The organism is Amycolatopsis sp. NPDC003731 (genome assembly GCF_053586895.1).
In genome coordinates this window covers 55,603-157,586 of the sequence record NZ_JBSFNC010000003.1, presented here as the reverse complement: position 1 = coordinate 157,586, position 101,984 = coordinate 55,603, and the positions used below count along the sequence as shown (strand labels likewise).

At 72.0% G+C, this 101,984-nt stretch carries 101 protein-coding genes and 1 pseudogene (1 of these 102 running past the window's edge); 42 read left to right on the top strand and 60 right to left on the bottom strand.

Features of this window, described 5'->3' with window-relative positions; all coding sequences use genetic code 11:
• Positions 1 to 119: 119 nt before the first annotated feature.
• Complete coding sequence (locus tag ACWDN5_RS02670; RefSeq protein ID WP_449674009.1) at positions 120 to 695, bottom strand: AAA family ATPase; 576 nt, start codon at positions 693 to 695, stop codon at positions 120 to 122.
• A 233-nt stretch (positions 696 to 928) separates the two neighbouring features.
• On the opposite strand from ACWDN5_RS02670, the gene ACWDN5_RS02665 reads away from it, so the two are divergent.
• Entirely contained in the window at positions 929 to 1,351 is a 423-nt protein-coding gene (locus tag ACWDN5_RS02665) for a hypothetical protein (RefSeq protein ID WP_310967276.1), read from the top strand.
• Here the strand turns inward: ACWDN5_RS02665 and ACWDN5_RS02660 are convergent.
• The 3 genes from ACWDN5_RS02660 to ACWDN5_RS02650 form a co-directional block, all read right to left on the bottom strand.
• Positions 1,329 to 3,320: a serine/threonine-protein kinase gene (locus tag ACWDN5_RS02660; protein ID WP_449674007.1), complete on the bottom strand. Its 1,992-nt coding sequence runs from the start codon at positions 3,318 to 3,320 to the stop codon at positions 1,329 to 1,331. The two genes, ACWDN5_RS02665 and ACWDN5_RS02660, sit on opposite strands and share 23 nt — an antisense overlap.
• On the bottom strand, positions 3,317 to 4,105 hold the full coding sequence (locus ACWDN5_RS02655) for a hypothetical protein (protein ID WP_449674005.1): 789 nt from the start codon (positions 4,103 to 4,105) through the stop codon (positions 3,317 to 3,319). Before ACWDN5_RS02655 ends, ACWDN5_RS02660 begins: the two co-directional genes overlap by 4 nt.
• A 349-nt stretch (positions 4,106 to 4,454) precedes the next feature.
• The gene (locus ACWDN5_RS02650; protein ID WP_449674003.1) at positions 4,455 to 4,709 is read right to left on the bottom strand and encodes a hypothetical protein; all 255 of its coding nucleotides are present in this window, start codon (positions 4,707 to 4,709) and stop codon (positions 4,455 to 4,457) included.
• Between the two features lie 22 nt (positions 4,710 to 4,731).
• Here ACWDN5_RS02650 and ACWDN5_RS02645 point away from each other — a divergent pair, with 22 nt between their 5' ends.
• From ACWDN5_RS02645 to ACWDN5_RS02625, 5 genes are all read left to right on the top strand, one after another.
• Positions 4,732 to 5,052 carry a hypothetical protein gene (locus ACWDN5_RS02645; protein ID WP_449674002.1) on the top strand — a complete coding sequence of 107 codons (321 nt, stop codon included), beginning with the start codon at positions 4,732 to 4,734 and terminating at the stop codon, positions 5,050 to 5,052.
• Positions 5,053 to 5,130: 78 nt separating this feature from the next.
• Positions 5,131 to 5,907 (top strand): ArsR/SmtB family transcription factor, encoded by a 777-nt coding sequence (locus ACWDN5_RS02640; RefSeq protein ID WP_449674000.1) that lies wholly within the window; start codon positions 5,131 to 5,133, stop codon positions 5,905 to 5,907.
• A 210-nt stretch (positions 5,908 to 6,117) separates the two neighbouring features.
• The gene (locus ACWDN5_RS02635) at positions 6,118 to 7,275 is read left to right on the top strand and encodes an EfeM/EfeO family lipoprotein (RefSeq protein ID WP_449674018.1); all 1,158 of its coding nucleotides are present in this window, start codon (positions 6,118 to 6,120) and stop codon (positions 7,273 to 7,275) included.
• A 481-nt stretch (positions 7,276 to 7,756) separates the two neighbouring features.
• The gene (locus ACWDN5_RS02630) at positions 7,757 to 8,911 is read left to right on the top strand and encodes a Dyp-type peroxidase (protein ID WP_449674016.1); all 1,155 of its coding nucleotides are present in this window, start codon (positions 7,757 to 7,759) and stop codon (positions 8,909 to 8,911) included.
• 32 nt (positions 8,912 to 8,943) lie between these two features.
• Complete coding sequence (locus ACWDN5_RS02625) at positions 8,944 to 10,563, top strand: phospholipase C (protein WP_449673999.1); 1,620 nt, start codon at positions 8,944 to 8,946, stop codon at positions 10,561 to 10,563.
• Between the two features lie 36 nt (positions 10,564 to 10,599).
• Here ACWDN5_RS02625 and ACWDN5_RS02620 read toward each other — a convergent pair whose 3' ends face one another.
• The 8 genes from ACWDN5_RS02620 to ACWDN5_RS02585 form a co-directional block, all read right to left on the bottom strand.
• Complete coding sequence (locus tag ACWDN5_RS02620; RefSeq protein ID WP_310967263.1) at positions 10,600 to 11,016, bottom strand: ATP-binding protein; 417 nt, start codon at positions 11,014 to 11,016, stop codon at positions 10,600 to 10,602.
• Positions 11,013 to 11,369, bottom strand: a complete 357-nt coding sequence (locus ACWDN5_RS02615) for an STAS domain-containing protein (RefSeq protein ID WP_310967262.1) — start codon at positions 11,367 to 11,369, stop codon at positions 11,013 to 11,015. Before ACWDN5_RS02615 ends, ACWDN5_RS02620 begins: the two co-directional genes overlap by 4 nt.
• 34 nt (positions 11,370 to 11,403) lie before the next feature.
• On the bottom strand, positions 11,404 to 11,844 hold the full coding sequence (locus ACWDN5_RS02610; RefSeq protein ID WP_310967261.1) for a response regulator: 441 nt from the start codon (positions 11,842 to 11,844) through the stop codon (positions 11,404 to 11,406).
• Complete coding sequence (locus tag ACWDN5_RS02605; protein WP_449673997.1) at positions 11,841 to 13,406, bottom strand: sensor histidine kinase; 1,566 nt, start codon at positions 13,404 to 13,406, stop codon at positions 11,841 to 11,843. The genes ACWDN5_RS02610 and ACWDN5_RS02605 overlap by 4 nt, the downstream gene beginning before the upstream one ends.
• Positions 13,396 to 14,598 (bottom strand): PP2C family protein-serine/threonine phosphatase, encoded by a 1,203-nt coding sequence (locus ACWDN5_RS02600; protein WP_449673995.1) that lies wholly within the window; start codon positions 14,596 to 14,598, stop codon positions 13,396 to 13,398. Before ACWDN5_RS02600 ends, ACWDN5_RS02605 begins: the two co-directional genes overlap by 11 nt.
• Before the next feature lie 182 nt (positions 14,599 to 14,780).
• Positions 14,781 to 16,118, bottom strand: coding sequence for a DUF2252 domain-containing protein (locus ACWDN5_RS02595; protein WP_449673993.1), 1,338 nt, complete (start codon positions 16,116 to 16,118; stop codon positions 14,781 to 14,783).
• A 34-nt stretch (positions 16,119 to 16,152) separates the two neighbouring features.
• Positions 16,153 to 17,199 carry a DUF6801 domain-containing protein gene (locus tag ACWDN5_RS02590; RefSeq protein WP_449673991.1) on the bottom strand — a complete coding sequence of 349 codons (1,047 nt, stop codon included), beginning with the start codon at positions 17,197 to 17,199 and terminating at the stop codon, positions 16,153 to 16,155.
• 86 nt (positions 17,200 to 17,285) lie between these two features.
• A complete protein-coding gene (locus ACWDN5_RS02585; RefSeq protein ID WP_310967255.1) occupies positions 17,286 to 18,518 on the bottom strand; it encodes a DUF6801 domain-containing protein in 1,233 nt (410 codons plus the stop codon).
• Between the two features lie 318 nt (positions 18,519 to 18,836).
• Between ACWDN5_RS02585 and ACWDN5_RS02580 the strand changes: the two genes are divergently transcribed.
• Entirely contained in the window at positions 18,837 to 19,400 is a 564-nt protein-coding gene (locus ACWDN5_RS02580) for a hypothetical protein (protein WP_449673989.1), read from the top strand.
• Positions 19,397 to 20,578, top strand: a complete 1,182-nt coding sequence (locus ACWDN5_RS02575) for a lipase family protein (RefSeq protein ID WP_449673987.1) — start codon at positions 19,397 to 19,399, stop codon at positions 20,576 to 20,578. The genes ACWDN5_RS02580 and ACWDN5_RS02575 overlap by 4 nt, the downstream gene beginning before the upstream one ends.
• Here ACWDN5_RS02575 and ACWDN5_RS02570 read toward each other — a convergent pair whose 3' ends face one another.
• A complete protein-coding gene (locus ACWDN5_RS02570; protein WP_449673985.1) occupies positions 20,579 to 21,187 on the bottom strand; it encodes a hypothetical protein in 609 nt (202 codons plus the stop codon).
• Between the two features lie 38 nt (positions 21,188 to 21,225).
• Here ACWDN5_RS02570 and ACWDN5_RS02565 point away from each other — a divergent pair, with 38 nt between their 5' ends.
• The gene (locus tag ACWDN5_RS02565) at positions 21,226 to 21,747 is read left to right on the top strand and encodes a GtrA family protein (RefSeq protein WP_449673983.1); all 522 of its coding nucleotides are present in this window, start codon (positions 21,226 to 21,228) and stop codon (positions 21,745 to 21,747) included.
• Here ACWDN5_RS02565 and ACWDN5_RS02560 read toward each other — a convergent pair.
• Both ACWDN5_RS02560 and ACWDN5_RS02555 read right to left on the bottom strand, forming a co-directional pair.
• On the bottom strand, positions 21,637 to 22,347 hold the full coding sequence (locus ACWDN5_RS02560) for a GNAT family N-acetyltransferase (RefSeq protein ID WP_449673981.1): 711 nt from the start codon (positions 22,345 to 22,347) through the stop codon (positions 21,637 to 21,639). The genes ACWDN5_RS02565 and ACWDN5_RS02560 overlap by 111 nt on opposite strands.
• 291 nt (positions 22,348 to 22,638) lie before the next feature.
• Positions 22,639 to 23,835 carry a helix-turn-helix domain-containing protein gene (locus tag ACWDN5_RS02555; protein WP_310967248.1) on the bottom strand — a complete coding sequence of 399 codons (1,197 nt, stop codon included), beginning with the start codon at positions 23,833 to 23,835 and terminating at the stop codon, positions 22,639 to 22,641.
• A gap of 179 nt (positions 23,836 to 24,014) precedes the next feature.
• On the opposite strand from ACWDN5_RS02555, the gene ACWDN5_RS02550 reads away from it, so the two are divergent.
• From ACWDN5_RS02550 to ACWDN5_RS02535, 4 genes are all read left to right on the top strand, one after another.
• Positions 24,015 to 25,217: a PucR family transcriptional regulator gene (locus tag ACWDN5_RS02550; protein ID WP_449673978.1), complete on the top strand. Its 1,203-nt coding sequence runs from the start codon at positions 24,015 to 24,017 to the stop codon at positions 25,215 to 25,217.
• 441 nt (positions 25,218 to 25,658) lie between these two features.
• Positions 25,659 to 26,570 (top strand): alpha/beta fold hydrolase, encoded by a 912-nt coding sequence (locus ACWDN5_RS02545; protein ID WP_449673976.1) that lies wholly within the window; start codon positions 25,659 to 25,661, stop codon positions 26,568 to 26,570.
• A gap of 216 nt (positions 26,571 to 26,786) precedes the next feature.
• On the top strand, positions 26,787 to 28,142 hold the full coding sequence (locus ACWDN5_RS02540) for a helix-turn-helix domain-containing protein (protein WP_449673974.1): 1,356 nt from the start codon (positions 26,787 to 26,789) through the stop codon (positions 28,140 to 28,142).
• Between the two features lie 25 nt (positions 28,143 to 28,167).
• Positions 28,168 to 29,364: a helix-turn-helix domain-containing protein gene (locus ACWDN5_RS02535; RefSeq protein WP_449673973.1), complete on the top strand. Its 1,197-nt coding sequence runs from the start codon at positions 28,168 to 28,170 to the stop codon at positions 29,362 to 29,364.
• A gap of 106 nt (positions 29,365 to 29,470) precedes the next feature.
• Here the strand turns inward: ACWDN5_RS02535 and ACWDN5_RS02530 are convergent, their stop codons facing one another.
• The 14 genes from ACWDN5_RS02530 to ACWDN5_RS02465 are packed head-to-tail and all read right to left on the bottom strand — an operon-like array spanning position 29,471 to position 43,006.
• Complete coding sequence (locus ACWDN5_RS02530; RefSeq protein ID WP_449673971.1) at positions 29,471 to 30,595, bottom strand: KR domain-containing protein; 1,125 nt, start codon at positions 30,593 to 30,595, stop codon at positions 29,471 to 29,473.
• Complete coding sequence (locus ACWDN5_RS02525) at positions 30,592 to 31,764, bottom strand: AMP-binding protein (RefSeq protein ID WP_449673970.1); 1,173 nt, start codon at positions 31,762 to 31,764, stop codon at positions 30,592 to 30,594. Before ACWDN5_RS02525 ends, ACWDN5_RS02530 begins: the two co-directional genes overlap by 4 nt.
• 17 nt (positions 31,765 to 31,781) lie before the next feature.
• Entirely contained in the window at positions 31,782 to 32,366 is a 585-nt protein-coding gene (locus ACWDN5_RS02520; protein ID WP_449673968.1) for a hypothetical protein, read from the bottom strand.
• Positions 32,363 to 32,860, bottom strand: a complete 498-nt coding sequence (locus ACWDN5_RS02515) for a hypothetical protein (protein WP_449673966.1) — start codon at positions 32,858 to 32,860, stop codon at positions 32,363 to 32,365. The genes ACWDN5_RS02520 and ACWDN5_RS02515 overlap by 4 nt, the downstream gene beginning before the upstream one ends.
• Entirely contained in the window at positions 32,857 to 33,963 is a 1,107-nt protein-coding gene (locus ACWDN5_RS02510; protein ID WP_449673964.1) for an MlaD family protein, read from the bottom strand. The genes ACWDN5_RS02515 and ACWDN5_RS02510 overlap by 4 nt, the downstream gene beginning before the upstream one ends.
• Positions 33,963 to 34,934, bottom strand: coding sequence for an MCE family protein (locus ACWDN5_RS02505; protein WP_449673962.1), 972 nt, complete (start codon positions 34,932 to 34,934; stop codon positions 33,963 to 33,965). Before ACWDN5_RS02505 ends, ACWDN5_RS02510 begins: the two co-directional genes overlap by 1 nt.
• Entirely contained in the window at positions 34,931 to 35,929 is a 999-nt protein-coding gene (locus ACWDN5_RS02500; protein ID WP_449673960.1) for an MCE family protein, read from the bottom strand. Before ACWDN5_RS02500 ends, ACWDN5_RS02505 begins: the two co-directional genes overlap by 4 nt.
• On the bottom strand, positions 35,929 to 36,924 hold the full coding sequence (locus ACWDN5_RS02495; protein ID WP_449673958.1) for an MCE family protein: 996 nt from the start codon (positions 36,922 to 36,924) through the stop codon (positions 35,929 to 35,931). Before ACWDN5_RS02495 ends, ACWDN5_RS02500 begins: the two co-directional genes overlap by 1 nt.
• Positions 36,921 to 37,937, bottom strand: coding sequence for an MCE family protein (locus ACWDN5_RS02490; protein WP_449673956.1), 1,017 nt, complete (start codon positions 37,935 to 37,937; stop codon positions 36,921 to 36,923). Before ACWDN5_RS02490 ends, ACWDN5_RS02495 begins: the two co-directional genes overlap by 4 nt.
• The gene (locus ACWDN5_RS02485) at positions 37,934 to 39,130 is read right to left on the bottom strand and encodes an MCE family protein (protein ID WP_449673954.1); all 1,197 of its coding nucleotides are present in this window, start codon (positions 39,128 to 39,130) and stop codon (positions 37,934 to 37,936) included. Before ACWDN5_RS02485 ends, ACWDN5_RS02490 begins: the two co-directional genes overlap by 4 nt.
• Positions 39,127 to 39,942 carry an MlaE family ABC transporter permease gene (locus ACWDN5_RS02480; RefSeq protein WP_449673952.1) on the bottom strand — a complete coding sequence of 272 codons (816 nt, stop codon included), beginning with the start codon at positions 39,940 to 39,942 and terminating at the stop codon, positions 39,127 to 39,129. Before ACWDN5_RS02480 ends, ACWDN5_RS02485 begins: the two co-directional genes overlap by 4 nt.
• Entirely contained in the window at positions 39,943 to 40,728 is a 786-nt protein-coding gene (locus ACWDN5_RS02475) for an MlaE family ABC transporter permease (RefSeq protein WP_310967226.1), read from the bottom strand.
• A complete protein-coding gene (locus tag ACWDN5_RS02470; RefSeq protein WP_310967223.1) occupies positions 40,725 to 41,447 on the bottom strand; it encodes a hypothetical protein in 723 nt (240 codons plus the stop codon). The genes ACWDN5_RS02475 and ACWDN5_RS02470 overlap by 4 nt, the downstream gene beginning before the upstream one ends.
• A 5-nt stretch (positions 41,448 to 41,452) precedes the next feature.
• Positions 41,453 to 43,006, bottom strand: a complete 1,554-nt coding sequence (locus ACWDN5_RS02465; protein ID WP_449673949.1) for a DUF6801 domain-containing protein — start codon at positions 43,004 to 43,006, stop codon at positions 41,453 to 41,455.
• 251 nt (positions 43,007 to 43,257) lie between these two features.
• Here ACWDN5_RS02465 and ACWDN5_RS02460 point away from each other — a divergent pair, with 251 nt between their 5' ends.
• Together ACWDN5_RS02460 and ACWDN5_RS02455 are read left to right on the top strand one after the other, a co-directional pair.
• Positions 43,258 to 44,187: an ATP-binding cassette domain-containing protein gene (locus tag ACWDN5_RS02460; RefSeq protein ID WP_449673947.1), complete on the top strand. Its 930-nt coding sequence runs from the start codon at positions 43,258 to 43,260 to the stop codon at positions 44,185 to 44,187.
• A complete protein-coding gene (locus ACWDN5_RS02455; RefSeq protein ID WP_449673946.1) occupies positions 44,184 to 45,017 on the top strand; it encodes an ABC transporter permease in 834 nt (277 codons plus the stop codon). The genes ACWDN5_RS02460 and ACWDN5_RS02455 overlap by 4 nt, the downstream gene beginning before the upstream one ends.
• Here ACWDN5_RS02455 and ACWDN5_RS02450 read toward each other — a convergent pair.
• Together ACWDN5_RS02450 and ACWDN5_RS02445 are read right to left on the bottom strand one after the other, a co-directional pair.
• The gene (locus ACWDN5_RS02450) at positions 45,014 to 45,400 is read right to left on the bottom strand and encodes a hypothetical protein (protein WP_449673945.1); all 387 of its coding nucleotides are present in this window, start codon (positions 45,398 to 45,400) and stop codon (positions 45,014 to 45,016) included. The two genes, ACWDN5_RS02455 and ACWDN5_RS02450, sit on opposite strands and share 4 nt — an antisense overlap.
• A gap of 61 nt (positions 45,401 to 45,461) precedes the next feature.
• On the bottom strand, positions 45,462 to 46,067 hold the full coding sequence (locus tag ACWDN5_RS02445) for a hypothetical protein (protein ID WP_449673944.1): 606 nt from the start codon (positions 46,065 to 46,067) through the stop codon (positions 45,462 to 45,464).
• Here ACWDN5_RS02445 and ACWDN5_RS02440 point away from each other — a divergent pair.
• Positions 46,060 to 46,860 carry a response regulator transcription factor gene (locus tag ACWDN5_RS02440; protein ID WP_449673943.1) on the top strand — a complete coding sequence of 267 codons (801 nt, stop codon included), beginning with the start codon at positions 46,060 to 46,062 and terminating at the stop codon, positions 46,858 to 46,860. The genes ACWDN5_RS02445 and ACWDN5_RS02440 overlap by 8 nt on opposite strands.
• Positions 46,857 to 47,606 (top strand): response regulator transcription factor, encoded by a 750-nt coding sequence (locus tag ACWDN5_RS02435; RefSeq protein ID WP_449673942.1) that lies wholly within the window; start codon positions 46,857 to 46,859, stop codon positions 47,604 to 47,606. Before ACWDN5_RS02440 ends, ACWDN5_RS02435 begins: the two co-directional genes overlap by 4 nt.
• A 16-nt stretch (positions 47,607 to 47,622) precedes the next feature.
• On the opposite strand, the gene ACWDN5_RS02430 is transcribed toward ACWDN5_RS02435, so the two are convergent.
• The 5 genes from ACWDN5_RS02430 to ACWDN5_RS02410 are packed head-to-tail and all read right to left on the bottom strand — an operon-like array spanning position 47,623 to position 59,321.
• Entirely contained in the window at positions 47,623 to 48,729 is a 1,107-nt protein-coding gene (locus tag ACWDN5_RS02430; RefSeq protein WP_449673941.1) for a glycosyltransferase, read from the bottom strand.
• Complete coding sequence (locus tag ACWDN5_RS02425) at positions 48,726 to 49,502, bottom strand: alpha/beta fold hydrolase (RefSeq protein WP_310967216.1); 777 nt, start codon at positions 49,500 to 49,502, stop codon at positions 48,726 to 48,728. Before ACWDN5_RS02425 ends, ACWDN5_RS02430 begins: the two co-directional genes overlap by 4 nt.
• The gene (locus ACWDN5_RS02420) at positions 49,490 to 49,774 is read right to left on the bottom strand and encodes a phosphopantetheine-binding protein (RefSeq protein WP_449673940.1); all 285 of its coding nucleotides are present in this window, start codon (positions 49,772 to 49,774) and stop codon (positions 49,490 to 49,492) included. Before ACWDN5_RS02420 ends, ACWDN5_RS02425 begins: the two co-directional genes overlap by 13 nt.
• On the bottom strand, positions 49,771 to 53,562 hold the full coding sequence (locus ACWDN5_RS02415; protein ID WP_449674014.1) for a beta-ketoacyl synthase N-terminal-like domain-containing protein: 3,792 nt from the start codon (positions 53,560 to 53,562) through the stop codon (positions 49,771 to 49,773). Before ACWDN5_RS02415 ends, ACWDN5_RS02420 begins: the two co-directional genes overlap by 4 nt.
• Before the next feature lie 20 nt (positions 53,563 to 53,582).
• Positions 53,583 to 59,321, bottom strand: coding sequence for an SDR family NAD(P)-dependent oxidoreductase (locus tag ACWDN5_RS02410; RefSeq protein WP_449673939.1), 5,739 nt, complete (start codon positions 59,319 to 59,321; stop codon positions 53,583 to 53,585).
• Positions 59,322 to 59,526: 205 nt separating this feature from the next.
• On the opposite strand from ACWDN5_RS02410, the gene ACWDN5_RS02405 reads away from it, so the two are divergent.
• Positions 59,527 to 60,312, top strand: a complete 786-nt coding sequence (locus ACWDN5_RS02405; protein ID WP_449673938.1) for an SDR family oxidoreductase — start codon at positions 59,527 to 59,529, stop codon at positions 60,310 to 60,312.
• Position 60,313: 1 nt separating this feature from the next.
• Entirely contained in the window at positions 60,314 to 61,279 is a 966-nt protein-coding gene (locus tag ACWDN5_RS02400; RefSeq protein WP_449673937.1) for an aldo/keto reductase, read from the top strand.
• A gap of 4 nt (positions 61,280 to 61,283) precedes the next feature.
• Here the strand turns inward: ACWDN5_RS02400 and ACWDN5_RS02395 are convergent, their stop codons facing one another.
• The 3 genes from ACWDN5_RS02395 to ACWDN5_RS02385 form a co-directional block, all read right to left on the bottom strand.
• Positions 61,284 to 63,893, bottom strand: a complete 2,610-nt coding sequence (locus ACWDN5_RS02395; protein WP_310967207.1) for a CHAT domain-containing protein — start codon at positions 63,891 to 63,893, stop codon at positions 61,284 to 61,286.
• Positions 63,894 to 63,985: 92 nt separating this feature from the next.
• Positions 63,986 to 64,168 carry a hypothetical protein gene (locus ACWDN5_RS02390; RefSeq protein ID WP_310967206.1) on the bottom strand — a complete coding sequence of 61 codons (183 nt, stop codon included), beginning with the start codon at positions 64,166 to 64,168 and terminating at the stop codon, positions 63,986 to 63,988.
• Positions 64,169 to 64,479: 311 nt separating this feature from the next.
• Positions 64,480 to 65,619 carry a serine hydrolase domain-containing protein gene (locus tag ACWDN5_RS02385; RefSeq protein ID WP_449673936.1) on the bottom strand — a complete coding sequence of 380 codons (1,140 nt, stop codon included), beginning with the start codon at positions 65,617 to 65,619 and terminating at the stop codon, positions 64,480 to 64,482.
• Positions 65,620 to 65,742: 123 nt separating this feature from the next.
• On the opposite strand from ACWDN5_RS02385, the gene ACWDN5_RS02380 reads away from it, so the two are divergent.
• The 3 genes from ACWDN5_RS02380 (at position 65,743) to ACWDN5_RS02370 (ending at position 69,233) form a co-directional block, all read left to right on the top strand.
• Positions 65,743 to 66,108, top strand: coding sequence for a VOC family protein (locus ACWDN5_RS02380; RefSeq protein ID WP_449673935.1), 366 nt, complete (start codon positions 65,743 to 65,745; stop codon positions 66,106 to 66,108).
• 1,037 nt (positions 66,109 to 67,145) lie between these two features.
• Positions 67,146 to 68,816: a hypothetical protein gene (locus tag ACWDN5_RS02375; RefSeq protein ID WP_449673934.1), complete on the top strand. Its 1,671-nt coding sequence runs from the start codon at positions 67,146 to 67,148 to the stop codon at positions 68,814 to 68,816.
• Positions 68,817 to 68,831: 15 nt separating this feature from the next.
• Positions 68,832 to 69,233 carry an NUDIX hydrolase gene (locus ACWDN5_RS02370; RefSeq protein ID WP_449673933.1) on the top strand — a complete coding sequence of 134 codons (402 nt, stop codon included), beginning with the start codon at positions 68,832 to 68,834 and terminating at the stop codon, positions 69,231 to 69,233.
• A 166-nt stretch (positions 69,234 to 69,399) separates the two neighbouring features.
• Here the strand turns inward: ACWDN5_RS02370 and ACWDN5_RS02365 are convergent, their stop codons facing one another.
• The 3 genes from ACWDN5_RS02365 to ACWDN5_RS02355 all read right to left on the bottom strand — a co-directional run bounded on the left by ACWDN5_RS02365 (position 69,400) and on the right by ACWDN5_RS02355 (position 71,114).
• Positions 69,400 to 70,137 carry a dihydrofolate reductase family protein gene (locus tag ACWDN5_RS02365; protein WP_310968459.1) on the bottom strand — a complete coding sequence of 246 codons (738 nt, stop codon included), beginning with the start codon at positions 70,135 to 70,137 and terminating at the stop codon, positions 69,400 to 69,402.
• On the bottom strand, positions 70,134 to 70,703 hold the full coding sequence (locus ACWDN5_RS02360; RefSeq protein ID WP_449673932.1) for a dihydropteroate synthase: 570 nt from the start codon (positions 70,701 to 70,703) through the stop codon (positions 70,134 to 70,136). Before ACWDN5_RS02360 ends, ACWDN5_RS02365 begins: the two co-directional genes overlap by 4 nt.
• A 111-nt stretch (positions 70,704 to 70,814) precedes the next feature.
• The gene (locus tag ACWDN5_RS02355; protein WP_310967195.1) at positions 70,815 to 71,114 is read right to left on the bottom strand and encodes a YciI family protein; all 300 of its coding nucleotides are present in this window, start codon (positions 71,112 to 71,114) and stop codon (positions 70,815 to 70,817) included.
• A 211-nt stretch (positions 71,115 to 71,325) separates the two neighbouring features.
• Between ACWDN5_RS02355 and ACWDN5_RS02350 the strand changes: the two genes are divergently transcribed.
• The 5 genes from ACWDN5_RS02350 to ACWDN5_RS02330 are packed head-to-tail and all read left to right on the top strand — an operon-like array spanning position 71,326 to position 75,979.
• Positions 71,326 to 72,234 carry a hypothetical protein gene (locus tag ACWDN5_RS02350; protein ID WP_449673931.1) on the top strand — a complete coding sequence of 303 codons (909 nt, stop codon included), beginning with the start codon at positions 71,326 to 71,328 and terminating at the stop codon, positions 72,232 to 72,234.
• Between the two features lie 33 nt (positions 72,235 to 72,267).
• Positions 72,268 to 73,449 carry a pyridoxal phosphate-dependent aminotransferase gene (locus ACWDN5_RS02345; RefSeq protein WP_310967191.1) on the top strand — a complete coding sequence of 394 codons (1,182 nt, stop codon included), beginning with the start codon at positions 72,268 to 72,270 and terminating at the stop codon, positions 73,447 to 73,449.
• 11 nt (positions 73,450 to 73,460) lie between these two features.
• Positions 73,461 to 74,387 carry a phosphotransferase enzyme family protein gene (locus tag ACWDN5_RS02340; RefSeq protein WP_449673930.1) on the top strand — a complete coding sequence of 309 codons (927 nt, stop codon included), beginning with the start codon at positions 73,461 to 73,463 and terminating at the stop codon, positions 74,385 to 74,387.
• Between the two features lie 30 nt (positions 74,388 to 74,417).
• Entirely contained in the window at positions 74,418 to 75,107 is a 690-nt protein-coding gene (locus tag ACWDN5_RS02335) for a TetR/AcrR family transcriptional regulator (protein ID WP_449673929.1), read from the top strand.
• Between the two features lie 26 nt (positions 75,108 to 75,133).
• On the top strand, positions 75,134 to 75,979 hold the full coding sequence (locus tag ACWDN5_RS02330; RefSeq protein WP_449673928.1) for a TIGR03620 family F420-dependent LLM class oxidoreductase: 846 nt from the start codon (positions 75,134 to 75,136) through the stop codon (positions 75,977 to 75,979).
• On the opposite strand, the gene ACWDN5_RS02325 is transcribed toward ACWDN5_RS02330, so the two are convergent.
• Both ACWDN5_RS02325 and ACWDN5_RS02320 read right to left on the bottom strand, forming a co-directional pair.
• Entirely contained in the window at positions 75,980 to 76,717 is a 738-nt protein-coding gene (locus tag ACWDN5_RS02325; protein ID WP_449673927.1) for a nitroreductase/quinone reductase family protein, read from the bottom strand.
• A 63-nt stretch (positions 76,718 to 76,780) separates the two neighbouring features.
• Positions 76,781 to 77,608: a hypothetical protein gene (locus ACWDN5_RS02320; protein ID WP_449673926.1), complete on the bottom strand. Its 828-nt coding sequence runs from the start codon at positions 77,606 to 77,608 to the stop codon at positions 76,781 to 76,783.
• 61 nt (positions 77,609 to 77,669) lie between these two features.
• Between ACWDN5_RS02320 and ACWDN5_RS02315 the strand changes: the two genes are divergently transcribed.
• The 3 genes from ACWDN5_RS02315 (at position 77,670) to ACWDN5_RS02305 (ending at position 80,186) form a co-directional block, all read left to right on the top strand.
• Positions 77,670 to 79,193 (top strand): AMP-binding protein, encoded by a 1,524-nt coding sequence (locus ACWDN5_RS02315; protein WP_449673925.1) that lies wholly within the window; start codon positions 77,670 to 77,672, stop codon positions 79,191 to 79,193.
• A 1-nt stretch (position 79,194) separates the two neighbouring features.
• Positions 79,195 to 79,524, top strand: coding sequence for a hypothetical protein (locus ACWDN5_RS02310; RefSeq protein ID WP_449673924.1), 330 nt, complete (start codon positions 79,195 to 79,197; stop codon positions 79,522 to 79,524).
• Positions 79,525 to 79,616: 92 nt separating this feature from the next.
• The gene (locus ACWDN5_RS02305; RefSeq protein ID WP_310967178.1) at positions 79,617 to 80,186 is read left to right on the top strand and encodes a hypothetical protein; all 570 of its coding nucleotides are present in this window, start codon (positions 79,617 to 79,619) and stop codon (positions 80,184 to 80,186) included.
• Here the strand turns inward: ACWDN5_RS02305 and ACWDN5_RS02300 are convergent.
• From ACWDN5_RS02300 to ACWDN5_RS02260, 9 genes and pseudogenes are all read right to left on the bottom strand, one after another.
• Positions 80,183 to 81,289: an epoxide hydrolase family protein gene (locus ACWDN5_RS02300; RefSeq protein ID WP_310967177.1), complete on the bottom strand. Its 1,107-nt coding sequence runs from the start codon at positions 81,287 to 81,289 to the stop codon at positions 80,183 to 80,185. The genes ACWDN5_RS02305 and ACWDN5_RS02300 overlap by 4 nt on opposite strands.
• The gene (locus ACWDN5_RS02295) at positions 81,286 to 81,831 is read right to left on the bottom strand and encodes a dihydrofolate reductase family protein (RefSeq protein WP_310967175.1); all 546 of its coding nucleotides are present in this window, start codon (positions 81,829 to 81,831) and stop codon (positions 81,286 to 81,288) included. Before ACWDN5_RS02295 ends, ACWDN5_RS02300 begins: the two co-directional genes overlap by 4 nt.
• Before the next feature lie 7 nt (positions 81,832 to 81,838).
• On the bottom strand, positions 81,839 to 83,080 hold the full coding sequence (locus ACWDN5_RS02290; protein WP_449674012.1) for a molybdopterin dinucleotide binding domain-containing protein: 1,242 nt from the start codon (positions 83,078 to 83,080) through the stop codon (positions 81,839 to 81,841).
• Positions 83,081 to 83,480: 400 nt separating this feature from the next.
• Positions 83,481 to 83,894 (bottom strand): annotated as a pseudogene (locus ACWDN5_RS02285) (molybdopterin-dependent oxidoreductase); the annotation flags it as partial.
• 71 nt (positions 83,895 to 83,965) lie between these two features.
• Positions 83,966 to 84,118, bottom strand: a complete 153-nt coding sequence (locus tag ACWDN5_RS02280; RefSeq protein ID WP_449673923.1) for a hypothetical protein — start codon at positions 84,116 to 84,118, stop codon at positions 83,966 to 83,968.
• Complete coding sequence (locus ACWDN5_RS02275) at positions 84,115 to 85,140, bottom strand: LLM class flavin-dependent oxidoreductase (RefSeq protein ID WP_449673922.1); 1,026 nt, start codon at positions 85,138 to 85,140, stop codon at positions 84,115 to 84,117. Before ACWDN5_RS02275 ends, ACWDN5_RS02280 begins: the two co-directional genes overlap by 4 nt.
• Positions 85,137 to 85,628, bottom strand: a complete 492-nt coding sequence (locus ACWDN5_RS02270; protein ID WP_449673921.1) for an SRPBCC family protein — start codon at positions 85,626 to 85,628, stop codon at positions 85,137 to 85,139. Before ACWDN5_RS02270 ends, ACWDN5_RS02275 begins: the two co-directional genes overlap by 4 nt.
• Positions 85,629 to 85,689: 61 nt before the next feature.
• The gene (locus ACWDN5_RS02265) at positions 85,690 to 86,193 is read right to left on the bottom strand and encodes a winged helix-turn-helix transcriptional regulator (RefSeq protein ID WP_310967171.1); all 504 of its coding nucleotides are present in this window, start codon (positions 86,191 to 86,193) and stop codon (positions 85,690 to 85,692) included.
• A gap of 40 nt (positions 86,194 to 86,233) precedes the next feature.
• Positions 86,234 to 86,623, bottom strand: a complete 390-nt coding sequence (locus ACWDN5_RS02260) for a cupin domain-containing protein (RefSeq protein WP_310967170.1) — start codon at positions 86,621 to 86,623, stop codon at positions 86,234 to 86,236.
• A gap of 43 nt (positions 86,624 to 86,666) precedes the next feature.
• Between ACWDN5_RS02260 and ACWDN5_RS02255 the strand changes: the two genes are divergently transcribed.
• Positions 86,667 to 87,632 (top strand): helix-turn-helix domain-containing protein, encoded by a 966-nt coding sequence (locus tag ACWDN5_RS02255; RefSeq protein WP_449673920.1) that lies wholly within the window; start codon positions 86,667 to 86,669, stop codon positions 87,630 to 87,632.
• Here the strand turns inward: ACWDN5_RS02255 and ACWDN5_RS02250 are convergent.
• Entirely contained in the window at positions 87,589 to 88,206 is a 618-nt protein-coding gene (locus ACWDN5_RS02250; RefSeq protein ID WP_449673919.1) for a TetR/AcrR family transcriptional regulator, read from the bottom strand. The two genes, ACWDN5_RS02255 and ACWDN5_RS02250, sit on opposite strands and share 44 nt — an antisense overlap.
• 60 nt (positions 88,207 to 88,266) lie before the next feature.
• On the opposite strand from ACWDN5_RS02250, the gene ACWDN5_RS02245 reads away from it, so the two are divergent.
• From ACWDN5_RS02245 to ACWDN5_RS02235, 3 genes are all read left to right on the top strand, one after another.
• A complete protein-coding gene (locus ACWDN5_RS02245) occupies positions 88,267 to 88,731 on the top strand; it encodes a GNAT family N-acetyltransferase (protein WP_449673918.1) in 465 nt (154 codons plus the stop codon).
• A 101-nt stretch (positions 88,732 to 88,832) separates the two neighbouring features.
• Positions 88,833 to 89,720 (top strand): hypothetical protein, encoded by an 888-nt coding sequence (locus ACWDN5_RS02240; protein ID WP_449673917.1) that lies wholly within the window; start codon positions 88,833 to 88,835, stop codon positions 89,718 to 89,720.
• A 229-nt stretch (positions 89,721 to 89,949) separates the two neighbouring features.
• On the top strand, positions 89,950 to 90,279 hold the full coding sequence (locus ACWDN5_RS02235) for a hypothetical protein (RefSeq protein WP_449673916.1): 330 nt from the start codon (positions 89,950 to 89,952) through the stop codon (positions 90,277 to 90,279).
• Here ACWDN5_RS02235 and ACWDN5_RS02230 read toward each other — a convergent pair.
• A complete protein-coding gene (locus ACWDN5_RS02230) occupies positions 90,268 to 91,104 on the bottom strand; it encodes an EamA family transporter (RefSeq protein ID WP_449673915.1) in 837 nt (278 codons plus the stop codon). The genes ACWDN5_RS02235 and ACWDN5_RS02230 overlap by 12 nt on opposite strands.
• A complete protein-coding gene (locus tag ACWDN5_RS02225; RefSeq protein WP_310967158.1) occupies positions 91,104 to 91,622 on the bottom strand; it encodes a MarR family winged helix-turn-helix transcriptional regulator in 519 nt (172 codons plus the stop codon). The genes ACWDN5_RS02230 and ACWDN5_RS02225 overlap by 1 nt, the downstream gene beginning before the upstream one ends.
• 75 nt (positions 91,623 to 91,697) lie before the next feature.
• Here ACWDN5_RS02225 and ACWDN5_RS02220 point away from each other — a divergent pair, with 75 nt between their 5' ends.
• Both ACWDN5_RS02220 and ACWDN5_RS02215 read left to right on the top strand, forming a co-directional pair.
• On the top strand, positions 91,698 to 93,092 hold the full coding sequence (locus tag ACWDN5_RS02220) for a DHA2 family efflux MFS transporter permease subunit (protein ID WP_449673914.1): 1,395 nt from the start codon (positions 91,698 to 91,700) through the stop codon (positions 93,090 to 93,092).
• An 81-nt stretch (positions 93,093 to 93,173) separates the two neighbouring features.
• The gene (locus tag ACWDN5_RS02215; protein ID WP_449673913.1) at positions 93,174 to 94,664 is read left to right on the top strand and encodes an alpha/beta hydrolase; all 1,491 of its coding nucleotides are present in this window, start codon (positions 93,174 to 93,176) and stop codon (positions 94,662 to 94,664) included.
• Positions 94,665 to 94,672: 8 nt separating this feature from the next.
• Here ACWDN5_RS02215 and ACWDN5_RS02210 read toward each other — a convergent pair whose 3' ends face one another.
• Positions 94,673 to 94,855 (bottom strand): hypothetical protein, encoded by a 183-nt coding sequence (locus tag ACWDN5_RS02210; RefSeq protein ID WP_310967153.1) that lies wholly within the window; start codon positions 94,853 to 94,855, stop codon positions 94,673 to 94,675.
• Positions 94,856 to 95,015: 160 nt separating this feature from the next.
• Here ACWDN5_RS02210 and ACWDN5_RS02205 point away from each other — a divergent pair, with 160 nt between their 5' ends.
• Positions 95,016 to 95,453 carry a GNAT family N-acetyltransferase gene (locus ACWDN5_RS02205; RefSeq protein ID WP_310967152.1) on the top strand — a complete coding sequence of 146 codons (438 nt, stop codon included), beginning with the start codon at positions 95,016 to 95,018 and terminating at the stop codon, positions 95,451 to 95,453.
• 3 nt (positions 95,454 to 95,456) lie between these two features.
• Here the strand turns inward: ACWDN5_RS02205 and ACWDN5_RS02200 are convergent, their stop codons facing one another.
• Together ACWDN5_RS02200 and ACWDN5_RS02195 are read right to left on the bottom strand one after the other, a co-directional pair.
• Complete coding sequence (locus ACWDN5_RS02200; protein WP_449673912.1) at positions 95,457 to 96,134, bottom strand: hypothetical protein; 678 nt, start codon at positions 96,132 to 96,134, stop codon at positions 95,457 to 95,459.
• 88 nt (positions 96,135 to 96,222) lie between these two features.
• Entirely contained in the window at positions 96,223 to 96,918 is a 696-nt protein-coding gene (locus ACWDN5_RS02195; protein ID WP_310967148.1) for an SDR family oxidoreductase, read from the bottom strand.
• Between the two features lie 103 nt (positions 96,919 to 97,021).
• Here ACWDN5_RS02195 and ACWDN5_RS02190 point away from each other — a divergent pair, with 103 nt between their 5' ends.
• The 3 genes from ACWDN5_RS02190 to ACWDN5_RS02180 all read left to right on the top strand — a co-directional run bounded on the left by ACWDN5_RS02190 (position 97,022) and on the right by ACWDN5_RS02180 (position 99,552).
• Positions 97,022 to 97,936 carry a LysR family transcriptional regulator gene (locus ACWDN5_RS02190; RefSeq protein ID WP_449673911.1) on the top strand — a complete coding sequence of 305 codons (915 nt, stop codon included), beginning with the start codon at positions 97,022 to 97,024 and terminating at the stop codon, positions 97,934 to 97,936.
• 195 nt (positions 97,937 to 98,131) lie between these two features.
• A complete protein-coding gene (locus ACWDN5_RS02185) occupies positions 98,132 to 99,289 on the top strand; it encodes a lytic transglycosylase domain-containing protein (protein ID WP_449673910.1) in 1,158 nt (385 codons plus the stop codon).
• A gap of 5 nt (positions 99,290 to 99,294) precedes the next feature.
• The gene (locus ACWDN5_RS02180) at positions 99,295 to 99,552 is read left to right on the top strand and encodes a hypothetical protein (protein ID WP_310967144.1); all 258 of its coding nucleotides are present in this window, start codon (positions 99,295 to 99,297) and stop codon (positions 99,550 to 99,552) included.
• 154 nt (positions 99,553 to 99,706) lie between these two features.
• Here the strand turns inward: ACWDN5_RS02180 and ACWDN5_RS02175 are convergent, their stop codons facing one another.
• Complete coding sequence (locus ACWDN5_RS02175; protein WP_449673909.1) at positions 99,707 to 100,477, bottom strand: TetR/AcrR family transcriptional regulator; 771 nt, start codon at positions 100,475 to 100,477, stop codon at positions 99,707 to 99,709.
• A gap of 61 nt (positions 100,478 to 100,538) precedes the next feature.
• Between ACWDN5_RS02175 and ACWDN5_RS02170 the strand changes: the two genes are divergently transcribed.
• Together ACWDN5_RS02170 and ACWDN5_RS02165 are read left to right on the top strand one after the other, a co-directional pair.
• Positions 100,539 to 100,952: a DnaJ family domain-containing protein gene (locus tag ACWDN5_RS02170; protein WP_449673908.1), complete on the top strand. Its 414-nt coding sequence runs from the start codon at positions 100,539 to 100,541 to the stop codon at positions 100,950 to 100,952.
• Positions 100,953 to 101,244: 292 nt separating this feature from the next.
• Positions 101,245 to 101,984, top strand: the 5' portion of a protein-coding gene (locus tag ACWDN5_RS02165; RefSeq protein ID WP_449673907.1) for a metallophosphoesterase. It continues 382 nt past the right edge of the window; only the first 740 of its 1,122 coding nucleotides appear in the window; the start codon lies at positions 101,245 to 101,247; its stop codon lies off the right edge, out of view.

The following is a 101,984-nucleotide window of genomic DNA, read 5'->3' as shown; positions in this document are numbered from 1 at the left end:
CCTGCGGTTCAGCGAAATTTCCTTATCCAACAAGCAGAAGGAGCCTTTCCCGCCTTGACACGGCGTGCCGGCCGCTGAACAATCCGGCGTCCGGGTCGGCGGAGGACCCCAAGCCGACCTTACGACGGCTTTTCACGCGGCCAGCAAGGAATCACCCCCGCAACCACCAACCGGGCCCGCGAAGCCCGAGCCCGGTCAATGACCTGAACACTCCGCCACCCAGCGGGAACCTGATCAGCCAGCAACCCCGCCCGCCACTTCCCCACCCGCCGGACGTGCCGCGCAAAAGACCGAGCCCGCACAACCCGCCCCCGGCTCACCTGGCCGGCGAGCGCCACCTCCGCGGGCACGTCCAGGAACAACAACCGCACCGACCGCCGGCTGACCGCCCCGACCAGCGCGAGCAACGCCCGAGTAGAAGCCCGCGTCGACGGCTCGTGGACCACGACCGGCCCGTCCTCACCGAGCGCCCGCGCGACGATCCGTGCCCGGTGCCACGCGTGCACCACCGGCCGGTACCAGCGGTACGGCAAAGCCGGAACCAGCGCCCCCAATCTCTCCCGCACCTGGTCGGAGTCCAGCACCGGCAGCCCGGCGGCGGCGTGGCGGAGCATGGTCGTCTTCCCCGCTCCCGGCAACCCCGCCACGACGAGCAGGTCGCGCCGGCCGAGCTCGATGACAGTGGGCTCGCTCATGCCCCGTCAACGCCCCGGCGAAGGTAATGGTTCCTTTACCTTACGCAGAGTGACCGGCACGCCGGAGACCACCCGGCCGCGCCTTTAGTCACTCCATCGCCTGAAAACCCATGCGCGCCAAGGCATCCGACGCCGGAACCGCTTCGGGTGAAGATCGCCCGAAGACCTTCCCGGCGTCCGGAAAATCCCTATCTTCTGGAAGGGACGCTCAGTGAGAACAGGGGAAACTCGTCATGACCCAGTCGCTGGAACTCCCGGTCCAGGAATACTGTCTCGATTGGACGCTCACGGGCGACGAAGGCGCCCGGGTCGGGATCACCCTCTCCGGGCAGGTGTCCCTGCTGGACAACAACCGGTTCTACAAGATCGACGGGGTCGTCTACGTCTCCGAGGGCGACGCCGACATCCGCGCGGTCGGGAACCCGCGGATCTCCGTGCGCCGCAACGGCGTCGAGAAGACCGGACGCCAGTGGGGCTGGGAGATGTGCTCGGCGCGCAAGAGCCTCGGCGCGCTGAACACGATGGAGGGCTACTTCGTCCGCACCGGCTACTGGGCGCCCGCGGACCGCGCCATCCAGCTGAGCCTGTGCGCCGAGCTGGGGTGGAGCCGGCGCAAGAGCTACAGCCCGCACGTCACCGTCCGGATGGTCGACTGACCACTGTGGACGCCCGGCGCCGCGCCGCCGCGACGACCAGCCCGGCCGCCACCGCGCCGGCCACCGCACACCCGGCCCCGAACCCCGGCGACGGCTCGTGCACCCGCAGCACGGACACGCACAGCCACACCGCGGCGCCGAACAGCAGGCCCAGTACGGGGCCGCCGACCGCCGCGCCCCGCCAGCGGTGGCCGTTGCGGATCGTCCGCAACCCCGATTCGAGGTAGGCGAGGGCGAACAGCGCCAGGATGAGACTGCCCGCGCCCATCGCGCTGGCCAGGGGGTGCTGGCTGGTGAGCAGGGTGAAGGTCTGCGTGGCCGAGTCGGTCCGCACCTCGGCGGTGACAGCGCCCCCGACGATCCACCGGGCAACCCCCGGAAGGGTGAGTTCGGCGCTGAAGCCGTTGCCCTCGGGCTTCGCCTCGGCGGACGCGGACCCGAGCGGAATCCCGGCGGCGGAAAGCGCCAGCGCAACGCGGCCCGGCTGACCAGGCCCGGTCAGCACGACAGGCTTGCTGAGATCGACCTCGACGGGCGCGGCGGCGGAGTCACCCCCGAGCGTCACGGTGGACACCTGGTGCGGCAGCCGTGCGGGGTTGAGCAGGGCAAGCACGACGAGAACGACCGCGGCCGCCGCAGCCGCCAGCCGCAGCCACACCACGGCGGCTTGGGAAGCGGACTCGTCCGGCGCGGAACCGGCCGCACCGCCGGACCACCCGGCGCCGGCATCGGCACCGGCCCGCCCGGAACCACCCGGTCCAGCGCCGGCCACCCCAGCACCCGATCCGGCGCCACCCGGCCACTCGGCGCCGGCCACCCCGGCACCCGAACCGGCGCCGCCCGGCCACTCGCCGCCGGCCACCCCAGCACCCGAACCGGCGCCACCCGGCCACTCGCCGCCGGCCACCCCGGCACCCGAACCGGCGCCACCCGGCCGCCCGGCGCCCGGCGCGTCGGCGCCCGGCCGCCCCGGCTCACCCACCTCGGCGGGCGCTCCGACCAGCGTCGCCCCGGGCCGGGACACCGGGCGCGTCCGGGCCTCCGCCGGATGCGCCGGTGCGGTCGCCGAGTTCAGGCCCGCGATCACCCGGGGCGTCAGGTGCAGCACCGGCACCCCGGACCGCTCCAGCCAGCCCGGCCCGTACGCCACCGTCGCCGCCGCCGCGAGGTCCGCCGCGAACGACTCCGCCTCCCGGTACCGCGCGTCCAGCTCGCGGGCCAGGCTGCGCATCACCACCGCCGCGATCGGCGACGGGACCCCGGCGATCGGCTGCGGGTCGGTGAACATGTGCTGGCGCATCATGCTGATCGCGCCGCGGGTGTTGTCGAACGGCAGGCGGCCCGACAGCAGCTCGTACAGCACCGTCCCCGCCGCGTAGACGTCGGCCGCCGGGCTGAGCGCATTGCCCATCGCCTGTTCGGGGGCGATGTACGCCGGGGTTCCGAGGATCTCGCCACCGTGCGTCACCAGCGTGGCGCCCTCGCTGATCACCCGGGCGATGCCGAAGTCCGCCACCTTCACCACGCCCTGCGTGCTGAACAGCAGGTTCCGCGGCTTGACGTCGAGGTGCAGCACCCCCGCCCGGTGCGCCGCGTGCAGCCCGGCCAGCATCGCCAGCCCGATCGCGCACGCCTGCTCGCCGCTCACACCACCACCGTGGAAGCGGCTGTGCACCGTCCCGCCGTCGAGCCGCTCCATCACCAGCAGGTGCTCGCGGCCGGTCCGGACGTAGTCGTACACCGGCACGATGTGCGGGTGGTCCAGGCTCGCCAGCACCCGCGCCTCGCGGTCGAAGAGCTCGCTGCTCGCCGCGTGGTTGAGCACGTCCCACGGCAGCTGCTTGATCGCGACGCTCCGGCCCAGCGTCCGGTGCACGCCGGCGAACACGACCCCCATGCCGCCTTCGCCGATCGACTCCCCGATGTCGTACTGCGGCAGGGCGGCGACCAGCTCGGCCGGTGCGCTCATCGGGTGAATTCCTGCGTCGACGGGAGCGGAAGCCGGACCGTCTTGTCACTCTCGGTCTCCGCGGGCGGGGCCGCCGGGTGCGGGGTCAGGTAGCCGAGCAGGAACGCGATCGCCGCCACGCCGAGCACCACCGGGATCTCGATCGCCGGCTCGGGCGGGACCAGGCGCAGCACCGAAAGGCTGATCACCGCGACCAGGCCGGTGCCGAACCCGGCGGGCAGGAACCGCACGCCGCGGCGCCAGCGGTTGGGCGCCAGCCGGTGCCGGGCCAGCGCGAGCAGCGCGGTCACCCAGGCGAGGATGGTCAGCACGAGCATCGCCAGGCCGAAGACGCCGTAGACCGACCAGAAGGACCCGCGGACGTCGGCGACCGTCGTCGCCTCACCCAGCGTGACGCGCCCGGCGTCGAGCAGCTCGACCGAGGACGGCAGCAGCCCGGTCGCCTGCCCGGCCAGGTCACCGAGGTCGAGGACGAACGTCCGCGACACCGACCCGCGCGCCGGCACCTCGAAGGGCGCGGTCGTGTCGTAGGCGAAGAAGGTCAGCGCGAGCGCGACGCCGGAGAGCCGCACGCTGCGGACCTTCACCGGCGCGACACCGGGGTTGGTCGCCACGACCTGCAGCTCGACCTGGCTCGCCGGATCGATCGGGACGGTCGCGTCCTCGATCGGCCGCTGGTCGATCGACACCTGCAGCCGCAGTGACCCGGAGTCGGCCGATGCGGGCGGCGCACCCACGAGCAAGCACAAACCCAACGCAACCCCCGCCGCGATGACACGTCCCATTGGGCATCCCCTACTTGCGTTATCCGACTGGTCCGGAATGCTACAGCGAGCACACACCGGGGAGGGACGTCCCAATGCGATTCGTGGTTCGGCTGTTTTTCGGCGCCGTGGCCGGAACGTTGCTTCTGCTCACGGCGGCGGGCACGGGTAACGCACAAGTTCCGCCGTCGGTTGGTTTGAAACCGTCGACCGGCCCGGCGGGCAGTTCCTTCACCATTTCCTGGAACGGTTTCCCGACCTGCCGGATCATCAATTTCTTCTGGGCCGGCTCGACGCTCGGCCAGAAAGTGGCCCCGGCGACCAGCGGGCAGTTCGCCACCGCCGTCCCGTCCGACGCGAAGCCGGGCTCCTACACGGTGACCGCGACCTGCACGAGCCAGAAGCAGACCGCCAGCGGCACCTTCGTCGTCACCGGGGTCACCACCACCACGCCCCCGCCGCCGGTGACGACCACGCCGCCCCCGCCGGTCACCACGCGGCCGACGCGGCCCGGCACCACCACGACCCCGGCCACCCCCGCCACCACCACGCCGCCGACCACCACGACCACCCCGCCGACCACCACGCCGCCGGCCACGCCCGGCACGCCCACGACGTCCAGCACCGCTCCGAAGCCCGGTGAACTCGTGCTCGACCGGCCGAGCATCAAGGCCGGCGAGCCGCTCTCGGCGTCCGGGAAGGGCTGCCAGCCGAGCCGGATGGTGACCCTCGTGTCGGACGGCACCGAGGTCGGCACCGCCTACACCGACGGCTCCGGCGCCTTCACCGCGCCGGTCGAGTTCACCCGCATCGAGGCCGGGCGGCACACCGTGATCGCGGAGTGCGGGGTGCGGCTGACCGGCGCCGTCGACCAGGTGGTGACGCGCTCGTCCGGCGGGCAGACCGGCACGCTGGTCGTCCTCGTCTTCTTCGTCCTCGCGAGCATCACGGTGATCCGCTTCCGCTGACCCCCGGTTGACATGCACCCGTCTGGCTGCCTATCGTCAAAAGGCAGCCGGACGGCTGCATGTCACCGGGAAGGCGCGATGGACGAGGTCTTCAAGGCGCTGGCCGACCCCAGCCGCCGCCAGCTGCTGGACGTGCTCAACGAGCGCAACGGCCAGACCCTGCGCGAGCTGTGCGCGGGGCTGGACATGGCCCGCCAGTCGGTGAGCAAGCACCTGGCCGTGCTCGAGGCGGCCGGGCTGATCACCACCACCTGGCGCGGCCGCGAAAAGCTGCACCACCTCGACGCCGCGCCGATCAACGCGATCGCCGAGCGCTGGATGACCCGCTACGACCGGCGGCGGGCCGGCGCGCTGGCCGATCTCAAACGAGCACTGGAGTCCGCACCGATGAACGATTTCGCGTACACCACCTACATCAACACGACGCCGGAGAAGCTCTGGCAAGCGCTTACCGATCCGGCGTTCACGAGCCAGTACTGGGGCGTCTCCTTCGAAACCGACTGGAAAACGGGCTCGCCGATGACGTGGGCCGAGCGCGGCGCGAAAACCAGCGACGCCGAACAGGTCGTCCTCGAATCGGAACCCCATCGACGGCTGTCCTACACCTGGCACACGTTCACGGCGGATTGGGCGAAAGCGAACGGCGTCGACGAAGAAACGCTCGCGAAATTGCAGCGGGAAAGCCGGTCCAAAGTCACGTTCACCTTGGAACCGCACGGGGAAATGGTGAAGCTGACCGTGCTCCACGACGGTTTCGACGCCGGCAGCACGACGTTGGAGATGTGCAGCCAGGGCTGGCCCGCGCTGCTGTCCAGCCTGAAGACGCTGCTGGAGACCGGGTCTCCGCTTCCGTGACCTGGCCAAACCGGTCGAACATCGCGAACAAGACAGATCTGGCACAGCAATACGTCTGAATCCTCCCTCTTTTGTGTTCGGCCGGCTGAAGTCCGGGTGAACTTCCCTCTTTCGATCGGATCCGGTTCGGTTTTCCGGGCGTTAGGCTCGCATAATCCGTGACCGGTGATGGTCCGATCGAGTGACGGGAGAGTGCGCGTGCCGGGGTCAGTGCGTACCCGCTGGATCGTGGTGGCCGTGGTCGTGGCCGCCGCGGCGGGCGCCGTCGTGGCGTTCTGGCCGGACAGCGCGGCCGCCGTCGATCCCGAGATCGCCGTCTCGCGCTCGTCGTGCGGCACCGGCTGGACGGATCCGAAGCCGGGGCCGCAGACGTTCCGCCTGCACAACACCGGGTCGGTGACCGCCGAGGTCGACCTGATCGACCCGGCGACCGGCGTGATCTACGGCGAGGTCGAGGGCCTCGGCGCGGCGACGACCCGGCCGTTGCAGGTGAACCTGGGCAACGGCAGCTACGCGTTCCGCTGCCTGCCCGAGGACGCGGGCGCGATCGTCGGGCCGGCCGTGCGGATCACCGGCGGCGCCGAGCGGACCGGGCCGGGCGTCGCGCCGGTGACGCACGACGACCTGCTCGGGCCGCTCAAGGCCTACCAGCAGCACGTCCGGACGGGTTTGGGCGAGCTGGTCGCGAACACGGGCGCGCTGAAGAACACCGTGCACGGCGGCGACCGCGCGGCGAGCCGGGCGGCGTGGCTGACGGCCCACCTGACGTACGAGCGGCTGGGCGCGGCCTACGACGCGTTCGGCGACTCCGACGGCGCTCTCAACGGCACGGCCGACGGCCTGCCGAACGGCCCGGCCGACCCGGGTTTCACCGGCTTCCACCGCCTGGAGCAGGGCCTTTGGCACGGCGAGGACCTGGGCGCGCTCGGCGCCGTCGCCGACCAGCTCGACACCGACGCCCACGCGTTGCAGACGTCCTTCGCCGACAGCCAGGTCGACGGGAACGACCTCGGGCTGCGCGCGCACGAGATCATGGAGAACACGCTGCAGTTCGAACTGACCGGCCGCACCGACTACGGCAGCGGCACGAACCTGGCCACGGCCCGCGCGAACCTCGACGGCACCCGCGCGGTCCTCGACGTCCTGCGGCCGCTGCTGGCGCCGAGGTACCCGGAACTGTCCAAGGTGGACAGCTGGCTGGACCGCACGCAGAAGGCACTGGACGCGGCCCGCCGCCCGGACGGCACCTGGCTCCGCCCGGCCGACCTGGGCCGGGAGCAGCGGCAGAAGCTCAACGCGGACGTGAGCGAGCTGACGGAACTGCTGGCCCCGATCGCGGCGATCGCCGAGCCGAGGAGGGTCTCGTGACGAACTCGCCGCACCACACCACCGCGACCGGCTCCGCTCACCGAACCCCCCTCCGCCTCACCACGATCGCCGAGCCGGGGAGGGTCTCGTGACCGACCTGCCCCGCGCCACCACAGACCAAGCCGCAACCGGCTCCGCTCACCGAACCCCCCTCCGCCCCACCGCGATCCCCGAGTCGGGGAGGGTCTCGTGACCGACCTGCCTCGCGCCACCACAGACCACGCCGCAACCGGCTCCGCTCACCGAACCCCCCTCCACCCCACCACGATCCCCGAGCCGGGGAGGGTCTCGTGACCGACCTACCTCGCGAGAACCGGACCGCGGGCTCGCCTCACGGCCCCGGAACCGGCGTCGCCCGCACCGCGATCCCCGAGTCGGGGAGGGTCTCGTGACCGACCTACCTCGCGAAAACCGGACCGCGGGCTCGCCTCCCGCCGCCGGCACCGGCCTCCCCCGCCGGTCCTTCCTGCGCCGGGCCGCCATGGGCGCGGGCCTCACCGTGGCGGCCGGGGCCGGGCTGGGCGCCTCCTCCGCGACCGTCACCGAGGGCAGCTCGCCCGTGCCCTTCCACGGGCCCCACCAGGCCGCCATCCTCCGCAAGCCGCCGGCCCAGACCGTCGTCGCCTCCTTCGATGCCGTTGCCGAGTCCAAGGCCGAACTCACCGATCTGTTCCGCGCCATCACCGAGCGGGCGCGGTTCCTCACCGCCGGCGGGGCGCCCGCCGCGCTCGGGATCACCGCTCCGCCCGCCGATTCCGGCGTGCTCGGGCCCGTGGTGCCCGGCAGCGATCTCGGCGTCATCCTCGGCGTCGGCGCGAGCCTCTTCGACGACCGGTACGGCCTGGCGAACCTCAAGCCCGCCAAGCTGAAGCCGATGACGACGTTCCCGAACGACGCCCTCGATCCCGCCCAGTGCCACGGCGACCTCAGCCTCGTCCTGTCCGCGAACGACACCGACACCGTCCTGCACGCGCTGCGGGACATCGCCCGCGCCACCCGCGGCGGCATGCAGCTGCGCTGGAAGCTCAACGGCTTCACCTCGCCGCCGCGCCCGGACGGCACGCCCCGCAACCTGATGGGCTTCAAGGACGGCACGGCCAACCCCACCGAGTCCGAAATAGACAGTCTGGTGTGGACACAAGGCGAGCCCGCGTGGACCGCCGGCGGCAGCTACCAGGTCGTCCGGCTGATCCGGATGCTCGTCGAGTTCTGGGACCGGGTCTCCCTGGCCGAGCAGGAGAACATGTTCGGCCGCCGCCGTGACACCGGTGCCCCGCTCGACGGCACGCAGGAGACCGACATCCCCCGGTACTCCGACGACCCCGTCGGCACCGTCATCCCGCTGACCAGCCACATCCGGAAGGCGAACCCGCGCACGCCGGAGACCGACCGCAGCCGGATCCTGCGCCGCGCGGTGAACTACGACCGCGGCGTCGACAGCAACGGCAACCTGGACATGGGCCTCCTCTTCGTCTGCTACCAGCAGGACCTCGAGCGCCAGTTCGAGGCGGTCCAGACGCGGCTGGCCGACGAACCCCTGACCGACTACATCTCCCCGTTCGGCGGCGGCTACTTCTTCGCGCTGCCGGGCGTCACCGGCCCGGACGACCACTTCGGGCGTTCCCTGCTCACCTGACGAGCCAAACCCCACCACGAAAGGAATCCCCTGTGGACAGAAAGACCCGACGGCGACGACGCGGCCTGCTCGGTGCCGGGGCCCTCGCCTCGGTGGCCGCGCTGGCCGTCGTCACCGGCTCCGCGGCGACCACCGCGGACGCCCAGCCGCTGAACCTGTTCCCCGCGCACTGGATCCCGACGTCGACGCCGATCAAGCACGTCGTCGTCATCTTCGGCGAGAACATCTCGTTCGACCACTACTTCGGCACCTACCCGGACGCGGCCAACACGGACGGCACCCCGTTCACCGCCGCGCACGGCACCCCGAAGGTCAACGGCCTCGACAAGAAGCTGCTGACCGACAACCCGAACGCCTACAACCCGAAGCGGCTCACGCCCCAGCAGGCGCTGACCTGCGACCAGAACCACAACTACGGCGCCGAGCAGGCCGCCTTCAACGGCGGCAAGATGGACAAGTTCGTCGAGAAGACCGAGACCGACAAGTGCACCGGGCAGCCGATCCTGTTCGGTGAACCCGGCCTGGTCATGGACTACTACGACGGCAACACCGTCACCGGCATGTGGAACTACGCCCAGCACTACGCGCTGAACGACAACTCGTTCAACACGGTGTTCGGCCCGTCCAGCCCGGGCGCGATCGACCTGATCTCCGGCAACACCCACGGTGTCCAGGCCGTCGACCCGGTGACGCACGAGCCGGTCAGCGACGCCTACGCCGTGCAGTCGCCGGACTCCAGCGGCATCGGCACGATGATCAACGACCCGGACCCGGCGTGGGACGACTGCTCGGGCAAGAACCACACGAGCAAGGACAACCTGGCCACCATGCACGGCCGCAACATCGGTGACCTGCTCAACCAGCGCCACGTCACGTGGGGCTGGTTCCAGGGCGGCTTCCGCCCGACCGGCACGGCCAACGGGTACGCGGTGTGCGGCCAGACCCACGCGAACATCGGCGGCAACGCGGTCGTCGACTACAGCCCGCACCACGAGCCGTTCCAGTACTACCCGTCGACGGCGAACCCGAAGCACCTCCCGCCGTCCTCGGTGCAGGCGATCGGCCAGACCGACCGCGCGAACCACCAGTACGACATCTCCGACTTCAACGACTCGCTCAAGGCCGGTTCGATGCCCGCGGTGAGCTTCCTGAAGGCCCCGCAGTACCAGGACGGCCACGCGGGCTACTCGGACCCGCTGGACGAGCAGCAGTTCGTGGTGAGCGAGATCAACAAGATCCAGCAGTCCCCGGACTGGAAGTCGACGGCGATCGTGCTGGCCTACGACGACTCCGACGGCTGGTACGACCACCAGAAGTCGCCGATCCTCAACGGCTCGCACGACGCATCGCAGGACCAGGCGGTCTGCACGGGCAAGGCGACGACGGTGGGCAAGTACGCCGACCGCTGCGGCTACGGCCCGCGCCTGCCGCTGCTGGTGGTTTCGCCGTACAGCAAGGTGAACCACGTCGACCACACGCTGACCGACCAGACCTCGGTGCTGAAGTTCATCGAGGACAACTGGTTCACCGGCCGGATCGGTGACGCGTCGTTCGACACGCGCGCGAATCCGCTCAACGGGATGTTCGACTTCTGGTGGCCGCAGGCCCGGAAGGTGACGCTCGACCCGAAGACCGGAGCCGTCGTCAAGTAGCCGCTGAAGGCCACCCCGGAAACCCCGGGGTGGCCTTCAGCCCACGTCGGGCACCGCGTCGAGGTCCCAGGTCAGGGTGACGACCGTGCCGGAATCGCCGGACGTGATGTCCGCGCGGTCGGCGCTCGCCCGCAGCAGCAGCAATCCCCGGCCGCGCAGCGAAACCTGGCGGGTGTCCGGCACCGGGGTCCGCCACTGCCCGTGGTCGGTGATCACCACCTCGAGCCGGCCGGGCAGCAGCGTGGCGTCGACGTCCACGAGCCCGTCGCCCGAACCGTCGTAGGCGTGGTCGGCCACGTTCGCCAGTGCCTCGTAACTGGCCAGCACGATGTCGCCGGCCCGGGCCTCGTCGACGCCCGCCGCCAGCACCCACGCCATCAGGTCGTGCCGCAGGCTGCGGAGGGCACCGGGCGCCGCCGGGACGTCGTGGCAGCGGAACGGTTGCGGGGTCATGCGAGTGCTTCGTCGACGGTCGGGTGGACGCCGATCCACGTGTCGAGCCCGGTCGTCTTCAACGGGCCCGACGTCACCGGGGAATCGCTCACCACGCACAACGCGCGCTCGGCCAGCCTGCGGTGGGCCGCCGCGAGCACCTGCAGCCCCGCCGAGCAGAAGAACGTCACTTCACGCAGATCGACCACCAGCTTCTCCGGCCCGCGGGCCAGCACCACGTCGACGACTTCCCCGAACTCCGGCGCGCTGACCAGGTCGATCTCCCCCGCCACGGCCAGCACCGCGGCTCGGCCCCGCCAGTCGAGCGTCACCGCCAGCTCGGTGGCGGGCAGGTCCGGCGTCGAAGGGGTCACGGCCTCCCATCGTGCCGCACTCCCCGCCAAACGGCTACCGGTGCGGGAGCTTCACCACGGTGACCCAGAAATCGTCGATCTTCCGGACCACTTCGACGAACTTCTCGAAGTCGACCGGCTTGGTGACGTAGGCGTTGGCGTGCAGCTCGTAGCTGCGCAGGATGTCCTCCTCCGCTTCGGACGTGGTCAGCACGACCACCGGGATCGTGCGCAGGCCCGGGTCCTGCTTGATGTCGCCGAGCAGCTCCCGGCCGTCCTTGCGGGGCAGGTTGAGGTCGAGCAGGATCAGCCCCGGCCGCGGCGCCTCGCCGAACGGCCCTTCGCGCTTGAGGAACCGCAGCGCTTCGACGCCGTCCTCGGCGACGTGCAGCGGGTTGCGGATCTTGTGGTGCGCGAAGGCTTCCCGGGTCATCAGGACGTCACCCGGGTCGTCCTCGACGAGCAGGATGTCGATCGGGGCGGGCTGCTGCGTCACGTGGTGCCCCCTTCCTCGGCGGCGGCGGGCAGGGTGAAGCGGAAGGTGGTGTCCGCGGCTTCGGTGTCGAGCCAGATCCGGCCGCCGTGGTACTCGACGATCCGGCGGCACAGGGCCAGGCCGATCCCGGTGCCCGGGTACGCCGACCGCGTGTGCAGCCGCTGGAACAGCGCGAACACTCGTTCGGCGTACTCGGGGTCGATGCCGATCCCGTTGTCCGACACCGAAAACACCCAGTCGTCGCCGTCGCGCTCGGCGCTGACCCGGACCTCCGGCGGCGTCTCGCCCTTGAACTTCAGCGCGTTGCCGATGAGGTTCTGGAACACCGCCGTCATCAGCGCCGGCTCGACGCGCACCTCGGGCAGCTCGCCGCGGCTGACCTTGCCGCCGCTCAGCGACAACGCCACCTCGAGGTTGGCGATCGCGTCGTCGGCCAGCGCACCCGCGTCGGCCACGACGTGCTCGCCCGGTTTGCGGCCGACTCGCGAGAAGGCCAGCAGGTCGTTGATCAGCACCTGCATCCGCTTCGCGCCGTCGACGGCGTACTCGATGTACTGCTCGCCGCGCTCGTCGAGCAGGCCCTGGTAGCGCCGCTGGAGCAGCTGGCAGAAGCTCGCCACCTTCCGCAGCGGTTCCTGCAGGTCGTGCGAAGCGACGTAGGCGAACTGCTCGAGGTCGGCGTTGGACCGCTTCAGCTCGCGGGTGCGCCGGTCCAGCATGGCGTTGGACTCTTCCGCCTCGCGCGTGCGCCGGTCGAGCAGCGCGTGCGCCTGCTCGAGCTCGGCCACTTCGTCGAGGATGCGCTGCCGCATCGCCTCGACGTCCGCGCCGAGCTGGGCGATCTCCCGCGGTCCGCTCCCCCGCACCGGGCTGTGGACGTCGGCGTCGGCGACCCGGCGGACCTGCCCGGCCAGCCGGAGGATCGGCCGGGTGACGACCTGCCGCAGGCCGAAGAACAGGAACGCGAACAGCAGCAGGACGAGCACGGCGACGGCCACGAACATCGCGTTCAGGAAGTTCGCCGCCGCGTCGAGGTCGCCGCGGCCGGTGTCGCGGAGCGCGGCCAGGTGGTCGAGCTGGGTGTCGAGGGCCGTGCGGACGTCGACGAACAGCGTCCGGCCGCGCTCGACCTGGTCCGCGGTGACCGGCGGCGCGGTGGGCGCGATGGTCGGCGCGGCCGCGTCCTGCCAGGCGGTGGCCGCCCGCAGCACGGCGTCGAGGTCGTCGCCGATCTGCGTGCCCGGGGTCGCGCCGAGCTGCCGCAGCTGCCTCACCGCGTCGGCCTGCGACCGCATCCCGTCCGTGTAGGGCACCAGGAAGGCCGGCTGCCGGCCGAGCTGGTAGCCGCGGACCCCGCTTTCCTGGTTCAGCAGGGCGGTCGACAGCTGGGTCGCGGCGAGGCGCTGTGGCGCGATCACGTCGAGCAGGCGGGTCCGGGCCTCGGTCAGGTTGTGCAACGCGATCCCGGCCGCGATCAGCGCGGCCACCAGCAGCACGGTCTCGGCGGCGGCGAGCAGCGCCAGCCGGCGGCGGATGGGCCAGCCGCGTACGTCAGCGCTCATCGGCCTCGGCTTCCGGGTCGTGGCTGAGCAGGGCAAGAGCGACGTCGTCGTCGAGCGGGCCGGAGTTGAGCCGTTCGGCGCGGGCGATCAGCTCGTCGAGCAGCGCGTGGCTGTCCAGCCCGGTGCCGCGCTTGATGTCGATCACCAGCGCGGCCATCCGCTCGTGGCCCAGCCGTTCGGACCCGGCGCCGACGCGGCCCTCGAACACGCCGTCGGTGTACAGCATCAGGGACCACCCGGGCTCCAGGGGCACTTCCAGCGCGTCCCACTTGGCGCCCTCGACGACGCCGAGCGGGACGCCGAGGCGCTCGCCGGAGAGCAGGTGCCCGTCGCCGGGGGTGAGCAGCAGCGGCGGCAGGTGCCCGGCCAGCGACAGGCGCAGGGATCTTCGGTCCGGCGCGACGACGACCATGCAGACGGTGGCGAACAGCGGCTCGATCCGCTCGTGCACCAGGACCCGCTCGACCATGCTCAGCACGTCGGGCATCGGCAGGCCGGCCATCACCAGCGAGCGCCACGCGATCCGCAGGGCGACGCCGAGCGCGGCCTCGTCCGGGCCGTGGCCGCAGACGTCGCCGATCATCATGTGCACGGTGCCGTCGTCGAGCTCGATGGCGTCGTAGAAGTCGCCGCCCAGCAGGGACCCGTTGCGGCCGGGCCGGTAGCGGGCGGCCAGGTCGAGGTGGGGATCGCGCAGCAGCGGGCTGGGCAGCAGGCCGCGTTCGAGCCGCGCGTTCTCCCGGGCGAGCAGCTGCTGCTGGAGGAACTGCTGCTCGACCTGCTCGGCGCGCTTGCGTTCGCGGGCGAACCGCAGTGCCTTGACCAGCAGCGGACCGTCGACCTGGTCCTTGACGAGGTAGTCCTGCGCGCCGGCGGCGACCGCGGCGACGCCGGTGGCCTGGTCGTGCTGCCCGGTCAGGACGACCACCGCGACCCCGGGGGCGTGCTGCCCGAGCTTGGTCAGCCCGCTCAGGCCCATCGCGTCGGGCAGCTGGAGGTCGAGCACGACGCAGTCGGCGGTGAGCGGGCCGTTGAGCGCGGCGGAGAGCGTCTCGACGCGTTCGAGCACGTACGGCACGTTCGTGTCCGCCAGCATCTCTTCGACCAGCAGGGCGTCGCCGTCGTCGTCCTCGATCAGGAGCACCCGCAGGCGCGTGCGGGGATCCCACGATGAGTCGAGCGCGGCGGTCACCGGCGTCTCCCGTTCGGCTGCTCTTGAGCCAGCACATCCAGACGATCAACCCTAGCGGCACCGGCGGCGGCCGCCTACGGCCGCGAAACCGGTCCCACCGGGGTAGCGTTTTATAGCACCCCCGTGTGACACCTGGTGGATAACGGTTCGGGTGACAGCCGGACACCGCCTCGCGGGACGCCTCAGAAGAGCGGCCGCCCGCTGTTCTTCGCGGTCACGTACGCCTGCCAGTCGCGGGTGACCTGGTCGGCGTAGCTCGTCGCGAAGGCCCGCGTCTCGGCCTGCAGCCCGGAGACGGACGTGATCGCGCCGTCGATCGCCGCGTCGGCCGAGTACGTCACCCCGGTGCCGGCGATGTCCTGGTCGGCGCGCGAGTGCGCCGCGGCGAGCAGGCGGGCGACGTCGCGGACGGTGTCGTCCCAGATCGCCGACGTCGTCAGGTCGCCGATCTCCAGGTCTTCGGCGAACGGGGACTTCTCCTTGACCAGCACCGGCGTGCTGCCGACGCTCGCCCAGCCGGCCAGCGGGTCCGACTGGCCGGCGAGCCAGCGCAGGGCCAGCGCCGGCCGCTGCCCGCCGGTGAGGGTGGTGGCGTTCGGCGCGAGCTGCCGGGGCGCCGGGTCGACCTCCTGCTTGACCTCCAGGATCCGGTCGTCGGAATTCGCCGTCGTGTCGCCCTCGACGAGCACGTACCAGCGGAAGCGGCCGAGGCTGCCGGTGCCCGCGCCGGTCCGCCGCCGCACGTCCTTGACGACGGCTTCGGACGCCTTGAGCGGCCGCCCCGCGGTCGTCCGGTAGGCCGCGATCGCGTTGCCGAGCTGGGTGCGGGTCGCCGCGGACACCGCCGGCAGCTGCGGATCGCTCATGAAGTGGCCGCCGGTGGTCCACTTCGCGATCAGGTCGGCCCGCTTGTCCCCCGCGGCGTCGTCGATCAGGTCCCCGACGAGGTCGGAGGTGTTGCTCGAGGTCAGCCGCCAGCTCGCCTCGTCACCGGTCCCGTGGAACTTGGCGATCCACTGCGCGTACTCGGCGACGAAGGTGTCGACGTCGGTGGCGATCTGGCTCGCGCCGCGGCCGTCCGCCCGGCCGGCGAGGACGATCGACACGGCTTCGCGGCGCAGCTCCCACGTCCACGAACCGCGCCAGGCGTCGTCGGTGTCGTTCAGCGCGAACTGCTCTTCGTTGTCGGCCCCGCGGTCGGCGCCGGTGTTCTCCAGGTGCGCGTCACCGGTCAGCCACACGTCCCCGCCCGCGGTGGCGTAGGCCGACGGCGGCAGTTCCCCCAGGTCGCGGTAGTAGAGCGGCGAAGTGCCCCGGAAGAACGCCCACGCGCTCGACGCCAGCGCCTGCGTCCGCAGCGTCAGCTCGTCGTCGGTCGCGCCGGCGTTGAGGACGTGCAACGCGTGGTCCCGGTCGTAGAGCACCGCCACCGGGTCCCGGCTCAGGCCGGCCGCCTCCCCGGGCGCGGCGGTGGCGAGCAGCGTGACAACGACCAGGATCCCCACAGTGGTTCGGCGCATTCCCCCAGGTATACGCGCGGAAGGTGAGCGGCAGTCAGCGCGCGGTCAACGTGACGGCGAACGTGTTGCTGTCACTTCGGACCAGCGAGCTGAGGTACTCCGTGAACGTGCCGCAGCCGGTCAGCGGCGGGATGGCGTACTGCCCGCTCACCGGCCCGCCCGACGCGAGCGCGAACCCGGTGCCCGTCTTCAGGTCGACCGGGATCGAAGCGCTCGCCCGGCACCCGGCGTCCGCGACCGGCAGCCCGAACAACGTCACCCGGGGCAGCGCCAGCGCCAGCTTCGCGTGCGCGACGAAGCCGTCACCGGTGATCTCGCCGGTTTGCGGGCCGTCCGGGCTGAACTGGAGGTCGGCTGTCCCGGGCACGAACCCGAACACCTTGAACTCCGCCCGGGTCCGGTCGAACGCCGGGCTGAACGCCGGTACCGCGAACGACCCGGTGAGCGGCGCGGTCGCCCCGAGGGCCGGCAGCGTCGTCGAGCCGGTCACGCGGTATTCGCGCGAAGACCCCAGGTCGAAGCCGAGCAGCACCGGGTCCTGGCCGGGGTCGAGCGTGCAGTCGGAGGTGAACGAGCCCAGCCCGGTGTAGGAGCCGTCCGCTTTCTTCGGCGTCAGCCGGGCGCTGAAGCCGCCGATCGTCAGCGTCGTCCTGCCCGCGTTCGGCAGCTGGACCGGCGGGACCGAACCGGACGCCTGCGTGGTGAACGCCCCCGACGGCGGCACCGCGGTCTTCGCCACCGTCAGCGGGAGGCTCAGCGGCAGCGTCAGCGGGCCGTTGGTCAGCGTCACCCCTGCGGACGCCGTCCCTTCGATGCTCGCCGCGCCGACCAGGGCCAGCCCGCGGGCGGACTTGTCGGGCACGGTCACCGAAACCGCGAGGTCCGCCGTCGTGAACGTCCCGCCCGGCGCCGAGGGCACTTCGAACGACGCCTTGACCTCCACCGCCAGCTGCTGCAGGCCGATCAGCGGGAACGGGCAGGTGAAGTTCAGCTTCTTGTCGATCGGCGTCGACGCCGAAGCGGGCGTGGCGACGGCGCAGGCGATCACGCAGGCGGCGAGCAACGACCGGGCGATCCGCACGGGCGATCCCTTCCTCGAGTGTTCCGGGTGTGGCACCGGCCCCCGCCGCGGCACGGTCGGCGCGCGGCGAGGGCCGGCAGATCAGGTCACTTCTTGGCGAGGGTGAGGTTCAGCGAGTTGCCGTCGCTCTTGGCGAAGGCGCTGATGATGTCGTTGAACGCCCCGCAGTTCTGCAGCGCGGACAGCGAGTACGTGCCCGACAGCTTGCCGCCCTTGAGCAGGTCGAAGTCGGGACCGGTGGTCATCTCGCTGGTCGAGGAGCTGACCGTGCCGCACTTCGGGTCGGTGCTGATCGGGATGCCGAACAGGTTGACCGTGGTGAGGAAGGTGTCGAACTTGATGTGCGCCTTGAAGCCGGTGCCCACCAGCTCGCCGGTCTGCGGGCCGTTCTGCACGACCTTGACGTCCGAGCTGCCCTGCAGGAAGCCGAACAGCTTGAAGTCGGTGTGCGTCGGGTTCAGCTGCAGGCTGCCGGTGAACGTCTTGGCCGACAGGTTGACGTCGGCGTCGAACGAACCGGTGATCGGCGCGGTGCTGCCGAGCGACTTCAGCGCGGTCTGGCCGGTGATGCCGAAGGAGTACTTGATGCCCCCGCCCGGCGGCGTGGTGGTGGGCGGGGTCGTCACCGGCGGCGTGGTCGTCGGCGGCGTGGTGACCGGCGGGGTCGTGGTGGGCGGCGTCGTGGTCGGCCCGCCACCACCGTTGATGGTGATCGTGGCCAGGGTGTTGTTCTGGCCGCTGTCCTGCGTGCAGGGCGCGTCGATCGTGCCGTCCGGCGTGATGCCGGTGACCGACCCGTCGGCCTTGCGAGGGGTGACCTTGAGGTTCAGGTCGCCCACGGTGATCTTCGCCTGGCCGGCCTGGGTGAACGTCAGCGACGGCGTCTTGCCGGCCGCGTTGATGTTCATCTCACCGGACGCCGGGATGTTCGTCTTGTCCAGCGTGATCGGCACGCTGACCGGCAGGTTGAGGCTCGGCGCGGCGACGGTCGCGCTGGCCGTGGCGGTGCCTTCCAGCGTGGTGGCGCCGATCAGGCTCAGGCCGCTGACGGTGTCCGCGTTGATGGTGGACACGGCCTTGATGTCGAACGCGCCGGTCGGTTGCCCGGTGTTCACCGTGGTCGGCAGGTCGGTGTTGATCACCACCTTCAGCGACTGGGAACCCACCAGCGGGAAGGTGCAGTGGTAGTTCAGCGTCAGCGAAATCGGGTCGGCGGCGCTGGCCTGGGCACCGACCACGAGCGCGGTGGCGATGAGCCCGACCGCACCCGCGGCCGCGGCGGCCGCGACCGTCTTCTTCTTGCCTCTTGGGTGACTCACGATGGTCCTTCCGTGTATCAACAGTGATACGAAACGGCGGCGCGTTTCACGTAATCGCGGCCGGACCGTAAGCTAACGAGCGCCTGCGGCGCCGATCAAGGGTTTTCGGTGAAAAGGCCACACAGACACCGCAAATTGTCACACCGGCACGTCAGACCACCCGGTTTCCTAGCAGGCCAGGGAAGGTTTCCCCAGCCCAGCGGCACCTTCGAACCGCTGACGCGGGTGACAAATCCGGGCTCCGGAATGTTGACGCGCGTGCCAACCACCCATTCTCTTCTTGCCCGCCCAGTTCCGCGACGCGTAGCTTCGAAACCCATGAAAAGAATGCACAGCGCGGTGCTCGTGATGTCGGCGGCCGCGGTTCTGTCGTGCGCCGCGTGCGCTTCGGACGCCCCGCCCGACCCGGGCCGGCACGCCGACCCCGCGGCGCTCGCCTGGGTCGACAAGGTGTGCACCGGCGTGGCCGCGGGCTCGGCCAAGCTCTCCCAGCCGCCCGCCGTCGACGAAGCCGACCCGGTGAAGACCCGGGACGCGATGGTGGACTTCCTGGGGCGCCTGGGCTCGGCCCTCGACGACATGGCGGGCGGCCTGCGCGGCGCCGGTGTTCCGCCCGTCCCGGATGGACAGTCCGTTGTGGACAAGGCCACCGGCAACCTCACCGAGACGAAGACCAAGCTCGCCGAGACGAAGACCAAGATGGCGCAGGCGAAGGTGACCGACCAGCCCAGCCTGCGCAAGGTCATCGCCGAGGCGGACTCGACCATGGGGCAGCTGGCCGACCCGGAGGGCCCGATCAAGGACCTCAAGGCGAACCCCGAGCTGAACCTGGCCTTCAGCGAGTCCGCGACCTGCAAGCGCGTCTACGGGACCGGCGCGTGACCGCCCGCCGCGTGCTCGCCACGCTGGTGGCACTGGTGCTGGCCACGGTCTCCGCACCGGCGGTGGCCGCCGCCGCGCCCGCCCCGGCCGACGACGCGTTCTACGTGCCGCCGTCCCCGTTGCCGGCGGGCAAACCGGGGGACGTCATCCGGTGGCGGCCGTCGAACGCCGGCCCCCGGCACGCGTCGGTCGACGCCTGGCAGGTGATGTACCTGTCGACGAACGCGCTCGGGCAGCCCGACGCCGTCACCGGCACGGTCCTGGTGCCGAAGACCGCCGACCGCGCTACGGCGCCGATCGTCGCGTTCGCCCCGGGCACGCACGGCCCGGCGTTCGCCTGCACGCCGTCGAAGATGATCGACATCGGCGCCTTTTACGAGCAGCCCGGCCTCGACGACCTGCTCGACGCGGGGTACGCCGTCGCCGTCCCGGACTACGAGGGCTACCAGCCGGCCCCGAAGACGACGTACGTCGTGGGCCGGTCCGAGGGTCCCGCGGTGATCGACGCGGTCCGCGCGGCCCAGCGGCTCGGCGCGGCCGGGCTGTCGGCGTCGGCGAAGGTCGTCTTCCGCGGATATTCGCAGGGTGGCGGGGCCGCGGCGTGGGCGGGCGAGCTGCAGCCGACGTACGCGCCGGAGCTGAACCTCGTCGGCATCGCGGCCGGTGGGGTGCCGGCCGACCTGGTCCAGGTGACGCTGCAGCTCGACGGCAAGTTCGGCTTCGGCGTCTTCGCCTACGCGCTGCTCGGCCTCGACCAGGCGTATCCCGAGCTGCAGCTCGACTCGTTCCTCAGCGGCAACGGCCGGGCGAAGCTGGCCGAGATGAAGCAGAGCGCGTGCACGTTCGAGCTGCTCACGACGTACGCGAACCAGAAGATCGCGGACTACACGACCGGCCCGGGCTACATCAAGCCCGCGTGGGTGGCGCGGCTGAACGAGAACAAGCTGGGCGGGACCCCGCCGCGGGTGCCGGTGTTCCTCTACCACGCGACCGGCGACCAGCTGGTGCAGTTCGCGCAGGCCGACAGCCTGCACAAGGCGTACTGCGCGGCCGGCGTCCAGGAGACCTGGAAGACCTACGACACCGACCACATCACGCTGGTCTACACCGGCAACGCCGACGTCCTGGCCTTCGTGAAGGACCGGATCGCCGGGAAGCCGGCCCCGGCGAGCTGCTGATCAGCGGTTCCGGCCGCCGCGGGGGTGCTGCTGCCACGAGCTCATCACCGAGCTGACGTACTCGCGCCACTGGTCTTCCGGCGACGCCGAGGTCGGCGTCGGCGCGTCGGCGCGTGCGGGCTTGCGCCCGGCACCGGCCGGCGCGCTGGTGGTCTCGGCCGTGCTGTGCCGGACCTCGGCGGTGAGCGGCGGCGGCGCGGCCGAGGCGCTCATCGTCTCGACGGCTTCGCTGGAGGTCGGCGGCGGCACGACCGGGGCGGGCGCGCCGGGCGGCGGCACGGCGGTCCCGCCCACCTGGTGCGGCTGGAGCAGCACGACGGCGGCCAGCCCGAGCCCGACGGCCGCGCCCGCGGCGAGGACGTACGGCTTCGCGCGGCGGGTCCGGTCGGCGGGCGGCGCCTCCTGCGGGCGGCTGTCTTCGGCGTCGTCCGCGGCCAGCTCGGCGTCGAGGATGGCCAGCGGATCCGGGGTGGGATCGGGGTCGGTGGCCGCCGCTTCTTCGGCGAGCTTCGCGTCGAGTTCACCGCGGATCATCAGCGGCTTCGTCTGCGAAAGGTTCACCAGCTCGGCGACCGAGGGGAGCTCGCCCTCACCGCCTGTGCGTGCCATCGAAAACCTCCACCCGTTCGGCGTCACCTGGAGGAACCATGCAAGCGCTGTTCCGCTTCGCGGTCGTCGGCTTGGCCGCGTACGCGGTCACCCTACTGGGCGACTACAGCCTGAAGCTCACCGTGTGCCGTGAGAAGCCGGTGACGGCCCTCGCGATCGCCACGATCGTCTCGACGGCGTTCGCGTACCTGCTGTCCCGCCGCTGGTCGTTCGCCTCCCGCGGCGGCCACGGGCGGCTGCGGGAGGCGACCCTGTTCTTCGCGGTCAACGCGGGCGCGGTGGCGGTGAACCTGGTGCCGGCGCTGGTGTCGCGGTACGTGCTGCACCTGTCGGTGCCGCACGTCGGCTACTGGACGCAGGAGGTCGCGGACTTCGTCGCCGGGATGCTGCTCGGCACCCTGGCGGGGACGGCGTTCCGCTGGTTCGGCTACCGGCGGTGGGTGTTCCCGTCAGCGCCACCAGTTCGCGTCACCGAGGTCGGTGAAGCCGAGCTTCTCGTAGAGGGGCCGCCCGGACCGCGAGGCGGTCAGCGTGACGGGCAGGCCCTCGAAGTGCCGTAGGACGGCGTGCATCAGCGCGCGCCCGACCCCCTGGGAGCGGTGTTCGGGCAGGGTGGTCACCCAGTAGACGCCGCCGACGCCGCCGTGGGCCATGGTGAGGCAGGCGCCCTGGCCGCCCTTGCGGAAGAACGCGGTGGCCTGTTGCAGAAGGACGGCCGGGAAGACGTTGCCGGGGCGGTGGGGCTGGTACTCCTCCAGCGGGAACCCGCGGACGATCAGGTCTTCGGCTCCGACCAGGTCGGCGGCGGTCCGGATGCGCTCGACGCCGTCGGCTTCCGGGGCGGACCCGGGCTCGCGGGCCATCACGGGCAGCTGCCCGGCGGTCATCCCGAGAGGGGTCAGGTCAAGGGTCCGGAAGGGATCTTCGACGACGACGGCCCGCCCCTCGGCCCGCCTCGCCTCGGCGAGCGCGCTCAGCTCCTCGACGGCGGCGTCGCCGGGCGTCGCGGTCCGCAGCATGATCCGGAACCGGCGCCCGTCGACGACGGTGAAACCGGCGTGGTCTTCGACGCGGTCCCCCCGCGCGCGGGCCAGAGTGCTCCACATGGCGACGGCGTTCTCGGAGGCTTGGCGCAGCCGCTCGGTGAGCAATCCGGTCATACCGGCCACCCTAAAGCGACCCCGGCCCCCAGCCACGAGCCAATCCGGCCCCACCGAACCAGGCCATTCCCGTGTCGACCCCCCAATCACGCGTGCCGACCCCCCAAACACACGTGTCGACCCCCCAATCACGCGTGTCGTCCACCCAGGCACGCGAGTCGTCCGGCTGAGTACGCGTGTCGACCCTCCAATCACGCGTGTCGACCCCCCAATCACGCGTGTCGTCCGCCCAGGTACGCGTGTCGTCCGCCCAGACACGCGTGTCGTCCGGCCAGGTACAAGGCCGGCCCGTCAGCCGAGGTCCGGCAGGGCCCGTTCCGCCAGCAACGCCAGCTCCAGCCGCAGGCGCTCGGCCGGGTCGTCCAGGCGCTCGCCGAACAGCTCGCCCAGCTTCTTCAGCCGGGCGCGGACCGTCTGCGGGTGCAGGTCGAGCAGCCGGCCCAGCTCAGGCGCGCTCCCGCGGGTCCGGACCAGCGCCAGCAGCGTCTCCGCCAGCTGCTCGCGCCGCCGCTCGGGCAGTCCCGCCAGCGGCTCGAGCGTCGTCGACGCCAGCTGGCCGACCAGGAACTCGTCCGCGAGCAACAACAGCGTCGTCACGTGGTCGCGGCACCAGATCACCGGGCCCGGCGCGTCCAGCAACCCGCGGGCGGCCAGGTCCACCGCCCGGCGGGCGATGCGGAACGACTCGGGCGCGTCCGACGGCGGGACCAGGGGGCCGACCGCCGCCGTCCAGCCCGGGGGCAGGGCCGTCAAGCCGATCAGGTCGACGTCCGGGGCCGGGGTCAGGGCCGCCGGCGGGTCGCCGGCCGGGTCCGCCGGGACGTGCTCCGGGAGCAGGCCGGGCGGGAACTCCGGGGCGCCCGGCAACGCTCGGAACGCCACCGCCGCCACCCGCTCGGGCACCGGCAGCCCGGACACCGCGATCAGACCGTCCACTTCGGCCGGCGTCCGGCCGCCGAGCAACGCGCGCAGCAGCCGGCGGTGCCGTTCGCCCGTGCCCGACACCGCCGCCTCGGCCGCGCTGTACCCCTCCGCGACGGCCGCCATCGACGTCTCGACGTCGGCGAACATCCCCTCGGCGGCGCCGTACAAGACGTCGCTGGACAGCCCCGCTTCCCGGGCGATGTCGGCGATCCACCGCCAGGTGACCCGGCTCGACACGCGCACGGCCGCCTGCACGGCTTCGCGGCTCAGGCCACTGTGGAACGCGTCGCGCCCGTGGCCGCGAAAGCCGGCCAGGCGGTCGGCTTGCCACAGCGCGGGCGTGCCGACGCGGCCGACGTCCCGCTCGATCCCGCGGCGCGCCAGCTCGATCGCGGTCGCGCGGCCAGGGCCGTCGGCGAATCTCCGGGAATATTCCGGAATCTCGGCGGCGATGGCGTCGACGCAGGCCCGGGCGATCTCCGGGATGCGCGGGCGCACCGCGTCACCGAGCTCGTGCGGCAGCCGGGACCACACGGAACTGTCCGAGGCAGCGGAACCGCGCATGGGGAATTCAGTCCTCCACTGGGAAATGGCTCCTCGGAAATACTGACACGGAGCGTAGAACGCGCACCCGTCCGTGTCAAAAGGACGGGTGAGCGTCACCCTTTCCGGGAGCCGGTCGTTGATTTTTCAGTGACACATGCGTCGGATACGCTCGGCGCACACTCGCACTCGAAGGGGGATTGGTGGTCGAGTACCGCAGCTTTCGCCTGCTGGCTTCGCTGCCGCGCGCGCTCGGGACGGGCCTGCGCCCGCACGTCGGGCACGCGGCGGCCTCGATGATCCAGGAGGTGCAGCGCACGGTGCCGGCCTACGGGCAGCCGCTCAAGGGGGTGTTCGGCAAGGTCCTGGTGAAGAGCGTCGAGTTCGCGGTGCAGCACTGCGTCGACTCGATGGGCGAGCCGGCGCTGGACCACGAGCACTGGATCGAGTTCTACCGCGGCCGCGGCCGGATCGAGTTCACCGAGGGCCGCAACCTCGACGCGCTGCAGGACAGCGCCACGATCGGGGCCCGGGTCGCCTGGCGCGCGATGCACCCCGGGGTGGTCGCGGCCGGCGTCGACCCGGCCGTCATCTCGGTCGCCGCGGAGGCCATCTTCGCCTACGTCGACGAGCTGTGCGCCACCGCGATCGAGGGGTACCAGCAGGCGCAGGCCGAGGCCGAGGGTGCGGTCCCGGTCCGGCGGAAGCGGCTGCTGGAGCTGATCGCGGGCGCCCCGGAAGGCTCGGCGAGCAGCATCGCGGGCCTGGCGGGCGGAGCGGGCTGGCCCCTCCCGGAGACGGCGGCGATGGTGGCCCTCGAGCGCGGCCCCGACGCGGCGGACTTCCCGGCGGACCTGCTCGGCGACGGCGTCCTCGCCGACCTCGAAGGGCTCGAGCCGTACCTCCTGACCAGCGACCCGGACGCCGACCTGGCCCCCCTGGCGGTGAAGCTGGACGGCTGGCGCGCGGCGGTCTCCCCGACGGTCCCCCTGGCCGACGCCCCGGCGGCCCTGCGCACGGCCCGGCGGGCGCTGCTGCTGTCCGGCCCGGACGTCCCCGGCCCGATCATCTGGTGCCGCGACCACCTGGCGACGCTCTGGCTCCTGGCCGAGGACTTCCTGGCGGCCGAGCTGGCCCGGCAGAGCCTGGACCCGTTCGCGTCGCTGAGCGAGAAGCAGCGCGACAGGCTGAGCGAGACCCTGCTGGCCTGGCTGGAGACACGCGGGGGCGCGCCGGAGATCGCCCAGCGGCTGGGGGTGCACCCGCAGACGGTCCGCAACCGCTTGCGCCAGCTGGAGGAGCTGTTCGGGGACCGGCTGAAGGACGCCGACGACCGCTTGGGCATGCAGCTGGCGTTGCGGGCGCAACGGCTGATGCGCGCCCACCGGCCTCCGGAGGCCTGACCAAACTGCTCGCCGGGTGGAAATCCGCAGCTCAGGACGTCGGCGCCGGGGCGCACCGCTCACCGAGCCACGCCAGGCCGCCCTGGCCGTGCCCCTGCGCCTTGAGCAGGCGGTCCAACGTGCGCACCGGCATCGGCAGCACCCGCCGCCACGGGCGGCGTCCCGGCCCAGCCGGCCGTGGGCCATGAGGAACGAAAAGGAAACTCGCGCGGCAGGACATCAGCGCGTCCGGTGCGTCATTGCGACCATACCTTCGAGGATTACCGGATACCGGCGGAATGTCGATACGCATTCCCGGTGACGTCGCGAAAACCCGCACCCGCCGCCGCTTTTCCGCAAACGTTCTTGTCATGGCCGTCCGTGATTCTCCGGTGGTGGCGTTCACCACATCCGCGGCAGCAGTCGGATGCCCTAATTTCGGGTCCGCGAGAAAGGCCGCCCATGACCGTCAAGACCCTCACCCTGCACGGCCGCCGCATCCGGCTGCACGAGCACCTGCCGCCCGCACATTCCGGTGACGAAGCGGTCGTGCTGCTGCACGGGATCGCCGGCAGCGCCGAGACCTGGGCGCCGGTGCTGGCCCGCTGCGATGGCCGCCGCGTGCTGGCGCTCGACCTGCCCGGCCACGGCGAATCCGAGGCACCCAGAGCCGACTACGGCCTCGGCGCGATGGCGAGCACCGTGCGGGACGTCCTGGCCGTGTCCGGCGTCAAGCACGCGACCGTCGTCGGGCACTCGCTCGGCGGGGGCATCGCGCTGCAGTTCGCCTACCAGTTCCCGGAGATGTGCGACCGCCTCGTCCTGGTGGGCAGCGCCGGCCTCGGGCCGGAGGTCAGCCCGGTGCTGCGGGCCGCCGCGCTGCCGGGCGCACCGGCCACAATGGCCATCGCCGTCAACCGCGTGACCCTCGCGATCGCCCGGGCCGCAGCGCGGCTCGGACGCCGGTTGGGCGGGTCGCTCAAGCCCGAAACCCGGGAACTGGCCCGGCATTTCGGCTCGCTGGCCGACCCGGCGCGGCGGCGGGCGTTCCTGTTCATCGCGCGCAGCCTGATCGACCTGCGCGGCCAGCGCGCGAGCGCCGTCGACAAGCTCTACCTCGCCGAAGCCGTGCCGGTGCTGCTGGTCTGGGGCGCGCGCGACCCGCTCATCCCGGTGGCGCACGGCCGCCGGACGGCCGCACTGCTGCCGGACAGCCGCTTGACCGTTCTGGAAAACGTGAAACACTTTCCGCACGTGGCCGAGCCGGATCGCTTCTGCGCCCTGCTCAACGAGTTCCTCACCGAGACCGTGCCCGCCCGGCTCACGCTCGACGACGTCGTCACGCGACTGACAGCCGAGCGGCCACCCCTCTGAAAAGTTGTCACGCGCGCACCATCGGCACGCGCCGGAAGTGTCACCTCCTCTCGCGCCGTTCCACCCGTTCGGGTGTAGTCCGGACGGGTTACCGCAAAGTCAGCGGGCAACCCGTTGACAGTGCCGTTCACGCGAAATTATGTTGCCTGAGCCACAAAAACCGGATCGGCGTTCCCGCCGACGAGGCCGATTTTGTTGCCAGCAAGGATAAAATACATGACCGACGTGGACACCGGAGTCACCGTCCCCGCCCTGCGGGCCGGACGGCAGAACCCCGGCGAGCGCATTCCCGGACCGGCCTACCGGCAGCAGTCCGTGTCGGCCGACCGGCCCCGCCCCGCCTACCCGCCCGCCCCGCGCACCCCGGCGGATCCCCGGCACGGCCGCGCTTCCGGCGCGATCGGGCTGTGGGCGTCGCTGCCCCGCGAGCTGGCGGTCCGCTTCAAGCCGCGGGTCGACCCGCTCGCCCGCGCCATCCTGCAGGAGGTGCAGCGGGCGGTGCCCGAGTACCGCCAGCCGCTGGAGGGCGCGTTCGGGCACATCATCACGCAGGGTGTCCGGCAGTCGATCATCCAGTGCCTCGACAGTGTCGGCACCCCCGGTGCCGTGCCGCTCGAGACGTGGACGACCGTGTTCCGCAACCTCGGCAAGATCGAGTTCAACGAGGGCCGCAGCCTCGACTGCCTGCAGACCGCCTACCGGGTCGGCGGGCGGGTCGCGTGGCGGCACATCAGCGAGTTCGGGCAGAGCGCCGGCGTCTCCGCGGACACGCTCTGCACGAGCGCCGAAGCCATTTTCGCCTACGTCGACGAGATCTCCGCGCTCTCGATCGAGGGCTACACCGCGGCGCAGACGCGCGCGGCCGGCACCCGCGCCCGGCGCCGGAGACGGCTGCTGGAACTGCTGCTCGCCGACCCGCCGTCCGCGCCGCAGACCATCACCGCGCAGGCCGCCACGGCGCAGTGGCCGCTGCCGGCCGAAGTCACCGTGGTCGCCCTCGAACCGCGCGCCGACCAGCACAGCCTGGCCGCGCCGGACCTGCACTCCGACGTCCTCATGGACCTCGAGGGCAGTGAGCCGTGCCTGGTCACCGGCGCGCCGGAGAAGCACCTGAGGAACCTCGCCGAGCGGCTGCCGGGCTGGCGCGCGGTCATCGGCCCGACCGTGCGGCTCACCGACGCGCCGCGCTCGCTGCTCTGGGCGCGTCGCACGCTGAAGCTCGTCCAGCGCGGTGTGCTGCCGGACGCGCCGGTGACGCGCTGTACCGACCACCTGTCCACGCTCTGGCTGCTCGCCGACGAGTTCCTGGTCCGCGAGCTGTGCGCGCGCAGCCTGCAGCCGTTCCAAGACCTCACGCCGAAGCAGCGCGCCCGGCTCGGCGAGACGCTGCTGATCTGGCTGCAGTCCCGCGGCAGCGCCCCCGAAATCGCGAAGAAGCTGAAGGTGCACCCGCAGACCGTCCGGTACCGGATGCACCAGCTCATCGATCTGTTCGGCGACCGGCTCAACAACGCCGACGACCGGCTCGACATGGAGATCGCGCTGCGCGCGGAGGCACTCCTCGGTTCCTGACTCCTCTTCCACAATGGGGTGGGCGATGACGGGACCGCCCGTCGAAACGAACTTCGGACCGATGCTCGGCGGCGACGGCCGGCCGGGACAGCTGTGGGCGATGCTCCCCCGCGAGCTGGCGGCGGTGTTCCGGCCGCGGCTGCTGGACGTCGCCGACGAGGTGCTGCGCGAGATCCAGCGGACCATCCCGGACTACGCACGGCCCCTCGACGGGGCGTTCGGCAAGGCGCTGCGGGCCGGCGTCCAGGCGGCGATCCTGCAGTTCATCGACCGGATCGCGGCGTCGGGGCCGCTGCCGGAGGAGCGGCGCAAAGTGTTCGTCGGGCTCGGCGTGCACGAGCTCGCGCAGGGCCGCAACCTCGACGTCCTGCAGGCGGCGTACCGGGTCGGCGCGCGGGTGACGTGGCGGCGGATGGCCGAGGTGGGGACGCGGGCCGGCGTCCCGTCGGCGACGCTGTGCCTGCTGGCCGAGGCGATCTTCGCCTACATCGACGAGCTGTCCGCGTTGTCGATCGAGGGGCACGCGGCGGCTCAGGCCCGGGCGGCGGGCGCGCTGGAACGGCGCCGGCGCCGGTTGCTGGACCTGCTGCTGGCGGACCCGCCGTCGCCGTCCCGGACGGTGCAGGAAGCGGCGACGGCGGCGGAGTGGCCGTTGCCGCACCGGCTCGTCGCGGTGGCCCTCGACGGCCCCGCCGACGTCACCGGGCTGGCCGCGCTGGAGGACTTCGAAGACGGCACCCCGCGGCTGCTGCTGCCGGCCCCGGCGGACCGGCGTGCGCTGACCGCGGCCCTGGCCGGGCACCGGGCGGCGGTGGGGCCGCCGGTACCGCCGCGCCAGGCGGGCCGCTCGCTGGCGACGGCGCAGGAGGCGTTGCGGCTGGTGGCGGCGGAGGTCCTCCCGGACGAGCCGCTGACCTGGTGCGAAGACCACCTCGCGACGTTGTGGCTGCGCAAGGAGCCGTTCCTGGTGACGGAGGTGTCCCGGCGTCGCCTGGCCCCGCTGACGGCGTTGACCCCGAAGCAGTACAACCGCCTGGCGGGGACGTTGCTCGCCTGGCTGGAGACGTGCGGCAACGTCCGCGAGGTCGCCGACCGCCTCGCGATCCACCCCCAGACGGTCCGCGCCCGCGCCCAGGAGCTGGAGACCCTGTTCGCCGAGAGCCTCCGCACCCCGGACGACCGCTTCGAGATGATCCTCGCCCTCCGCGCCACCCTCCCCTGACCGTGTCGTCCATCCAGGTACGCGTGTCGTCCGTTCCGGGCCGGTACCGGGATGGACGACACGCGTACTCAGGCGGACGACACGCGTACGCAGATGGACGACACGGTCAGAGGGTGGTGAAGTAGGGGCGGGGGAGGTCGGGGAGGTGGGGGGTGCCGAGCTGGACGGTCGTGGCGGGGAGGCCGCGGGAGCGGCGCCAGGCGGCGAAGGCGTCCAGCCAGGCGTCGGCGGTGGCGCGGGAGGTCTCGCCCGGGGCGCCGAACAACGCCGCGGCCGAGGTGGCCAGGAGCCACCAGTCCGGTGGGGTGTCCGCCGTCGCCTCGTGGAGGCGGCGGGCGCCCAGGACGCCGCGGTGCCAGGCGGCCGACGGGTCGTCGGTGAGGACGCCCGCCGCGTGGATGATGCCCCGCAGGGGCAGGCCGTCCGCGGTGGCGGCCGCGACCAGCCGCTCCGCGACCCCCGGCTCGGCGATGTCACCGGGGACCACCACCGCGTCCGGCACCCCACCATGACGTCCACAAAGGACGACCCGGGTGGCGCCCGTCCCGGCCAGCCACCGCGCGGCCGCGGGGCCGAGGCCGCCGGTGACCACGTACGCGCCGGGCCCGGTCGGCACGTCGGCCGCGAACGGGACGCGGGCCAGCCGTGCCGCGTACCGGACGTCGTGCCGCCAGCGGACTTCGTCGTCCGGCGCGTCCGAGCGCAGCTCGCGGACCAGGACGTCCACATCGGACCGCGCGTCGACGTCGACCAGGCTCGCCCGCAGCTGCGGCCGCTCGACCGCGAGCACCCGCACCAGCCCGCGCAGGAACGCCAGCCCCGGCTCCCCCGCCGCCTGCGTGACCAGGTGGAACCGGACGCCGAAGCCGAGCCGCGCGACCACCGACGACACCGAAAGCAGCAGCTCCTGCGCGGCCTCCGGGTCGTGGTAGGCGTACGGCGACCCGGCGAGGAAGACCACCCCGCGCACCGGCCGTTCGGCGAGGAAGCCGGGCAGCTCGCCGAGGTCGTCGCGCGGCAGCGACAGGGCGTCGTCGCCCGCCGCGGCCAGCGCCAGCGCGAGCGCGACGGCCCGGCCGAGCGCCGCCGGGTGCTCGTCGGTGAGCAGCAGCCACGCGCCCGGACCAGCAGGCGAAAAAGGCGGCAACGGCACCTCCGGCCAGGTCACCTCGAACGACGACGTGGCGAACGGGACGCCCGGCGACAGCGCCCGCTCGGCCGGCCCGGTCACCACAGGCCGTCCCCGATGGAGGACTGCAGCACGACGACTCTGCGCAGTGTGAGCCCGTGCCGCGTCGACACCGCGTGCCGCACCGCCCGCTCGACCTCGCCGCGCGGCGGGACGACGCCGTCGGCCAGCTCGAGCACCACCACGGCCTGGCCACCGGGAACGGCGAACGCCGACGCCGCACGCGGCCGGATCGCCGGGTGCGCCTGCTCGGCCGTCGCTTCGAGGTCCTCCGGGCGGTGCCCGGCGACGAAGCTCCGGCCGGTGACGCACAGCTTGCCCGAGGCGTCCAGAAATCCCTGGTCACCGGTCCGCAGCCACCACCGAGGCTCGTCGTCGCCGACGATCCGGGCGCAGAAGATCCGCGCGGACTCCTCGGGCCGCCGCCAGTAGCCCCGGGCGACGTTCGGCCCGCTGACCCAGATTTCGCCGACCGCCCCACGCCGTCCTTCGCGGTCGACGATCGCGACCTGCTGGCCGACCGGGCGTCCACAAGCGACCAGAGCGGTCGCTTCGGCGACGACGTAACACCCCGGCAGCGCCTCGGGAGCGGCCGCGTCGTTCACGACGGCCCGGCCGGTGACGATCGGGACCGCCACCCCGAGCACCAGCCCCAGCGGATCGCTCGGCGGCAGACTCACCACGGCGGTCCGCCCCAGCACCTGAGCCGCCTGCCGGGCATTGGCCACGACGTTCGCGTGCGTGACCATCACCCCGCGCGGGTACTGCAGGTACGCGATGTCGTCGGGCACCGCCGGATACGAGGTGAAGCCGGGCGCGTCCGGAACGCCGTCCACGGCGAGCACCCGGTGCCCGCAGGTGTCCAAAGTGGCCAGGAACCGCCGGATCGCGGGCACGGTGGCCGCGGTCGCCAGCACGATCGACGGCTCGGCGTCGGCGAGGACGCTCGCCCGGCGATCCGGCCCCGCGGGGATGGCGACCAGCCCGGCCCGCAGCGCGCCGAGGAACGCGACGACGTAGTCGGGTGACGGCTCGATGAGGATCGCCGCCCGCTGCCGCGGCTCGGTGACCCGGCGCAGGGCCGCGGCGACGGCGGTGCCGCGCCGGTCCAGCTCGGCCCAGGTCACGGTGACCGCCGGAGCGGTCCAGGTCATGGCCGGCGCGTCGGCCGCCGCCGCGGCGCGGCCGGCCAGCAGCTCGGAAAGGGTCATGGGGTCCTCGCGCATGTTCAGGCCGCGGACATCCCGGTGACGCGCCACTTCCCGGCGACGCGCTCGGCCGTGACGCTCAACTGGGCCGCGCCGGTGCTCCGCTGGCCGTCGCCGCGCGTGCCGGTCTGGTCGAGGAACACCAGCAGTGCCGCGCGGTCGCCGTCGAGGAGCTTCACGCCGGACGCCACGGCGGTGGACGTCACCACCAGCTTCTGCTCGGCGGCCAGCTTCCGGACCTGCCCGAAGAGCTGTTCGTATTGCGCGAGCGCGGGCCCGGTCAGGACGTCCTTCGCCGCCTGCTCGCTCTTGGCCGGATCGTCGTAGCGGTAGGAGAAGACCGTGCCGAGCGCGGCACTGACCTGCTTCGCGGCTTCACCCGTGCCGGCCACATCGGACAGCGCGCTGTTGTGCGCGACCACAGCCTGCGTGCTCCGCGCTTCGAGGGTGAACCACACCGCGAGGCCCGCCATGAGCACGGCCACCACCGCGGGCACCACCCACACCCGCCGCCGCGGCCCGGTGGTCGGCTCCGGAGGCGCCGGTTCCGGCTCGTGGTGCCGTCCCGCGACCTTCACGACTCGCTTCTTCGTCGGAACCGTCATGGTGCCTCCCCCACGGGTACCTGGCCGAGGCCGGTGACGCGCCAGCCGCCCGGCCCGCGGGTCAGGTCGGCCTGGAACCGGTTGCGCTTTGTCACGGCGTCGCCGCCGTCGGGCGCCACGACCAGTTCGACCGAGGCGATCAGCTTCGCCGTCCCCGTCCCGATGTCCACTTCGGTCACCGCCGCGTCGGTCACCTTCCCGGTGGTGACGGTCTTCGCCTGGGCGATCCGGTCGAGGCTCCCCTGCCGGTCGGCCGCCAGCTCGTCGTGCAAGGCGCCGCCGGAGAGGTCCAGCCAGTGCTGGTACCCGGGCGCGGCCTGCCGGTAGTCCAAAGTGGTCAGTCCGGCGACCGCCGTCCGGCCCGCCTGCAACGCCTCTTCCCGGACGACCGCACGCGCGACGCCGTCGTCGTGCGCGGCCTGCCACCAGGTGAACCCCGACCACCCGGCCGCGACGGTCGCCAAGACCGCGGTCAGCCAAGCAAGAATCCTCACGGCCGTCCTCCCGGTGCGTTCTGCGAACCGCGCACGTTCGTCGGGTCGCCCTTCGGCAGCGCACAGCGCGCGGCCGTGTTCAGCGGGCGGACCGACGTGTCGAGACCGTTGCGGTACGGCGTCGGGTACCCGGTGGTGCACGGCGGTGGGTCGAAGAAGGTCAGCGACAGTCCGATGTGGACCCCGTCCGGCCGCACGATCGCGCCGGCCGCGGCGACCGCCTGCGGCGCGGTGATCAGCAGCTGGCGGATCCCGTCCTGCCGCGCTTCCAGGACGTCCGCGGTGGTCAGCAGGTTCGCCAGCAGCACGCCGAGGTTCGGCCCGGAGTCGCGGATCAGCGCGCTGACCTCGTTCGCGGCCGCGGGCACCGCCGGGATCAGGGTCCGCAGGTCGCCGTCGGACGCCTTCAGTGTCGACGCCAGCAGTTTCGCGTTGACGCCGAAGTCGCGGATCGCGCCGGCCTGCTGCACCTGGGTGTCGAGCACGGTGTGCGCGTCGGTGACGAACCGGGTCAGCGGCGCGACGTGCGCGCTCGCCGCCTGCACGAACTCGATGCCGCGGCCGACCAGCTGGTCCAGCGCCGGGCCGGCGTCGGACGTCGCGTTGTACAGCTCGTCGACGACCGTCCGCAGCGCGGGCTTGGGCACCGAGTTCGCGAAGGAGTCCACCGTCGACAAGACGACGTCGACCGGCAGCGGGATCTTCGTGTCGGCCTGGGTGATCACCGAGCCGTCGTGCAGCTTCGGGCCGCTGTCCACCCGCGGCCGCAGGTCGACGTACTGCTCGCCGACGGCCGACCGGTCGGCGACGACGGCTTCGGTGTCGGCCGGAACGGGTGCGGTGCCGGAGTCGATCTCGAGGTCGGCTTCCATCCCGGCCGGGGTCAGCCGCAGCTCGCCGACGCGGCCGATCGGCACGCCGCGGTAGGTGACTTCGGCGTTGGTGAAGATGCCGCCGCCGGTCGGGAACTGGGCGGTCACGGTGTAGCCGCGGTCGAAGAACACCTTGTCGAGGCCCGCGTAGGTGGCCCCGACGTAGGCGACGCCGACGACGGCGATGACGACGAAGAGCGTCACCTGCACGCGCACGAACCGGGTCAGCATCAGTGGCCTGCTTTCAGGAACCCGTTGAGGTAGTCGCCGCGGATGGTGTCCAGTGCGGCGTCCGGGAACGGGAAGGTGAAGATCATCTCCATCGCCTTCGGCAGTTTGTCGCCGGAGTCGGCCAGCCGCCGCAGCACCGGCTCCAGCGCCCGCAGGTCCGCGACGAGGTCGTCTTTGCTGCGGTTCACCGTGTCGACGGCGACCGAGGTCAGCCCGTCCAGGGACTTGAGCATCCCGACGAGTGCTTCCCGCTGCTGGTTGAGCACGCCGATGCCGGGTGTGAGGCCGTTCAGCGTGGTGGTGATCCGGTCGGTGTGCGCGTTCAGCGTCGCCGCGAGCTTGTTGACGCTCTCGATGGCCCTGGTGATCTCGGTGCGGTGCTCGTCGAGCCCCTTCACAAAAGTGTCCAGATCGGACAGCAGGGAGCGCGCCGCGGTCTCCTTGCCCCCGAGGGCGTCGTTCAGCTCTTGGCTGATGTTCTGGACCTGCGCGACGCCACCGCCGTTGAGCAGCAACGACAACGCGCCGAAGACCTCCTCGATCTCGGGCGTCAACGTCGACTGGTCGAGCGGGATGGTCGCGCCGTCGAGCAGCCGGCCCGACGGTGTCGCGTCGTCCGGCGGGGCGAGTTCGACGAACTTCTCGCCGAGGATGCTCGCCTGCCGCAGCCGGGCGACGGCGTTGCCGGGCAGGTCGACGTCGCCGTTGAGCAGCAGTTCGACGACCGCGCTGTGCCCGTCGGGTGCCAGCTCGACCTTGACGACCTGCCCGACCGGGACGTCGTTGACCTTGACCCCGGACTGCGGCACCAGGTCCAGCACGTTCGTGAAGCCCGCGGTCACGTGGATCGGGTGGTCGCCGAGCGCGGCGCCGCCCGGCAGCGGAATGTCGTAGACGCTCACGCCGCTGCCGCAGCCGGTGGTGACCAGCGCGAGCGTCACGACCGCGGCGAGTTTGACGAGGGATTTCATTTCGGCTCCGCGAATTCGAGGAGGTTGCCGCGGCCGTCGATGGTCCCGTTCGCCTGGTCGTAGGCGCCCAGGAGGTTCGTCAGGGCGTTCGGGGCCGCCTGCAGCGCTTCGGAGAGCGAATCCTTCTGATTCACCAGCACCTCGGTGACGTCCGCCAGTTTGTCCACATCGGACTGGACGCGCCCCCGGTTGTCCTTGATGAACCCCTGCACGACGCTCAGCGCCTGGGTCAGCTCGGTCAGCGCGCCGGAGAACTGGTCACGCTGGTCGGCCAGCACCTTGCTCAGCGAGGCGATCTGCGCGATGGCCTGCTTGACCTGGCCGTCGTTGGCGGCGAGCATCGCGGTGAACTTGCTGATGTTGTCGACCGAACCGAAGAGGTCGTCCTTCGAGTCGCTCGCGGCGCGCGCGAACTCGCCGAGGTTCTTGATGGCCGTGCCGATGGTCTGCCCGGTGCCGTTCAGGTAGTCCGCCGACCGGGTCAGCACCTCGCTGACCGCGCCGTCCTTGTTGGCGCCCTGCGGCCCGAGCGCGGACATCAGCTGGTTGAGGCTGTGCAGCAGGTCGTCGACCTCGACCGGGGTCGCCGTGCGCTCCCGCGGGATCGACGCCCCGTCGGGCAGCTGCGGCCCGCCGCGGTAGACGGGCGTGAGCTGCACGTACCGGTCGGCGACCAGGCTCGGCGTGATGACGACGGCCCCGGCGTCCGCCGGCAGCTGGACCCCGGGCTTCAGCGTCATGGTCACCTTGACGTCGGTGCCGTTGGGCTCCACTTCGGACACCGAGCCGATCGCGACGCCGAGGACGCGGACGTCCGAGTTCGGGTAGATCCCGACGGCGGCGGTGAAGTACGCGGTCAGCGTCCGCTCGGCCGGTGCGGTCAGGACCGGCCAGGCGGCCGAGACGACGAGCGCGAGCACGACGCCGAGCGCGAGGGCCCGCAATCGCGTTCGCCGGCGCGCCTCGGCGCCCAGGTCGATGAGCTGGTGGGCCATCAGCGTCCCCCGTTCTTCGGTGGCTGGCAGCTGCCCGGCGTGCTGCCGGTGGGGATCAGCCCGCAGATGTAGGTGTCGATCCACCGGCCGTTGCCGACGGCGTTGCCGAGCAGCCGGTAGAACGGGCCGGCCAGGCGGAGGCTGTCCTCGAGCTTCCCCTGGTTCTGCTGCAGCACGGTCGCCACGCGGTCGAGCTGGTCGAGGGCCGGCCCGAGCGTCTTCTGGTTGTCCGCGACGAGTCCGCGCAGCTGGATCGAGAGGTTCTTGATGCCGGTGAACAGCTTCGCGATGGCGTCCTTGCGGGCGTTGAGTTCGGTGAGCAGGGTGTTGCCGTCGCGGATCAGCGCCTGGATCTGGTCGGACCGCTGACCGAGCGTTTTCGAGACCTGGTTGGTGTTCTGGAACAGCTTCACCAGTTCCTCGTCCCGCGAAGCCAGCGTTTGGGACAAGGCCGCGATCCCGTTGAAGGCCGTTTTGACGTCGCTGGGAGCGGACGCGCCGAGCGTGTCCGACAGCACCCGGAACGCCTGCGCGAGCTGGTCGGTGTCGATGGCGCCGACCGTGCTCGCGAGGTCGTTGAAGACCGCGGTGACGTCGTAGGGCGAGCTGGTGCGTTCGGCCGGGATCGGCTGGTCGGGGTTCAGCTCGGCGTTGCCGACCGGGTCGAGCACCAGGTTCTTCTGGCCGAGCAACGTCTTGATCTTGATCGCCGCGGTGGTCCGGTTGCCCACCCAGGTGTCGCGGACCCGGAACAGCACCTCGACGTGGTCGCCGGCCAGCCGGACGTCGGTGACCTCGCCGACCTTCACCCCGGCGACGCGGACTTCGTCGTTCGGCTTGAGCCCGGCGGCCTCGTGGAACTCGGCTTTGTAGGTGGTGCCGCCGCCGATGAGCGGCAGGTCGTCGGAGAAGAAGGTGGCGCTGCCGATGAGGGCCATGACCAGCGCGGTCACCGCGCCGACGGCGATCGGGTTGCGGCTGCGGAACGGTTTCACCGGCACCTCGCAGCCGTGACGGGGATGCCCGGTGGCGGGCCGCCCGGTGCCGGTTTCGCGTCGGTCCGCACCGAACACAGGTAGAAGTTCGCCCACGAGCCGTAGGAGAAGAGCGTGCCGATCCGGTCGAGCTTCTTCGGGAGGTTGTCGATGAACTGCTGGAACACCGGGGTGTTGTCGGCCAGGTTCTTCGACAGGTCGCCGAGGGCGGTGATGCTGTCCTTGAGCGGACGGCGGCCCTGGTCGAGCAGCCCGGCCGTCGCGGTGGTCAGTTCGCCGAGGCCGCCGATGGCCTGCCCGATCGGCTTGGCGTCCGCGGCGAGGCCGGTGACCAGCTGGGCGGTGGTGTCGACGAGCGTGTCGAACTGGTCGCCTTGGGCGTTCAGCGTGTCGAGGACGGTGTTGAGGTTCCCGATCACCTGGCCGATCAGGGCGTCCTTCCCGGCCAGCGTCGAGGTCAGGGACGCGGTGTGCCGCAGCAGGCTGTCGATCGTGCTGCCCTCCCCCTGCAGGACCTGGATGATCTCGAACGACAGCTGGTTGACGTCGTTGGGCGACAGCGCCTGGAAGAGCGGCTTGAAGCCGTTGAACAGCGCGGTGAGGTCGAGCGCCGGCCTGGTCCGGTCCAGGGGGATCTGCGCGCCTTCGGCCAGCGTCGGTGAGGTGTCGGTGGCGCCGGGGTCGACCGCGAGGTACCGCTGGCCGACCAGGTTGCGGTAGCGGATGGTGACCGACGCCGACGCGGTGAGCCGGTGCGTGCGGCCGACCGAGAACTCGACGTCGGCGAGGCGGTGTTCGACGACCCGCACGGAGTCGACCTGGCCGATCCGGACGCCGGCCATCCGCACCTCGTCGCCGGGGTTGACCGAGGTCGCGTCGGTGAAGCGGGCGGTGTAGCCGATGGTCGCGCCGACGCTGGAATTGGCGATGGTGATGGCGAGCACGGCCGTTGCGGCCGCGGTGACCAGGAAGAAGATCAGGCCCTTGACGGCCGGTCCGGTGACGCTCCTCATCGGACGGTCACCTCCGTTCCGCGCAGCGCCGGGCCGACGAGGACACTGCTCCAGTCCGGCACTTCACCGAGCGCCGGACGCAGCAGTTCCGCGACCAGCTGCCGTTCACCCGGCGAGTTCGCGGGACCGAGATCGCCGTCCGTCGGGCCTGCGGCCGCCGCTCCGCCGCCGTAGCACTTCGGCCCGCCGGTGGCGTCGAACCGCGGGGTGTCCCGGCCGGGGAGGTACTTCTCGCGGGGGTCTTGGACGGTGAGCGTCACGTGCAGGCCCGGTTCGTTCGTGCCCTTGCCGAGGGCCTTCTCCATCAGGGGTTTGAGCCGGTTGACCGCGTCGAACAGGCACGGGAACTCGGGCGAGTAACGCGAAAGGAGCTCCAGTGTCGGCCGGCTCGCCGCCGAGACACCGATGAGGTTGTCCTTGTTCTTGCGCAGGAAATCGTTGAGGTGCCCGGTGGCACTGGTGACGCTCGCGTAGAGGTTGTCGAGGTCCGCGCGAGTGTCCACGATGGTCTTCGCGGTCGTCGACAGGTCGCTCAGCGCCTGCAGGATGTCCGGCGCGGCTTTCGTGTAGACGTCGGCGGCGTCGGCCAGTCCGGTGATGTCGGCCTTGAACTGCGGCATCAGCGGGTTCACCTGGCCCAGCAGGTCCTGCAGCTGCACGATGCTGTCGCCGAGGGGCTTCCCGCGGTTGTCGAGCGCCTGGGAGATCGCGCCGAGCGAGCTGTTCAGCTTCTGCGGCTGGACCGCGCGCAGCAGCGGGAGCAGGTCGCCGAGCACGCGTTCCAGCTCGATGGCGCTGCTGGACCGGTCCTGGGCGATCACGTCACCGGCCCGGAGCTTCCCTTGTGGACTGTCCGGCAGCACGAGGTTGACGTACCGCTCGCCGAACACCGTCTTCGGCAGCAGCCGCGCGGACACGTTGCCCGGCAGCAGCCCGATCTTCGCCGGATCGAGCGCGAGGTCGATCTCGGCGCCCGCACGGGTGCTGCGCACCGCCCGGACCTCGCCGAACGGGACGCCCTTGACCTTGACCTCGGCGGTCGGCGCGAGCTGGTTGCCGACCCGGTCCGCCCGCAGCGTCACCAGCTCGGCGTCGTCGAAGTCCTTGTCGTAGATCGCCACCGCGAGCCAGCCGAGCAGGACCAGCACGCCGAGGAAGGCGACCCCGGCGAGCTGCGTGCGGAACCGGCTCATCCGGACACCTTCACCGTGGTCGTCGCACCCCAGATGGCCAGAGACAGGAATAGGTCCAGCACGCTGATCAGGACGATCGACGTTCGCACCGCCCGGCCGACCGCGACGCCGACCCCGGCCGGGCCGCCGCTGGCGCGGTAGCCGTAGAAGCAGTGCGTCAGGATGACGCCGACGCTGAAGACGAGCACCTTGCCGAACGACCACAGCACGTCGCCGGGCGGCAGGAACAGCGTGAAGTAGTGGTCGTAGGTGCCGCCGGACTGTCCGAAGAAGACGACCGTGGTGAGCCGCGAGCCGAGGTAGGAGATCAGCAGGCCGATGACGTACAGCGGGATGATCGCGATGAACCCGGCCACGATCCGGGTGGTGACCAGGTACGGCATGCTCCGCACGGCCATCACCTCGAGGGCGTCGATCTCTTCGGAGATCCGCATCGCGCCGAGCTGCGCGGTGAACCCACTGCCTACGGTGGACGACAGCGCGAGCCCGGCGACCAGCGGCGCGATCTCGCGCGTGTTGAAGTACGCCGTCAGGAAGCCCGTCATCGCCGAGATGTTGATCTGGTTCAGCGCGCTGAAGCCCTGGAGGCCCACGGTGACGCCGGTGAACACGCACAGCCCGACCATCACGCCGATCGTGCCGCCGATCACCGCGAGCGCACCGCTGCCGAACGTGACTTCGGCCAGCAGCCGCACGACCTCGCGGAAGTAGCGGGTGACGGCGAGCGGGACGGCGGCGAGCGCGCGGGCGTAGAACAGCAGCTGGTCGCCGAGGTCGAACAGCCGGTCGCCGGGTTTGCCGAGGATGGCCACTCAGGTTCCCTTCGCCGGGACGAGCTGCAGGTACAGCGCGGTGAGCACGGTGTTGACGAAGAACAGCAGCAGGAACGTGATGACGACGGACTGGTTGACGACGTCGCCGACGCCCTTGGGGCCGCCCTTCGGGTTCAGGCCGCGGTAGGCCGCGACGACGCCGGCGAGGTAGCCGAAGATGACGGCCTTGATCGAGCTGACGACGAGGTCGGGCAGCTGGGCGAGGGCGTTGAAGCTGGCCAGGTAGGCGCCGGGGGTGCCGCCCTGGACGATCACGTTGAAGAAGTAGCCGCCGAGCACGCCGACCACGCTGACCAGGCCGTTGAGCAGCACGGACACCCCGACGGCGGCCTGCACGCGCGGCACGACCAGCCGGTGGATCGGCGAGACGCCGAGCACCTCCATCGCGGCGATCTCCTCGCGGATGCTGCGGGCGCCGAGGTCGGCGCAGATGGCGCTGCCGCCCGCGCCGGCGATGATCAGCGTCGTCACGATCGGGCTGGCCTGCTGTACCACGGCCAGGACGCTCGCCGCGCCGTTGAACTGCTGGGCGCCGATCTGGCTGGTCAGCGAGCCGAGCTGCAGCGAGATGACCGCGCCGAACGGGATCGACACGAGGATCGCCGGGGTGATGGACACGCTGGCGATGAACCAGAACTGCTGGACGAACTCCCGTACCTGGTAGGGGCGGCGGAGCATGGCGAGCAGGACGTCGAGGCCCATCGCGCACATCCGGCCGAACTCGCGCAGGCCGTTCGCGGCCTTCTCCTGCACCTGGATCGTCATGGCTTGCACCCGGTGCTGAAGCAGCGGAGCTGGAGGTTGGAGACGAAGGTGTTGCCCGGCCCGGAAACCAGGCCGGTGAGCAGCCGGCTGACGTCCTCGTGCCCGACGCACCCGGCGAACTCCGGTGTGGTGAAGGTCGACGTCACCTTCACCGGCGGCGCGGGCAGCGAAATCGGCACCAGCGCCTTGATGGTGACCGCCGCGGGCTGGGCGGTGCGGCAGTCCGGGCCGACGTCGAGGGGTTTGCCGTCCACCCGCACGTCGGAGAGCTTGATGAACACCTTCGCGGTCACGTCCGTGTCGGCGCAGATGTTGGTCTGCGTGGCCTTGCAGTCCTTGTCCTTGCCCGTGTGGACGGTCGCCGTCCCGCTGGCGTCGCCGTCCGGGACGATCTCGACCCGGCCGGTGGTGGGCATGAACCGGAACGCGACGAAGTAGCCGTTCGCCGGCGGGATGGCGAGCCTGCCGGTGATCGGCACGGTGCTCGTGAGACCGCCCAGCGCGCCGTCGAAGGTGCCCGGCGGGAAGGCGATGTCGGAGCCGAGCTTGGCCACGTGGCTCGTGGTCGGCTGCTGCGCGTCCCCGAGGGTGAAGCCGAAGGGGATCTGCGTGGCTGCCTGCACCGCTGGGGCGTTCTCGCCCGGCGCGGCTTGCGCGGCGCCGAGCGAGAACGCGACCACTGCCAGCACGAGCGGCAGGGAGAAACGGATCAGCTTCATCGAGTTCACTTCTTGGTGAGGTTCACGTCCAGCTTGTTGCCGGGGCCGGAGGTGATACCGGTGATCAGGCCGGTGAGGAAGCCGCAGCCGGTGAACTGCGGGATGCCGTAGGTCGCGGTCAGCTTGCCGCCCTTGAGCGGGTCGAAGCCGGGCGCCGAAACGAGCGGCACGTCCGCGGGCTTGACCGTGTGGCACGACTTCGACGACAGGATCGGGAAGCCGAACACGCGGACCTTGGTGAGCTGGACGTCGACCTGGGCGTTCGCCTTGACCGCCCCGGCGGTGAGGGTGCCGGTGATCGCGCCGACCTGGTCGAGCTTCACCGTCGCGGACGCCGGGATGAAGCCGAGGACGCGGAAGTGGACGTCGGACTTCGGCAGTGCGAGCTGGGCGCCGAACTTGCCGGAAGCCGCGTCGAGCTTCGCGTCCAGGGTGCCCGGGCCGAGCGGCAGCGTGGCGTGCAGCTGCTTGAGGACCGACTTGCCTTGCACGGCGTACTTGACCTCGATGCCGCCCGGCGGGTTCGTCGGCGTGGTGCTCGGGGTCGTCGGCTGGGTGGTCGGGGTGGTGGGCTCGGTCGTCGGCGTGGTCGGTTCCGTCGTCGGGGTCGTCGGCTCCGTGGTCGGGGTCGTCGGTTCCGTCGTCGGCTCGGTGGTCGGCGTCGTCGGCTCGGTCGTCGGGGTCGTGGGCTCCGTCGTCGGCGTCGTCGGCTCGGTCGTGGGAGTCGTCGGCTCCGTGGTCGGAGTCGTGGGCTCCGTCGTCGGGGTCGTGGGCTCCGTCGTCGGGGTTGTCGGCTCCGTGGTCGGAGTGGTCGGTTCCGTCGTCGGCGTCGTCGGCTCCGTGGTCGGCGTCGTCGGTTCCGTCGTGGGAGTCGTGGGCTCCGTCGTCGGGGTGGTCGGCGTCGTGGGCGTGGTCGGGGTGGTCGGCGTCGTCGTGCCGCCCGCCGGCTTGATCTCGAACGTGCCCAGCTGCTGGTTCTGGCCCGGGACCGCAACGCAGTCCGAGGTGAACGTGCCGAGGTCGGTCGGCTGGCCGTCCGCGGTGCGCGGGGTCATCGTGGTGCTGAAGTTCCCGACCGTCACCGACGCGGTGCCCGGGCTGGGGAAGGTCACCGCCGGCGCCTTCCCGCTGCTCTTGACGTGGAACGCGCCTGAAGGCGGCACCGGCGTCGAGGCGATCGTCAACGGGAGGTTCAGGTTCAGCGTCTTGTCGACCGGGTACTTGAGCACGGCCGCGGCCTTCGCCGAGCCGTCCAGCGAAGTGGCGCCGACCAGGGCGAGGCCCTCGGTGGCGGTCTCCGGCACGGTGACGTCGACGTCGAAGGTGATCGGGGTCGACGACGCGCCCGCGACGGCGTTGTCCGGCAGGTTGGTGTCGATCTTCACCGACAGCACCTGGTCGCCGATCAGCGGGAACGGGCAGTTGTAGTTGAGCGTCAGGCTCACCGGCGCGGCCTGGCTTGGGCCCGCCCCGACGAGCGCGACGGTCGCCGCGACCGCCGCTGCGGTCGCGGCGGCCAGGCCGAAGGCGGGCTTTCTCGACTTCCACGAAAACTTCACGGGTCGTCACCTCGGGAAATGGGGGAATTTCGGCAAAGCTACCTCCGTGTTTCCGGGCGAACAAGCCGCTTCCGATTCTTTGTCACGCGCGAGGGATCGCCTGTGTCCGGAAGGGTCACGCAGGTCAGCCTTTGTCACGCAGGTGCGATCCGATTCCGCGAAAATTGTCACGTGCCCGGCGAATGGCGGCGGAGTTCTTGATCGCGACGGTCCGGTCCCGATACCTTTTGCGAGGCAGGAAAGGAGCGGCCATGCCCCAGCCGGTCATCGCCGTGACGGACCTCGCGAAGCAGTACGGCGAAGTCACCGCGCTCGCCGGGATCAGCCTCACCGTCGCCCGCGGCGCGGTGCTGGCGGTCCTCGGCCACAACGGCGCCGGGAAGACCACCTTGATCGACATCCTCAGCACCCGCGTCCGGCCGAGCGCCGGCACGGCCCGCGTCTGCGGCTACGACGTCGTGCAGCGCGGCCGCGCGGTCCGGCGGCGGATCGGGGTGACCGGGCAGTTCGCCGCGGTCGAGGACACGCTGTCCGGCCGCGGGAACCTCGTGCTGATCGCCCGGCTGCTGGGCGCGAAACCGCGGCAGGCGCTCGCGCGCGCCACCGAACTGATCGCCGCCTTCGGCCTCGAAGACGCGGCCGACCGCCCGGCCGGGACGTATTCCGGCGGGATGCGGCGCCGGCTGGACCTGGCCGCGGGCCTGGTCGGCGCGCCGCAGGTGCTCTTCCTCGACGAGCCGACCACCGGGCTGGACCCGGTGAGCCGGGCCGGGCTGTGGTCGATCGTCGAGGGCCTCGCGGCGCGCGGCACCACGGTCGTGCTCACCACCCAGTACCTCGAGGAAGCGGACCGGCTGGCCGACCACGTCGTCGTCCTCGGCTTCGGGCACATCACGGTGTCGGGGACGCCGGCGCAGCTGAAGGCCCGGCTCGGCACCCGCACCGCGACCTGCACGTTCGGCACCGAGCTGGCGTTGCGGCGCGCGGCGGACGCGTTGACGCGCCTCGGTCTCGCGGCCGGCCGCGCCGGGCTGGTGCTGACGGTGCCGCTGTCCGGCCCGGGCGACATCCCGGTGGTGGTCCGCGCCCTCGACGCGGCGGGCGCGCCCCTGCGCGACCTGACGGTGACCGAGCCGACGCTCGACGACGTCTACCTTTCGCTGCACCGGGCGGCATCGTGACGCAATCCCGCCACCACGCGGCCGTCGCCGCGCTGGCCGATCCGGCGGCGTGGCCGGAATCGGGCTTCTGGACGCAGGTCCGCGTCCTGACGGTTCGATCGCTGCGCACCGCGTTCGGCGACCGCCGGCTGGTCTTCTTCGGCCTGCTGCAGCCGATCGTGCTGCTGTTGCTGTTCAGCCAGGTGTTCAGCGGCGTCGGCGCCCTGCCGGGCGTCGCGGCGTACCAGGGTTACGTGAACTTCCTGGTGCCGGCCACGCTGGTCAACATCGCGATGACGACGGCGATGAGCTCGGGAGCGGGCCTCCTGGCGGAGATCTACGGCGGCTTCACCGGCCGCCTGCGCTGCCTGCCGATCTCGCTGTTCTCGGTCCTGGTGGCCCGAACGCTGGCGGACTCGGCACGGCTGGGCGTTCAGTTGGTGGTGACGGCCCTCGCGAGCGTGGCGTTCCTGGGCTTCCGCCCGGCGGGCGGCGTGGCCGGTTTGGGCTTGGCGTTGGCGCTGACACTGGTGGTCGGCTGGTGCCTGAGCTGGGTGTTCGTGGCGATCACGACGTGGCTGCGCAAGGCGGAGTCGCTGCAGGCGGCATCGTTCGTGGTGATGTTCCCGCTGATGTTCTCGTCGAGCGCGTACATGCCACTGGACACGATGCCGGCGTGGGTCCGCGCGGTTTCGGCGGTGAACCCGCTGACGTACGCGATCGACGCAACGCGGGCGCTGGCTTTGGGCCGCCCGATCGGCTGGTCGGTGTTGACGGCCCTGGTGATCGCCGCGGTGGCCGCGGTGGCGGGCAGCTTCCTGGCCGCCCGCACCTTCCGCGCCCGCAGCTAGGTGTTCTGGCGGAACTGAACGATGACGTGCCGGACCACGAACGGGTTCTCGTTCTGCGCGTGCAGTTCGACCACGTTCCCGCCCCCGCTCTTCAGGTGCGATGCGGGGAACGCCGACACGATCGTGTTGTAGGAGTCAGCCTTGCCCTGCACCAGTTGCGGAAGTGGGTGATCGTTCACGATGATGCGGATGGCACTGAAGCCGTGCGGCGCGTCCTTGTGCACGCTGAAGGTGAGCGTGATGCAAGCATTGTTCCGCTCGACACCGTCGGCCTTGAGGATGTTCCTCGCTCCGGTGGCGAACGGCGGCGACTTCCACTTGCCGCCGACCGACTGCTCGACTTCGTTCCGGTCGATGACGACAAAATCGGCAACTTCAGCCATGATTTCCCTCGATTCTCTTCGCTGGAGTTCTTACCTCTTGCCACTCCACGTCCGGCGGTGATCACAGACCGCCGACGAAGCTCGTGTCCTTGATGCAACCGGAGTACTCTTCCACCGCTTCCGCGTAATCGATCTTTCGCGCGGACAAACCGACTTCGAGCATCTCGAGGCCGGCTCGGGCAGCCTGCGCCCGTCTGACGCGCTCGTCGACGGAGTGGGATTTCAGCGCCTGGGTCGCGATCGTGGCGGTGAGCGAGCAGCACATCGCGGCCGCGCAAAGCAGCCGCCAGGCCGGAGACGACAGCCCCAAGGTCGCCGTCAACCAGTCCGCGACCGGCTTCCCGCCCAGGGCCGGTGCCGCGGTGAGGGTCGTGGCCAACGTTCCCGTGACGCCGTTCAGGTTGAGCAGCCGACGCCGGTGGGACGTGGCTCGCTCCAGGTATGTTTCCAATTTTCCGCGTTTGGCCCGGATCCAGGTGACCAGCACCGTCCGGGGATCCTCGTCACCCGATACTTCCAGTTCGGCAATTGACGACATGGCCTCCTCCTCGTGTTCCCCGTCCGAGGATGCGACGAGCAGAGTGAAGAAGATATTCGCCTCAAGGCGTATTTTTCCGGCCCCGGAGCGTACGATGCTTTCGACGAGGGGGTGGTCACCGATGGCCACGAATCTGTCCGAGCGTGATCTTCGCGCGCTGGTGCAAGTGGCGGAAGCAGGCATGCGCGACGATCCCACCGACGCCATGCCGTGGGCCGCGCTGGAGGCCCTGCTCGCGCTGGTCCCGGGGGATTCACTGGTTTTCAAGGAACTCGACGTCACCGGCAGGCAGGTGCCGGTGTTCCAGACGCTCGCCGACGGCGAACGGCAGCTGGAGTTCGACGGTGCGGGAGACAGCCGGTCGAACGACGGGTTCTGGCAGCTGCGCAGGACGTTCCTGCCATGCGCCTACCCCGACCGCACCGGTGATCTCACCAGCATCACGTTGTGGTCCGACTTCTACTCCACCCGGGAACTGCGAGGCGCTCCGATGTACGCGGAGCTCTACGGCCGTCAGGGCCACCGCTTCAGCCTGCTCGTTTCCCTGCCCGCCCCCTTCGGCCACACCAGGAGGATGCAGATCTGGCGGGACGGCGGACGCGACTTCGACGAGCGCGACCGGCTCGTCCTGCAGTTGCTCAGACCGCACCTGCACGAGATCCACCTCCATGCCCGGCGACGCCGCACGGGCGTCCCCCGGCTCACTCCACGAGAACTGGACGTCCTCCGGCTCGTCGCCGAAGGATTGAGCAACGCCGCCATCGCGCGACGGCTGTTCGTCTCGGTCGGGACCGTGCGCAAGCACATCGAGCACATCTTCGATCGCACCGGCGTCCGCACTCGCGCCAAGGCGGTCGCGCTCGTCCTGCCGCACCTGGTCCTCGATCCGGCAACCGGATGGGACGGCGATCCGGGCCGATGAGTGAATTGCTGACCGAAGCCGACCTGCGTCTGCTCATGTCCGTGGTCGAAGAAGGCCGCCGCGATGAGCCGACCGCCGGGCTGCCGTGGGCGCTTCTCGACCGGCTGGCGCTGCTCATCCCCTGCGAAGCCATCTCCTGTCCCGAATTCGACCTTCCGCACGAGCTGCCGATGCGCGACCAGTGGTGGGAAGGTGGCGACCGGACACTCGAACTCGGCGCGGAGGGCGACGTAGAGGTTACCGAGTACTGGGAGTCGTTACGCAGCTTCGAACCGTGTACGTATCCCGAACGCACCGGGGATTGGCTGACGCCGGTCCGGTGGTCCGACTTCTACACCTGGACGCAGTTGCGCGAAGTTCGGCATTACGCCGACTACCGCCGTGCCGAGGGTTTCCGGTACGGCCTGCACCTCGCGATTCCCGCTCCGGCCGGCATCGTCCGCAAGATCTCCCTGTGGCGCGGGCCCGGCCACGACTTCACCGAACGCGATCGGCTCGTCCTCCAGCTCCTGCGTCCACACCTGTGGGAGATCCACGACGTCCGGCGCCACCCGGCCGGCTTGCCGAAACTGACCAACCGCGAACAGCAGGTTCTGCGTCTCGTGGACGCCGGGCTGGGCAACTCCGAAATCGCGCGTGAGCTGTACATCTCGGTGGCCACCGTGCGCAAGCACCTGGAGCACATCTTCGACCGCACCGGCGTCCGCACCCGCGGGGCGGCCGCCGCCGTCATGCGCGGACGCTGACCGGGACTCCGCGGGGTCAACCCAACGACTCCAGGTGCGTCGCCGCCGCTTCCGCGCCGCCGGCTGCCTCGAACGACTCGCGGATTCGCGCCGCCCCTTCCGCGTACTCCGGGGCCGACTCGATCGCCTTCCCAATATCCGCCGCCTTCGCGCGATCGAACCGCAGCCGCACCCCCGCCGAAGCCGCGACCACCTGCTGGGCCAGCATCGACTGGTCGTCGCGGATCGGGGCGACCACCAACGGCACCCCGGCCGCCAGTGCTTCGCACACCGTGTTGTGGCCGCCGTGGCAGACCACCACCGATGCCCTCGCGAACACCGCCACCTGCGGGATCCGGCGGGCCAACGACACGCTCCCGCTGATCAGCGAGCCGGCGGGATCCACCACCAGCCCCTGCACCGACGGCATCCCGGCCAGCGCGTCCACGCTCTCCGCCAGGAACCGCGCCCCCGCCGAGGCGTTCGACGTCCCCAACGTCACCACGACCAGCGGACGTGAGTCCACGAAGGACCAGTCGTCCGACGGCGAAGGCAGCACCGGCCCGACGAACGCCACCGGCACCGCCAAGCGGGGATCTCCGGCCAAGGCGCGGGTCGTGAACGCCAGCACCAGGTGCGGCGAGAACCGCAGGTCGCCGAGCAGCACCCCGTGGCGAGCGCGCAGCCCGGCCTGCAGCTCGGACACCCAGGACGCGATCTTCGGCAACGACCCCAGCGGGTCGGCCAGCTCGGTGGACGTCGAGGCCGACGTCGCCCACGGCAGACCGCACCGCGCGGCCACCAGCGCCCCCGCCATCGCCTGCTGGTCCGCCACGACCACGTCCGGCGCGAACGACGAGACCGCCGAAGCCACGCCCGGCACCATCGCGTCCGCGAGCGGCACCAGGTATGACTCCCACAGGTACTTCAGCGCCGCGAACCCACGCAGCCCCGGTGGCCGTAGAGACAACGAAAACGGCCGGGAGTCCCCGGCCGGGAAAACCGTACCGGAGACCAAAGTGGACAGAGCAGGCTCGGGGCCGCACCAAGCGACGGTATGGCCCCGCGAAGAGAGCACCTCAGCGACCCCGCGCAACGGCGCCACGTGCCCGGCCAGCGGCGGCACGACCAGCAGGAACCTCACGCCGCGTGCCGCCCGATCCAGCGAAGCACCAGCTCGCGCACCTCCCGGTGCTGCTCCACCAGCACCGAATGCCCCTGCCCCTCGAACACGTGCAGCTCGCCGTTCGGCAGCAACGACGTCAGGGCTTCGAGGTCGTCGGCCTGGTAGCCGTGACTGCCCAGGATGGACAGCACCGGGCAGCCGATCGCCGCCACCTGCTCCCACGTCAGCAACGGCCCGAGCGGGACCTCCTCGGCCATCTTCGTCGACGTGATCCGCTCGGCCGCCATCCGCGCCAGCCGCCGGTGGTGGGCGCTGAAGTTCGCCTCGATCCAGTCGAAGCTCTCCTCCACCTGCAGGAACCGGACGGTGTGCGCGAGGATCGCGCTCATCTTCTCCGCCCACACCTCGGTCGCCGGCTCCGATTCGATGCACACGATGCTGCGGACCCGGGACGGGCAAGCGACGGCGTAGCTGTAGGCCAGCGTGCCGCCGAAGCTGTTGCCCACCAGGTGCACCGGCCGGTCGACGCCGAGCTGCCGCAGCAGGTCGTCGAGGTCGGCGACGAAGTCCCCGAGCGTGTAGCCGCGCTCCGGCCGCTCGGTCTTGCCGTGCCCGCGCAGGTCGTAGCTGATCACGTCGATCCCGGCGGCCGCGACCGGCGGGGCCAGGGTCAGGTAGAAGCTCGCCAGGCTGTCGGTGCCCATGCCGTGCAGGAACACCACGGTTTCGGTGCCGCCGGCGGGCACGAGCTGCACGTTCGTGCGCAGCCCGTTGACGGTCATCGTGGGCACGTGCGCTCCCCCACGAACCGGGCGATGTCGCCGACGGTCAGGCCGATGACGTCGTCGAGGTCCTTCTCCGCCAGGTACTCGGCGAGGTTGACGGCCGGCCCGAAGTGCTCGGCGAGAATGCTCGCGAAGGTCACCAGGTCGATGCTCTCCAGCTGCAGGTCCTCGTGGAACGTCGTGTCGGGCGTGATCTCGACGCCGAGGACTTCGGTGTCGCCGACGAGCTCGGCGAGCAGCTCGGCGACGACGTCGAACGTGGTGGACGCGATGGTCATTTCGTGCTCCTGACGTGGGCGATGGCGGTGTCGCCGTCCAGCTCGACCGGGACGGCGAAGCGCGGCAGGTCCCGGTGCCGTCCGGACACCGTGCCGTCGTCGTGGACGCGGATTTCCGCCGGGTAGACGGGTTCGCCGAGCCGGGCGCGGACGGCGTCCTTGACGGCGATCCGCCGCAGCAGCCAGCCGCGTTGCTGCCGCGGCGGGACGGCGGCGAACTCGGCGCGTTCGGACGCGCTGAGGTAGATCCCGGCGTAGATGTCCCGCGCGGCGACTGTCGGCCAGCGGTCGGTGACGGCCACCGAGCCGTCGTCTCGCCGTTCGGCCAGCAGGTGCTCCGCCGGGAACGCGTAGACGCGGTGGGCGGCGCGGTCGCACGGGAACCGGACGTCCCGCCAGCCTTCGATGCTCGCCAAAACGTCACCGTCGCCGACCAGCTGGGCGTCCATCTCGAGGACGTCCGGCCGGGGCAGCCGGACCCGCACCAGGCACTCGAGCCGCGTTCCGGGCGCCGGTTCGGGGCCGTGCCAGGTCAGCCGGCCGATCGAGCGCGGGAAGGCCAGGAGGTCGTCGGCCCGGGTGGCCATCAGCCAGCAGCCGAGCAGCTGGCCGACGTTGTCGAGCAGCCCGCCGGGGGCGTCCGGGACGACCAGTTCGCCGCGGATGTGCTGCTCGCCGAGGCCTATCAGCCGGGCCAGGCCCTGGTACGCGGGGCCGTGGAACATCTCGCGCCGCGCGTAGATTTCGGCCGCGGACAGCGGCGGCGCGGTCTCCGGCCCGGGCACCCCAGCCCGTGACGGCGGTGGCGAGAAGGTCCCCAGTTCGACGGTCATCAGCGCGTACGGCCCGATTTCGACGGTCACGTGATCGCCCTCGCGGCTCATCGACAGCGGCACCTGCTGTGCCGGGGCGGCGATGAGCCAGCGGGAGAACACCGCGTCCCGCACCGCGACCGCCGTCGCCCCCGGCCAGGTGCGCTCGACGGACCGGCAGGCGAGGTCGACCAGGGTCGTCGCGGGGACCACCGGGCGGAAGTCCGACTCGTCGGGCCAGCCGTCGCGCTGCCGGAAGAACCGGTGGTCACGCAGGTACGGCATGGCCGTCAAGGACACGTCCACAGTGGACTCGACGCGGCGCCGGGCGGCCGCGACGACGTCCGCCGCGGCCTGGCGGGTTTCGGTGAGCAGCGCGGTGAACTCGGCGACGATCGGGTCCGGCACCCCGGCCGGCAGGCCCGGCTCGTCCAGCAGGCCGCGCGCCGCCTTCCCCAGCGAAAGCAGGGAGTTCCCGGTGGTGAGCCGGATCCGCCGCGGTTCCAGCGCCGCGAAGTCCGGGTCGCCGCCCTCGGTCCACAACGCGGTGGTGAGCCGCCGGAGCTGCGCGAGTCCGGGCCGCGTGCCGGACGCGGCCGCGACGACCAGGTGCCGCCGCTCGCCCAGCGTGTCGGCGACGAACGAGCCGAGCTGACCGGCGCCGACCGGCACGAACACCCGGAACCCGGCGTCGTGCAGCGCCTCGGTCAGCTCCCGGAACCGGACCGGGCGCAGCAGGTGGTCCAGGTAGAGCCGGCGGACGTCGGCCGGGTCCGCCGGGTACGGCCGCGCGGTCGTCGCCGACCAGACCGGCAGCGCCGGCGCGCGCAGGTCCAGGCCCGCGACGAGCTGGGCGAAGGGCGCGAGGTGCGGTTCCATCAGCGGGGTGTGGAACCCGGAGCGGAACGGCAGGGTCGTGGCCACGATCCCCGCGCCCCGGCACGTCGCCGCGAAGTCCGCGACGGCGTCCGGCGGCCCGCACACGATCGTCTGCCTCGCCGCGTTTTCGTGAGAGACGACCAGGTCGGCGGGCAGCAGCTCGGCCACGCGGGCCGCCGAGGCGCCCAGCACGAGGTAGTCCGCCTCCGGCAGCTCGAAGCCGTCCGGCCAGTAGCGCGCCACCGCGTCCGGCGCCGCGGTGTACATCCCGGCGGCCTGCATCGCCGTCCACTCCCCGACGCTGTGCCCGGCGAGCGCGTCCGGCCGGATCCGCAGCCGCCGCAGAACGTCGTCGAGCAGCAGCCCGGCCGCCGACACGCTCGCCGCGCGGTCGAGCACGCTCGCCGTCGACCACGGGGGACGGTCGAGTCCGAAGTGCTTCGCCACGTCGTCGAGCCGCGGTTCGCCGCCCGCTTCCAGTCCCGGGTGGACGAACGCGGTCTTCCCGCCGGGCAGCAGGGGATCGACGCTGCACCAGACGTCACCGGCACCGTGCCACGACCGGCCCTCGGCCGCCACCTTGGCGATCACCCGCCGGGCCGTGGCCCGCTTGCGCTCGTCGGGGCCGACGATCCCGAGCCGGCACGGGCCGTCCCCCGGACCGGGCGTGTCGAGCTGGTCCAGGAGTTCCTCCGGCGTCCGCGCGGCCAGGCGCAGCACACGTTCCGGTTCGTCGACCCGCACCCGCCGCTTCGGGGCCGGATCCCCGGCTTCGAGCACGACGTGGGCGTTCACGCCGCCGAAGCCGAACGCGTTGACCGCGGCCACCCGCGGCAGCGCGCCCCACGGCTCGGCCTCGGCCAGCACCCGGAACCGGGTCTTGTCGAGCAGCGGGTTCGGGTCGGCGCAGTGCAGCGTCGGCGGCAGGACGCCGTGGTGCAGGGCGAGGGCCACCTTGACCAGCCCGGCGACCCCGGCGGTCGGCAGCGTGTGCCCGATCATCGACTTCACCGAGCCGATCACCGCGCGGGGCCCGGCCGCCGGGCCGAAGACATCGGCGACCGTGGTCAGCTCGGCGGCGTCCCCGGCGGGGGTCGCGGTGCCGTGCGCTTCCAGCAGGCCGATTTCCGCGGGATCGCGGCCCGCCCAGGCGCGGCGCAGGGCGAGGGTCTGGCCGGCGACGGACGGGCTGAGCAGGCTCGCGCCCCGCCCGTCGCTCGACGTGCCGCAGCCGCGGATCACGGCGTACACGCGGTCGCCGTCGCGGCGGGCGTCGGCCAGCCGCTTGAGCACGACGATCGCGGTGCCCTCACCGATGAGCATGCCGTCCGCGTCGCGGGACAGCGGGCTGATCCGCTGGCTCGGCGACAGCGCGCCGAGCTGGGTGAACAGCGACCACAGCGTGTCGTCCTGCGTCTGGTGCGCGCCACCGGCGAGCACGACGTCACAGCGGCCGCGGGCCAGCTCGCCGATCGCCTGGTCGACGGCGACCAGCGAAGACGCGCAGGCGGCGTCGACGGTGTACGCCGGGCCGCCGAGGTCCAGCCGGTTCGCCACCCGCGCGGCGGCGAGGTTCGGCACCAGCCCGGCGGCGGTCTCGGGCCGGAACTCGCCGAGCGGTTCCAGCAGCGCCGTCCGCAACCGTTCGAGGACGGCCGGACCGGCCGACGGCATCAGCTCGCCGACCGTGCGGGTGATCTGCCGGACGGTGCGGACGCGCTGGTCGAAGCCCTGCAACCCGGGCGAGAGGTAGCCGCCGCGGCCGAGCACGACGCCGATCCGCTCGGGGTCGCCGAGCCGGCCGAGGCCACCGGCGTCCGCGACCGCGCCGACGGCGACGGCCAGCGCCGTCAGCTGGTCCGGCTCGGTGCCGTCGAGGGACGTCGGCGGGACACCGTGGGCGACCGGATCGAAGTCGAGGGTGTCCGCGGTGAAGCCGCCACGCCGGCCGTGGGTGCGGTCCGGCGCGGCGCCGTCGCGGCCGTGGAACTCCGGGTCCCGCCGGTGCGGCGGGACATCGGTGACGGCGTCGGTGCCGTCAATGAGGTTCCGCCAATATTGGTCCACTGTGGACGCGCCGGGCAGGAACACGCCCATGCCGACGATCGCGACCGGGGTCACCACAGCGACGCCGTGTACAGCACCGCACGGTCCGTGCCGTAGGCGAGTTCGCGCAGCAGGGCCGCGGTGGCATCCCCCGGGTCGAGCAGGGCGACGTCCCGGCGTTCGTACTCGCGGGCCAGCTCCGGCGAGACCATGCCGCCGTGGTCCTGCTCCGGCGCCCACGGTCCCCAGTGGACGGTCACCGCGCGTCCCGGCCAAGCCGTCCCGAGTGTTTCCAGCGCGTCGTTCGCGGCGGCGTAGTCGGTCTGGCCGCGGTTGCCGAGCACGGCGGCGATGCTGCCGAAGAAGGCGACGAACCCGGGTTCGGCCTCGAGCGCTTCGAGCAGGGCGCGTGCACCGTCCACTTTGATGTCGAAGACGGTCCGGAACGATGATTCGTCCTTGTCCGCCATCAGCTTGTCGTCGATCACCCCGGCGGCGAAGACGACGCCGTCGACCCGGCCACCCAGGTCCTTGACCAGCCGGTGGACCGCGTCCGCGTCACGGACGTCGAGCGCGTGGTAGGCCGGGACACCGCCGGCGGCGCGGATCTGGTCGAGCGTCCGCCCGATCTCGCGCTGGGCCAGCACGGTCCGCACCCGGCGTTCGATGCCGGCCACCGAGCCCCCGCGGCCGGCGAGCACCGCCCGCATCGCGGCCGGGTCGGCGGGCAGGTCGTCCGGTTCGCCGGGCCACGGCGTGCGCCCGGCCAGCTCGATCCGGGCCCCGGAGGCGGCGAAGGCGACCGCCGCGTGGGCGGTGATCCCCCGGGCCCCGCCGATCAGCAGCACGACGGAGTCCGGGCCCAGGCCCAGCGCGGCGAGTTCGCCGCTGACCGGACCGGCGCCGGAGTAGGCGATCGACGGCAGGTCCGCCGGCCGCGGCTCGACGGTGAACCGGCCGGCGTTGTCGTGCCCGACGACCGCGGGACCGTCGCTGAGGGCCTCGTCCACCAGCGTTTTCGCCACGTCCTGCGTGACCTCGACGAGCCGCGTGACCCCCTCGCGTTCCAGCGCGGCCGACCGGACCAGGCCCCTCAGCCCGGGGACCGTGTCCGGCTCCGCCGCCACGAAAACGTCCCCGCGCAGCGCCTTGAGCCGGGTGAACACCTCGGTGAGGTCGCGGGCGAACAGCACGGTGAGGTCCGCGTCCCCGGTGACGACCTCCGCCCCGGCCGCGGCGAAAGCGGCCCGCACGGCGTCGTCCGGCGCGGCCACGGTCTTCCCGCGCAACCGCCCGGGATCCGGGTCGAGCGGCACCGGCACCCGCTCGAGCCGGTACCGGGTGGGCGCTTCCGTGGCCGGTGTGGGGTTCAGCCAGCTTTCCAGGTGTGCCGTCAGCGCGTCCGCCGTGCGGTCGCGGCTGAGCTGGTCGGTGCGGTCGTCGGCGGGCAGACCGAGGCGCGACAGCAGCGTGCCGGCGATTTCGGTCCGCTTGATCGAGTCGATCGAGAGGTCGGCTTCGAGGTCGAGGTCACCGGCGATCATCTCGGCCGGGTAGCCGGTGCGCTCGCTGATCACGCCGATCACCGTGCCGAGGACGTCGGCCGGGACTTCGGGTTCTGGCTGCGGCTCTTCGATCCGCGGCTCCTCGAGCACCACCGGCACCGGGGCGGGCACCGGCCCGGGCGCGGGTGCGCTGCCGAGGTAGCCGAGCATGACTTCCCGCTGGGCGGCGACGAGCTCACGGGTGGTGCGCAGGAAGTCCACGATCGCCTGGTCGCGGCCGGGCGCGGGCTGGGTCATGGCGGTACTCCGGATTCGTCGGGCCGGGGGCAGGGCGGGGACGGCGGAGCCGGGCGCGCGGACGGACCGCCCGTCCACGGCCCAGGCGGTCGGGGACGGTTCGGGGGGCTTCGGCCTGGCCAGCCGTTCGGTCCGGATGTCGACCCCGGCTTCGGCCAGTGCGGTGAGCGCGGCCAGGAAGCCGGTGAGGTCGGGCCCGCAGGCGACGACGGTGTGCGGCCGGTCGCCGAGGATGTCCTTGACCAGCCGCGTCAGGACCCGCCCAGGCCCGGCTTCGACGAAGATGCGCGCCCCGGCCGCGTACATGGCCTCGATCTGGTCGAGGAACCGCACGGGGGCACCGATCTGCGCGGCCAGTTCACCGCGCACGTCGTCTTGGTACGGCTGGGCGGTCCGGTTGGCCCACACGGGCTTCCGCGGAGTCCCGATCGCCGCTTCGCTCAGTGCCCGGGCGAAAACCTCGCCCGCACCGGCGACCAGCGGACTGTGGAAGGCACAGGCGACGGGGATCCGCTGGGCGGAGACGCCGACCTCCTCGAGCCGCCGGATGGCCCGTTCGACCGCGGCGACGGGTCCGGAGAGGACGGCCTGCTCGGGCGCGTTGTGGTTGGCGACGACGACGTCCGGGCCGATCAGCGTGGCCGTGAGCGCGTCGCGGTTCGCCTTGACGGCGGCCATCGTCCCGGGCCGGGCGACCTGGGCGATGGCTTGCGCACGGGCCCGGCTGAGGCGCAGGAGGGTCGCGGTGTCGAAGGCCCCGGCGACGGAGAGGGCGACGAGTTCGCCGTAGCTGTGCCCGGCCAGGAAGTCGGGATGGACGTCGAGCTGGCCGAGAAGCTTCACGACGGCGGTTTCGACGAGCCCGAGCGCGGGCTGCGCGACCCGGGTGTCGGTGAGGGCGCTTTCTCGAGCGTCGGCGGCCTCGGCGGTGAAGGCTCGGGGCGGGAAGGCCGTCGCGGCGACGTCGGGCGCGAGGCGGAGGAGTTCGGCGAGCTCGGGGAAGTGGACGAAGAGCTCGGCGAGCATGCCGGTGCGCTGGCTGCCCTGGCCGGGGAAGAGAAAGGCGATCTTGCCGGGATCGCCGGCCGCGTCGCGCCGCCGCGCCACCGCGCGTTCCAACTCGGCCAACGCCTTCTCGGCCGCCGGTGCCCAGTCCCGCAAGCCGTGCCGGCGATCCGGAGCCACCGGCGCCGCCCCCAGGACGGCGTGGAAGTTCGTCCCCCCGAAGCCGAACGCGCTCACCCCCGCCAGCCGGGCCGGGTGCGCCCACGGCCGGGCCGCCGTCGTGAACGTGAACGGGCTCGCCGCCGGGTCCCAGGCGTCGTTCGGCCTGGTCAGCTGCAACGTCGGCGGGACCACCTCGTGCCACAGCGCCAGCGCCGCCTTGATCAGCCCCGCCAAGCCCGCCGCGCACTTCGTGTGGCCGATCTGGCTCTTCACCGACCCCAGCACGCACGAACCCGCTTCCGCGCCCGCCTCCGCGAAGAACGCCGTCAGCGTGCGCAGCTCGGTGGCGTCGCCCACCACCGTTCCCGTGCCGTGGGCCTCGACCAGCCCCACGTCCACAGGGGACACTCCCGCGTCCCGGTACGCCCGCTCCAGCGCCCGGCGCTGCCCCTCCGGCCGCGGCGCCGTCAAGCCGAGCGCCTTGCCGTCGCTGGCCGCGCCGACGCCCTTGACCAGCGCGTAGATCCGGTCGCCGTCGCGCTCGGCGTCGGACCGGCGCTTCAGCACCAGGCACGCCACGCCCTCACCCAGCGCGATGCCGTCGGCCGCCGCGTCGAACGGACGGCAGCGGCCCGTCGGGGACAGCGCGCCGGCCGACGTGAACATCAGGTAGTCGTGGATGCCGTTGTGCAGGTCGACCGCACCGCACAGGACGAGCGAGCTCGTGCCCGCGCGCAGTTCCTTCACCGCGAGGTCGAGCGCGGCCAGCGACGAGCCGCACGCCGCGTCCACCGTGTAGTTCGCGCCGCCGAGGTCGAGGCGGTTCGCGATCCGGCCGGAGATGACGTTGGCGAGCGTGCCCGGGAACGTGTCCTCGGTCGGCTCGGGCAGCTGGGCGAGCAGCTCGGGTGGCACTTCGTCGAGGTAGCCGTCGAGCAGGGACCGCAGGGTGCCCGCGTTCGCCAGGTCGCCGCCGGCCTCCGCGCCGAACACCACGCTCGTGTGCTCGCGGTCGAAGTCCCGGTTCGCGTAGCCGGCGTCGGCCAGCGCGCGGCGCGCCGTCTCCAGGGACACCAGCTGCGCCGGGTCGATGCTGCCCATCGCCGACGGCGGGATGCCGAACTCCAGGGGGTCGACGTCCAGCGGGGGCAGGAAGCCGCCCCACTTCGACGTCGACTGTCCGAAGTAGACGCCCGGGTCCCAGCGCTCGCGGGGGACCTCGGTGACGGCGTCGTCGCCGCGGAGGATGGCCGACCAGAACGCCGGCAGGTCGGGCGCGCCGGGGAAGGTGCAGGCCATGCCGATGATCGCGAGGTCACCGGAGTCCGGCACCGGTTCTTCCGGGCGGACGAACGCCTTCTCGGCGGTGACCTCGCGGTGCAGCTCGGCGATGGTCGTCCGGCGGTCGCGCAGGACGGCCACCTCGCCCGCCATGAACATCCCCTCGGCCAGCTGGGTGGCCGTGTCCAGGGCCTCGCCGTCGCGGCGGACGCCCTTGCTGGCGACGCGCAGCCGTCCGGTGTTCAGCTCCTCCAGTCGTTGCCACGCTTCGGGCGTGTCCCCCAGACCGGCCTTGACCTGCGCGAATTCCGCCGTGTACGGGCTGGGCAGGCAGCGCGTGCGGTGGCCCGGCGCGGTTTCCAGCGTGACGGTCGTGTCCGCGGCGAGCGCGCGGTCCTGGAACAGGCCGGTGATCGCGCCGTGCGCTACGGCTTCTTCGGTGAACAGGTAGGCGGTGCCCATCAGGACGCCGGCGGCGTCGAGCGGCTCGGCCATCGCGGCGACCATGGCGGCCGAACGGGCGTCGTGGATCCCGCCCGCGAAGAGCACCTCGACGTCCTTCGCGGCGCCGAGGACGGCCAGTTGCTCCTCCCACAGCTCGAAACTCGCCTTCGGGCCGACGTGCCCGCCGCACTCGGCGCCCTCGAAGACGAACCGGCGGATCCCGGCGTCGAGGTACTGGCGGAGCAGGACCGGCGAGGGCACGTGCAGGAACGTCGCGATCCCCTCGGCTTCCAGGGCTTTGGCCTGCCCCGGTTTCCCGCCCGCGACCAGCACGCACCGCGGCCGCGCCGCGCGGATCGCGGCGAGCTGGGCGACGCGCAGGTCGTCGGGGACGAAGCCGAGGATGCCCGCGCCCCACGGCCGGTCGCCGAGGCGCTCGGCGGTCCGGGCGAGCAGCTCGGTGGTGCGCGTGCCGTTCGCCGTGGCCACCGCGACGAACGGGAACCCGCCCGCGTCGGCGACCGCGGCCGCGAAGCCCGGCTGGTCGCTCACCCGCGTCATCGGGCCCTGCACGACCGGTAGCGCACTGCCCAGGGTCGCGCACAGCCGCGTGCCGAACCCGGCCGCGGGCACCTTCGCGCCGACGATCCGTCCGACGTCCACAGTGGATTCGACGACGACGCCCGCCGCGCCTCCGGCGAGCGCACCCACCGCCGTCCGAGGCCCGGCCACGCGGCCCCAGACCGGGACGTCGAAGGTGTTCAGGAGCTGTTGCAGCAGAACGAAGTCACTCAGGTCACCACCTCGGGCGACGAGTCCCAGCGCGCCGCCGCGAACGGCTTCGGCGGCCGTGGCGACGTCCGCGACCTCGGCGAGTGCCCCGGTCCACGGCGCTTTCGTGCGGACGGCGAAGGCCGCACCCGCGGGCACCGGGCCGTCCGTCCGCACCGCGTACGGCACCCGGACCCGGGCCGCGACCAGCCGCAGGTCCGCGGGATCGGCGCCGTCGAGGACGCCGAGGCCGCCGCCGCGCGCGACCGCGGCGACCACGTCGGGATCGCCGACTCCCAGGCACCGCAGCCGACGAGCGTGCGACGGCGGGACGAGCTCGGCCATCGGCGGACCTCCTGTGCGCGGGGCGTTGCGATCTTCAGGAATAACGCACGAGGCACCGGAAACGCAATACTCGTGCTAACGTGCAAAACCGTGGAACAAGGCAGGATCATGGCCCTGAGCAGCACTTTTATCACCCGCATCGCAACCCGGAAATACATTTCCCGCACGCACGTGACAATTCGAAGCTGAAATATCTGGAGCTCGCGTGGAACTGACTGGACGCGTGGTCGCGCTGACCGGCGCGGCACACGGAATCGGGGCCGCCATGGCCCGCCGCTTCGCCGCAGAAGGCGCGGCCGGGGTGGTCGTGTCCGACGTGGACGCCGCCGGCGCCGCCCGGGTGGCGGCCGAGATCACCGCCGCGGGCGGCCGGGCCGTCGGGGTGGCCGCCGACGCTACGTCCAAACAGGACCTGAAGGCGCTGGTCGCGACGGCCCGGGCGGAGTTCGGTCACCTCGACGTGTTCTGCGCCAACGCGGGCGCCGCGTTCGGCACCGGCGTGCACGCGGCCGACGAGCAGTGGCAGCGGTCGTGGGAGATCAACGTCATGCAGCACGTCCACGCCGCGCAGGTGGTGCTGCCCGCGATGCTGGCCCGCGGCGAAGGGTATCTGCTGATCACTGCGTCGGGCGCCGGTCTGCTCGGCATCCCGGGTGACGCGCCCTACTCGGTGACCAAGCACGCGGCCGTCGGCCTCGCCGAGTGGCTGGCGATCACCTACCGGCCGCGCGGGGTGCGGGTCAGCGCGCTGTGCCCGCTCGGCGTCCGGACGGCGCTGCTCGAGCCCGGTATCGCCGCCGGCCACCCGGCCGCGCTGGCCATCGCCGCGGCGGCCCCGCTGATCGACCCCGAAGACGTCGCCGAGGCGGTCGTGCGCGGCCTCGGCGAGGAGGAATTCCTGATCCTGCCGCACGAATCGGTGCGGGAGTCCTTCGCGCGCAAGGCCGGCGCGGTCGACGCGTGGATCGACGAGATGGCCGTGGGAGGCTGACGTGGAGTACCGCAGGGTCGGCGCGAGCGGGCTCGCCGTCAGCGAGATCGCCTACGGCAACTGGCTGACGCACAGCGCGCCCGGCTGCGTCGCGGCGGCGCTGGACGCGGGCATCACGACGTTCCACACCGCGGCGGCCTGGGACGGCGGCGCCGCCGAAGCCGCATTCGGGGCGGCGTTCGCCGGGGTGCGCCGCGAAGACCTGGTGCTGTGCACCGGCGTGTTCTGGCCGGAAGGGCCGGGCCCCAACGACGCGGGGTTGAGCCGCAAGCACGTGATCGCGTCCCTGGAGGGCTCGCTGCGGCGGCTGCGCACCGACTACGTCGACGTCTACCAGCTGCTGCGCTTCGACTACCGCACGCCGGTCGCCGAGACGTTCCTCGCGCTGTCGGACCTGGTGCGGCAGGGGAAGATCCGCTACGTGGGCACGTCGGAATGGACCGCCGAGCAGCTGCTCCAGGCCCACGAAGCCGCCACGCGGTACGACGTGCCGTTGATCGCCAACCAGCCGCACTACTCGATGCTGTGGCGGGTGCCCGAGGCCCAGGTGATGCCGGTGGGCGCACGGATCGGCGTCGGGCAGTTCGCTTCGGTGCCGCTCGCGCAGGGCGTGCTGACCGGCAAGTACCGGAACGGGCGGATCCCGGCGGGCTCACGCGGGGCCGGGCCGTCGTACGCGCGGCCGTTGCTGATGCCGGAGCTGCTGGAGCGCGTGGAGCTCCTGCGCGGCGTCGCGGACGACGCCGGCCTGACGATGGCCCAGCTCGCGCTGGCGTGGACGTTGCAGCACGAGACGGTCGCCGCGGCGGTCGCCGGCGCGAGCACGCCGGAGCAGGTCACGGAGAACGCCAAGGCCGCAGGCGTCCGGCTCGACCTCGACGTGCTGACCCGGATCGACCAGCTGCTCGGCAGCTTCGTCCAGACCGACCCGCGGCTGGTGTGGTCGCCGCCGGCCCAGCTGACCTGACGCGTTATCCGGCACCCAGGCAGACGAAGGGCCGCCGGAACGGGTCGACGGCGATGGCGTCGGCCAGCGCGAGCGCCGGGCTCTCCCGGACGGCCAGCGCTCGGTAGTAGTCGTCCATCGCGGCGGCCGAGGCGAGGTCGCCGACGCGGGACAGCGGCGCGATCACCGTCCGGGAGCCGCTGGCCAGCAGCGCGCTGGCGAAGCCGAGGGCCTCGTCGCCGGGCCGGATCCGGTTCATCGCGAGCTCGCACGCGGCGAACACGACCTGCCGCGGCGGCTGCCGCAACCCGGCCATCTCGTGGCCGAAGAGGGCACCGTCGGCGAGTTCGAGCCGGGAGAACAGCGCGTTCTCCGGCTCGTGGGCGCCGTGTGCGGCGAAGTGCGCGAGCTTGGCGCCGTCCATCGCGCGCAGCACGGACTTCACGGTGGCCTTGGCGCCGGTCATCGTCGTCGCGGTGCGGTAGTGCGTGGTGAGCTTCTCGAGCTCACCGCGGGCGCCGGCCAGCCCGGGTCCGCGCACGAGCACGATCTTGCGGGCCCGCGAGGACTTCGTCAGCTCGGCGGCGAGCCAGGCGGTCGCCGACGGCGCGACGACGGTCGGCCGCCCCCGCAGCCCGGGCAGCACTCCCCACGGCACGGCGTAGAGCGGCCCGGTCGGGACGACGACCAGTTCGCGGTCGCCGATGAGGTCGGCGAGGGGCTGGATGAGCTGCGTGTCGAGCTTGTCGGCCTGCTTGTGCGCCGACGTCATGACGACCTCGGCCAGCCGCTCGGGCAGGTTGTCGGGGGCCAGGGCGTCGAGGTCGACGTTGAGCACGCGCGCGGATTCGGCGGCGGATTCGGCGGACCCGAGCCGCACGAGCCGGCACTCGCCCCCGGCGATGACGACGGCGACGAGCTCGTCCCCGGAAGCGGCGAAGCTGACCATGGCCCGCTCGCCGAGCCGCGCGACGACCTCGGCCAGCCCGGCCACCGGCCGCGGCCGGCCCCACCGCCCGGTGTGCCAGCCGAGCCGCTGGGCTTCCCGCAACCGTTCGTTGTACTTCGCCCGCAGACCGGCGATGGGGTGCCCGTCGTGCTGGGCTTCCTGGATGGCCTGCCCGAGCCCCCGCACCTCGGCCACGCGCGCGGCGAGCTCCGGATCGGTCCCGGCGGAGAGCGGTTCGTAGCGGTAGGTCTGGGCGCGCGTCCGTTCGAGCCAGACGAACAGCCGCCGCGCATCGTTGCGCTCCAGCACGAGCTTGACGGCGAGATCGGCGAGCTCCTGCCCGTGCAGAGCGGTCCCGGAGACGAGGTCCAGCCCACCCATCCGATCCCGGACGGCATCGAGCTCGGTCAGCCCGGACCGGATCTCGGTGAGCGCCTTCGCCCGGTCCCCTTGGGCAACGGCGAGCTCGGCCCGGCACAGCCGCCGGAGCATCCGGTAGTCGATGGGGGTCAGCTGGCCCGGCCGAGGAACCTTCTGAAGGGTCTCGACGGCCCGCTTGAGGTTCCCCCGCCGGATGTCCAGCCGGACGGCGAGCATCCGCGCGGTGGCGGCCTGCTCGGTCAGGCGCGGAACCGGCAGCGTCTCGGCGGTCCGGATCGCCCGGTGGGGCAGCGCCGCCGGGATCTCCCCGGACCGCAGTGCTTCCCGGACGTCCGCCTGCAAGCCGATGATCTTCGCGTTCCCGACGCAGGTCTGGCAGCCCACCTTGAGCATCCGGCGCCGGGCCGACCCGGCCATCTGCCGGGCGAGGTCGAGCTCGTCCGCCATCAGCGCGGCCTCCGCGCGGTGCAGCTCGATGTAAGCCAGCTCGCGGGTGACGCTCGGCTGCGACTGCATCGTCGCCATCAGGTCGTCGAGGTGTTCGCCCGCCTCACCGGCCAAGCCGGCGGCCAGCAGCGCCTCGGCCTGTTCCAGCCGGAGCTGGGACGGCACGTCGAGATCGAGCGCCCGGTACGACCGCTCGCTGACCTCGTACAGGCGCAGCGCCTCCGGCACGTCACCGGTCCGCAGGGCCAGGGTGCCGAGGAACCGGCGCCCGTCCGCCGCGTCGGCGCGCAGCTCGAACTTCTCCGCGAGCTCGATCGCGCGGTTGAGGTCTTCGCGGGCCTGGGCGACGTTACCCAGCTTCGTGTGGACCCACCCGGTGGCGGCCAGGGTCTGGACCAGGCCGACCATCCGGGGCTCGGGTTCTGGAGTGTGGTCGAGCCAGTAGCGCCGGTGCTCCATCGACGCGGCGAAGTACGCCAGGCTCTCCTCGTTCCGGCCGACGCTCATCAGCCGGGCCCCGTAGTTGTGCTCCAGCGCCGCACTCAGCTCGGCGCGCACGACGGGGTCGACCACCCCGTTGATCAGCAGGCGGACGTCGTTCAGCCCGGCCAGGCCGGCCTTGAAGTCTCCGGTGATCTCCGACGTGAGTGCCACGAGCGTGCTGGAGAGCCGGATCCGCGTGATCATCCAGTCGGTGTGGTGCTCGGGTTCGACCGGATACATCGCGTCCAGCAGGCCCATCCCCTTGCGGAGGAGGCGGACACCTTCGTGGAAACGCCCGAGGCAGGAGACGTCCGAAGCGGTCTGCTGGAGTTTGCGGACCCTGTCGATGGTCTCGGACGGGTCCAGCTTTGTCACAGGCACTCTCCTATGACAGCACAGGCGAAAGCAGAACGGAGCCCGCCTACCGGTCAAAGATCGGCAGGCGGGCGGTCACAGCTTGGTGAAGCTCAGTTGACCTTCTGGTAGCACGGAGGTGCGCAGTTCGGCGTCACGACCGGCTCTTCCTTCAGGTGGTCGTGACCGATGTGCACCCAGCCGAACTGGTCGGGTTCGGGGTGCGGGACCACCGGGCCGGCCTTCTCGACCGGCTCCGGCGTTTCCTCCGGCTTGACATCCGTGGGCGTCGACATGGTCGATCTCCTCTCCCCTGGGGATCTTCATGGGGACGCTGCCGTGACGGTGAGTCCCCCTGTCGCGAGGCCCTCTCCTCGCGAACGGACCAATAGTTTCACATCGGAGCAATGATCGGGAGAGTTTTCGCTACGGAAAGTCAGTCCGAAGCGCGTGAGCAGCGTTGATGTCCCGTCCGGAACGTCCTAAAGGGTGAAGTCTGTAACGACGTCCACTACAGACGTGCATTCCGGCCAGTGGGCGAGCGGTGTTGCTCCGGATGCGGAACGTGACGACCGGACGATCCGGCGGGACTGTCGCGTGTGGACGGCTAGGCCGTCGCTGCCGCGTGGACCGCGCGAACCAGGCGAGCGTTTTCCGGGGCCGCGCCACCCGGGAAGGCGAACCGGCGGCGGTTGTAGCCGTACGCGAGGCCGCTGCGGGGGTCGGCGAAGGCTTGGGAGCCGGCCGCGCCGCTGTGGCCGAAGGCGCCCTGCCCCAGCACCGGGTAGTCGTCCGAGACGATCGCGAAGCCGAGGCCGAACGCGTTGTGGTTGCGCGTCGCGAGGTCGTCCCCGATCGAATGGATCTGCGCGAACTCGGCCGCGGTCTCCGGTCGCAGGAGCGGCTCCGGGCCGCTGATGACCGCCGCGTACATGCCCGCCAGGCCACGGGCCGACGCGACGCCGCCCACCGAGGCCGGGCTCAGCTGCCGGACCAGCTTGAGGTTCGGCAGTTCCCAGAGTTCGGGCGCCTTCGGGTGGTTGCGGTTGAAGGCGATGCCCGTGATGCTGTCCGGCCCGGTCGCGTTCGCCTCCAGCTCGGCCAGCTGCTCCGGCGTCGGCAGCATCGGCTGCGTGGTCAGGAAGCGCGGCTCCAGGTCCTCGGGCAGCCCCAGGTAGAAGTCCAGGCCGAACGGCTTCCGGACGCGCTCTTCGAAGTGTTCTTGGATGCTGCGGCCGGTGACGCGCCGGACGACCTCGCCGGTCAGGGCGCCGATCACGAGAGCGTGGTAGCCGAACGCGGTGCCGGGCCGCCAGTACGGCCGCTGCGGGGCGAGCCGCTCGGCGATGATGCGGTCGTCGGCGATCTCCTCGGCGCTGAACCCCTCATCGGCGCCCACGACGCCGGCGCGGTGCGCGAGCAGGTCCCGCAGGGTGATCCCGTCCTTGCCGGCGGCGCCGAACTCCGGCCAGTAGTGGGCGACCCGCTGGTCGAGGTCGAGCACGCCGTCCTGCACGAGCAGCGCGACCACCAGGTGCGCGGCCCCCTTCGTGGAGGAAAAGACGCCGGTCAGCGAGTCACCGGTGATGGCGGGCCCAGTCCACAGGTCGACAACCCGTTCGCCGCCGACGTGCGCAACGAGCTGCGCGGCGTAGTCACCGCCTTGATCGGCCGCAACGGCGGCGAACTCCTCCCGGACGGACTCGAACCCATCGGCGACGGTCCCCTGGACGTGCTCGGACGACATGGCGGCTCCCTCGGTGATCTCGACGTCTGCGCCAGGAACCAACCCACGAGAAGCCGAGGTATTCCGGCCGCTCGGTGTTTCGGAACGCGGTAGAGACGCGGCCGCGCGGGTACCAGTCCGATCATGAAGCTGACTTCCACCGTGCTCGGCACGCCGGAACCCCGCGCGCTCGCCGAGTTCTACTCGAAGCTCCTCGGCTGGCCGATCCGCACGGACGAGCCGGAGTGGGTGACCCTCCGCCCGGACGACGGCAGCGCGGGCCTGTCGTTCCAGCTGGAGACCGAGCACATCCCGCCGGTGTGGCCGCCGGCCGAAGGTGCCCAGCAGATGCAACTGCACCTGGACATCGAGGTCGACGACCTCGAGCAGGCAACGGCGGCGGCGACCGCGGCGGGCGCGGTGGTCGCGGAGTTCCAGCCGCAGGAGGATGTCCGAGTGTGCTTCGACCCGGCCGGGCACCCGTTCTGCCTGTGGACGCGCGAGGGGTGAGGCCGGACCGGGCGGGGTTCTCGGCCCACGACGGGTTCACGCTGTAGCGGTCGCCGACGTTGTCGGCTCCGGCGCGGGCGCTGGTCGAGGGCCTCGTTCTGGCGCGGTTCCTGACGTGTCACGCGATTCGGGCGGACCGTCGCGGGTGGGCAGGCCGCAGCGCGCGGCGGCAGTCGATCTCGCGCGCAACGCAGCGGACGAGTGCTGCCGGCACGGACCCCGGGGGTGCCCAACGGCATCAGGCGGGTCATCAGCAGGTGGGCAGGCGTCATCGGCACGGCAAGACGCAATCCTCAGCGGGGCGAGGCGACCGCGGACGGCATGGACAGGCCGCACGGGTGGTCAGCGGGACGGGGTAGGCGCCGTCGGTACGGAAAGCACCGCGAGCGTGATCAGCGGAGCGGGCGCCGGTGACGCGGAATCACGGCGCGGGTCATCAGCGGGGAGAGCCGACGCTGGCGGCACGGAGGGACCGCGAGGGCGGGCACCGGCCGAGCCCGAAGCACCGCGTCTGTCCTCAGCGGGGTAGAGCGGCAATGGCCGCATGGAAGCACCACGCGGGTCGCCAGAGAGCGGCCGGACGCTGGCGGTACGGGAGTGCGGCGTGGGCCGCAAAGACCGGGCGGACGCTGGCCGCACGGGAGCGCGGCACGTGCCGCCAGCGGGCGGATAGGCGCGGAGGGCATCCCGTGCCCAGCGCGGACCACCAACGGGCGGGCCGGGCGCTGAGGGCGCGGAGCCCGGCGCAGGCCTTCAGCGGGCGGGCCGGGTCGGCGGCGCTGGGCGCGGCGCGGGCTGCCGGTGGGTGGGTGGATGCTGGCGGTGCGGACGAGCGGCGCCGGCGGCGCTGGGCGCGGGCCGTCAGCGGGGCGGGCCGGGGTCGGCGGCGCTGGAGCGGGGCACGCGGGTCGGCGCTGGCGGTTCTGGAGCGTGGTAAGTGGCGCCGGTGGGGGTGGGGTGACGCCCCGCGTTCGGTTGGTCACAGGATCCGCTATGTTCGGCGGAGGTCCTGTTTCCGGCGAACGGAGTTGAGTCCTGTGGGGGTGCACCGGATCTGGCACCACGGACTGGTCCCCACCGAGGGGAAACGCCCCCTGGACGCCTTGCGCAGCAGGCTGATCAGCCGCCAGCGGCAGCAGGACGACTACACGGTGATCGATCTCGGGTCGTCCGATGACGGTGGTTCGCGGCGGTGCGATCTCCAGTTCGCGTACGAGGGCGGCGAAGGCCGCTACTCCGTTCAGGTATTGCTTTCGCTCTGCTACCGCGCCGGCGAGGATCGGGTTACCTGGTTGCTGAGCGCGGCGTGCACGCGGCCCTGGCGCAGCTGCCATGACGCTCCCGCCTGGCGGATCGGGTTGGAGGAGCTGGGCGCCAGCGGCAGCGACGAAATCCCGATCGAGACGCCGGTGCTGGCGATGCGCGGGTGGTCGCGCAAGGAATGCGATCACCTCGCCGACCTGCTCGGTGAGGCGCTGGCGGCGCCCTGGCGCTCTTCGGCCGTGCTGGTGCTCACCGAGCCGCCGACGGTTCCGGTGGAGGGGTGGCCCGGGCTGGTCAACGTCTTCGACGTCGACGATCGGTTCCGCCACACCCTCAACCGGCACCTGCCGCTCGGGTGCGCGCTGCCGCAGGGCGCTCGGCTCTACGTGCCGCCGTGCGACCAGCTGCCGGACTTCGTCTTCAGTGAGAGCCCGGTGTCCGGCGAGGCTCTGGAGGGTGCGATCACCCGGCTCATCCAGACCCGCGGCCGGACGCCCCTGCCCGAGGAGTGGGCGGACGTGCCGAGCGTGCGGGCTTGGTACGAGGCCGATCCGTTCGCCTCGCCGGACCGCGAGCCCGACGCCGAACTGGTCGAGAAGCTCGGCCGCGCCGAGCGGGAGCTGGCCGAGGCGCGGGGCGTGATCACGATCCTGCGGAAGAAAGCCAAAGCCCACGCCGAAGAACGAGACCGGCACGCCTGCGAGGTGAAGACGCTCCGCCGCCGCCTCGAGGACGCCTGCGCCACCGACGTCGCCTGCCTGCGCGACCAGCTCGCGCAGCTGCAGGCGGAGGTGGACGACTACGCGCGGGCGTTCGAGGAGACGGAGACCGAGCGCGACGAACTCAGACGCGTCAACGGCCTGCTGGCCGGCCGGCTCGCACGCCACCACGACGCCGACGACGAGGTCGCCGCCGCCGAACGCCCGCCGGAGGACTTTCCCAGCTTCGCCGAGCTGATCGGCGCCGCGAGCGCTTCGCTCAAGCACCTCGCCATCACGGCCGAACCGGCGCCGGCGGCGATCCTCGACCACCACCCCAAAGCCGCCGCCTGGCGCCGCAAGGCGTGGGACGCCCTCCGCACCCTCGACGCCTACGCGGGCGCCCGGACGTCCCTGCTCGGCGCAGGCCAGGATCCGGGCCCCGAACTGTCGGACGTGCTCGCCTTCGCCCGCACTGGCCAGCCGGGTTCGCTGATCAGCGCGAACATCATCGCCCTGGCCGAGTCGGACACGGTGACGACGAACGAACGGCTCCGCCAGGCCCGCACGTTCCGCGTCGATCCCCGGACGAACCCCGCCGGCCGCGACTACTTCGGCGCCCACATCGCCTTGGAGCGCTTCAAATCCCCGGCCCCGCGCCTGCACTTCCTCGACGACACCGACGGCACGGGCATCGTCTACGTCGGGTACCTCGGCGCCCACCTGCCGACGTCGAAGACCAACTGAGCGAGAATCGCGCGCATGACGGAGATCGCGCACAAGCACCTGGCCTACTGCTGGATCGCCCGCGGCGACCGGGTGCTGTTCCTCCGCCGCGGGCCCGGCGTCTTCCTCGCGGGCCGGTGGGAATTGCCCGGCGGCACGGCAGAACCAGGCGAGCGCCTCGAAGACACAGCGACGCGCGAAGCGGCGGAGGAGACCGGGCTGACTGTCCGCGTCACCGGCGAGCTCGCGCGCGACGCGTGGCCGGATGTGGCGGGGCGGGCCTTGCGCATCCACGCTTTCGTTTACACGGTGGAAGAAGAGGGCGCCCGCGAAGTCACGCTCAACCCCGAGGAGCACGACGACTTCGCGTGGCTGACGCGGGCGGAGGCGCGGGAACTGTTGCTGCCGGACCATTTCCGGCGACTGCTCGATCGGTAGGACATTTCGCTTGTGCAGCAACGGATCGCGGTGCTGCCGGGGTCTTCGGTTCGCGGTCATGTCTTCGACTTTATCCGAACACGTGTGCGAACGTCATCGCTGGAACGGGTGAACTCAAGAGCGGGCCTGACAGCAGTTTCCGTTGCCCCCCAGGGCATCGACAAAACTACCGCGGTGCGAGGTACCGCAGCAGCACGCTGGCGCCGTCCGTGAGCACCGACGCCAGCTCCAGCTCCGCCGGGTCGACCGGCACCCCGACGGACGCCCGGCTCGCCGTCCCCGCCACCAGGAACGGCGCCACCGTCAACCGGAACTCGTCGACCAGCCCCGCCTCGATCAACGACCCGAACAACCGGGGCCCGCCTTCACAATCGATGCGGCCCAAGCCTTCCGCCACCAGGGTCGACACCACCCGCGAGGCCGAAACCTCCTGCTCCCCCACCACGAACACCCTGGCGCCGTGAGCCGTCCAGGCGTCGCGCAACGCGACCGGCGCCGCCGAGGAGGTGAAGACCAGCGTCGGCACCGCCGCCTTCGTGATCACCGGGGCGTCCGGCGGCAGGGAACGGCCCGTGGTCACCACCGCCACCGGGGCGATCGGGGCCAGGCCGAACCGGCGGCGGCGGTCCGCCGTGGCGGCGTCGGGGCGCATTCCCTCGAAGCCCTCCGCCATCGCCGTCCCCGCGCCCACCAGAACCACGTCGGCCAGGTCGTTGCCGAGGCGGTAGACCACCCGGTCCGCCGGGGTCGACAGCGCCCCGGACCGGCCCTCGACCGCGATCGCACCGTCCGTGCTCGACACGAAGTTCACCGCCAGCCAGCGAGGGTTCGCCGGGTAGCGGTACAGCTGCTCGAGATCGCCCTCGGCCAGGTCGCGCGGGGACGGCCAGATCTGGCGGATCACTCCCATCGGACCGCCTTCGCCGGCGGGCGGGTGCCCGCGATGCTCGCCGCCATCTCCGCCACGTGACGCACCTGGCGGACGTGCTTCGTGCGGATGATCGCCACCCCCGCCGAGGCCGCGAGGGCCGCCAGCGCCAGCCCCGCGGGTGTTCCGTCGCCGGGCACCGAAGCCAGCACGGGCACGTCCGCGGAAGGCAGCGGCGCGTGGAACTCCCCGATGTCCAGCACAACGGACAGACCAGGCACAGCGGGAACAGCAGGGGCGGCGTAACCGGCGTCGTACCGGGCCGCGACCTCGGCCAGGTCCGCGCGCGTCAGGATCAGGTCGGCGCCCGCTTCGCAGCAGGCCGCGGCGACCGACGGGTCCGCGGCGTGGACCCCGATGACGAGGCCGGGAAAACTCTGACGCGCCTGCTCGACGAGGGACGCGGAACCGGGGAAACCCACGAGATCGGCGCCGTCGGCAACAGCGGCGCGGGCCGCGGGGAGCGCCTCGACCGCGGCCAGCACCAGCGCGCGGTCACTGCTCAACCGGCGGCCCCGGAAGACGAGGTCGGGGGTTTTCATCGCACTCTCCCTGGCTGGACGTCCTTCGCGATCATAAGCGACCAGCGGGTGAGTGTTCTTCGCCGTCAGGTGGCGGGGCTTCGTCGCCGGGCCACCCGACTTGACGGCTCCTCAGGAGGCGATGGCCTCGTTGATCGCCAGCAGCTCCTGAGCGGTGCGCGTGGCGGTGAACTCGATGACGTCGTACCGGGCGAGCCGCTGGACCACGAACGGGTCACTGGCCAGCACGGCGTCGAGCTTGCCGCGCAGCACCGAGCGGACCAGGATCACGTGGTCGGCCGAGCCGTTGCCCTTTCCGCAAACCAGGAAGAGTCCTTTCGTGAATTGTTTGCGCACCCAGTCCGAATGGTCCGGAAGCGCGTAGTCGACTTCTGTTTCGGGCGCTGTATAGGTCAGCAATGCGATGTACATGTTCGCAGGATAGAACGCCTTTGCCGACATCGCATCCGCCTGGCGAGTGGCGCCCGGCACGTCCGCCGTCAATATTCCGTCAAGAAGATTGGAATTCCTTTACCGACCCTTTTTCGACACACTCACCGATTTCCGTACGCACGTCGTCGTACGTCGGGGTGTCGCCGCCGGGCCGACGCGGCGACCGGGCGGCCAAGCGAGACTCGGCAGCATGAACCCACTGACCCGCATCCGGTACGACGGCCGCCGCGCCGAGCGGATCGCCTACGCCGTCGGCGCGGCGCTGTTCCTCGGCGGCGTCGTGCACGCTCTCGTCCTCATCGCCACCGGCGGCTCGTGGCTGGGCCCGCTGTCGATGCGCAAGGCCGTCACGTTCGGCCTCTCGTTCGGGCTGACGCTCGCCTCGGTCGCCTGGGCGACCTCGTTCCTCACCGTGCGCCCCGGGGTGCGCAACCTCCTGCTCGGTGCGTTCACCGCGGCGAGCGTCGCCGAGGTCGCCCTGGTCAGCATGCAGGCGTGGCGCGGGGTGCCGTCGCACTTCAACTTCGAGACCTCGTTCGACAGCACCGTTTCGATGACACTGGCCGCGGGTGGTGGCGTGCTCGTCCTGACGGTCATCGGCTTCACCGCCGCCGCGCTCGTGGAACCCGGCCCGGCCGCGCCGAGCCTGCGCCTGGCCGTCCGCGCCGGCCTGGTCGTGCTGCTGGTCGCGCTGGCCACCGGGGCGGTGATGATCGGCCGCGGGGTCGTCGCGGCCCGCGGCGGCGACCCGCAGCTGGCCTACACCACCGCCGGCTCGCTCAAGCCGCTGCACGCGGTCGCCATGCACGCGATCCTGGTGCTGCCCGCATTGGCCTGGATCCTGCGCTTCACGCCCCACCCGGAAGCCCACCGGCTGCGCGTCGTGAAGATCGCCGTCGCCGCCGACGCCGTGCTCACCGCCGTGATCGGCGTCGAGTCCTTCACCGGCATCGACCCGCTGTCCGCGCCGTTGCCGCTCATGCTCCTGTCCGCGCTGGCCGCGGCGGTGCTGGCGGGCACCGGAATCCACGCGTTGTCCGGCATTGAACCGGCCGTCCGATTCGTACGTGTCCTCAACGGGAAGGCAAGGGGCCGGTAAAGCGGCGGACGGAGAACACGCGTGCGGCACGGTATGACCCCCCACGGCCTTTTCCAGCAGAACAAGGCCCACAGCCCGTCGTTCTTCTCCGTGGCCAGGGCGATGGGCCAGCACGCGGACGACCTCGCGGACTTCTGCATCCCCTGCAACCCGTACTTCCCGACCGACGAGATGTTCGGCGAGCTCGAACGCAACCTCCGCACGATCCTCAAGTTCTACCCGAGCGACGCCGGCGCGATCACCGCCCAGCTGGCGAGCGTCCTGCGGCTCAACCCGTCGACGATCTCACCGGCCAACGGCTCGACCGAGCTGATCACCTGGATCGACCAGCTGCTGGTCGATTCCAGCGTCGCCGTGCCGATCCCGACCTTCGGCCGCTGGACCGACCAGCCGATGGAGACCGGCAAGCGCGTCGACATGTTCCTGCTCAAGGAAGCGGACGGCTTCGAGCTGCGGGTGGACGAGTACATCGACTTCATCAAGCGCCGCGGCTCCCGGGTCGCGGTGCTGTGCAACCCGAACAACCCCGACGGCGGGTACCTGCCGCGCCGCGAGGTGATCCGGTTCATGGACGCCCTCGAAGACCTCGACCTGGTGGTGATCGACGAGTCCTTCATCGACTTCGTCGAGGTCGAGCGGAACCCGTCGGTGGCCGCCGAAGCCGTCGTCCGGCCGAACGTGATCGTGCTGAAGAGCCTCGGCAAGAACTTCGGGCTGCACGGCATCCGGTTCGGCTACCAGGTCTCGAACCCGGCGTTGACGCGCAAGCTGTCGGCCGCGCTGCCGAAGTGGAACCTGAACTCGCTCGCCGAGACCGTGATCTTCATGCTCGCCGAGCACCGCGCGGAGTACGAGGACAGCCTCAAGAAGCTCGCGCTCGACCGGTTCATGATGCATTCGCAGCTCGGGCAGTTCCCGGAGCTGACGGTGTTCCCGTCGCAGGCGAACTTCCTGCTCGTCAAGCTGCCCGCGTCGGTCGACGGCGCCGAGCTGTGCGACTACCTGCTCACCGAGCACCACCTGCTGGTGCGCCAGTGCGGCAACAAGATCGGCATGACCAGCCAGTTCATGCGCTTCGGGGTGCGGCCGGACACCGAGGTCGAACGGCTGGCCGAGGGACTGCGCGGCGTGGAGCGGCTCGGCGGCGGGCGGCACACGACGCCGACCATCGAGCTGGTCTCCCACTCGCGCGAGCCGGAACGGTCGATCAGCTGAGCACCTGGGCGATGGCCGACTTCCAGGCGAACACCCGGCCGTTCGCCGAGCTCGACCGCGCCGGCCGCACCCGGCGCCTGCGACGGCTCGCGGAAGCGGCGCTGACGGCCTACGCCGTGCCGGTGGCCCGCCTGACCCCGCTGGCCCACGGGCACAACACGACGTTCCGCGTCGACGGCGCCGACGGCCACCGGTACGTGCTGCGGGTGCAGCGGCCGGACGGCCCCGGCGTCTCCCAGGTCCGGGCCGAGATGGCCTGGCTGACCACGCTGCGCCGCGAGACCGGCCTCGTCGTCCCGCAGCCGGTGCCGACGCGCGCGCGGGACCTGATCACCGTGGTCGCCGACCCGGCCGTACCCGAACCACGCACCTGCGTGCTCACCCACTGGGTCGAGGGCCGGTTCCTCGACGAGCGGCTCAGCGCGCCGCAGCTGTACGCCGTCGGCGAGTTCACCGCGCGGCTGCACCTGCACGGCACCCGGATGAACGGCCTCGACCGCCGCCGCGTCGACGACCTGACCGACTTCGGCCGCACTCAGGTGGACGGCTTCTCCGCGGCGGTCGTCGACCGGGCCGTCGCGGCGGCCGGCGGCGACGAGCGGATCCGCAAGGCGGTGGCCCGCGTCCGCGCGGTGCGGACCGAGCTGGGCTACGGCTCCGACGTCTTCGGCCTGGTGCACGGCGACCTGCACCAGGAGAACTACCTGCTGCACCGCGGCCGCGTGCACGTGATCGACTTCGACGACTGCGGGTACGGGCACTACGCCTACGACCTCGCCGTCGCCTGCGCCGCCCTCGCGCACCTGCCCCACCGCGAAGAGCTGAAGGAGGCTCTCCTGGACGGCTACCGGTCGGTCCGCCCGGCCGCCGCCACGACGGACGGGGGCGTGCTGGCCGCCTTCGCCGGGCTCCGGCGGGTCCAGCTCCGCCTGCGCTGACCCGTTACAGACCGTCGTTACAATTGCTACATGGCCGGACGATCGAGCAACGCCACCAGTACCCGCGACCGCCTGCTCATGGCCGCCGGCCAGCTCCTGCACGAAGCCGGCGACGGGCCGGTGTCGACGCGGGCGATCTGCGAGCGCGCCGGCGTCCAGGCCCCCACGCTGTACCACCACTTCGGCAGCAAGCAGGGCCTGCTCGACGCGGTCGTCAACTACGGCTTCACCCAGTACGTCCAGGCACCGGAACCGGGCGGCGACCCGGTGGAGCGGATCCGCGCGGGCTGGGACAGGCACGTCGAGTACGGCTTGGAGCACCCGGCGTTCTACGTGCTGCTCTACGGCCAGATCGAGCCGGGCGTCCCGTGCAACCTCACCTCCAGCGCCGAAGCGATGCTGCTGGAGCTCTTCACGCCGTTGGCGCGCGACGGCCGCCTGCGCGTCGACGCGGCGGAGGCCGCGCGGCAGTTCGCGGCGGCGAACAGCGGCGTGACGCTCAGCTTGATCGCCCAGCCCGAGGAAAGCCGGGACCTGGCGATGTCCGCGCAGGTCAGGGAGTCCGTCCTGGCCGGGCTGCTCGCCGATCGGCCCGCCCAAAGCTCGTCCGTCAGCGCGCTGGCTGTCGCTTTGTCGACCGCGCTCCAGGACGACACGGACGCCCTGACCACCACCGAGCGCCAGATGCTGCGCGAGTGGCTCCACCGGCTGGCGCCCTGAGCGCTACATTTGCTACATTGCTCGATATGACAAATGTATCGAGCAGGTTCGGCGTGTTCCTGGCCCCGCACCGCGACGACGTCGCCCGCAAGGAACAGGCGATCGCGGCGGACGCACTGGGGTACGGCGCGGTCTGGCTGGGCACCGGCCGCGACTCGGTCGGCGACCTCGCGCTCGTCGAGGACGTCCTGGCCGCCACCGAGCGGATCACCGTGGCGACGGCGATCGTCAACGTGTGGGTCGACGAGCCGGAGACGCTCGCCGAGTCCTACCACCGGCTCGCGGGCCGGTACGGAAAGCGCTTGCTGCTCGGCATCGGCGTCGGCCACCCCGAGTCGGTCACCGGGTACCGCAGCCCGTACGCCAAGATCGTCGACTACCTCGACCGGCTCGACGCGGCCGGCGTCCCGGCCGAGGCCCGGGTGCTCGCCGCGCTCGGCGACCGCGTGCTGAAGCTGGCCGCCGAGCGCACCGCGGGCGCACACCCCTACCTCGTGCCGGTCGCGCACACCCGGCACGCGCGGGCGATCCTGGGCGCGGGCAAGCTGCTGGCACCGGAGCACAAGGTGGTCCTGGACGAGGACAGCGTGGCGGCGCGCGCCATCGGACGGCCGTACGTCCAGACTCCCTACCTCGGCCTCAGCAACTACGTGAACAACCTGCTGCGCCACGGGTACACCGAGGCCGACGTCGCCGGCGGCAGTGACCAGCTGATCGACGACCTCGTCCTGCACGGGACACCGGAGACCGTCGCCAAGGGGCTGCTGTCCCATGTGGACGCCGGCGCCGACCACGTGGCGGTGCAGGTGCTCGGCCCCTCCCCCGAGGTGGAGCTGGCGAACCAGCGCCGGCTGGCCGAGGTGCTGCTCTGATCAGCCGGGCGCGGGCAGCAGGACGTTCAGCGCGGTGACGAGCGTGCGCTCCTCGTAGGCGAAGTGACTGTCCAATGCGGACTGGAGCCGGTCGAACTCCGCGCGCAGCCGGGCCGGGTCGGTTTCCGTCTCGGCGAGCCGCTCGATCTCCTCCTGCAGCCGGCCCACGACGACGTGCTCTTCGTCGAGCTTCGCCAGCGTGGGCTTGAGGGCCGGGAACCGCTCGGCCAGCAGCGGGAAGATGTTCGTGGCCTCCCCGGTGTGGTGCCGGCCGAGGGCCGTGCAGAAGCCGGCGCACCGCGTGCGCAGCTGCCGCGGGATGCCGCAGTCCAGCTCGGCGCGCATTTCCTTCAGCTCACCGCGCAGCCAGTCGTGCATCTCGACGAGCCAGTCGCCCATGCGCCGCGCGGTGTCGAACCGGTGCAGCTCGACGACGGGCAGGATCCGGGTCGTTCGCGCCTGGTAGTCCGCGAACCCCGGCTCCCGCTCGAGCACCTCGGCGAACAGCCGGTCGCGGTCCGGCGGGAGCGCCGCCATCGCCTCGTACGACTCGGTGCCCGTTTCCACCAGCACCAGCGGGTTGCGCCGGATGTTGTGGTACCAGGCCGGGTGTTTCGGCGCACCCATCGCCGAGGCGACGACGACCAGCCGGCCGTCGATGTCCAAGGCGCCCAACGGAACGCGGTGCTTCCGGCCCGTCCGGGCGCCGGTCGTGGTGAGCATGATCGAACGGGGCACGATCGCACGTTACCGACCGGCCCGGCAGCCGGACATCCCTCAACCGCATAGATCGGGCCTCGCTCAGCGGGCGGCGTCAGCGGCTTTCCGGGCGGCGGTGGCGGCCTTGTCGGCTTCGTCGAAGGCCGCTTTCGCGGTCTCGAACTCCGCCGTCGCCCGCTCGGCGCGTTCCTCGGCTTCGGCCAGGCGCTCGCGCAGGTCGTCGACGCGGGCGGTGGCCTGCTCGGCCGCGCGTTCGGTGCGGACCAGGTCGCGCTCGGCGGTCGCGCGTTCCTTGTCCCGCTCGGCGGCTTCCTTGCGCAGGCGCTCGCGTTCCGCCCGCGCCCGGGCCCGCTCCTCTTCTTCACGCCGGTGGTCGCGCTTCGGCTTGGCCGGTTCGGCCTTGTCCACCAGCTTCGCCGGGCGCTTCCCGGTGACGGGCGGGACGCTCGCGGCGAGGCTGAACCACTGGTCGGTGTCCTGGTGCGCAACCGACGTCAGCCGCCCGGCGAGCGCCAGCGCGGCGGTGTCCGGCTCGGCCGCGACGGCCTCCAAGGTCGACTCCACCTCGCGGGAGACGGTGTCGCTCATCGACGGCAGCTCGTGGAGGATCCGCCGCACCAGCTCGCCGCGGCGCCGGGTCAGCGCGCGCAGCTCGTCGCCGGCCAGGCGGGTGTGCGCATCCCTCAGTTCGGCACCGAGCTCGGCGAGTTCACGCAGCTGATCGGAATCGTCCCGGGCCAGGCCGTTGACGATCGCCGCGGCCGTGGTCGGCTTGCGCAGCTGCTGGATCCGCTTCGCGAGCTCGGCGTCTCCCTCGGCCTTCGCCGCCTTCGCCGCCGCGTTGCGCGCGCTGACGAACTCCGCGAGGTCGCCCCCGTAGAGCTCGCCGGCCACCGTGTCGAAGTCCATCGTGGTCCAGCGAACCACATCGGACTGGTGCGGGCACCCGGTGAGGAGTCATCATCGGGGGATGTTCTTCGATCTGGGTGTCCGGGACTTCCTCGACCGCGCGGAAACGGTGTACCCGGACCGCGTCGCCGTGGTCGACGAGCCGGACCAGCCGGCGCCGAGCTGGGGTTCGCTCACCTACCGCGAGGTGGCGCGCCGGGCCCGCGCGCAGGCCGCCAACCTCGACGCGCTGGGCGTGCCGGCCGGCGGGCGCGTCGCGATGGTGTCGCACAACGCCGCGCGGCTGCTCGTGTCGTTCTTCGGCGTGTCCGGCTGGGGCCGGATCCTGGTGCCGGTCAACTTCCGGCTGGCTCCCGCCGAGGTCAAGTACATAGTGGAGCACTCCGGGGCGGAGGTGCTGATCGTCGACCCGGAGCTCGAGCACCTGCTCGGCACGGTGACGGCGAAGCACGTGTTCGTCCTGGGCCGCGACGACGACGCCATCTGGGGCGGCGACGGAACGCCCCGGCCCTGGGACGGCGACGAGTCGGCCACCGCGACCCTCAACTACACGTCGGGGACGACCGCCCGGCCGAAGGGCGTGCAGCTCACCCACCGCAACATCTGGCTGAACGCCGCGGTGTTCGGCCTGCACACCACGTTGAGCGACAACGACGTCCTGCTGCACACGCTGCCGATGTTCCACTGCAACGGCTGGGGCATGCCGTACGCGGTGACCGGCCTCGGCGGGCGGCACATCGTGCTGCGGAAGGTCGACGGCACCGAAATCCTGAGGCGCATCGACGAACACGGCGTGACGATCCTGTGCGCGGCGCCCGCGGTGGTCACGGCGGCCCTGGACGGCGCCGCGGCCTGGGACGGCGAGATCCCCGGCCGCGACCGCGTCCGGATCGTGGTGGCCGGCGCGCCGCCGCCGACGCGCACGATCGAGCGCGTCCGGGCCGAGCTGGGCTGGGAGTTCATCCAGATCTACGGGCTCACCGAGACCGCGCCGCTGCTGACGGTCAACCGGATGCGCAGCGAGTGGGCGGACCTCGACCCGCACGAGCAGGCGCGGCGGCTGGGCCGCGCGGGCACGCCGGCGCTCGGCGTCCGGATCGCGGTGGACGGCGACGGCGAGGTGCTCGCCCAGTCGAACCACAACCTCCACGGCTACTGGGAGAACCCTTCGGAGACCGCACGGGTCACCGACGGCGGCTGGTTCCACACCGGCGACGGCGGAACGTTCTCCGAGGGTTACCTGACGATCGCGGACCGCAAGAAGGACGTGATCATCTCGGGCGGCGAGAACGTGTCGTCGATCGAGGTGGAGGACGCGCTCAACTCGCACCCGGCGATCCGCGAGGCCGCGGTGATCGGCATCCCGGACGAGAAGTGGGGCGAGCTGGTGACGGCGCTGGTCGTGGTGGAGGGTTCGGTCACGGCGGAGGAGCTGATCCGGCACTGCCGGGAGTACCTGGCCGGGTACAAGTGCCCGAAGCGGATCGAGTTCCTGGACGCGCTGCCCCGGACGGCGACCGGGAAGATCCAGAAGTTCAAGCTGCGGGAGCCGTTCTGGCAGGGCCAGTCGCGGCAGGTCAACTGAGGTGCGGTTCTTCTTCGACCCGGGCTCGGGCGCGGCGCTGTGGGACGACGCCGGACCGGCGGATCTCGACGAGCTGCCGATCAGCGCCTCGTTGCGGGCCTCGGTGGACAGCCTGGTCGAGCAGTACGACGAGTCGGTGAACTGGGACTACCCGCCGGACCCCGGACCGTGGCGGGAGGCGCGGTGCGCCCGCTTCAACGCCGACGTGCATGCGGTCCTGGGCCGGTTGCGCGAGGAGCTGGGGCACGGGGTGGAGGACCGGTTCACCGAGCTGCACGAAGACCCGGAGCTGGATCGGTACCTGGCCGATCCGGGAGGGTTCAGGCGCTAGCGGACCAGCGCGCCGAGACGGAGATGTAGCGCCGAGCTCCTCCGCGGCGACCCAGCAAGCGAACCGGATCGCCACGACGAGAGGCAGCTTCCGTGCAGACGTTCCTCCAGCAGCTCCCGGCCCTGATCGGAGTTGTCATCGGCGCGCTGGCGTCATTCGCGGCCACCTCGGCCGCCGAACGCGGGCGCTGGCGGCGGGCCCAGTCGGTGCGCTGGGACGAACGGCGGCTCACCGCCTACGCCGACTACGCCTTCGCGCTCAAGCGAGTCATCGCTCTTTCGGTCCGGATCGCGGCACATCGCGGCATCCACCCCGACATCGACTCCCTGCCGCCCGAAGAAGGGCTGCCCGCCTTGGCCGCGGCCGAGGAGGAACGCACGGTCAAGTGGGAGACCGTGCTGCTGCTGGGAACCGGCAGCACCGTCTTGGCCGCACGGGCCTGGCACGAGAGCGCCTTCCGGTTGCAGCGGATCGCCACCGGCGCGGAAGCCGACCTGCCGTGGGCCGAAGCCATCGAGGCCGTGAGCAAGGCGCGGCGCCGGTTCTACGAGGCCGCGAAGGCGGACATCGGGATCGCCGTCGGGGACCTGCCGGAAAGCTACGAGTGGCAGATCGGCCGGCTGGTCGGTCCCGACCCGGCCCCGCCGGGACCGAACGCCTAGCGGACCAGCCGGAAGAACGTCCGCACCTCGTCGGCGAACAGCTCCGGCTGCTCGTAAGCCGCGAAGTGCCCACCCCGCTCCAGCTCGTTCCAGTGGCGGATGTCGGTGTACCGCTTCTCCGCCCACCGGCGCGACGGCCGAGGCATCTCCCCGGGGAAGATCGAACACCCCACCGGCACGTCCACCGTGTCGTCCGTCGCCTCGGAGAACCACTTCTGGACCTTGCGGATGCTCTCCCAGTACAGCCGGGCCGAGGACGCCGCCGTGCCCGTCAGCCAGTACAGCGTCACGTCGTCCAGGAGCTCGTCGCGGGTGAACGGGAAGCCGTCGGACCAGGCGTGGAACTTCTCCACCAGCCAGCCGCACAGGCCGGCCGGGGAGTCGAGCAGGCTGTAGCCGATCGTCTGCGGACGGGTCGACTGCAGCACCGAATACCCGTCCTCCCAGCGTTGCGCGTTCTCCAGCGCGGCCAGCGCGGCCCGCTCGGACGCCGTCAGGTCGTCGAACGTCGCCGGGTCCGGGGCCGCGATCGGCGGGTTCAGGTGGATGCCCGCCAGGTGGGCCGCGTCCTGCTGGGCCAGTGACGTCGTGATCGACGTCCCCCAGTCGCCGCCCTGGGCGCCGTAGCGGGCGTAGCCCAAGCGGGCCATCAGGGCCGCCCACGCGGCCGCGATCCGCTCGATGCCCCATCCCGGCGCCGACGGCTTGTCGCTGAAGCCGTAGCCCGGCAGCGACGGGATCACCAGGTCGAACTCCTCCGCAAGCGGCTCGATCACCTTGCCGAACTCCAGGAACGAGCCGGGCCAGCCGTGCGTGAGGAGCAGCGGGAGCGCGTCCGGCCGCGGCGAGCGCACGTGCAGGAAGTGGATGCCCAGGCCGTCGATTTCGGTGCGGTACTGCGGAAACCGGTTGAACCGGGCTTCGACGCGGCGCCAGTCGTACTCCGTCGCCCAGTATTCGCACAGCGGGCGCAGGTAGCCCAGCGGCGTGCCCTGGCTCCAGCCGGCCACGGGCTCGGCTTCGGGCCAGCGCGTCCGCCGCAGCCTGACCCGCAGGTCGTCGAGGTCGGCCTCGGGGATCTCGATCCGGAACGGCGTGGTCACGCCGGCACGTAGGTCAGCTGCACGACACCGTTGCCGAACGTCGCGGATTTCTTCAGCTCCAGCGGGAACGACGGCCCCTCCGCGGGGAACAACCGCATGCCGCGCCCGACGACGACCGGGTAGAGCAGCAGGTTCAGCTCGTCGACCAGGCCTTCCGACAGGAGCCACCGCACCGCCGTCGGGCTGCCGCTGGTCATGATGTCGCCGCCGGTTCCGGCCTTCAGCGTCCGGACCGCTTCGGCCGGGTCGCCGGTGAGCAGCGTCGAGTTGTTCCAGCCGACTTCGGACAACGTCGACGAAAGCACGTATTTGCGCACGTTGTTCATGAACTCGGCACCTTCGTCGTCCTCGACGGTCCGGCCGGGCCACGCCTCGGCGAACCCTTCGTAGGTGACGCGTCCGAGCAACATCGCGTCCGCGGCGGCCATCCCGCTGCCGACCGCCTGGCCGATTTCGTCGCTCCAGTACCGCAACGACCACTTGTCGGGCGCTTCGACCACGCCGTCGAGGGAGATGAACAGGTTCGCGACGATCTTGCGCATGCGCCCACTATAAACCGGCGAAACGTCCGGACCGTCCACTAGCGACGCTTTCGCTGTCCGCCTCCGCCCGGGCCCGCTCCTCTTCGGTCGCGGGTTCGAGGCGCGCCGGGACGTCCTTGTGGTGCGGCGTGCCCGCGATCGGGTCCCGGTCCAGCGCGTCCGTGAGGAGGTTGATCCGCGGCCCGCTGACCACCCGGCGGCCGTCGGCGGCCGGGTGGGCCATGCCGTAGCCGTGCGGGAGCGCGAGCTGGCCCGGCCGCAGCGCGGGATCGGCCTCGGCGCGGACGACCACCCGCCCCGCCGGCGTCACGACGGCCACCCAATCGCCGGGCGAAGCGCCGATCGACGCCAGTTCTTCGGGACGCGCGCGCAGAGCGCCGTCCGGATCGGTGCGGCGCCAGCGCGGATCACGCAGGATCTGGTTCGCGTTGTGCGCCCGCCGCTGCCCGTTGAGCAGCGAAAACGGGTACGCCGGGTCGGGCTGCTCGGCGGCCGGGTCCAGCGCGGCCAGCCAGTCCAGCAGGTCCGGCACGGCGAGCTGGACGCGCTCGCGCCGCATCAGGCTCCACACTTCGTCGTGCTCGTGCGCCGAAAACGGCGTCGGACCGGCCAGGACGCGCTCGAAGAGCTCTTCACCGAGCTGCGGACCGGTGGCCGAGCTGCCCAGCGCGCGCTGCACCGGCACGGTCATCGTCTTCGCCGCGCGGTGGCAGCCGGCCCACAGCGGCGCGATCGAGGCCGCGCCGTCGGGCAGCGACGCGCCGAGGGTGCGGTAGAGCAGCACCGGCAGGATCGCCGCGCGCTCCGGCATCGCCTGGACCAGCGCACCGAGGCCCGCCTGCAGCGCGGATCGCGGCCCGGCGGCCAGCTCGCCGAGGACGTCCGACGCCGGCAGCACGCCGAGCGCGTCGAACAGCCGCGTGTAGATCTCGGCCTCGACGAGCGTGCCCGGCAGCGGGTCCAGCAGCGGCGGCCGCAGCTGGAAGTAGTTCGTCGGCCATTCGAAGGTGAAGAGCGTGAACTCCCACTTCTCGTGCTGGGACGCGGCGGGCAGCACGTAGTCGGCCAGCGCGGCCGTCTCGGTGTAGGCGACGTCGACCACCACGGACAGCTCCGCGGCCTCCAGAGCGCGTTCGACGTCCCGCGTGCCCGCGAAGGTGTTGGCGGGGTTCGACGACTCGACCCACACCGCGCGGACGTGGTCCGGGTGGTCGGCGAGGACCTCCTCGGCGAGGGTGTTCGCCGGCAGCAGGCCACCGATGTACTCGAAGCCGGTGATCTCGGAGCGCTGCCCGGTCGTCGCGCCCCACAGCGGCTGCAGCCACGAGTGCAGGTTGTTCGTCCCGCGCCGGCCGAAGTGCCCGGTGAGCAGCTACCTGCTGGATGCCCAGCTCGACGCGCACGGTCATCGCCTTCGCCGCGAGAATCAGGTCGACGGCCCGTTCGACGTCCACACGGGACACTTCGGCGTGCGCGATCCAGGCGTCCACCGGTACTTTCGCCAGCACGGCGGCGACCTCGTCGAAGCCTTCGGTGTGCTCGGCGAGGAATCGCTGGTCCGCGCCACCCCGTTCGAGCAGCAGCGCGAGGAGCGCGCCCAGCAGGTAGGCGTCGGTGCCCGGCCGCAGCGGGAGGTGCAGGTCGGCCAGCTCCGCGGTCTCGGTGCGCCGCGGATCGATCACGATCATCCGGCGGTCCGGGTCGTTCTTGAGCGTGTTGAGCGCGTGCCGGGCGTTGCTGAACCCGTGCGCCTGCCAGGGGTTGCAGCCGAGCACGACCAGCAGGTCGCAGTGCTCGACGTCCTCGGCGGTGTGCACGATCGTCGAGCCGAACAGGTGGCCGTTGACCCAGAAGTCGCCGGTCTTCTCCTGCGACAGCGCGTTGAAGTGCCGCGTCGAGTTCATCCACTTCAGCAGCGACGTGCCGTAGGCGCCGCCGGAGTGGTTGCCCTGGCCACCGCCGCCGACGTAGGCGAACGAGCCGGGCCGCCCGGCCGCGGTGTCGGCGTCCCGGATCGCGTGCAGCTTCACGGCGATCTCGGCGAGCGCGGTGTCCCAGTCGATGGGCTCGTGCGTGCCGTCGGGCCGCCGTCGCAGCGGTGACGTCAGGCGGTCTTGGTGGTCGCCGTACCAGGTCAGCCGCTGGGCCTTCTGGCAGAGTACCCGGCCGAGCGCGGATGGGCCTTGTCGCCGCGGACGCGGGTGATCTTCCGGCCGTCGAGCTGGACCTCCAGCCCGCAGTTGAGGTAGCAGAGGCTGCACGCGGTGCGGTGCCAGTCGCCGGTCACATCAGCTCCAATGCACGGCCGAGCGTCGTGAGACGCGCTTCGAGCGTTTCGCCGGCCGGGTAGAGCCGGACGGTGTCGATGCCGGCGTCGCGCCAGACGCGCAACCGCTCGCGCACCATTTCTTCGGTGCCGATCAGCGTCGTGCCGAGCACCATTTCGTCGGTGACGAGCGCGGCGGCGCCGTCGCGGTCACCGGCCTGCCAGCGCTCGCGGACCTCGGCGGCGACGTCGGCCCAGCCCTGGCGGCTGTAGGCGTCGTTGTAGAAGTTCGTGCTGGCCGAGCCCATCCCGCCGAGGCTGAAGGCCAGCTCCTTCTTGCGGCTGCCGACCATCGCGCGCAGCTCGTCTTCGTTGTCCGCGAAGGCGACTTCGGCGCCTTGGCAGACGTCGATGTCCTTACGCTCCCTGCCCGCCTTCGCGAGTCCGGCGTCGAGGTGCGCGAAGTACGCGTCGGCGCCTTCGGGGACGAAGCTGGTGCCGAGCCAGCCGTCGGCGACCTCGCCGGTGAGCTCGAGGAGCTTCGGCGACAGCGTCGCGAGGTAGATCGGGATGTCCGGGTTCGGGGCAGTGGACAGCCGCATCGGGCGGGCCTCGCCGGGCCGCGGGATCTCGAACGCCGCGCCGGAGAACGAGATCTTCTCCCCCGCGAACGCCTGGCGGATGATCTCGACGGTCTCGCGCATCCGCGTCAGGGGCTTCGCGAACGGGACGCCGTGCAGGCCCTCGATGACCTGGGGCCCGGACGCGCCGAGCCCCAGCGCGAACCGCCCGCCGGAGAGGTCGGCGAGGGTGAGCGCGGCCTGCGCGATGGCGACCGGCGTGCGCGTGCCGAGCTGGATGATCCCGGAGCCGAGCCGGATCCGGTCGGTGCGGGCGGCGAGGTAGCCGAGCGCGGACGGCGCGTCCGAGCCCCAGGCTTCGGCCACCCAGCAGACGTCGAGGCCGAGTTTTTCCGCCTCCCGCACGAAGTCCAGCGTCGCGCGGGTGTCCTGGGAGAACTCGACGGTCGTCGCGGTTTTCATCGGTTTTCGGCCCGGGCCTTGATCGCGGCGAGGTTGCCCTTCATCGCCGTCTCGAACTCCCGCATCCGGACGAAGACGATCTTCTGTTCCTTCTCCGGCATCCGGTCGATGGCGAACGACAGCCCGGACCGGCCGGGACCCATCCGCATCCACTGGCTCAGGCGCGTGCCGCCGGCGTCCGGCTCGAGGGTGAACTTCCAGACGGCGCTGGGCTCCTCGGGGTCCTGCACGGCCCACGCGAACACGCGCGGCGCTTCGCATTCGACGACGTACGAGGTCGTCTCCCACTCGCCGAACGCGTCGTGCTTGCTGCGGCCGAGGAACTTCCGGCCGACCTCGCACCACTCGACGGACTGGAGCTCCGCGCTCATCTCGGGCATCAGCGAGATGTCCGAGACGATCGGCCAGACCTCCTCGGGCGCGGCGTCGATCCAGGTCGAAACCTCCGCCGTCGGCAGGTCGGCGTACCGCGCACCCGTCCACTCCATCGTGGTCGCACCCTTCCCTCGGCTGACCACGATAGTTGCGTAGATAGACTGACTCTGTCAATCACTCCTGCCGGGCGAAGCGCTCCTCGACGTCGGGCCGCTGCGCCAGCCGGGGCGGGAAGCCGGGGCCGCGCCGCATCCGCGTGTCGTCGGGCGTCATCGGCTCCCGGCAGCCGGCGCAGACGATTTCGGCGTGCGTGTCGTGCCCGCAGGCGAGGTGGTGGACGGTGATCGGCGGGCCGGCTTCGGTGGCGAGCCACTTGTCGCCCCAGCGGGTCATCGCGAGGAGCACCGGGTAGAAGTCGCGGCCCTTCTCGGTGAGCACGTAGTCGTAGCGCACCGGCTCGGTCTGGTACGGCACCTTTTCCAGCAGGCCCTCGTCGACCAGCCGCTTGAGCCGGTCGGCGAGGGTGTTGCGCGCGATGCCGAGCGCCTGCTGGAACTCGTCGAAGCGGCGCACGCCGTAGAAGGCGTCTCGCAGCACGAGCGGCGTCCACCAGTCGCCGAGCAGATCCATGGTGCGCGCGATCGAGCACGGCCACTGCGCGAACGATGTCCGTTTCATGCGGCCGAGGGTACGCCGTTCCGGAAAGAGACTCAGCAGGTCAGACGAGATGCCCGGTGGTCACGTCCACGTGCTCGGGGACCTCGTCGTGCACGTCGCCGACCGAGAGCGTGCCCGCCGGCTCGACCAGCAGCACGCTCGCGCCCGCCTTCGACGACGGCTTGTGGAACGTGCCCTTCGGGACCACGAAGACCTGCCCGCGGCCGAGCGTGACCACGCGTTCGTCCGGGTCGCGCAGGCCGATCTCGATCTCGCCGTCCAGGACCAGGAAGAACTCGTCGGTGTCTTCGTGGACGTGCCAGACGTGCTCGCCGTCGAACCGGGCGAGGCGGATGTCGTAGTCGTTGACGCGGGTGACGATCCGCGGGCTCCAGGCGGCTTCGAAGCTCGCCAGGACTTCGTTGAGGTCGATCGGGTTCATGCCTCCCATGCTCGACCTGGTGTTTCCCGGGCGCGAGTGCTAGGAATCGCACATGCCGCAAGAATTCTCGCACCGGGTGGTCGCGATCGTCACCGAGGAGTCGAACCCGTTCGAGATGGGCGTGGCGACCGAGCTGTTCGGCCTCCGCCGTCCCGAACTCGACCGGCCCTGGTACGACTTCACGCTGTGCTCGGCGACGCCGGACGTGCGGATGAACCTCGGCATGTTCACGCTCTCCGGCGTCGCCGGCCTCGAGGCGGCCGACACGGCGGACACCTTGATCGTCCCGGCCCGACCGAACACCGGCGTCCCGACGGACCCGGCGATCATCGCGGCGATCCGCCGGGCACACGACCGCGGAGCCCGCCTGGTGAGCTTCTGCACGGGAGCGTTGGCGCTCGCCGAAGCGGGCGTGCTGGACGGCCGCCGCGCGACGACCCACTGGCAGTGGGCCGCCTCGCTGGCCGCCCGGTTCCCGCGGGTCAGGTGGGAGCCGGACGTCCTGTTCATCGACGAAGGCACCGTCCTGACGGCGGCCGGCAGCGCCGCCTCGCTGGACCTGGGCCTGCACCTCATCCACCGCGACCACGGCGCCGAGGTGGTCAACGCGGTGAGCCGCCGCCTGGTGTTCACCGCCCACCGCGACGGCGGCCAGCGGCAGTTCATCGCCCGCCCGGTGCCCGAGGTCCCGGAGACGTCGCTGGCCCCGGTCCTGGCCTGGGCGTTGGAGCGCCTGGACACCCCGCTGACGGTGACGGACCTGGCCGCGCGGGCGGCGACCAGCCCCGCGACCCTGCACCGGAAGTTCCGCGCGGAACTGGGCACGACCCCCCTGGCGTGGCTGACGACGGAACGGGTGAGCTTGGCGTGCCGCTTGATCGAGCGGGGCGAGCTGAGATTGGACCGGGTGGCCTCGTCGAGCGGCCTCGGAACGGCGGCGAACCTCCGGGCGCAACTCCGACGCCACACGGGCCTCAGCCCGAGCGCTTATCGCCGCCGCTTCGGCCCGGCGGCGTGAAAACAGCGAGCGCCTCGGCCAGCGCGGCCTGCTGCAGCCGGGCCGGGTAGGTCCTCGGATCCGCCGCGGCCAGGACGTTCATCCCCTCCACCAACGCCACCAGGCTCTTCGTGGCCAGCTCCAGCCGCTCGTCCGTCCACTCCGGACGGCACGCCGCCACCAACCGGCGGACTCGGGCCAGGAACGAACGGTTCGCCGCCCGGTGGCGCTCGGCCAGGTCCTCGTCGGCCAGCGCCGCCGCCAGGAAACCCACCCAGACGCGGGATTCCTCGTGGTGGCCGTGCGGGAGGTCCACCGCCTGGCCCAGCACCGCCGCGAGCGCGTCCGGCGCGGACGAGCACGCCGCCTCGGCCGCGTGCGCCCGGACCGCCGTGCGTTCGTACAGCAGGTCGCGTGCGTGCAGCAGCAACGCCTTCTTCGTCGGGAACGCGTGCATCACCAGGCCGGTCGTGCAGCCGGCGCGCTCGGCGACCGCGCGCAGCGTCAGGCCCGGCAGGCCGTCGTCGGCGAGGACCTGCCAGGTGGCGTTCGACAGCAGCTCGCGCTGGGCCTGCACGTCTCGCTGCCTGGGCATGGCCCGGAAGCGTAACAGATGCTACGGTAACGCCTGTTACGGAAACGGGAGGGCGGCCTGATGATCGACTGCACACTGACGATCACCCCGGTGACCTGGGACGATCCGGACGCCGTCCGGCTGCGTCAAGCCCAGCGGACCGAGCTCGACGCCCGCTACGGCACCGACGATCACGAACCCGGCGCCGTCCCGACCGCCGAGACCGTCGCTGTCTTCTTGCTCGCCCGCGACGCCGAAGGCGCCGCCATCGGCTGCGGTGGACTGCGGCTGCTCGGCCCGGGATCGGGCGAGGTCAAGCGCATGTACGTCGAGCCGGCGGCCCGCGGCACCGGTGTCGCGACCGCCCTCCTGCGCGCCCTCGAAGACCACGCGCGGCGCCTCGGGATCACCCGGCTGTTGCTGGAAACCGGCACCGGGCAGCCGGACGCGATCCGGTTCTACCAGCGCGAAGGCTACGAGCCGATCGAGGCGTACGGCCCCTACCGCGGCGAACCGATCTCGCGCTGCTTCGCCCGGGACCTGTGATCGGTTTTCCGATGGCCGGCCCAGGCCGGGCTATTGGCGGCCGGGTGCGCACCGGGCCTACGGTCGACGTACCGCAGCTCTCCACGAACCGGGAGTTTCCCTTGCGCATCAAGCTGATCGGTGCCGCGCTGACCGTCGCCCTGGCCGTGCCGGCCGCGCCCGCCCAGGCGGCACCGAGGATCATCCCGCTCGACCTCGCCGCCGGGCAGCAGCCCGAGAACATCGCCCTGGAACCCGACGGTTCCGCCGACCTCACCTTCGCCTACACCGGCGAAATCGGCCGGGTCACGCCCGGCGGGCGAATCGGCGTCATCGCCCGGATCCCCGTCCCCGCCGATGGCGACGTCCCGGTGGTGCACCGGAAACTGTTCCTCGGCGGAATCGCCCGCGCCCCGGGCGGCGACCTCTACGTCGCCGTTTCGACCGGCACGGCGGCGACCGGCCTCTACCGCGTCCGCCCCGGAAGCACCCCGACCAAGGTCGCCGCCCTGCCGCCGGCCGGTTTCCACAACGGCGTCGCCCGCGATCCCGCCGGCGGCGACGTCTTCGTCGCCGACTCGTTCGGCTCGGTCGTCCGGCGCGTCTCGCCGCGCACCGGGCGGGTCACCGACTGGGCCACCGGCGAACTGCTCGCCCCGGTCGCCGGCTTCGGCGCGAACGGCGTCAAGGTCCACGACGGCGCGCTCTGGGTGTCCAACCTGGACCGCGGCACGCTCGTCCGGTTCCCGCTCACCGGCGCACCCGGCCAGGTCGTCGCCTCGGGTCTCGGGCCGGTCGACGACTTCGCGTTCCACGGCGGTGACGTCGTCGCCGCCGTCAACCAGGAGAACCGGGTCGTCACGGTCGGTCACGGCGGGATCCGGACCATCCTGTCCACTTCGGACGGCCTGGCCAACCCGACTTCGGTGGCCGTCCGTGGTGACACGCTGTACGTGGCCGACAGCGCATACTTCGGCGGATCGCCCAATCTGCTGCGCACGCGGCTGTGATGAACGTGCATCCGCACGCCGATTGTGCACGCGCTTTCCTTGATCTTCGGGAAACGGTTGCCGGTGACCAAATCCACCGGTAAGTTGGCGCGGACCCCGGTGTTCGGTCATCGGGGTTCGCGCTGCTCGGCGAAGCGGGGGAGGCTACCGCCGAGAGAGCGCTTTCCGGCGGTATGGGTCGCCGCCGGGCGCAGGAGGGAACAGTGCCTTGGTGTTGCGGGGAACGGTCATGGCCGAACACGTGACCGAGCCGTACGTGGTCGGCCTGGAGGCCATCGCGGGTGAGCTGCTGCGCGGCAAGTGGTGCGTCTACCTGCACGAATGGCTCGGCGACGACCTCGACCTGCCCACCTGGCAGGCGGAAGTGGCCGCCCACGCCGAGCACGCCGGGGTCGAGGTCTGTTTCATCGAAATCCCCCGCAAGGACATGACACTGGTGGCGAACGTGCGCGCGCTGCCCAGCTTCGAGCAGGTCACCGAGTCCGTGGCCGCGCTCGAGCACTACCGGGAGCTCGACGCGGGCAGCCGGAGCGTCGTCTCCCGCCGGTCAGCCCAGTGACACGAGCGCGATCGCCGCGCCCGCGCCGAGCAGCCCGGCGAGCTGGGCCGGGCTCAGCCGTTCCCGCAGGAAGACCAGCGCCAGCAGCACCGGCACCGCCGGGTAGAGCGCGGCGAGCACGGTCGCGACCGCCAGCAGCTGCCGCTGGGCCGCCAGCAGGTAGAGGACGATCGCCGCGCTGCCGCACACCCCGGCGAACGCGGCGGGCCAGCACAGCCGGGACGGCAGCCGCCACGGCGCCCGGGTCGCCGCGACCAGGCCGGCGATGGCGACCACCGACACCGCGCGGCTGAACACCACCGGCCAGAACCCGGCTTCGGCGGGGATCCGCGAGAGCGCGACGAACTGGACGGCGAAGCCGAGCCCGGCGACGAAGGCGTCCGGGATCCCCGCCGCCGTCCGGCCGGCCCGCTCCCCGCGCGAGCGCGAGACCAGCCACAACGCCGGTACCGCGCAACAGATCCCGGCGAGCGCGAGGCCCGAAAGCCGCTGCCCCAGCAGGACCAGGCCGAACAGGACCGGCAGGACGACGGCGGCGACGTCGCTCGCGGGCACGACCAGGCTCATCGCCCCCTTGCCCATCGCGCGGTAGAGGAAAGCGACGCCGACCCCGGTGCCCGCGCCGGAAAGCGCGCCCCACCCGAGCGACGCCGCGGTGACGGTGCCCGAACCGGCGAACGCGGCGAAGGGCACGGTCACCACCGTGCCCGCGACCTGCGCGTACAGCGAGACGGTCATCCCCGGTGCACGGCGGGAGACCAGCCCGCTGACGAAGTGCGTGATCCCGAAGCACAGGGCCGAGACGAGGGCGAGGACGTTGCCCATCACGGCGTCCCGAGTTCGCGCTGCGCCTGGCCGACCGGGCAGAGCCGGTCCTGCGCGACGCAGCCGGGCCGGTCGCAGAGCCGGCACATCAGGTCGCCCGAGCGGACCTCGGCGTGTAGCCCCCGCAACAGCTGTTCCAGCAACGGCTCCAGAGCGTCCTGATCGGATACCGCGGCCAGGGCGCCGGTCAGCACGTCCTGCCGGGCCTCGAGCGCGCGGTGCGCCGCGGCCCGCCCCGCCCGGGTGAGCACTACGCCGACTGCGCGGCCGCTCTTCGCCTGCCGCCGCACGAGCCCGCGGGCCGCCAGCTGGTCGAGCATCCGGGCGCAGGCCGGCTGGCTGAGCCCGATCCGCCGGCCCAGCTCGGTTCCGCCGAGGCCGGGGAACTCCGCCAGCACGACCAGCGCGGCGGTCCCGCTCGGGCTGACCCCGGCGGCCGCCGCGGCGGCGCCCGTCATCCGGTCGGACAGGTTCAGCACCGCCGCGCCGAGCAGGTTCGCCAGCCGCGTCTCATGCATTACTCATGCATACCCGAGTGCCCGGCACGAAGCAAGGTTGACTTCAACCTTCCTCGAGCTTTTACCGTCGAAGCCATGACCGATCTCCGCACCGCACCGCCGCCGATCCCGCGCACCGTCTGGATCGCCTCCGGGGTGATGGCGCTCGGCGGCTTCCTGGGCAACATGGACGCGTCGATCGTCGCCGTCGGGCTCGAATCGATGCGGGACAGCCTCGGCGTCGCCCTCGTCGAAATCCAGTGGGTCGCGACGGCGTACCTGCTCGGCCTCTCCGCCGCGCTCCCGCTCACGCCGTGGCTCGGGCGCAGGTTCGGCGCCGGGCGGCTGTGGCTCGCCGCGCTGGCCGCGTTCCTGCTCACGTCGGTGGCCTGCGCGCTCGCCCCGGACGCGGTCACCCTGATCGGCTTCCGGGCCGTGCAGGGCATGGCCGCCGGCGTGATGGTCACCGCCGGGCAGACCGTGATCGGGCTGGCCGTCGGCCCGGAACGCCTCGGCCGCACCATGGGCACGCTGGCGCTCGTGGTCGGGCTCGCGCCGGTCGTCGGGCCGAGCGTCGGCGGCTTCCTGCTCGCGCACTTCTCCTGGCCGGTGCTGTTCTGGCTGAACCTGCCCATCGGGCTGCTCGCGTTCGGCCTGGCGCTGCGGTACGTCCCGCGCGGCGACCGGCAGCAGCCGCCGCCGATGGACTGGCCCGGCCTCGCGATGGTGTCGCTCGGCCTGCCCCTGCTGGTGTACGCGCTGACCGAGCTCGGCGCGCCCGGCTCGCTCAACATCGTCCTCGCCGCCATCGGGGCCGCGGCGATGGGCTTGTTCACCTGGTGGTCGCTGCGCACGCCCCACCCGGTCCTGCAACTGCGGCTCGCCGGGCGGCCGGTCATGGGGTCCGCGCTCGCGGCCGTGCTGCTCGGCGGCGCCGGGATGTTCAGCGCCGTCCTGCTGCTGCCGCTGTGGTTCCAGCTCCGGCTCGGCGCCGGGACCGCCGAGTCGGGCGTCCTGCTCGCGCCGATGGGGCTGGCCACGACGGTGTTCGTGTTCGTGGCCGGGCGGCTGACCGACCGCTACGGCGGCGGGACCGTCGCGCTCACCGGGTCGCTGGTGGTGCTGGTGAGCACGGTGCCGCTGCCGTGGTTCGGCCCGGACACGCCGATGTGGCTGGTCCAGGCCGTGCTCCTGGTCCGCGGCGCCGGGCTCGGGCTGTCGATCATGCCCGCGTCGACGGCGGCGTACGCGTCGGTCGGCGCCGCCGAGCTCGGCCACGCCACCGCGCTGGTGAACATCGTGCTGCGCGTGGGCGGCGCGCTCGGCGGCGCGCTGTGCGTGATCGTGCTGTCCCAGGGCCTGGCCGCCGGCCCGGCGACCGGGTTCGGCTGGGCGTTCGGCGTGCTGGGGGCGCTGTGCGCGCTGGGAACGCTGGCCGCGGCCTGGGTCCGGCGGGCCGAGCGGCCGTCCACAGTGGACGCGAAGGCGTGATTCACCTGGGAAGCTGGCGGGATCCCCGGATCGGTGATTTGCTGGAGTCGGTCATGCACTGTCGGTAGGGGAGGACTGACGATGGCGAGGGTGGGCAAGCGGCTGATGACGGCCGTGGCCGTGACGACGATCCTGGGAAGCGTGCTGCTGGCCCCACCGGTGTCGGCGGCGGAATCCGTCGACTGGCGGCCGTGCGCCGACGCGCCCGAGATCGACTGCGGCACGGTGACCGTGCCGGTGGACTGGGCGCACCCGGACCGGGGCACGACGTCCGTCGCGCTCGCCCGCCGCAAGGCGACGGACCCGCAGGCCCGGATCGGCTCGGTCCTGATGGACCCGGGTGGTCCCGGTGGGTCGGGCACCGAGGAGGTCAAGAACGGCTGGTCGCTCTCGCCCGAGGTCACCCGGCGGTTCGACACCGTGGGGTTCGACCCGCGCGGCGTCGGCGCCAGCACGCGGATCTCGTGCGGGCTCGAGGAGCTGATCGCCGACCACCCGCGCATGCCGCGCAACCAGGCCGAATTCGAGCAGCTCGCGGAGTACAACCGCAAGCTCGGCGAGAGCTGCAACCGCATTTCCGGGCCGCTGGGGCAGTTCGGCGACACGAAGAGCGTCGCGCGGGACATGGACGCCATCCGCGTGGCGCTCGGCGAGCCGAAACTGACGTACTACGGCGTTTCCTACGGGACGCTGATGGGCCAGCAGTACGCGGAACTGTTCCCGGACAAGGTCCGCGCCCTCGTGCTGGACAGCAACATGGACCACTCGCAGTTCACCGCTGGCGAGTTCCTGCTCAGCGAAACCCGCTCGGTGCAAGCGGAATTCGGCGAGTTCGTGGCCTGGTGCGACCGGACGCCGAGCTGCGCGCTGCACGGCCGGGACGTCTCCAAGCTCACCCGCGAACTCCAGGACAAGGCCGCCCGCGGGGAACTGAAGGACCCGCGCAGCGAAGAGGTGCTCCAGCCGCTCGACCTCGCGTCGCTCTTCCAGGGCAACTTCTACGGCCCGAGCTGGGACAGGCTCGCCACGGTACTCAAGTCGCTCGCGGACGGCACCCCGCCGGCGGCGTCGGCGAAGCTGAGCGACGACATCCCGATCAACTACGTCTTCCAGAGCGTGTTCTGCGACGACTGGCGCATGCCGGTGCACAACTTCGCGGAACTCGAGGCCTACCGCCGGGTGTCGGCCGCGTTCGCCCCGGACGTCAAGGTCAACTCCCTGGGCTGGACGGCGGTCACCGGCTGCATCGGCTGGCCGAACCGGACGAGCAACCCGCAGCACCCGCTGCAGGTGCACGGCGCACCGCCGTTGCTGGTGCTGAGCAGCCGGCACGACCCGGCGACGCCGTACGCGTGGTCGCAGGCGGTGGCCCGCCAGACGGGCAGCACCCTGCTCACCTACGACGGCTGGGGCCACGGCGCGTACTTCAAGAACAGCTCGTGCGTGACCAAGGCGACCGACGACTACCTGATCACCGGCAAGCTTCCGGCCCGGGGCACGCACTGCCCGGCGGTCGAGCCGGGGACGGCGACGGCGATGCTCGCCCGGCCACCGTCGACGATCGGCTTCTGAAGCGGGGCCTACCGCGGCCGGCGCCGCCAGAGACCGGTCACGGCCGCCAGTGCGCGGGCTCCCGGCGACGGGACCCGCGCCGCGGCCTCCGGGCCGATCCGGCGGCGCATGCGGTAGGCGAGTTCCAGCACTTCCAGGTCCTCCGGGCGGCGGCGGCCGCGGACATCCGGGCGCAGCATCAGCTCGCTCACCGTCACGGGCCTGCCACTGGCACGGTGCGCCGTGCGCGCCATCAGGAACCTCCGCTGCTTTCGCCGACCGGGCTCCGCGATTCTATGAATTCGATTCGGGTTCGTCACCTTACTCGTGAGTTGTGTCCGATGCGTGTCCCCCGGGCATTAGCCTCGAACCATGATCACCATTGGGGGCTTGACCGAAACCGACCGCACGGCCTGGGAAAACCTGTTCGCCGGCTACAACACGTTCTACGGCCGGACGCTTGCTCCGGACCTCGTGGACCGGGCGTGGCGCGAGTTCGCGAGCGGGGAACGGATGCACGCCCTCGGCGCGCGGGCCGACGGGCGGCTCGTCGGCATCGTCCACTTCTTCACGCACGTCAGCACCACCTCCGCCGACGTCTGCTACCTGCAGGACCTCTTCACCGATCCCGACGTCCGCGGGCGCGGGGTCGGGCGCGCGCTCATCGAAGCCGTCGCCGAGTGGGCGCGGGCGCAGGGCTGCGTGCGCGTCTACTGGCACACCCAGACGTCGAACACCACCGCGCGGCGGCTCTACGACCAGGTCGCGCTCGACAAAGGCTTCATGCAGTACCAGATCCCGCTCGGCTGACCCTCACCGGCGGTGCCGGCCGCCGCCACCGCATCCGTGGTGGCCGCCGAACGGCAGGCCCGCCGGGCGGCGGCCCGCCGACATCGACGGCCAGTCCGGCCCCTTCGAGCGGCCGCGGGACCACAAGGGAATGTCCGGGATCTCGTGGCGGACCGGCGCCGCCTTCTCCGGCGGCTTCGGTTTCGCTTTCGCCGGTTCCTTCACCTTGTCGACGATCTTCACCGCCCGGGCCAGCGTTCCGCGGTGCACCACCGGATTGACGGAATTCGATTCCGGATCGGCGATCACTGGAGTGATTTCGGCCGGCTCCGCAGGCGGCACCGCGGAATCCGGAGGCGTCGGGGCCGCGTGCTTGGCCGGCGGCACGACGACGTCCGCCGGCAACGGGACCAGCGCCACCGCCGGGGGTTCCAAGCCGGCCGGGGGCCAGGCCGCGGCCGTGTCACGGGTGGGAGGCATCGACACCGCCGCGCTGACCCCGCCGGTCAGCGCCAGCGCTCCCGCGACGACCGAGAACATCCGCAACCGCGTCAGCGAGCGCAGGACCTGCGGCTTCTCGCGGTGGCGCGCCCGCGGGAGCACGAGGGTGTCTTCGTCGCGGTAGCGGTCGCGCGGTGCGTCGGACCGGACCAGCAGCTCGGCGACGGTGACCTGCTCTCGGCGCGGAGCCCTACGTGCCATCAAACCCTCCACCTGGGCCGTCCGGACGGGCGGCAACACGTCCGGACGGCCGATCATAGGAACGCTTCAAGTCCGTGTAAAGGCTCGATCACCCGAGCCGGCCGCCACCGTCCACATGCAGCACCGAGCCGGTGACGAACGGGTTCGCCAGCAACAGGAGCGTGGCCGCCGAAACGTCCGCGGGCCGGCCCACCCGGCCGGCCGGGATCGCTTCCGCGGTCCGGCGGAAGAACTCCGCCTTCGCCTCGCCGAGCCGGTCCCACGCTCCCGAATCGACGATGCCCGGGGAAATCGCGTTGACCCGGATCGGCGCCAGCTCGACGGCCAGCGCTTCGGCGAGGAACGCGACCGCGCCGTTCGTCGTCGCCATGACCGTCCGTTCCGGTGCCGGGCGCCACGCGGCGACGCCGGAGAACAGCACCATGGCACCGCCGTCCCGGAACCGGGGCGCGAAGTGCTTCGCCAGCATCAGCGGACCGGCCACTTTGGCATCGAAGGCGCGCAGCACCGCGGCCCGCTCCAGCGTCGTGACCGGCCCGTTCGCCGGCGCCGCGGCGAGCGAAACCACGAAGTCCACTTCGCCCACTTCGTCGGCAAGCGCTTTCAACGACGATTCCTCACCGAGGTCCGCGAACGCCGTCCGAATCCCCCGCTCCGCCAGCGCGGCCGGATTCCGTCCGGCCCGGATCACTTCCGCGCCCGCAGCAACCGCGTCCGCGGCGATCTGCCGGGCGATACCCGCACCGCCACCCACGATGACCAAACGCTTTCCCTCGAACGACATTTCCGTGGTCCTTTCGTCTCGCACACGGCGTTCAGCGCTCGGCGCCGCCGGAACAATCCCGTCGTGATCCGAAGGTTTTCGATGACTGCGATAGAATTCGCGAATGCCTACGCTGCGCGCACTCGAATGCCTGGTCGCGGTCCTCGACGCGGGCTCGATCACCGAGGCGGCCGCGCGGTTGCACCTTTCGCAGCCCGCGTTGTCGCACCAGATCGGTGCGCTGGAACGCGAACTGGGGACGCCGGTGCTGGAACGGCTGCCGCGCGGGGTCCGGCCGACCGCCGCGGGACGGGCCGTCCTCGCCGACGCGCGGGCGGCGCTGGCCGCCGCCGAACGGGTGGTCCGGACCGGACGCGCGGTGGCCGGCGGCGGCGAAGGCACGCTGCGGATCGCGTGCGCGGAGAGCATGACCGCCGGTCTGCTCGCCCCCGTGCTGCGGGCGTGGCACCGGCACCGGCCCGAAGTGCTGATCACACTGACCGAGACCACGAGCGCGGATGCGCTGGTCGAAGCCCTGGAGACGGGCGAAGCGGACGTCGCGGTCGGGCCCCGGCCGAGCCGCTGGACCGGGGCCACCGAGGTGGTGGGGCGCGAGGAGATCGTCGTGGCGCTGGCCGCGGACCACCCGCTCGGCACCCGCGCGAATGTCCCCATGGCCGCCCTCGCGGGCATTCCGATGGTGCACTACCACCGCGACAATGGCCTCGGCGGATGGCTCGACCAGGAGGCCGCCCGGCGCGGCACGGTACTGGAGGCGGTGATGCGGACCAAGCAGGCGGCGACGGCGGCCCAGCTCGCCGCAGCGGGACTCGGCGTGGCACTGGTCCCGACCACCGCGCTCACCCGGACCTTCCCGGGTGCGCTGCGGCGGCTCAAGCCCCCGCTGCACCGGGACGTCGTGACGTTCACGGCGACGCCGTCGGATTCGCTCGTCCGGCGGTTTTGCTCGGACGTGACGCACCGCGGGCTCACCGTGCCCGGTGTCCTGTCGGACAAACTGTCCGTGGCACCCGGTTAAGTCCTGGTGAATCTGACAGATTTCCTACGAAGGTTTTGTGCCATCCAGACGAACTTCTCGCTCACGGGCAGATTCGGCTGTGCCATTCGCCAAAGTTTGGTTCCATCGGATAGCTTGCTCCTACCGGTCAGTACCGGTGGGTGAGGCCGATCGGGTGAGGCGATCAGCGACAGATCGAGGGAAGCGGGGACGAGCATGCCCAAGCACCGGCCACGTCGCAGGAACGCGCGTTCGGTCCGCAGGACCGCCGCCGCGCTCGCGGGCGGGGCGCTCGTCGTGCTGCCCACGCTGACCACCGGCCTGCCGGCGCCGGTCGTCGTGGCCAACGCCGGGGACAGCCAGCCCGACCAGGCCGTCGCCGCGCCGCCGCAGCAGCCGAACATCGTCATGCCGCCGATCGCGGTCGACGGCAGCCTCCCCCAGCCGCCGCTGCCCGAGCCGCTGGTCGTGCCGGGCGGGCGAGCCGGCTCCGCGGGCATCTCCGGGTCGCTCGGCATCCCGGGCAGCATGCTCAAGGCCTACAAGAACGCCGCCGACATCCTCGCCAAGGAACAGCCGGACTGCCACCTGGACTGGGCGCTGATCGCCAGCATCGGCCGGATCGAGTCCAACCACGCCCGCGGCGGGTACGTCAACGCCGGCGGCGACACCCTGGAGCCGATCCTCGGCCCGGTGCTCAACGGCGCCGGCGCGTTCGCCGCGATCCGGGACACCGACGGCGGCAAGTACGACGGCGACACGGTGTGGGACCGCGCGGTCGGCCCGACGCAGTTCATCCCCTCGACGTGGCGCGGGTACGCCTCCGACGGCAACGGTGACGGCGTGTCGAACCCCAACAACATCTACGACGAGACGCTGGCCACCGCGCGCTACCTGTGCTCGGGCGGTCTCGACCTCTCGACGGACGCGGGGCAGCGCATCGCCGTGCGGCGCTACAACAACTCTTCGTCCTATGTGGACACAGTGCTGGCGTGGGCCGCTGCCTACCGCGGCGGGGTGGCCCAGCTGCCCGACAGCCAGGTGCCGATCGGCACGCCCAACGCCCCGGACGCCGCCGCGGCCGGGTCCCCGGTCGGCGTCCCGGCCCCGCCGGCGCCGGTCGTCACGCCGCCGCCGGGCACGACGCTGCCCGGCACGTCGACGACCCCCACCACGCCGTCGTCGACCACCCCGGCCAGCACCACGCCGACCACCCCCGCGACGCCGACCACCGAACCGACGACTCCGTCGACGCCCACCCCGCCGCCGTCGACGACCAGCACCACCCCGCCCCCTTCGTCGACGGCCGCCAACACCCCGGCGGACTCGACGGACGCCCCGACCGAAACCACCTCGACCAGCTCGGCCGGGTGAGCCCGGTGGAGCCGTTCCTGGTGCACATCCGCTGCGACACCGACGGCTACACCCACGCCGTCACCGAGGAGGAGTTCGCGGCGGGCCGGCACGACGGGCGGTTCCGGGCGGTGTGCGGGCACGTCGTGCTGGCGGCCCCGATGATCGAGGAGCCGGGCCGGTTCGACCCGGTCTGCCGGGACCTCCTGCGCGCCGGGCCACCCCACCCGGCTGAAGTGCCCCGGCAGGAGCGACGCCGGCTGCGGTGGCGCAGCCGGCGCTAGGGGTGCGCCTGCCGAACCTGCGACACCGTGCTGCCGCGCCTGCTCGCCGAAGCCGACGCTCAGGGCTGGAGCGAACTACGCGAACCCCTCCGGGTCGAGCCGCCTGACCACGCGATCGGCAGCTGGTGACGTCGGCCGGGCCCGGGCAGAACACCTAGTCCACCATGGCCTGGATGCCGTCGAGCATCCGGTTCAGGCCGAACTCGTACGCCGTGTCGCCCTGGGCCTTCGCGCTCTGGTCGAAGCCGCCGCCGAGCCAGATGCGGTTCATCGCCGGGTGCGCGTCGACGACGAAGTAGTTCTCCCAGAACGACGACCGCTGGTGCCACCAGGCCTCGGTCGACTGGCCGGTGCTGCGCTCCAGCCGCGTGTTCTCCGCGCCGAGCGCCGCGTTGGCGTCGACGTACGTGCCGATCCCGTTGGCTGCCGCGACGGCCTGGCGCGGCGGCAGCCCCAGCTCGTCCATGATCGACAGCAGGTACTCCTGGCCCGCGAGCTGGCCGGGGCCCAGCGGCGGCCGGACGCGCGAGACCTCGCACAGCCACGGGTGGTCGCGGTAGGCCTGCCGGGTCCGCTCGGCGTAGAGCGCCACCTGCTCGCGCCAGTCCCCGCGGCGCGGCTCGCCCGGCCCGGGCAGCCGCCGCCCGACGAGGACGTCGTCGACCATCAGGTCGACCAGCTCGGCCTTGCCGGGCACGTAGGTGTAGAGCGTCATCGTGCCCGCGCCGAGCTCCTTGGCGACGCGGTGCATCGACGCGGCGGCGAGCCCGTCGGCGTCCGCGACCGCGATCGCGGCGGCGACGACCCGCTCGATCGTCAGCGTCGGCCGGCGGCCCCTGGTCGGTTCGGCGGCGCCGCCGCGGGCGCGCCAGAGCAGCGCGAGCGTCCGGTCGACGTCCTCGGCGCCAGTGCGTTCGACGGTCATGCGGTCCCCTCGCTTCTCGTCCGGACATTACCCTGGAAGCAGACGGAGGGGGTGCGAGGAGATGAGCGAGCGCAAACCGCCCAAGGTGTCCTTCCGCTGGTGGGTCGACCGGAAGATCGACGAAGCCCGCAAGCGCGGCGAGTTCGACGACCTGCCCGGCACCGGCAAGCCGCTGCCGAAGCCCACCGGCAACGACGCCGCGACCGACTGGGTGCTCCGCGAAGTCAAGAGGGGCGGGCACGACACGAAGGCGCTGCTGCCGCCGGCGCTCGCGCTCAAACGCGAAGTCCAGGACCTGCCGGAGCGGCTCGCCGGGGAGCGGGCCGAACGACAGGTCCGGGAGATCGTCGAGGACCTCAACACGCGGATCCGCCAGGCCTACCTCAACCACCACACCGGGCCGCCGCTCACGGTGGCGCTGGTGGACGTCGAAGAGGCGGTCGCGGACTGGCGCCGCTCACGAGCGGCGTCGTAACAACGCCCGTTCCGCCCCGCTCCACGCGGTCGTGGTGAGAAGGTGGATCCCGGCGGTTCCCAACGCAGCCGTGCGACTGGTACCGGGTGAACTTCGGCCCTGGGTCGCGGAGCCGGATCGACTCGGCGAGCCGGGCCCGGCGGCGCGAGGCCGTGGCGCGGCTGCGGACCGGCATGGACCACCGCGCGACCGGGCCGGTCAACGCGGGGAACGCCAGCTCCGGCCAACGTGGTCACCGCGCCGCTCCAGAGGAACGAAAAGGTAACAGCCCGATGGGCTGTAATCTGGTTCGATGAGAGGGCAACTCGTCGTCGTGCCGCTTTTGGCGGTGCTCTTGCTGTTCACCGTCCCGTGGTGGACGCTGGTGCTCGCGCCGGACTGGGGCACCGCGGCCACGATCGCCGGGACGGCGCTGTTCGCGCTGGGCCTGGTGACCATGCCGGTCGCGATGTTCCGCGGCCACTCCCGGCACCAGAGCGACGCCGCCGCCCGCCTCGGCGACTCGCTGCTCGCCGTGATCTGGGTGCTGTTCAGCTGGTCGATCCTGAGCCTGGTGCTGCGGGTCGCGCTGCTCGGCGTCGACGACCCGGCGCGGTCGCGGATCGTCGCGGGCGCCACCGCGCTGATCGCCGCCGGGCTGCTCCTGCACGGCAACCGCGTCGCCATGCGCGTGCCGCCGGTGAAGGCGGTCGACGTCGTCATCCCGCGGCTCGGGCCGGGGCTCGACGGCCTGCGCGTCGCCGTGCTGACCGACACCCACTTCGGGCCGATCGACCGGACGAAGTGGTCGGAAGAGGTCGTGGCGGCGGTCAACGCGCTCGAGGCGGACGTCGTCTGCCACGCCGGCGACCTCGCCGACGGCGCGGTGGCCAAGCGCCGCAAGCAGGTCGACCCGCTCGGCGGCGTCCAGGCCGGGCTCGGGCGGTTCTACATCACCGGCAACCACGAGTACTTCGGCGAGGCCCAGGCGTGGCTCGACCACATGGAGGGGCTCGGCTGGGACACGCTGCACAACCGGTCGACGCTGCTCGA

Bases quoted from the DNA above. Each gene is read 5' to 3' on its own strand.
- ACWDN5_RS02640 (WP_449674000.1), top strand. From the start codon at position 5,131: ATGGACGAGGTCTTCAAGGCGCTGGCCGACCCCAGCCGCCGCCAGCTG.
- ACWDN5_RS02505 (WP_449673962.1), bottom strand. From the start codon at position 34,934: ATGAAATCCCTCGTCAAACTCGCCGCGGTCGTGACGCTCGCGCTGGTC.
- ACWDN5_RS02540 (WP_449673974.1), top strand. From the start codon at position 26,787: ATGACCGACGTGGACACCGGAGTCACCGTCCCCGCCCTGCGGGCCGGA.
- ACWDN5_RS02525 (WP_449673970.1), bottom strand. From the start codon at position 31,764: ATGACCCTTTCCGAGCTGCTGGCCGGCCGCGCCGCGGCGGCGGCCGAC.
- ACWDN5_RS02345 (WP_310967191.1), top strand. From the start codon at position 72,268: ATGACCCCCCACGGCCTTTTCCAGCAGAACAAGGCCCACAGCCCGTCG.
- ACWDN5_RS02440 (WP_449673943.1), top strand. From the start codon at position 46,060: ATGGCCACGAATCTGTCCGAGCGTGATCTTCGCGCGCTGGTGCAAGTG.
- ACWDN5_RS02520 (WP_449673968.1), bottom strand. From the start codon at position 32,366: ATGACGGTTCCGACGAAGAAGCGAGTCGTGAAGGTCGCGGGACGGCAC.
- ACWDN5_RS02565 (WP_449673983.1), top strand. From the start codon at position 21,226: ATGCAAGCGCTGTTCCGCTTCGCGGTCGTCGGCTTGGCCGCGTACGCG.
- ACWDN5_RS02605 (WP_449673997.1), bottom strand. From the start codon at position 13,406: ATGAGCGCTGACGTACGCGGCTGGCCCATCCGCCGCCGGCTGGCGCTG.
- ACWDN5_RS02250 (WP_449673919.1), bottom strand. From the start codon at position 88,206: ATGCCCAGGCAGCGAGACGTGCAGGCCCAGCGCGAGCTGCTGTCGAAC.
- ACWDN5_RS02190 (WP_449673911.1), top strand. From the start codon at position 97,022: ATGCCTACGCTGCGCGCACTCGAATGCCTGGTCGCGGTCCTCGACGCG.
- ACWDN5_RS02185 (WP_449673910.1), top strand. From the start codon at position 98,132: ATGCCCAAGCACCGGCCACGTCGCAGGAACGCGCGTTCGGTCCGCAGG.
- ACWDN5_RS02255 (WP_449673920.1), top strand. From the start codon at position 86,667: ATGCCGCAAGAATTCTCGCACCGGGTGGTCGCGATCGTCACCGAGGAG.
- ACWDN5_RS02545 (WP_449673976.1), top strand. From the start codon at position 25,659: ATGACCGTCAAGACCCTCACCCTGCACGGCCGCCGCATCCGGCTGCAC.
- ACWDN5_RS02535 (WP_449673973.1), top strand. From the start codon at position 28,168: ATGACGGGACCGCCCGTCGAAACGAACTTCGGACCGATGCTCGGCGGC.
- ACWDN5_RS02245 (WP_449673918.1), top strand. From the start codon at position 88,267: ATGATCGACTGCACACTGACGATCACCCCGGTGACCTGGGACGATCCG.
- ACWDN5_RS02340 (WP_449673930.1), top strand. From the start codon at position 73,461: ATGGCCGACTTCCAGGCGAACACCCGGCCGTTCGCCGAGCTCGACCGC.
- ACWDN5_RS02595 (WP_449673993.1), bottom strand. From the start codon at position 16,118: ATGCGCCGAACCACTGTGGGGATCCTGGTCGTTGTCACGCTGCTCGCC.
- ACWDN5_RS02415 (WP_449674014.1), bottom strand. From the start codon at position 53,562: ATGGGCGTGTTCCTGCCCGGCGCGTCCACAGTGGACCAATATTGGCGG.
- ACWDN5_RS02295 (WP_310967175.1), bottom strand. From the start codon at position 81,831: ATGCGCAAGATCGTCGCGAACCTGTTCATCTCCCTCGACGGCGTGGTC.
- ACWDN5_RS02330 (WP_449673928.1), top strand. From the start codon at position 75,134: ATGACAAATGTATCGAGCAGGTTCGGCGTGTTCCTGGCCCCGCACCGC.
- ACWDN5_RS02170 (WP_449673908.1), top strand. From the start codon at position 100,539: ATGAGCGAGCGCAAACCGCCCAAGGTGTCCTTCCGCTGGTGGGTCGAC.
- ACWDN5_RS02420 (WP_449673940.1), bottom strand. From the start codon at position 49,774: ATGACCATCGCGTCCACCACGTTCGACGTCGTCGCCGAGCTGCTCGCC.
- ACWDN5_RS02560 (WP_449673981.1), bottom strand. From the start codon at position 22,347: ATGACCGGATTGCTCACCGAGCGGCTGCGCCAAGCCTCCGAGAACGCC.
- ACWDN5_RS02475 (WP_310967226.1), bottom strand. From the start codon at position 40,728: ATGACGATCCAGGTGCAGGAGAAGGCCGCGAACGGCCTGCGCGAGTTC.
- ACWDN5_RS02485 (WP_449673954.1), bottom strand. From the start codon at position 39,130: ATGAGCCGGTTCCGCACGCAGCTCGCCGGGGTCGCCTTCCTCGGCGTG.
- ACWDN5_RS02205 (WP_310967152.1), top strand. From the start codon at position 95,016: ATGATCACCATTGGGGGCTTGACCGAAACCGACCGCACGGCCTGGGAA.
- ACWDN5_RS02470 (WP_310967223.1), bottom strand. From the start codon at position 41,447: ATGAAGCTGATCCGTTTCTCCCTGCCGCTCGTGCTGGCAGTGGTCGCG.
- ACWDN5_RS02335 (WP_449673929.1), top strand. From the start codon at position 74,418: ATGGCCGGACGATCGAGCAACGCCACCAGTACCCGCGACCGCCTGCTC.
- ACWDN5_RS02270 (WP_449673921.1), bottom strand. From the start codon at position 85,628: ATGGAGTGGACGGGTGCGCGGTACGCCGACCTGCCGACGGCGGAGGTT.
- ACWDN5_RS02265 (WP_310967171.1), bottom strand. From the start codon at position 86,193: ATGAAACGGACATCGTTCGCGCAGTGGCCGTGCTCGATCGCGCGCACC.
- ACWDN5_RS02235 (WP_449673916.1), top strand. From the start codon at position 89,950: ATGGCCGAACACGTGACCGAGCCGTACGTGGTCGGCCTGGAGGCCATC.
- ACWDN5_RS02620 (WP_310967263.1), bottom strand. From the start codon at position 11,016: ATGACCCCGCAACCGTTCCGCTGCCACGACGTCCCGGCGGCGCCCGGT.
- ACWDN5_RS02500 (WP_449673960.1), bottom strand. From the start codon at position 35,929: ATGGCCCACCAGCTCATCGACCTGGGCGCCGAGGCGCGCCGGCGAACG.
- ACWDN5_RS02260 (WP_310967170.1), bottom strand. From the start codon at position 86,623: ATGGGAGGCATGAACCCGATCGACCTCAACGAAGTCCTGGCGAGCTTC.
- ACWDN5_RS02200 (WP_449673912.1), bottom strand. From the start codon at position 96,134: ATGGCACGTAGGGCTCCGCGCCGAGAGCAGGTCACCGTCGCCGAGCTG.
- ACWDN5_RS02320 (WP_449673926.1), bottom strand. From the start codon at position 77,608: ATGGACTTCGACACGGTGGCCGGCGAGCTCTACGGGGGCGACCTCGCG.
- ACWDN5_RS02385 (WP_449673936.1), bottom strand. From the start codon at position 65,619: ATGTCGTCCGAGCACGTCCAGGGGACCGTCGCCGATGGGTTCGAGTCC.
- ACWDN5_RS02460 (WP_449673947.1), top strand. From the start codon at position 43,258: ATGCCCCAGCCGGTCATCGCCGTGACGGACCTCGCGAAGCAGTACGGC.
- ACWDN5_RS02660 (WP_449674007.1), bottom strand. From the start codon at position 3,320: ATGAGCGCACCGGCCGAGCTGGTCGCCGCCCTGCCGCAGTACGACATC.
- ACWDN5_RS02570 (WP_449673985.1), bottom strand. From the start codon at position 21,187: ATGGCACGCACAGGCGGTGAGGGCGAGCTCCCCTCGGTCGCCGAGCTG.
- ACWDN5_RS02450 (WP_449673945.1), bottom strand. From the start codon at position 45,400: ATGGCTGAAGTTGCCGATTTTGTCGTCATCGACCGGAACGAAGTCGAG.
- ACWDN5_RS02665 (WP_310967276.1), top strand. From the start codon at position 929: ATGACCCAGTCGCTGGAACTCCCGGTCCAGGAATACTGTCTCGATTGG.
- ACWDN5_RS02225 (WP_310967158.1), bottom strand. From the start codon at position 91,622: ATGCATGAGACGCGGCTGGCGAACCTGCTCGGCGCGGCGGTGCTGAAC.
- ACWDN5_RS02370 (WP_449673933.1), top strand. From the start codon at position 68,832: ATGACGGAGATCGCGCACAAGCACCTGGCCTACTGCTGGATCGCCCGC.
- ACWDN5_RS02220 (WP_449673914.1), top strand. From the start codon at position 91,698: ATGACCGATCTCCGCACCGCACCGCCGCCGATCCCGCGCACCGTCTGG.
- ACWDN5_RS02355 (WP_310967195.1), bottom strand. From the start codon at position 71,114: ATGTACATCGCATTGCTGACCTATACAGCGCCCGAAACAGAAGTCGAC.
- ACWDN5_RS02360 (WP_449673932.1), bottom strand. From the start codon at position 70,703: ATGAAAACCCCCGACCTCGTCTTCCGGGGCCGCCGGTTGAGCAGTGAC.
- ACWDN5_RS02230 (WP_449673915.1), bottom strand. From the start codon at position 91,104: ATGGGCAACGTCCTCGCCCTCGTCTCGGCCCTGTGCTTCGGGATCACG.
- ACWDN5_RS02215 (WP_449673913.1), top strand. From the start codon at position 93,174: ATGGCGAGGGTGGGCAAGCGGCTGATGACGGCCGTGGCCGTGACGACG.
- ACWDN5_RS02175 (WP_449673909.1), bottom strand. From the start codon at position 100,477: ATGACCGTCGAACGCACTGGCGCCGAGGACGTCGACCGGACGCTCGCG.
- ACWDN5_RS02670 (WP_449674009.1), bottom strand. From the start codon at position 695: ATGAGCGAGCCCACTGTCATCGAGCTCGGCCGGCGCGACCTGCTCGTC.
- ACWDN5_RS02350 (WP_449673931.1), top strand. From the start codon at position 71,326: ATGAACCCACTGACCCGCATCCGGTACGACGGCCGCCGCGCCGAGCGG.
- ACWDN5_RS02580 (WP_449673989.1), top strand. From the start codon at position 18,837: ATGAAAAGAATGCACAGCGCGGTGCTCGTGATGTCGGCGGCCGCGGTT.
- ACWDN5_RS02555 (WP_310967248.1), bottom strand. From the start codon at position 23,835: ATGCGCGGTTCCGCTGCCTCGGACAGTTCCGTGTGGTCCCGGCTGCCG.
- ACWDN5_RS02410 (WP_449673939.1), bottom strand. From the start codon at position 59,321: ATGGCCGAGCTCGTCCCGCCGTCGCACGCTCGTCGGCTGCGGTGCCTG.
- ACWDN5_RS02510 (WP_449673964.1), bottom strand. From the start codon at position 33,963: ATGCTGACCCGGTTCGTGCGCGTGCAGGTGACGCTCTTCGTCGTCATC.
- ACWDN5_RS02390 (WP_310967206.1), bottom strand. From the start codon at position 64,168: ATGTCGACGCCCACGGATGTCAAGCCGGAGGAAACGCCGGAGCCGGTC.
- ACWDN5_RS02490 (WP_449673956.1), bottom strand. From the start codon at position 37,937: ATGAGGAGCGTCACCGGACCGGCCGTCAAGGGCCTGATCTTCTTCCTG.
- ACWDN5_RS02195 (WP_310967148.1), bottom strand. From the start codon at position 96,918: ATGTCGTTCGAGGGAAAGCGTTTGGTCATCGTGGGTGGCGGTGCGGGT.
- ACWDN5_RS02315 (WP_449673925.1), top strand. From the start codon at position 77,670: ATGTTCTTCGATCTGGGTGTCCGGGACTTCCTCGACCGCGCGGAAACG.
- ACWDN5_RS02630 (WP_449674016.1), top strand. From the start codon at position 7,757: ATGGGCGCGGGCCTCACCGTGGCGGCCGGGGCCGGGCTGGGCGCCTCC.
- ACWDN5_RS02275 (WP_449673922.1), bottom strand. From the start codon at position 85,140: ATGAAAACCGCGACGACCGTCGAGTTCTCCCAGGACACCCGCGCGACG.
- ACWDN5_RS02380 (WP_449673935.1), top strand. From the start codon at position 65,743: ATGAAGCTGACTTCCACCGTGCTCGGCACGCCGGAACCCCGCGCGCTC.
- ACWDN5_RS02435 (WP_449673942.1), top strand. From the start codon at position 46,857: ATGAGTGAATTGCTGACCGAAGCCGACCTGCGTCTGCTCATGTCCGTG.
- ACWDN5_RS02655 (WP_449674005.1), bottom strand. From the start codon at position 4,105: ATGGGACGTGTCATCGCGGCGGGGGTTGCGTTGGGTTTGTGCTTGCTC.